The 112,582-nt window shown below is 72.4% G+C and carries 108 protein-coding genes and 1 pseudogene (1 of these 109 cut by a window edge); 55 read left to right on the top strand and 54 right to left on the bottom strand.

The window, feature by feature from the left end:
• Window positions 1-19: 19 nt before the first annotated feature.
• The gene (locus AMK18_RS07010) at window positions 20-535 is read right to left on the bottom strand and encodes a DoxX family protein (protein ID WP_073862073.1); all 516 of its coding nucleotides are present in this window, start codon (window positions 533-535) and stop codon (window positions 20-22) included.
• A gap of 119 nt (window positions 536-654) precedes the next feature.
• Here AMK18_RS07010 and AMK18_RS07015 point away from each other — a divergent pair, with 119 nt between their 5' ends.
• The gene (locus tag AMK18_RS07015) at window positions 655-1,605 is read left to right on the top strand and encodes an Lrp/AsnC family transcriptional regulator (protein WP_073862074.1); all 951 of its coding nucleotides are present in this window, start codon (window positions 655-657) and stop codon (window positions 1,603-1,605) included.
• 10 nt (window positions 1,606-1,615) lie between these two features.
• On the opposite strand, the gene AMK18_RS07020 is transcribed toward AMK18_RS07015, so the two are convergent.
• Genes AMK18_RS07020 through AMK18_RS07030 form a run of 3 tightly spaced genes read right to left on the bottom strand, consistent with a single transcriptional unit; the run spans window position 1,616 to window position 5,055 of the window.
• Window positions 1,616-2,386 (bottom strand): phosphatase PAP2 family protein, encoded by a 771-nt coding sequence (locus AMK18_RS07020; protein WP_073862075.1) that lies wholly within the window; start codon window positions 2,384-2,386, stop codon window positions 1,616-1,618.
• On the bottom strand, window positions 2,387-3,340 hold the full coding sequence (locus tag AMK18_RS07025; protein ID WP_073862076.1) for a YihY/virulence factor BrkB family protein: 954 nt from the start codon (window positions 3,338-3,340) through the stop codon (window positions 2,387-2,389).
• Window positions 3,340-5,055, bottom strand: a complete 1,716-nt coding sequence (locus AMK18_RS07030) for a diacylglycerol kinase family protein (protein WP_073862077.1) — start codon at window positions 5,053-5,055, stop codon at window positions 3,340-3,342. The genes AMK18_RS07025 and AMK18_RS07030 overlap by 1 nt, the downstream gene beginning before the upstream one ends.
• A gap of 188 nt (window positions 5,056-5,243) precedes the next feature.
• Between AMK18_RS07030 and AMK18_RS07035 the strand changes: the two genes are divergently transcribed.
• Window positions 5,244-5,624, top strand: a complete 381-nt coding sequence (locus AMK18_RS07035) for a VOC family protein (RefSeq protein ID WP_018104965.1) — start codon at window positions 5,244-5,246, stop codon at window positions 5,622-5,624.
• A gap of 48 nt (window positions 5,625-5,672) precedes the next feature.
• Window positions 5,673-6,104 (top strand): SRPBCC family protein, encoded by a 432-nt coding sequence (locus AMK18_RS07040; protein WP_018104964.1) that lies wholly within the window; start codon window positions 5,673-5,675, stop codon window positions 6,102-6,104.
• 11 nt (window positions 6,105-6,115) lie between these two features.
• Here AMK18_RS07040 and AMK18_RS07045 read toward each other — a convergent pair whose 3' ends face one another.
• The 4 genes from AMK18_RS07045 to AMK18_RS07060 all read right to left on the bottom strand — a co-directional run bounded on the left by AMK18_RS07045 (window position 6,116) and on the right by AMK18_RS07060 (window position 10,581).
• The gene (locus AMK18_RS07045; protein ID WP_073862078.1) at window positions 6,116-6,604 is read right to left on the bottom strand and encodes a flavin reductase family protein; all 489 of its coding nucleotides are present in this window, start codon (window positions 6,602-6,604) and stop codon (window positions 6,116-6,118) included.
• Between the two features lie 112 nt (window positions 6,605-6,716).
• Complete coding sequence (locus AMK18_RS07050) at window positions 6,717-8,000, bottom strand: phosphatase PAP2 family protein (protein ID WP_274535262.1); 1,284 nt, start codon at window positions 7,998-8,000, stop codon at window positions 6,717-6,719.
• A gap of 291 nt (window positions 8,001-8,291) precedes the next feature.
• Complete coding sequence (locus tag AMK18_RS07055) at window positions 8,292-10,094, bottom strand: cellulase family glycosylhydrolase (protein ID WP_073862080.1); 1,803 nt, start codon at window positions 10,092-10,094, stop codon at window positions 8,292-8,294.
• Between the two features lie 142 nt (window positions 10,095-10,236).
• Window positions 10,237-10,581 carry a hypothetical protein gene (locus AMK18_RS07060; RefSeq protein WP_073862081.1) on the bottom strand — a complete coding sequence of 115 codons (345 nt, stop codon included), beginning with the start codon at window positions 10,579-10,581 and terminating at the stop codon, window positions 10,237-10,239.
• A 119-nt stretch (window positions 10,582-10,700) separates the two neighbouring features.
• Here AMK18_RS07060 and argJ point away from each other — a divergent pair, with 119 nt between their 5' ends.
• On the top strand, window positions 10,701-11,894 hold the full coding sequence (gene argJ, locus AMK18_RS07065; protein WP_073862082.1) for a bifunctional glutamate N-acetyltransferase/amino-acid acetyltransferase ArgJ: 1,194 nt from the start codon (window positions 10,701-10,703) through the stop codon (window positions 11,892-11,894).
• 51 nt (window positions 11,895-11,945) lie between these two features.
• Here argJ and AMK18_RS07070 read toward each other — a convergent pair whose 3' ends face one another.
• The 3 genes from AMK18_RS07070 to AMK18_RS07080 form a co-directional block, all read right to left on the bottom strand.
• Window positions 11,946-12,314 carry a DoxX family protein gene (locus AMK18_RS07070; RefSeq protein WP_073862083.1) on the bottom strand — a complete coding sequence of 123 codons (369 nt, stop codon included), beginning with the start codon at window positions 12,312-12,314 and terminating at the stop codon, window positions 11,946-11,948.
• A 3-nt stretch (window positions 12,315-12,317) separates the two neighbouring features.
• Window positions 12,318-12,917, bottom strand: a complete 600-nt coding sequence (locus AMK18_RS07075; RefSeq protein ID WP_241836472.1) for a TetR/AcrR family transcriptional regulator — start codon at window positions 12,915-12,917, stop codon at window positions 12,318-12,320.
• Window positions 12,918-12,998: 81 nt separating this feature from the next.
• The gene (locus AMK18_RS07080; protein WP_073862085.1) at window positions 12,999-13,889 is read right to left on the bottom strand and encodes a TIGR03620 family F420-dependent LLM class oxidoreductase; all 891 of its coding nucleotides are present in this window, start codon (window positions 13,887-13,889) and stop codon (window positions 12,999-13,001) included.
• A 206-nt stretch (window positions 13,890-14,095) separates the two neighbouring features.
• Between AMK18_RS07080 and AMK18_RS07085 the strand changes: the two genes are divergently transcribed.
• Window positions 14,096-15,640, top strand: coding sequence for an MFS transporter (locus AMK18_RS07085; protein ID WP_079199235.1), 1,545 nt, complete (start codon window positions 14,096-14,098; stop codon window positions 15,638-15,640).
• Between the two features lie 233 nt (window positions 15,641-15,873).
• Here the strand turns inward: AMK18_RS07085 and AMK18_RS07095 are convergent, their stop codons facing one another.
• The gene (locus AMK18_RS07095; RefSeq protein ID WP_073862086.1) at window positions 15,874-16,506 is read right to left on the bottom strand and encodes a TetR/AcrR family transcriptional regulator; all 633 of its coding nucleotides are present in this window, start codon (window positions 16,504-16,506) and stop codon (window positions 15,874-15,876) included.
• 105 nt (window positions 16,507-16,611) lie between these two features.
• Between AMK18_RS07095 and AMK18_RS07100 the strand changes: the two genes are divergently transcribed.
• The 4 genes from AMK18_RS07100 to AMK18_RS07115 all read left to right on the top strand — a co-directional run bounded on the left by AMK18_RS07100 (window position 16,612) and on the right by AMK18_RS07115 (window position 20,564).
• On the top strand, window positions 16,612-17,787 hold the full coding sequence (locus AMK18_RS07100; protein WP_073862087.1) for an FAD-dependent monooxygenase: 1,176 nt from the start codon (window positions 16,612-16,614) through the stop codon (window positions 17,785-17,787).
• Between the two features lie 72 nt (window positions 17,788-17,859).
• Entirely contained in the window at window positions 17,860-18,726 is an 867-nt protein-coding gene (locus tag AMK18_RS07105) for a GNAT family N-acetyltransferase (protein WP_073862088.1), read from the top strand.
• Between the two features lie 86 nt (window positions 18,727-18,812).
• Window positions 18,813-19,598 carry a restriction endonuclease gene (locus AMK18_RS07110; RefSeq protein WP_198956947.1) on the top strand — a complete coding sequence of 262 codons (786 nt, stop codon included), beginning with the start codon at window positions 18,813-18,815 and terminating at the stop codon, window positions 19,596-19,598.
• Window positions 19,599-19,745: 147 nt separating this feature from the next.
• A complete protein-coding gene (locus tag AMK18_RS07115; RefSeq protein WP_073862090.1) occupies window positions 19,746-20,564 on the top strand; it encodes a class I SAM-dependent methyltransferase in 819 nt (272 codons plus the stop codon).
• Here the strand turns inward: AMK18_RS07115 and AMK18_RS07120 are convergent.
• Entirely contained in the window at window positions 20,561-21,268 is a 708-nt protein-coding gene (locus AMK18_RS07120; RefSeq protein ID WP_073862091.1) for a response regulator, read from the bottom strand. The two genes, AMK18_RS07115 and AMK18_RS07120, sit on opposite strands and share 4 nt — an antisense overlap.
• Complete coding sequence (locus tag AMK18_RS07125; RefSeq protein ID WP_241836473.1) at window positions 21,265-22,530, bottom strand: sensor histidine kinase; 1,266 nt, start codon at window positions 22,528-22,530, stop codon at window positions 21,265-21,267. The genes AMK18_RS07120 and AMK18_RS07125 overlap by 4 nt, the downstream gene beginning before the upstream one ends.
• A gap of 213 nt (window positions 22,531-22,743) precedes the next feature.
• On the opposite strand from AMK18_RS07125, the gene AMK18_RS07130 reads away from it, so the two are divergent.
• From AMK18_RS07130 to AMK18_RS07140, 3 genes are read left to right on the top strand one after another with little or no spacing between them, the layout of a single operon-like run.
• Window positions 22,744-23,454 carry an ABC transporter ATP-binding protein gene (locus tag AMK18_RS07130; RefSeq protein ID WP_018104947.1) on the top strand — a complete coding sequence of 237 codons (711 nt, stop codon included), beginning with the start codon at window positions 22,744-22,746 and terminating at the stop codon, window positions 23,452-23,454.
• Window positions 23,451-25,802: an ABC transporter permease gene (locus tag AMK18_RS07135; protein ID WP_198956948.1), complete on the top strand. Its 2,352-nt coding sequence runs from the start codon at window positions 23,451-23,453 to the stop codon at window positions 25,800-25,802. The genes AMK18_RS07130 and AMK18_RS07135 overlap by 4 nt, the downstream gene beginning before the upstream one ends.
• A gap of 33 nt (window positions 25,803-25,835) precedes the next feature.
• Window positions 25,836-26,399 carry a YrhB domain-containing protein gene (locus AMK18_RS07140; protein ID WP_073862094.1) on the top strand — a complete coding sequence of 188 codons (564 nt, stop codon included), beginning with the start codon at window positions 25,836-25,838 and terminating at the stop codon, window positions 26,397-26,399.
• Here AMK18_RS07140 and AMK18_RS07145 read toward each other — a convergent pair.
• The 3 genes from AMK18_RS07145 to AMK18_RS07155 all read right to left on the bottom strand — a co-directional run bounded on the left by AMK18_RS07145 (window position 26,393) and on the right by AMK18_RS07155 (window position 29,290).
• Window positions 26,393-27,646, bottom strand: coding sequence for a cation:proton antiporter (locus AMK18_RS07145; RefSeq protein WP_073862095.1), 1,254 nt, complete (start codon window positions 27,644-27,646; stop codon window positions 26,393-26,395). The two genes, AMK18_RS07140 and AMK18_RS07145, sit on opposite strands and share 7 nt — an antisense overlap.
• A gap of 277 nt (window positions 27,647-27,923) precedes the next feature.
• The gene (locus AMK18_RS07150) at window positions 27,924-28,172 is read right to left on the bottom strand and encodes a DUF5133 domain-containing protein (RefSeq protein ID WP_018104943.1); all 249 of its coding nucleotides are present in this window, start codon (window positions 28,170-28,172) and stop codon (window positions 27,924-27,926) included.
• A 236-nt stretch (window positions 28,173-28,408) separates the two neighbouring features.
• Window positions 28,409-29,290, bottom strand: a complete 882-nt coding sequence (locus AMK18_RS07155; RefSeq protein ID WP_198956949.1) for a DUF3626 domain-containing protein — start codon at window positions 29,288-29,290, stop codon at window positions 28,409-28,411.
• A gap of 116 nt (window positions 29,291-29,406) precedes the next feature.
• Here AMK18_RS07155 and AMK18_RS07160 point away from each other — a divergent pair, with 116 nt between their 5' ends.
• Genes AMK18_RS07160 through AMK18_RS07170 form a run of 3 tightly spaced genes read left to right on the top strand, consistent with a single transcriptional unit; the run spans window position 29,407 to window position 30,807 of the window.
• Window positions 29,407-29,955 carry a hypothetical protein gene (locus tag AMK18_RS07160; RefSeq protein ID WP_234011927.1) on the top strand — a complete coding sequence of 183 codons (549 nt, stop codon included), beginning with the start codon at window positions 29,407-29,409 and terminating at the stop codon, window positions 29,953-29,955.
• A 37-nt stretch (window positions 29,956-29,992) separates the two neighbouring features.
• On the top strand, window positions 29,993-30,364 hold the full coding sequence (locus AMK18_RS07165) for a hypothetical protein (protein ID WP_073862096.1): 372 nt from the start codon (window positions 29,993-29,995) through the stop codon (window positions 30,362-30,364).
• 11 nt (window positions 30,365-30,375) lie between these two features.
• The gene (locus AMK18_RS07170) at window positions 30,376-30,807 is read left to right on the top strand and encodes a glutaredoxin domain-containing protein (RefSeq protein WP_198956950.1); all 432 of its coding nucleotides are present in this window, start codon (window positions 30,376-30,378) and stop codon (window positions 30,805-30,807) included.
• Here the strand turns inward: AMK18_RS07170 and AMK18_RS07175 are convergent.
• The 9 genes from AMK18_RS07175 to AMK18_RS07215 form a co-directional block, all read right to left on the bottom strand.
• Window positions 30,804-31,691, bottom strand: coding sequence for an NAD-dependent protein deacetylase (locus AMK18_RS07175; RefSeq protein ID WP_073862098.1), 888 nt, complete (start codon window positions 31,689-31,691; stop codon window positions 30,804-30,806). The two genes, AMK18_RS07170 and AMK18_RS07175, sit on opposite strands and share 4 nt — an antisense overlap.
• A 39-nt stretch (window positions 31,692-31,730) precedes the next feature.
• Window positions 31,731-34,331, bottom strand: a complete 2,601-nt coding sequence (rph, locus tag AMK18_RS07180; protein WP_073862099.1) for a rifamycin-inactivating phosphotransferase — start codon at window positions 34,329-34,331, stop codon at window positions 31,731-31,733.
• A 196-nt stretch (window positions 34,332-34,527) separates the two neighbouring features.
• The gene (locus AMK18_RS07185) at window positions 34,528-35,520 is read right to left on the bottom strand and encodes an adenylate/guanylate cyclase domain-containing protein (protein ID WP_073862100.1); all 993 of its coding nucleotides are present in this window, start codon (window positions 35,518-35,520) and stop codon (window positions 34,528-34,530) included.
• Window positions 35,517-35,966, bottom strand: a complete 450-nt coding sequence (locus AMK18_RS07190) for a universal stress protein (protein WP_073862101.1) — start codon at window positions 35,964-35,966, stop codon at window positions 35,517-35,519. Before AMK18_RS07190 ends, AMK18_RS07185 begins: the two co-directional genes overlap by 4 nt.
• Window positions 35,967-36,100: 134 nt before the next feature.
• Window positions 36,101-39,691 (bottom strand): S8 family serine peptidase, encoded by a 3,591-nt coding sequence (locus AMK18_RS07195; RefSeq protein WP_073862102.1) that lies wholly within the window; start codon window positions 39,689-39,691, stop codon window positions 36,101-36,103.
• Window positions 39,692-39,713: 22 nt separating this feature from the next.
• Window positions 39,714-43,244: a S8 family serine peptidase gene (locus tag AMK18_RS07200; RefSeq protein ID WP_241836474.1), complete on the bottom strand. Its 3,531-nt coding sequence runs from the start codon at window positions 43,242-43,244 to the stop codon at window positions 39,714-39,716.
• 196 nt (window positions 43,245-43,440) lie between these two features.
• The gene (locus AMK18_RS07205) at window positions 43,441-44,238 is read right to left on the bottom strand and encodes a helix-turn-helix domain-containing protein (RefSeq protein ID WP_241836475.1); all 798 of its coding nucleotides are present in this window, start codon (window positions 44,236-44,238) and stop codon (window positions 43,441-43,443) included.
• 135 nt (window positions 44,239-44,373) lie between these two features.
• A complete protein-coding gene (locus AMK18_RS07210) occupies window positions 44,374-47,673 on the bottom strand; it encodes a S8 family peptidase (RefSeq protein ID WP_241836476.1) in 3,300 nt (1,099 codons plus the stop codon).
• 120 nt (window positions 47,674-47,793) lie between these two features.
• Entirely contained in the window at window positions 47,794-48,393 is a 600-nt protein-coding gene (locus tag AMK18_RS07215) for an SUKH-4 family immunity protein (RefSeq protein WP_073862106.1), read from the bottom strand.
• A 114-nt stretch (window positions 48,394-48,507) separates the two neighbouring features.
• Between AMK18_RS07215 and AMK18_RS07220 the strand changes: the two genes are divergently transcribed.
• A complete protein-coding gene (locus AMK18_RS07220) occupies window positions 48,508-49,047 on the top strand; it encodes a GNAT family N-acetyltransferase (RefSeq protein WP_073862107.1) in 540 nt (179 codons plus the stop codon).
• A 19-nt stretch (window positions 49,048-49,066) separates the two neighbouring features.
• On the opposite strand, the gene AMK18_RS07225 is transcribed toward AMK18_RS07220, so the two are convergent.
• Together AMK18_RS07225 and AMK18_RS07230 are read right to left on the bottom strand one after the other, a co-directional pair.
• Complete coding sequence (locus AMK18_RS07225; RefSeq protein WP_073862108.1) at window positions 49,067-49,477, bottom strand: RidA family protein; 411 nt, start codon at window positions 49,475-49,477, stop codon at window positions 49,067-49,069.
• A 73-nt stretch (window positions 49,478-49,550) separates the two neighbouring features.
• Window positions 49,551-50,246 (bottom strand): ThuA domain-containing protein, encoded by a 696-nt coding sequence (locus tag AMK18_RS07230; RefSeq protein WP_073862109.1) that lies wholly within the window; start codon window positions 50,244-50,246, stop codon window positions 49,551-49,553.
• Window positions 50,247-50,395: 149 nt separating this feature from the next.
• On the opposite strand from AMK18_RS07230, the gene AMK18_RS07235 reads away from it, so the two are divergent.
• The 5 genes from AMK18_RS07235 (at window position 50,396) to AMK18_RS07255 (ending at window position 54,027) form a co-directional block, all read left to right on the top strand.
• Window positions 50,396-50,620 carry a hypothetical protein gene (locus AMK18_RS07235; RefSeq protein ID WP_018104927.1) on the top strand — a complete coding sequence of 75 codons (225 nt, stop codon included), beginning with the start codon at window positions 50,396-50,398 and terminating at the stop codon, window positions 50,618-50,620.
• Window positions 50,621-50,691: 71 nt separating this feature from the next.
• On the top strand, window positions 50,692-51,387 hold the full coding sequence (locus tag AMK18_RS07240) for a response regulator transcription factor (protein ID WP_018104926.1): 696 nt from the start codon (window positions 50,692-50,694) through the stop codon (window positions 51,385-51,387).
• Window positions 51,388-51,397: 10 nt separating this feature from the next.
• Window positions 51,398-52,459: a sensor histidine kinase gene (locus tag AMK18_RS07245; RefSeq protein ID WP_073862110.1), complete on the top strand. Its 1,062-nt coding sequence runs from the start codon at window positions 51,398-51,400 to the stop codon at window positions 52,457-52,459.
• An 81-nt stretch (window positions 52,460-52,540) separates the two neighbouring features.
• Window positions 52,541-53,227: a VanZ family protein gene (locus tag AMK18_RS07250; protein WP_073862111.1), complete on the top strand. Its 687-nt coding sequence runs from the start codon at window positions 52,541-52,543 to the stop codon at window positions 53,225-53,227.
• Entirely contained in the window at window positions 53,224-54,027 is an 804-nt protein-coding gene (locus tag AMK18_RS07255) for a DUF3152 domain-containing protein (protein WP_073862112.1), read from the top strand. The genes AMK18_RS07250 and AMK18_RS07255 overlap by 4 nt, the downstream gene beginning before the upstream one ends.
• Window positions 54,028-54,039: 12 nt before the next feature.
• Here the strand turns inward: AMK18_RS07255 and AMK18_RS07260 are convergent, their stop codons facing one another.
• A complete protein-coding gene (locus tag AMK18_RS07260; protein ID WP_241836477.1) occupies window positions 54,040-54,648 on the bottom strand; it encodes a TetR/AcrR family transcriptional regulator in 609 nt (202 codons plus the stop codon).
• A 148-nt stretch (window positions 54,649-54,796) separates the two neighbouring features.
• On the opposite strand from AMK18_RS07260, the gene AMK18_RS07265 reads away from it, so the two are divergent.
• Both AMK18_RS07265 and AMK18_RS07270 read left to right on the top strand, forming a co-directional pair.
• Window positions 54,797-55,615: an alpha/beta fold hydrolase gene (locus AMK18_RS07265; protein ID WP_241836478.1), complete on the top strand. Its 819-nt coding sequence runs from the start codon at window positions 54,797-54,799 to the stop codon at window positions 55,613-55,615.
• A gap of 44 nt (window positions 55,616-55,659) precedes the next feature.
• Window positions 55,660-55,869: a DUF4287 domain-containing protein gene (locus AMK18_RS07270; protein ID WP_073862115.1), complete on the top strand. Its 210-nt coding sequence runs from the start codon at window positions 55,660-55,662 to the stop codon at window positions 55,867-55,869.
• Between the two features lie 57 nt (window positions 55,870-55,926).
• On the opposite strand, the gene AMK18_RS07275 is transcribed toward AMK18_RS07270, so the two are convergent.
• The 6 genes from AMK18_RS07275 to AMK18_RS07300 all read right to left on the bottom strand — a co-directional run bounded on the left by AMK18_RS07275 (window position 55,927) and on the right by AMK18_RS07300 (window position 59,957).
• Window positions 55,927-57,177, bottom strand: a complete 1,251-nt coding sequence (locus AMK18_RS07275) for an MFS transporter (protein ID WP_073862116.1) — start codon at window positions 57,175-57,177, stop codon at window positions 55,927-55,929.
• Between the two features lie 17 nt (window positions 57,178-57,194).
• On the bottom strand, window positions 57,195-57,734 hold the full coding sequence (locus AMK18_RS07280; protein ID WP_073862117.1) for an ArsR/SmtB family transcription factor: 540 nt from the start codon (window positions 57,732-57,734) through the stop codon (window positions 57,195-57,197).
• A gap of 110 nt (window positions 57,735-57,844) precedes the next feature.
• A complete protein-coding gene (locus tag AMK18_RS07285) occupies window positions 57,845-58,066 on the bottom strand; it encodes a helix-turn-helix domain-containing protein (protein WP_018104918.1) in 222 nt (73 codons plus the stop codon).
• Entirely contained in the window at window positions 58,066-58,536 is a 471-nt protein-coding gene (locus AMK18_RS07290; RefSeq protein ID WP_018104917.1) for a DUF2975 domain-containing protein, read from the bottom strand. The genes AMK18_RS07285 and AMK18_RS07290 overlap by 1 nt, the downstream gene beginning before the upstream one ends.
• 99 nt (window positions 58,537-58,635) lie before the next feature.
• On the bottom strand, window positions 58,636-59,469 hold the full coding sequence (locus AMK18_RS07295; protein ID WP_073862118.1) for an NAD(P)H-binding protein: 834 nt from the start codon (window positions 59,467-59,469) through the stop codon (window positions 58,636-58,638).
• Window positions 59,470-59,564: 95 nt separating this feature from the next.
• Window positions 59,565-59,957 (bottom strand): STAS domain-containing protein, encoded by a 393-nt coding sequence (locus AMK18_RS07300; protein WP_073862119.1) that lies wholly within the window; start codon window positions 59,955-59,957, stop codon window positions 59,565-59,567.
• A gap of 94 nt (window positions 59,958-60,051) precedes the next feature.
• Here AMK18_RS07300 and AMK18_RS07305 point away from each other — a divergent pair, with 94 nt between their 5' ends.
• The 4 genes from AMK18_RS07305 (at window position 60,052) to AMK18_RS07320 (ending at window position 63,663) form a co-directional block, all read left to right on the top strand.
• A complete protein-coding gene (locus tag AMK18_RS07305) occupies window positions 60,052-60,384 on the top strand; it encodes a helix-turn-helix transcriptional regulator (protein ID WP_073862120.1) in 333 nt (110 codons plus the stop codon).
• Between the two features lie 170 nt (window positions 60,385-60,554).
• Window positions 60,555-62,231 (top strand): PP2C family protein-serine/threonine phosphatase, encoded by a 1,677-nt coding sequence (locus AMK18_RS07310; RefSeq protein WP_241836479.1) that lies wholly within the window; start codon window positions 60,555-60,557, stop codon window positions 62,229-62,231.
• Complete coding sequence (locus tag AMK18_RS07315; RefSeq protein ID WP_073862122.1) at window positions 62,228-63,298, top strand: cobalamin B12-binding domain-containing protein; 1,071 nt, start codon at window positions 62,228-62,230, stop codon at window positions 63,296-63,298. The genes AMK18_RS07310 and AMK18_RS07315 overlap by 4 nt, the downstream gene beginning before the upstream one ends.
• On the top strand, window positions 63,295-63,663 hold the full coding sequence (locus tag AMK18_RS07320) for an STAS domain-containing protein (RefSeq protein WP_018104911.1): 369 nt from the start codon (window positions 63,295-63,297) through the stop codon (window positions 63,661-63,663). Before AMK18_RS07315 ends, AMK18_RS07320 begins: the two co-directional genes overlap by 4 nt.
• Before the next feature lie 21 nt (window positions 63,664-63,684).
• On the opposite strand, the gene AMK18_RS07325 is transcribed toward AMK18_RS07320, so the two are convergent.
• Together AMK18_RS07325 and AMK18_RS07330 are read right to left on the bottom strand one after the other, a co-directional pair.
• Window positions 63,685-64,122: an ATP-binding protein gene (locus AMK18_RS07325; RefSeq protein WP_443333215.1), complete on the bottom strand. Its 438-nt coding sequence runs from the start codon at window positions 64,120-64,122 to the stop codon at window positions 63,685-63,687.
• Between the two features lie 34 nt (window positions 64,123-64,156).
• Window positions 64,157-64,510: an STAS domain-containing protein gene (locus AMK18_RS07330; protein WP_018104909.1), complete on the bottom strand. Its 354-nt coding sequence runs from the start codon at window positions 64,508-64,510 to the stop codon at window positions 64,157-64,159.
• Window positions 64,511-64,730: 220 nt separating this feature from the next.
• Between AMK18_RS07330 and lanL the strand changes: the two genes are divergently transcribed.
• The 7 genes from lanL to tatA all read left to right on the top strand — a co-directional run bounded on the left by lanL (window position 64,731) and on the right by tatA (window position 71,958).
• On the top strand, window positions 64,731-67,382 hold the full coding sequence (gene lanL, locus AMK18_RS07335; protein WP_073862124.1) for a class IV lanthionine synthetase LanL: 2,652 nt from the start codon (window positions 64,731-64,733) through the stop codon (window positions 67,380-67,382).
• Window positions 67,383-67,427: 45 nt separating this feature from the next.
• The gene (locus tag AMK18_RS34835; protein ID WP_018104907.1) at window positions 67,428-67,586 is read left to right on the top strand and encodes a VenA family class IV lanthipeptide; all 159 of its coding nucleotides are present in this window, start codon (window positions 67,428-67,430) and stop codon (window positions 67,584-67,586) included.
• An 83-nt stretch (window positions 67,587-67,669) separates the two neighbouring features.
• Window positions 67,670-68,704 carry an ABC transporter ATP-binding protein gene (locus AMK18_RS07340; RefSeq protein ID WP_073862125.1) on the top strand — a complete coding sequence of 345 codons (1,035 nt, stop codon included), beginning with the start codon at window positions 67,670-67,672 and terminating at the stop codon, window positions 68,702-68,704.
• The gene (locus tag AMK18_RS07345; protein ID WP_073862126.1) at window positions 68,701-69,555 is read left to right on the top strand and encodes an ABC transporter permease; all 855 of its coding nucleotides are present in this window, start codon (window positions 68,701-68,703) and stop codon (window positions 69,553-69,555) included. The genes AMK18_RS07340 and AMK18_RS07345 overlap by 4 nt, the downstream gene beginning before the upstream one ends.
• A gap of 193 nt (window positions 69,556-69,748) precedes the next feature.
• Entirely contained in the window at window positions 69,749-70,744 is a 996-nt protein-coding gene (locus AMK18_RS07350; protein WP_018104904.1) for a membrane protein, read from the top strand.
• Window positions 70,745-70,909: 165 nt separating this feature from the next.
• Window positions 70,910-71,650: a dienelactone hydrolase family protein gene (locus tag AMK18_RS07355; protein WP_073862127.1), complete on the top strand. Its 741-nt coding sequence runs from the start codon at window positions 70,910-70,912 to the stop codon at window positions 71,648-71,650.
• Between the two features lie 116 nt (window positions 71,651-71,766).
• The gene (gene tatA / locus AMK18_RS07360; protein WP_018104902.1) at window positions 71,767-71,958 is read left to right on the top strand and encodes a Sec-independent protein translocase subunit TatA; all 192 of its coding nucleotides are present in this window, start codon (window positions 71,767-71,769) and stop codon (window positions 71,956-71,958) included.
• A gap of 67 nt (window positions 71,959-72,025) precedes the next feature.
• Here the strand turns inward: tatA and AMK18_RS07365 are convergent, their stop codons facing one another.
• A complete protein-coding gene (locus AMK18_RS07365; protein WP_018104901.1) occupies window positions 72,026-72,685 on the bottom strand; it encodes a TetR/AcrR family transcriptional regulator in 660 nt (219 codons plus the stop codon).
• A 153-nt stretch (window positions 72,686-72,838) separates the two neighbouring features.
• Here AMK18_RS07365 and AMK18_RS07370 point away from each other — a divergent pair, with 153 nt between their 5' ends.
• A complete protein-coding gene (locus AMK18_RS07370) occupies window positions 72,839-73,957 on the top strand; it encodes a serine hydrolase domain-containing protein (protein ID WP_073862128.1) in 1,119 nt (372 codons plus the stop codon).
• 4 nt (window positions 73,958-73,961) lie between these two features.
• Here the strand turns inward: AMK18_RS07370 and AMK18_RS07375 are convergent, their stop codons facing one another.
• Window positions 73,962-74,801: a helix-turn-helix transcriptional regulator gene (locus AMK18_RS07375; protein WP_073862129.1), complete on the bottom strand. Its 840-nt coding sequence runs from the start codon at window positions 74,799-74,801 to the stop codon at window positions 73,962-73,964.
• 150 nt (window positions 74,802-74,951) lie between these two features.
• Here AMK18_RS07375 and AMK18_RS07380 point away from each other — a divergent pair, with 150 nt between their 5' ends.
• The gene (locus tag AMK18_RS07380) at window positions 74,952-75,764 is read left to right on the top strand and encodes an alpha/beta fold hydrolase (protein ID WP_073862130.1); all 813 of its coding nucleotides are present in this window, start codon (window positions 74,952-74,954) and stop codon (window positions 75,762-75,764) included.
• Here the strand turns inward: AMK18_RS07380 and AMK18_RS07385 are convergent.
• From AMK18_RS07385 to AMK18_RS07400, 4 genes are all read right to left on the bottom strand, one after another.
• Window positions 75,748-76,815 carry a glycoside hydrolase family 43 protein gene (locus AMK18_RS07385; protein ID WP_073862131.1) on the bottom strand — a complete coding sequence of 356 codons (1,068 nt, stop codon included), beginning with the start codon at window positions 76,813-76,815 and terminating at the stop codon, window positions 75,748-75,750. The two genes, AMK18_RS07380 and AMK18_RS07385, sit on opposite strands and share 17 nt — an antisense overlap.
• A 92-nt stretch (window positions 76,816-76,907) precedes the next feature.
• Window positions 76,908-77,651, bottom strand: coding sequence for a hypothetical protein (locus AMK18_RS07390; RefSeq protein WP_073862132.1), 744 nt, complete (start codon window positions 77,649-77,651; stop codon window positions 76,908-76,910).
• Between the two features lie 13 nt (window positions 77,652-77,664).
• On the bottom strand, window positions 77,665-79,746 hold the full coding sequence (locus AMK18_RS35145) for a hypothetical protein (RefSeq protein WP_073862133.1): 2,082 nt from the start codon (window positions 79,744-79,746) through the stop codon (window positions 77,665-77,667).
• A gap of 97 nt (window positions 79,747-79,843) precedes the next feature.
• The gene (locus tag AMK18_RS07400) at window positions 79,844-80,410 is read right to left on the bottom strand and encodes a TetR/AcrR family transcriptional regulator (RefSeq protein WP_073862134.1); all 567 of its coding nucleotides are present in this window, start codon (window positions 80,408-80,410) and stop codon (window positions 79,844-79,846) included.
• A gap of 146 nt (window positions 80,411-80,556) precedes the next feature.
• Between AMK18_RS07400 and AMK18_RS07405 the strand changes: the two genes are divergently transcribed.
• Both AMK18_RS07405 and AMK18_RS07410 read left to right on the top strand, forming a co-directional pair.
• On the top strand, window positions 80,557-82,011 hold the full coding sequence (locus AMK18_RS07405; RefSeq protein ID WP_073862314.1) for an MFS transporter: 1,455 nt from the start codon (window positions 80,557-80,559) through the stop codon (window positions 82,009-82,011).
• A gap of 53 nt (window positions 82,012-82,064) precedes the next feature.
• A complete protein-coding gene (locus tag AMK18_RS07410; RefSeq protein ID WP_073862135.1) occupies window positions 82,065-82,958 on the top strand; it encodes a Vgb family protein in 894 nt (297 codons plus the stop codon).
• 27 nt (window positions 82,959-82,985) lie between these two features.
• Here AMK18_RS07410 and AMK18_RS07415 read toward each other — a convergent pair whose 3' ends face one another.
• Entirely contained in the window at window positions 82,986-84,026 is a 1,041-nt protein-coding gene (locus tag AMK18_RS07415; protein WP_241836480.1) for a GDSL-type esterase/lipase family protein, read from the bottom strand.
• Between the two features lie 513 nt (window positions 84,027-84,539).
• Entirely contained in the window at window positions 84,540-85,085 is a 546-nt protein-coding gene (locus AMK18_RS07420; protein ID WP_073862137.1) for a DUF7822 domain-containing protein, read from the bottom strand.
• Window positions 85,086-85,166: 81 nt separating this feature from the next.
• Between AMK18_RS07420 and AMK18_RS07425 the strand changes: the two genes are divergently transcribed.
• The 5 genes from AMK18_RS07425 to AMK18_RS07445 all read left to right on the top strand — a co-directional run bounded on the left by AMK18_RS07425 (window position 85,167) and on the right by AMK18_RS07445 (window position 93,006).
• Window positions 85,167-85,706: an O-acetyl-ADP-ribose deacetylase gene (locus AMK18_RS07425; RefSeq protein ID WP_018104889.1), complete on the top strand. Its 540-nt coding sequence runs from the start codon at window positions 85,167-85,169 to the stop codon at window positions 85,704-85,706.
• Window positions 85,707-85,830: 124 nt separating this feature from the next.
• Complete coding sequence (locus AMK18_RS07430; protein WP_018104888.1) at window positions 85,831-86,814, top strand: hypothetical protein; 984 nt, start codon at window positions 85,831-85,833, stop codon at window positions 86,812-86,814.
• A gap of 73 nt (window positions 86,815-86,887) precedes the next feature.
• Window positions 86,888-88,735: an HSP90 family protein gene (locus AMK18_RS07435; RefSeq protein WP_073862138.1), complete on the top strand. Its 1,848-nt coding sequence runs from the start codon at window positions 86,888-86,890 to the stop codon at window positions 88,733-88,735.
• 2 nt (window positions 88,736-88,737) lie between these two features.
• Window positions 88,738-91,662 carry a tetratricopeptide repeat protein gene (locus tag AMK18_RS07440; protein WP_073862139.1) on the top strand — a complete coding sequence of 975 codons (2,925 nt, stop codon included), beginning with the start codon at window positions 88,738-88,740 and terminating at the stop codon, window positions 91,660-91,662.
• A 201-nt stretch (window positions 91,663-91,863) separates the two neighbouring features.
• A complete protein-coding gene (locus AMK18_RS07445; RefSeq protein ID WP_073862140.1) occupies window positions 91,864-93,006 on the top strand; it encodes an MFS transporter in 1,143 nt (380 codons plus the stop codon).
• Here the strand turns inward: AMK18_RS07445 and AMK18_RS07450 are convergent.
• From AMK18_RS07450 to AMK18_RS07460, 3 genes are all read right to left on the bottom strand, one after another.
• Entirely contained in the window at window positions 92,998-93,840 is an 843-nt protein-coding gene (locus tag AMK18_RS07450; RefSeq protein ID WP_073862141.1) for a hypothetical protein, read from the bottom strand. The genes AMK18_RS07445 and AMK18_RS07450 overlap by 9 nt on opposite strands.
• Window positions 93,837-95,090, bottom strand: a complete 1,254-nt coding sequence (locus AMK18_RS07455) for a glycosyltransferase family 4 protein (protein ID WP_073862142.1) — start codon at window positions 95,088-95,090, stop codon at window positions 93,837-93,839. Before AMK18_RS07455 ends, AMK18_RS07450 begins: the two co-directional genes overlap by 4 nt.
• A gap of 66 nt (window positions 95,091-95,156) precedes the next feature.
• Entirely contained in the window at window positions 95,157-95,525 is a 369-nt protein-coding gene (locus AMK18_RS07460) for a VOC family protein (protein WP_026171754.1), read from the bottom strand.
• Between the two features lie 114 nt (window positions 95,526-95,639).
• Between AMK18_RS07460 and AMK18_RS07465 the strand changes: the two genes are divergently transcribed.
• The 3 genes from AMK18_RS07465 to AMK18_RS07475 all read left to right on the top strand — a co-directional run bounded on the left by AMK18_RS07465 (window position 95,640) and on the right by AMK18_RS07475 (window position 97,783).
• Complete coding sequence (locus tag AMK18_RS07465) at window positions 95,640-96,002, top strand: NUDIX hydrolase (RefSeq protein ID WP_241836482.1); 363 nt, start codon at window positions 95,640-95,642, stop codon at window positions 96,000-96,002.
• Window positions 96,003-96,248: 246 nt separating this feature from the next.
• Window positions 96,249-97,010, top strand: coding sequence for a class I SAM-dependent methyltransferase (locus tag AMK18_RS07470; protein WP_073862143.1), 762 nt, complete (start codon window positions 96,249-96,251; stop codon window positions 97,008-97,010).
• 32 nt (window positions 97,011-97,042) lie between these two features.
• Window positions 97,043-97,783, top strand: a complete 741-nt coding sequence (locus AMK18_RS07475; protein ID WP_073862144.1) for a class I SAM-dependent methyltransferase — start codon at window positions 97,043-97,045, stop codon at window positions 97,781-97,783.
• Between the two features lie 50 nt (window positions 97,784-97,833).
• Here the strand turns inward: AMK18_RS07475 and AMK18_RS07480 are convergent, their stop codons facing one another.
• Window positions 97,834-98,049 (bottom strand): e9imm peptide, encoded by a 216-nt coding sequence (locus AMK18_RS07480; RefSeq protein WP_073862315.1) that lies wholly within the window; start codon window positions 98,047-98,049, stop codon window positions 97,834-97,836.
• Window positions 98,050-98,185: 136 nt separating this feature from the next.
• Here AMK18_RS07480 and AMK18_RS07485 point away from each other — a divergent pair, with 136 nt between their 5' ends.
• Both AMK18_RS07485 and AMK18_RS07490 read left to right on the top strand, forming a co-directional pair.
• Window positions 98,186-99,025 (top strand): maleylpyruvate isomerase N-terminal domain-containing protein, encoded by an 840-nt coding sequence (locus tag AMK18_RS07485; RefSeq protein ID WP_073862145.1) that lies wholly within the window; start codon window positions 98,186-98,188, stop codon window positions 99,023-99,025.
• 17 nt (window positions 99,026-99,042) lie between these two features.
• Window positions 99,043-99,960: a hypothetical protein gene (locus AMK18_RS07490; RefSeq protein WP_073862146.1), complete on the top strand. Its 918-nt coding sequence runs from the start codon at window positions 99,043-99,045 to the stop codon at window positions 99,958-99,960.
• Between the two features lie 26 nt (window positions 99,961-99,986).
• Here the strand turns inward: AMK18_RS07490 and AMK18_RS07495 are convergent, their stop codons facing one another.
• The 3 genes from AMK18_RS07495 to AMK18_RS07505 are packed head-to-tail and all read right to left on the bottom strand — an operon-like array spanning window position 99,987 to window position 101,826.
• Window positions 99,987-100,481, bottom strand: coding sequence for a hypothetical protein (locus AMK18_RS07495; RefSeq protein WP_073862147.1), 495 nt, complete (start codon window positions 100,479-100,481; stop codon window positions 99,987-99,989).
• Window positions 100,471-100,875 (bottom strand): Rid family hydrolase, encoded by a 405-nt coding sequence (locus AMK18_RS07500; protein WP_018104874.1) that lies wholly within the window; start codon window positions 100,873-100,875, stop codon window positions 100,471-100,473. Before AMK18_RS07500 ends, AMK18_RS07495 begins: the two co-directional genes overlap by 11 nt.
• A gap of 57 nt (window positions 100,876-100,932) precedes the next feature.
• Window positions 100,933-101,826 carry a universal stress protein gene (locus AMK18_RS07505; RefSeq protein WP_241836483.1) on the bottom strand — a complete coding sequence of 298 codons (894 nt, stop codon included), beginning with the start codon at window positions 101,824-101,826 and terminating at the stop codon, window positions 100,933-100,935.
• A gap of 171 nt (window positions 101,827-101,997) precedes the next feature.
• Here AMK18_RS07505 and AMK18_RS07510 point away from each other — a divergent pair, with 171 nt between their 5' ends.
• On the top strand, window positions 101,998-102,906 hold the full coding sequence (locus AMK18_RS07510; RefSeq protein ID WP_073862149.1) for a universal stress protein: 909 nt from the start codon (window positions 101,998-102,000) through the stop codon (window positions 102,904-102,906).
• Window positions 102,906-103,595, top strand: coding sequence for a helix-turn-helix domain-containing protein (locus tag AMK18_RS07515; protein WP_073862150.1), 690 nt, complete (start codon window positions 102,906-102,908; stop codon window positions 103,593-103,595). The genes AMK18_RS07510 and AMK18_RS07515 overlap by 1 nt, the downstream gene beginning before the upstream one ends.
• Before the next feature lie 24 nt (window positions 103,596-103,619).
• Here the strand turns inward: AMK18_RS07515 and AMK18_RS07520 are convergent, their stop codons facing one another.
• Entirely contained in the window at window positions 103,620-104,477 is an 858-nt protein-coding gene (locus tag AMK18_RS07520; RefSeq protein WP_073862151.1) for a universal stress protein, read from the bottom strand.
• 231 nt (window positions 104,478-104,708) lie between these two features.
• Between AMK18_RS07520 and AMK18_RS07525 the strand changes: the two genes are divergently transcribed.
• The 3 genes from AMK18_RS07525 (at window position 104,709) to AMK18_RS07535 (ending at window position 108,805) form a co-directional block, all read left to right on the top strand.
• On the top strand, window positions 104,709-105,167 hold the full coding sequence (locus tag AMK18_RS07525) for an Hsp20/alpha crystallin family protein (RefSeq protein ID WP_079199237.1): 459 nt from the start codon (window positions 104,709-104,711) through the stop codon (window positions 105,165-105,167).
• A gap of 115 nt (window positions 105,168-105,282) precedes the next feature.
• On the top strand, window positions 105,283-106,365 hold the full coding sequence (locus AMK18_RS07530) for a zinc-dependent alcohol dehydrogenase family protein (protein ID WP_073862152.1): 1,083 nt from the start codon (window positions 105,283-105,285) through the stop codon (window positions 106,363-106,365).
• Window positions 106,366-106,414: 49 nt separating this feature from the next.
• Window positions 106,415-108,805 carry a glycoside hydrolase family 65 protein gene (locus AMK18_RS07535; RefSeq protein ID WP_073862153.1) on the top strand — a complete coding sequence of 797 codons (2,391 nt, stop codon included), beginning with the start codon at window positions 106,415-106,417 and terminating at the stop codon, window positions 108,803-108,805.
• A gap of 26 nt (window positions 108,806-108,831) precedes the next feature.
• Here AMK18_RS07535 and AMK18_RS07540 read toward each other — a convergent pair.
• Window positions 108,832-109,824: pseudogene (locus tag AMK18_RS07540) on the bottom strand (Acg family FMN-binding oxidoreductase); the annotation flags it as partial.
• 260 nt (window positions 109,825-110,084) lie between these two features.
• Between AMK18_RS07540 and AMK18_RS07545 the strand changes: the two are divergent.
• Both AMK18_RS07545 and AMK18_RS07550 read left to right on the top strand, forming a co-directional pair.
• Window positions 110,085-110,945, top strand: coding sequence for a universal stress protein (locus tag AMK18_RS07545; protein ID WP_073862155.1), 861 nt, complete (start codon window positions 110,085-110,087; stop codon window positions 110,943-110,945).
• 117 nt (window positions 110,946-111,062) lie between these two features.
• Window positions 111,063-112,582, top strand: the 5' portion of a protein-coding gene (locus AMK18_RS07550) for a sensor histidine kinase (protein ID WP_073862156.1). Its footprint extends 214 nt past the window's final position; 1,520 of the gene's 1,734 nt are visible here — the first part of the coding sequence; it begins with the start codon at window positions 111,063-111,065; its stop codon lies beyond the right edge, outside the window.

Consider the following 112,582-nt stretch of genomic DNA (forward strand, 5'->3'; position numbering starts at 1 on the left):
GCCAACCGGGTGAGAAGTTTCACTCCGCTGAAACCCCGGCGTGCGCCCGGCGGTCCGGCAGGCGGACACCACGGTCCCTCGCCGCGAGCAGCGCGACCGCGATGTAGACCGCCTGCTCGGGGATCCGGAACCACAGCGGTGTCGCCGGATCATCGCCGAGCGGGACGTCCGCCACGGCGGCGTACACATTGGCGGGCAGCATCAGCACCAGGAGCACCGCGAGACCCAGCCCGGCCACGGGCCGTGTCGCCGTCCGTACGAGCCCGGCGGCACCGAGGAGTTCCAGCACCCCGGTCCCGTACACCACCGCATGGGGGAGCGGGACGAACGGGGGCACCATAGCCGTCAGGTCGTCGTGGCTGGGCATCACACCGCCGCCGTCCGGCACGAAATGCGCCGCCCCGCTCGCCAGGAACAGCACCGCCAGGCCGTGGACGACGGCGGCCCGCCAGCTCGCGAACCGGTGAACGCCCAGCGCACCCAGAAGCCGGAACACCAGCGTCGGTCCGGCGAGAAGCATGAGGGATTCGAACATCAGGTCCTCCGAGAACGGCGATCGGCACGAGCACGACCGCCATGCTTCCCGGCCCGCCCCGGTCCGGGCCCCAACTGGGCCCGCGGAGACGGCATTCGACACCGGCCTACACTGCCCGGATGGAATCGGTCACGCTGGACGCACTCGACCTGCGACTCCTGCACGCCCTCCAACTCGACGGCCGCGCCCCCTTCAGCAGGATCGCCGAAGTGCTCGACGTCTCCGACCGCACCGTCGCCCGGCGCTTCGGCAAACTCCGGGCCGCCGGCATCGCCCGCATCGCCGGAGTGACCAACAGCCACCGCCTCGGCCACGCCGAATGGCTCGTCCGGCTGCGCGTCCCGCCCGCCCGGAGCACCGCACTCGCCCGCGCGCTGGCCCACCGCCCCGACACCGCCTGGGTGGCCGTGCTGTCGAGCGGCACCGAGATCGGCTGCGTCTTCCGCGTCGCCGGGGAGGGCCCCGCGCCGCTGGCCGCGCTGAGCCGCCTGCCGTACGTCGGCCACGTCGAGGCACACCGCGTGCTGCGCCCGGTCATGGAACGCCGATGGTCCGGCCGGAACCTGGCGCTGACCGACGACCAGATCACCGCGCTCACGCCCGAGCCGGCCGCCGACCCCACACCCGTGGAGCTGACCGACCTCGACCGCCGGCTGCTGCCCGCCCTGGCCGCCGACGGCCGCGCCGCCTACCCGGACCTGGCCCGGCGGATCGGCTGGTCGGAATCCGCCGTACGCCGACGGCTGCACGAACTGCGCCGCATGGGAGTGCTCCAGCTCGACGTCGAGATCGACTCGGGCCTCTTCGGCTTCTCGGTGCAGTGCATGCTGCGGCTGTCCATCGCGCCCGGCAGCCTCGCCCAGACGGCCCGGGCCCTGGCGGAGGACGCCGAAGCGGCCTTCGTCGGCACCATGACGGGCTCCCACAACCTGGTGGCCGTCGCCGTCTGCCGGGACGCCGCGGCCCTCGACACGTATCTCACCGAGCGCGTCGGCACGCTCGGGGGCGTCGAACGCGTGGAATCCGCGCTGGTCACCGCCTACTTCAAGCGGGCCGCCCCGGAGGGCTGAGAGCCGCTCCTCAGCGTTCCGGGGCCGTGCCTGTCAGTTCGGGCTCAAGACCCTCCGTCATCTCGCTGCGCCCCAGCCCGGATTCGGCGCGCCACGCCTCGAAGGCCCAGGCGGTCCACGCCACCACGGCGAGCCCCAGCAGCCAGCCGCCGACCACATCGCTGAACCAGTGGACACCCAGCGCGACCCTGGTGAAGCCGACACCGAGCACCGACAGCCCCGCCACCGCCCAGCACACCACCCGGCCGCGCCGGGGCACCAACGGCAGCAGGACGAGCAGCAGCACCGCGAACGTCGTCGTGGCGGTCATCGCGTGCCCCGACGGGAACGAGAAGCCCGGCGCCCGCGCCACCGGATCCTCCAACGACGGCCGGGCCCGCTCGACCACGACCTTGACCAGGAGGCCCGTCAGCCCCCCGGCCACCGCCGTGACGGCGGACCAGGCCGCCAGCCGCCAGGCCCGCCGGTACAGCAGCCAGCCGGTCAGCAGCCCGACCGCGCAGCGCAGCGTCAGCGGGTCCCAGACCCAGTCCGACAGGAAGCGCAGCGCACTCGTCCAGGCCGGGTGGTCGAGCGCCGTGCGGTGCAGCCGGCCGGCCGCGCCCGAGTCCAGCGCCCGCAACGGCCGCCAGTGCCCCTCCACCAGGACCAGCACCAGCGCGAACGGCACCGCGGACACCGCCGCGACGGCGGCCGCCCCGAGCAGGCGCACCCCGAACGCGCGGTCCGCCGCCCGGCGTCGGTGCTCCCGCAGCAGGCGTGTGGTGGCTCGTACAACCATTCATGCTCCCGGATCATCTTGAATCGGCCCGGGCCGGCGGGCGCGGGCAGCCTCCAGCTGCGCCGCGAAGGACAGCCCGAGGAACAGGGCTATGGAGGTCAGATACGCCCACAGCAGCAGCGACATGAAGGCGCTCAGCGGGCCGTAGACCGTGTCGAAGGAGCCGCTGAGGGAGAGGTACTGGCTCAGCAGATAGGTGAGCGCCGTCCACAGCACCAGGTAGAGGGCCGCGCCGAACGCCAGCCAGGTGTACCCGGGCTGGTTGCGGCGCGGGGAGCGGCGGAAGATCGCGCTCGCGGACATGAGGGCCAGCAGCAGACCGATCGGCCAGCGCAGCAGGTCCCAGGTGAACCGGGCCGTGTCACTGAGGTGGTACACCGTCGCGGCGGCCGTGACGAGGTCGCCGCCGACGACCATCAGGATGAACCCGAGCCCCAGCGGGATGCCCGCCGTCAGCGACATCACCAGGCCCCGGAAGTACTTCTGGTGGAACGGGCGGTCGCGCTCGACCCCGTAGATGCGATTGGCCCCGCGCTCTATCTGGCACATCGCCGTCGTCACGTTGACCAGCGAGAACAGCAGGCCGAACCAGAGCGTGAGCTGAGAGCCCTCACCGGCCCGCCGACGGCTGCGGTCGAGCGCGTCGTCCACCACGTCGGCGCTCGGCCCCGCCGCGATCCGATGGATCGTCAACTCCGCCAGCCGGCCCACGTCCTCGGTGTGCAGCGTGGCCGAGAGCCCGACGAACGCGATCACCAGCGGTATGACCGCCAGCACCGTCTGCAGCGCCAGCGCCCGCGAGTGGCTGAACCCGTCCGCGTAACGGAAACGTACGAACGAGTCACGCACCAGCGGCCAGCGTCCGTAGCGGCGCAGCGAGGCCAGGGCCTCGTCCGCGGTCAGCTCCTCGCCCGCCATGTCACGGGTCTGCGGGACCCGGGTCGCCGTACCCATCACTCGCCCCCCGACGGCAGGAGGACGGTGAGCGCTCCCGGGCGCACCTCGGCCACGAGAAGGCGGCCCCGGTCCACCGGGTCGCCGTCCAGCTCCCTCGACTGCGGTGACGCGAAACGGAGTTCGGCGCGGCGGAAGGTGAAGTACTCCACGGGTGTGTCCGTGGAGCCGCCCGGCTTCGGACGCCCGCGCAGCACCGCGCCGACGGCACGCACCCAGCCACCCGGGCCGTGCGGATCGAACACCGCCAGATCCAGGAGCCCGTCATCGGGCTCGGCGGACGGGACGAGCGTGGCCCCGCCCTGTACGTCCCCGATGTTGGCGACCAGCACCATCCGTGCCGTACGGCGCAGCACCGGCCCGTCGTCCAGCCGGATGGACACCGACATGCGCGGTGCCCGCAGACTGCGCAGCCCGGCGACCACGTACGCGGGCCAGCCGATCGCGGCCTTCGCCGCACTGTCGGTGTTCTCCAGCATGGCGGCGTCCAGGCCCGCCCCGGACATCGCGGTGAAGTGGGTGGCGGGCAGGCCGTCGCCCTCGATCCGGCCGAGGTCGATCCGGCGCTCGGTGCCGGTCAGCGCGGCGGCCAGCGCATCGGCGGGCGCCACCGGCAGGCCCAGGTTCCGGGCGAGCAGATTGCCGGTGCCGCATGGGACCACAGCCAGCGGGACGCCCGTCCCGGCCAGCCGGTCGGCCGCCGCCCGGATCGTCCCGTCGCCGCCGCACACCACGACGAGCGACGCGCCCTCGCGCACCGCTGCCGCCGCCTGCCCGCCGCCCGGGTCATCGGCGGTCGTCTCCACGAACTCCGCGGCGTGCCGCCCGTGCTGCTCCAGGACGAGCCGCAACGTCTCGCGCTGCTCCTCGTCGGTCACCGTCGGGTTGACCACGACCACCGTCCGGCCCGCGATCCGCTCCGCACGCTCGGCGGCCGCCTCCTGGGCGATCTCCATGGCGTTCGAGGGGACCGGCGCCGGGCTGGTGCCCTCGGCCAGCAGGGCGCGGCCTGCCACCAGCAGGGACAGGGCGCCGTTCAGCATGCCGCCGAGCACGTCGGTGGGGTGGTGCATTCCCCGGTAGAGCCGGGCGAGCCCCACGAGCAGCGGGATGAGCAGCAGCAGCCCGGCGAGCACCTTGCGGCGCCGGCTCCGGCCGCCGGGGAGGAGGGCCAGCACGGCGAGACCCGCGTAGAGGGCCGTCGCCGCTCCGGTGTGCCCGGAGGTGTAGCTCGCGGTCGGCGGGGACGCGTCGAGCCGGTCCACATCGGGCCGGTCGCGGTCCACGCATATGGTGATGACCAGGAACACCAGGGACTGGAGCGAGACGCCGACGGCGAGGAAGACGGCCTGCCGCCACCTCGGGAGCCGGGGCAGCACCACCAGGCCCAGGCAGACCAGGACCGTGATCACGATGATCGTGAGGGTGTTTCCGGCCTCCGACGCGACGAACGACATGTCGGTCAGCGGGCCGGTCCGCAGATGCTCGAACCCCTCATTGACCTTGTCCTCGACGCTCAGCGGCCAGATCGAGTGCGCGGGCCCCGTGATCAGGAGCCCGAGTCCCACCATCAGAGCGGCCTGGCAGACGGTGAGCGCGGCGAGGCGCAGCCCTGCCGTGCGGACGCCGGTCGTCAGGGCGGGGGAGCGGCCCGGACCGGCGGGGACCTGTGCCCCCGTCGGCGGCACAGGTCTCTCCGGCTGGGTGGCAGACATGGTTCCCCCTCTTCGGTGGTGGGGAAGGCTTCGGCCTTCCGGTGCACCGCCGTCTGCCCCGTAATCCGCCGGTCAGGCATGGAGCGGGCGCGAGCCACGCAACCACCGGTGACCGGGTGTGACCGGGGAAGGCGGGGGTACGTGGAGCGGCGTCCGGAGAACGAGCAGCCGCGAACAGGAGGACGGTCATGGCGGTGCCGAAAACGGGTCTGCTGGTGCTGGACTGCGCCGAACCGCAGGAGCTGGCGGACTTCTACGCCGTCCTGCTGGGCGCCGAGGTACGTCCCGGTGACGACCTCGACGTCATCGAGGTGGTGGGCGCGGCCGGAATCCACCTCGCCATCCGTATGGACCACGGCTACGCACCGCCGAGCTGGCCGAGGCCCGACGATTCGCAACAGGCCCATCTGCGCATCCTGGTCGCCCGCGAGGACATGGACGAGGCGGAACGGGAAGCGATCGGCCTCGGCGCACGTCCCCTGGACACGAAGGACAACGGCGGCGCACGCGACACCCGCGTGTACTCCGACCCCGCCGGACACCCGTTCACCCTGGCCACGCGCTCCTAGCGCGTGTCCGCCAGTACTGATCGCACCAACCTACGACTAGGAGTCCCCATGTCTTCCTCGATTGTCGAGACCGTCGATATCAAGGCCCCGGTCGCCGTGAGCTGGGCGCTGTGGAGCGATGTCGCCCGCTGGCCCGCCTTTCTGAGCCACGTCCAGCGCGTCGACCCGCTGGACGCGCGCCGGTTCGCCTGGCAGCTCTCCCTCCCCGGTGCCGAGAAGGAGTTCGTCGCCGAACTCACCGAGGTGATTCCGGAGAACCGGATCGCCTGGAGGACCATCGAAGGCGTGCACCACGCCGGGGTCGTCACCTTCCACCGGCTGGACGACGAGTCGAGCCGGGTGGCCCTGCAGATCGAGTACGAGCCCCAGGGTTTCGTGGAATATCTGGGCGCCCTCACCAACCTGGACTCGGTGCTGGCCAATTACGACCTGGGCGAGTTCCAGAAGCTGGCCGAGCGGACGGCGCGGGGCGACTTCTGACAGCCCGGCGCTCAGTCCACGGGGTGGCCCGGCGGGATGTCGATGGCAGCGTTGACCGACAGGAACGGGAAGCCCCCGTCCGCCGGGTGATGCACCTCTTCCGGGGCGAGCAGATGCCCGATGTGGTCCCCGCCGCCGATGCGCCGCTCGACGCGGCCGGTGAACCACGCGGGGGCCTCGTCCAACACCGGCACCCCGCCCGGCCCGGGGTGCCAGGCGACCCGCGCGAACTTGTCCGTGCGGTCGCCGGTCTCGCCGCCGAAGAGCCTGGCCAGGGCGGTCTGGTCGCGGCGGAGCAGGTGGACGGCCAGCCGGTCGGTGCGGGCGGCGATCCGGCAGGTCCGGTTCAGCTCCGACAGCCACACCATGAACCGGGGCGGCCGCATCGAGCACTGCGATCCGAAGCCGACCAGACAGCCGGCCCGCTCACCGTCCGCCTCGGCGGTCACGACATACATCGGATAGTCCAGCGCGTCGGTGAACCGGTCGAATGCGTGCACGGCGGGTCGCTCCTTGCCGGGGCCTCGGGTCTCTGACGGCACCACCCCGCCGGTTCGCGAACCGGCGGGGTGGTGCGAGGCGTCACACGTTACCCAGGACGTGGACGGCGGCTCAGGCCATCTCGGGCTGCGGCTCCAGCTTCGGCACGGCCGCCGCCTTCGGCTCCCAGCGCCGGTCGATCCGTACGTACGCGTAGATCACCGAGCACATGGCCACGAGGACCAGCGGTCCGAACACCCACGGGTAATGGGCCATCTCCAGCGACAGATAGCGGTACGACACCAGCAGCGCGGCGAAGATCGCGGTGCCGTAGGCGACCAGGCCGACGGCCGGGCGGTCCCAGCCGCGGTTCAGCGCGCGCATGCCCGTCTCGATCGTCAGCGTGAACACCACACCGGCGACGAGGTCCGCGCCGTAGTGGTAGCCGAAGCCCAGGGTCGCGGCGAGTGTGGCGACGAGCCAGAAGGTACCGGCGTACCGGAGGAACTTCGGGCCCTTGCGGGAGTGGATGAAGATCGCGGTGGCCCACGCGGTGTGCAGGCTGGGCATGCAGTTGCGCGGGGTGATCTCGTCGAACGGCATGTGGTGCGGGGTGCCGACCGGCACGGCGGTGTCGGGCCACATGTTGGCCACGGCCCAGTGGCCGCCGTCGGCGCCGAACGCGAAGACCGGGCCGACCACCGGGAAGATCATGTAGATGGCCGGGCCGAGCAGGCCGATCACCAGGAAGGTGCGCACCAGGTGGTGGGCGGGGAAGCGGCGGTCCCTCGCCACGTTGCGCAGCTGGTACACCGCGACACAGACCGCGGCGACCGCCAGCTGCGCGTAGACGGCGTTGAGGAAGTGGGTGCCGGCCGAGCCGGTCGCCTCGATGAGCCGCCCCACCACCCAGGACGGGTTGCCGAGCGCGTGGTCGGCGTTGGCCATGTACTGGTCGAGCACCTCGGGGCGGGTCTTCGAGGTGATGACCAGCCAGGTGTCACCGGTCTTCCGCCCGGCCACCAGCAGCAGACCCAGACCGACCCCCTTCAGGAGCAGCATGCGCTCCTGGCCCGTGCGGCGGGTGAGGGCGATGACCGTGACACCGATGATCACCCACAGCGCACCGTTTCCGAAGGGGTGGCCCTCCTTGACCGGGGCGTCGGCCACCCACCTGATCAAGGCGATGACGACGTCGATCCCCGCTGCCACACCGAGCGCGATGAACCGCTGCCTCCAGGTGAGGACCACCATCATCAGCCCCATGCTGGCGTACAGCAGGAAGCCCGATTTCGGGGCGATCACGACTTCTTGGACCTGAGTGGTGACCGGCCCCGGCAGGCCGTAGTGGCGTGCGGCGATCTCCAGTGCGACGAGGAACGCGAGTGTCACCACCGCCGCCGCAGTCCATAGGATCACTTGTGGCCGGCGCCCTGCGGCGAAGGGTATTCGGCGGTTTATTCGCGATATCAATTCTCTGGCCGATGTCCTGGGTTTTGGTCAAATAGGTCGCTTTTCATGCCACATGGCATGGTGTGCGGGCGATGAGGGTGGTCGCCGGGGTGGGATCATGCTAGCCGAGGGGTTTCGACGGGTATTTCGGTGGTCGTGTCCGCGTTCGAAATCGGTGTCCCGAATGCGGTGTAGCCCGCCACGACGGGCGGGCTACGGCGCTCCCTTCCGGAGCGGGTCGTGCGGAGGGGCCGGTCAGGACAGCGTGCAGCTCACGGTCGGGACGGCTCCGGCGGCCGGTGTGCCCTGGAAACCGAAGCCGGTGTGTGCTCCCGCCGCGAGCCCGCCGTTGTAGTCGGTGCTCGTGACGGTGACGGAAGCGCCGCTCTGCGTATAGGACGCGTTCCACATGTTCGTGATCTTCTGGCTGCCGCCGTAGGTCCAGGTCAGCTTCCACGAGGTGGCGGGTGCCGTACCCGTGTTGGTCACGGTGATGTCCACCCCGAAGCCGCTGCCCCAGTCCCCGTTCACCGTGTAGACCGCCTTGCAGCCGGTATTGCCGCCGGAGCCCGTGGTGGTGGCGGTGACGGAAGCCGAGGGTGCGGAGGTGTTGCCCGCCGCGTCGCGGGCCCGGACGGTGTACGTGTACGAGGTGCCGGACGTCACACCGGTGTCGGTGAACGTGGTGCCGGTGGCGGTGCCGGCCTTGGTGGAGCCCCGGTAGACGTCGTAGCCGGTGACCCCGGTGTCATCGGACGCGGCCTTCCACGACAGGGAGACGGAGGTGCCGGTGGTCCCGGTGACGGCCAGGCCGGTCGGGGCCGTGGGCGCCTGGGTGTCGTCATCGCCGCCGCTGCCGCCACCGTTGCCGAAGTCGGGCGCCTTGATGCTCGCGAGGTAGCCGTCCTTCACGGTGTCGACCGAGGTCCAGTCGTCCTTGAGGATGCCACCGGTGTCGCCGGAGTTCGGGTTCCAGGACCAGAAGGTCCAGGAGAAGCTGTCGGCCCCGTACTGGCTGGTGGGCCGCAGATAATCGGCCAGGGCCTTCAGCCACTTCTGGTCGGTGGTGGACTGGAGCGTCGTACCGAACTCGCCGACCCACACCGGGGCGATGTTCTGCTTGAAGATGTAGCCCCAGTACTTGTCCCAGACGCCGGGCATGTTGTCCGGGAACGAGGAGTCGGTGAACCAGGGCTGCTGGGCGACGCTGGTGGCGTAGTCGTGCGCCGAGTACACCACCTTGTGCGGCACGCTCAGCTCCACCGGGTACTGCCCGACGCCCATGAGGTTGCCGCCCCACCAGCCGGACACCCCGTCGACGGTCTGCACACCCTCCACGAAGATCAGCAGGTCCGGGTTGGCGGACAGCACGGCGTTCCCGCCGCGCTGCGCCGCGAGCCGCCAGTCCTTCGTGGTGTCGCCGCAGCCCCAGCAGGCGGGGTCGTGCGGCTCGTTGTGGAGGTCGATGCCGACCACCGCGTCGTTGCCCGCGTACCGGGCGGCCAGCGACTTGAGGTGGGCGAGCCAGGTGGACTCGGGGACGGCGGAGGTGTACCAGAGTGCCGACTGGCCCGCCGAGTCGGGGCGGTGCCGGTCCAGGATGACCTTCATGCCGACGCTGCCCGCGTGGTCCACGATGCGGTCCATCACCTGGAGCGAGTTCAGGCCCGCCAGGTCGGTGTTCATCCCGGCCGAATAGTTGATGCTCGCCGGCTCGGTCCCGGCGAAGATGTCGTCGCTGTAGGGCAGCCGGATGGTGTTGTAACCCAGCGACCGCATCTGGTCGATCATGCTCTTGTAGTCGCGGGACCAGAGTCCGTGGGGCACGTAGTTGGCGGTCTCGAAGCCGAACCAGTTGATGCCGGCGATGCGGACCGGCTGGTTGGCCGCGTCCAGGATCTGCCGCCCGCTGGTGTGCCAGTAGCCGGACCCGGCGGCGGCCGCGCGGGCCGCGTCGGCCGATGCCGGGTGGGCACCGGCGAGGGGCAGGAGCAGGGCCGCCGTGGCGACGGCGACGGTTCGGGCGGCTCTTCGGAAGGTGCGGAGAGGGTGAAGCACGGTGCTGGTTCCTCTCTCGGAGGCGCGGTGCGGGGCGCGAGCGCAGAGTGGGAGCGCTCCCATGTCGCCGCAATAAAAGCGATAGAGCAATGAGCATGTCAATGGACGCGCGGCGTTCATATGTTGAACGCGGTCCGGCGGCTCAGCAGTTGCAGCCGGTGGCGTAGAAGGCGAGGAAGAGGGTCACGCCGGAGGTGAGCGCGAAAAAGCCCGTTGTGAAGGCGGCGACGCCTCGTCGGGGGGTGTCCTTCGGGTCCGTCGGCCGGTCGCGAAGTGTCAGCCAGGCGCCATGGGCGAGGGCGACGCAGGCGAGTGCCGTGCCCGCCACGGTCAGGCGGGGGTTGGCCGCCCAGCTCAGGTAGGCCACGAAGGCGAGGCCGCCGAGCAGTAGGCAGGCGAGGAAGCCGAGCAGCAGTTCGCCGACGGCCTCCATGACGAACTCCCCCAGGTGCTTCGCGACGCTCTTCGCGACCCTTCGCGCTCCCATGGTGGCCCCCTCCTGCGCGTTCTCCGGCTCGCAGGGGAGGACTCGTGGAGGGGTGCGGGGGTTGCCCTGTCGCGAAAAGAGGTGGACGTGCGACTCTCCGCACTGCAAGAATATGCCACATGACGCATGATCATGCATTGCAAGCGGACGGCCGGCCGACCTGGCCCATCGGCTTTCGCGGGTACACCGGCCACGGCGGATTGCGCGACCAGGGGGACGACATCTCGATCGTCGCCTCGGACCGGCCGGCGACCAGTGCCGCCGTGTTCACGCAGAGCCTCTTCGCCGGTCCGGCCGTGCTGCTCAGCCGACGGCACGCGGCGGGGCGCAACCTCCGCGCCGTGACCACCCTGGCGCAGAACGCCAACGTCGCGACCGGGCGCCGGGGCGAGGAGAACGCCGCCGAGGTCGTCCGGCGCGTGGCCGGAATCCTCGGTGTCCCCGAAGGAGAAGTGCTCATCGGCTCCACGGGTGTCATCGGACGCCCCCTGCCGATGTCCACCATCCTCCCGCACTTCGACCGGACCGCCGAGCAGGGCCTCGCCGCGTTCACGGCCGCCCCCCAGGACGTGGCCCGCGCCATGATGACCACCGACACCCGCCCCAAGACCGCTTCCCGCACCGTCGGGCGGGCGCGCATCGTGGCCGTGGCCAAGGGCGTCGGCATGCTGGAGCCCGACATGGCCACGATGCTGGCCTACGTGTTCACCGACGCCGCGGTGTCACCGGCCGACCTCGACGCCGCGCTGCGCGGAGCCGTGGACCGTACGTTCAACTGTCTGAGCGTCGACACCGACACCTCAACCTCCGACACCGTGGCCGTCATCGCCAACGGGGCCGCCGGACCGGTCGACCCCGCGCTGTTCGCCGAGGCGCTGGCCGATCTCTGTCTGGATCTCACCCTGCAACTGGCGAGCGACGGCGAGGGCGCCACCAAGCTCCTGCGCGTCACCGTGGGCGGCGCCCGCGACCGCGCCCAGGCCAAGCGCGTCGCCAAGAGCGTGGTGAACTCGCCCCTGGTCAAGACCGCCGTCCACGGCGCGGACCCCAACTGGGGGCGCGTGCTCATGGCCATCGGCAAGAACACCGGCGAGACCGACATCGCCCCGGACCGTGTGACCGTGCGGTTCGGTGACACCGAGGTGTATCCCGACGAGCCCGAGGCGGACACCCTGGGCAGACTCGTGGAGCTCATGCGCCGGGACGAGGTCGACATCGCCATCACCCTCGGCATCGGCGAGGGAGAAGCAACCGTCTACGGCTGCGACTTGTCCGCCGACTACATCCGCGTCAACGCCGACTACACCAGCTGACCGGCGGGTCCGTCGCCGTGGTGTACGCGCGCACCGCGGCGACGGGCCGGATCACACCCGTACGAAGCAGCCCACCAGCACCGCCAGTGAAACCACCAGCATGCCCAGGCAGTTCACCCAGAACGTCAGGTTCAACGCCCGGGCGCGGATGTGTGCGGCGGCGGCCGCGAGGAAGTAGACCACGATCGCCGCGGTCGTCGTCATGGCCACACCGGGCACCCACAAGCCGACGACGAGACCCGCGACCGAGGCGGTCTTGGCGGTGGTCAGCACCCACCACCACTCGCGGGGCAGCAGGACGCCCTCCAGGCAGTCCACGATGAACTTCGGCGGGCGCAGCATCATCGCCGCGTCACCGGCCTGGATGACCAGCAGAACCACCACCGGCCAAACGGGGGAGGGGAGTTCGAGGATCGACATGGGTCAGTGCCCTTCCTGCGCGGTGACGAAGGCGGCGATGGTCCTGAGCCTCGCCGCCGTCTGCTGGGGTTCGGTCGTTCCGGCGGCGAGCAGCATCAGTTCGCCGAGATAGCCGGCGAACATCACCTGCGCCCCGAGCCGGGCGCGCGCCTCGTCCATCCCGTCGTTCACCATCGCGGCCCTCAGGTTGTCCTCGGAGAGCGCGCGGAGTGCGCCCAGGGCGGCGTTCTCCGGCCTGCCCCGGGCCAGCGTCCGGAAGTACGCGCGGGCCAGGTCGTCGTTCTCGGCGAACAGGGCCAGGAACGGGTCGAAATAGTGCGCCAGGTAGTCGGCGGCGGGCGGTGCGGCCCCCGTCTCCGCCGGTGCGGGAGGGGCCGGGATCCGGTCCGCGATGGCCTGGTCGTACACCAGGCTCAGCAGCGACTCCTTGTCCCCGACCGCCATCACCGCGCCCACCGAAACCCCGGCCTCCGCAGCGATCTGACGCACCGTCGTGCTCTGGAAACCCCGCTCACGAAAGAGCGCGGCGGCGGCCCGGACGATGCGGGCGGCGGTCCGCCGCTTCTGCTCCGCCCGGGTTGAGTGAACGTGTTCACCGAACATGTTCATAATGTACGAGGGCGGCTCCGCCCATGCAAGAGCCCCGGCCCGCAGGCTCGCGGACCGGGGCTCGGGCGCCCTCGGTTACAGCTCGTCGCCGAACGCGTCCGCCAGCTCGCGGTACTCGGCCAGTGGCAGCCCCGTCCTGCCGCCCTCCGTCGTGACCACCTGGAGCGCCACGTGGTCCGCGCCCGCGTCCACGTACTCGCGCGTCCGCGCCTTCACCCGCTCGGCGTCGCCCAGGGCGAAGAGGGCGTCCAGCAGACGCGCGCTGCCCCCGCCGTCGAAGTCGCCCTCCGTGAAGCCGAGGCGCAGCAGGTTCCCGGTGTAGTTGGGCAGCTTGAGGTACATCGCCAGCATCCCGCGCGCCGTGTCGCGGGCCCGGTCGAGATCGGTGTCGAGCACCACGGACAGCTCGGGCGCCAGCAGCGCGTCCGGGCCGAGCGCCTGCCGCGCCTCCGCCGTGTGCGCGGCGGAGACGAGGTAGGGGTGCGCGCCCAGCGCCCGGTCGGACGCCAGCTTCAGCATCTTCGGGCCGAGCGCCGCCAGCACCCGGTGCCGGGGGCCCACGGACGGGTCGGCGGCGTCCAGCGCGTCCAGGTAGGCCACCATCGCGCTGTACGGCTTCGCGTACTGCGGGGCCAGCGCGTCGTGGCTCACCCCCAGGCCGAGGACGAAGCGGCCCCGGGCGCTCGCGTCGATCGAGGCGATGCGGGCGGCCACCTCCTCGGCGGTGTGGTCCCAGATGCTCAGGATGCCCGTCGCGACGGTGACGGTCCGGGTGGCGGCGACGATCTCGGCGGCGTCGTCGGGCGAGGGGCTGCCGCCGAGCCACAGCGTCCCGTAACCCAGCGCCTCGATCTCGGCGGCCGCCTCCGCGATCGCCTTCCTGCCGTCGGCGTCCACCCGCGAGGAGTGCAGGGCTCCGTTCCAGATGCCGATCCGGCCGAACGTCTCACGCTTCTCAGAAGTCATGCCGGGGACAACAGCGCCCGGCGCGCACTATTCCCGCGCCTCCCGCGAATGGGTGGCGCGTCTCCCGACACGCCGTCAGCGGGCTGTGCGCGGGGCCCATGTGGCTCAGTCGCCGCGTGTGCGGCGGCGGCGCCGGGGCAACTGGCGGATATTGGGTGCTCTGCGGCTCCGCAGGACGCACCCGCCCGGACGAGGAGGTAGCTGCCGTGACGACCCCCGCCGCATCGGAGGGACCTGGAGACAGGGCGCATCGCCCACGTGGGGGAGGGGACGGAGGGCGCGACCGGCGCGACGAGGCGGCGGCGCCCGGCGACTCCGGACTCGGCACCGTCACCACCGCCGTACCGGCCAGACTCGACCGGCTGCCGTGGTCGCGCTGGCACTGGATGATCGTCATCGGCCTCGGCACCGTATGGATTCTCGACGGCCTCGAAGTCACGACGGTCGGCAACATCGCGAGCCGGCTCTCCGAGGACGGGTCGGGTCTCGACATCACGTCCGCCCAGGTCACCGGACTCGCCGCGGCCCTCTATGTGGCGGGTGCCTGTACGGGTGCGCTGTTCTTCGGCTGGCTCACCGACCGCTACGGCCGCAAGAAGCTGTTCATGGTGACGCTCGCGGTCTATCTCGCCGCCACCGCCATGACCGCGCTGTCCTTCAGCGCCTGGTGGTTCTTCCTCTTCCGCTTCCTCACCGGCTTCGGCATCGGCGGCGAGTACGCGGCGATCAACTCGGCCATCGACGAGCTCATCCCCTCGAAGTACCGGGGCCGGGTCGACCTCATCATCAACGGCAGCTACTGGCTGGGCGCGGTCGGCGGTGCGCTGCTGTCCATCGTCATGCTGGACACGAGCATCTTCCCCAAGGACCTCGGCTGGCGCCTCACCTTCGCGCTCGGCGTCGTCCTGGGCCTGGTGATCCTCCTCGTACGCCGGCACGTCCCGGAGAGTCCGCGATGGCAGTTCATCCACGGGCACGGCGAGGAGGCCGACGAACTGGTCGACTCCGTCGAGCGGGAGGTGGAGGCGGAGAAGCACGAGAAGCTGCCGCCGCCGGCCGGAGAGATCACGATCCACCAGCGCAAGAGCATCGGCTTCGGGCTCATTGCCAAGACCGTCTTCCAGAGCTACCCGAAGCGCGCGGTGCTCGGCCTCTCCCTCTTCATCGGGCAGGCCTTCCTCTACAACGCGATCACCTTCGGGTTCGGCGCGATCCTCACCACGTTCTACGACGTGGAGAGCGGGCACACCGGCTACTACTTTGCGGTGATCGCGGCGGGCAACTTCATCGGCCCGCTCGTCCTGGGCAAGCTGTTCGACACCATCGGCCGGCGCATCATGATCGCCGGTACGTACATCCTGCCGGGCATCCTGCTCTTCATCACGGCCTGGCTGTTCGACCGGGGCTCGCTGACCGCCAACACCCTCACCGCGTGCTGGTGCGTGGTGCTGTTCTTCGCGTCGGCCGGCGCCAGCAGCGCGTATCTCACGGTCTCCGAGGTCTTCCCCATGGAGACCCGCGCGATGGCCATCGCCTTCTTCTACGCGATCGGCACCGCGGCCGGCGGGATCAGCGGCCCCCTGATCTTCGCCGACCTCACCGAGTCGGGCGTCCCCGGCGACACCGCCCTCGCGTTCTCGATCGGCGCGGGTCTGATGTGCGCGGCGGGCCTGGTCGCCGCCTTCCTCGCGGTCGACGCGGAGCAGCGCTCCCTGGAGGACATCGCCAAGCCCCTGTCCCAGACCTCGTAACGCCCTGGGGCGTGTCCGCAAAGTCCCGTCTGGCCCGCGACGCCTGGCACGCACTCTCGCCGCACCGGCCGAAATCCCAAGTACGTCCAGTACGAGGGATGTCGGCCGGCACGCCGAGAAGTGGGGTCTCCCCTGTTCGAGCGAAGCCGAGAACTTGGGGATGCACCAGACGCCGCGGGCCACGCCCTCCGGGCGTACGACGGGACTTTGCGGACACGCCCCAGCGGCATCCCTCAGGCCGGACCCGGCGTCGCGGACGCGGGTCCGGCCAGTCCGTGCAGCAGCAGCCGGGTCAGCGTGTCGATGATCTCCTCGTCGGAGACCTCCGGCCGCCCGGGCCCCGCCGTCGTCACCGCGAACGCGAGCTGCGAGACCATCGCGCCCATGGCGGCGGCCACCACGGCCGGATCGCCCGGAAGGCGGTGCCCCCGGTCGCGCAGCCAGGCCAGGTGCTCGCGGAAGATGCCCGTGTCCCCGGCCAGGCTCGCCCAGGCACGCCCCGCGCTCGGCGGCCCCGCGAAGGTGGTCTGCATCATCGCCACGATCACCGGGAGATGGTCGCGGATGACCCGCCAGGTGACCGCCAGGTGCGCACGCAGCTGCGCCGGGTCGGTCAGGTCGTGGTCGGCCGGGTGCTTCTGCGCGCCCATCTCCGCGTGCAACTGCGCGTTCAGATCGCCCACCAACGCCTTGAGCAGGTCTTCCTTGTCCGCGAAGTGCGCGTAGAAGGAGCCGGTGGCGCGCCCGGCCTCACGCGTGATGTCGGTGATCTTCGTATCGAGGTAGCCCCGCTCGGCGAACAGCCGGCGCGCCGCCTCCTTCAGCGCCGCCCCGGTCTCGGCGGCCTTCTCCTTGCGAACGCCCATCGGACGGTGGCTCCTTGTCGCGCTTGACGTGCCGTCGGGTGCCCATCATAGTGAACCCGAGTTCGATGAATTGAGATTCAGTGAATATGAATTCAGGGGGCTGATGTGAACGTCATCGTCGTCGGCGGGGGAGTGGCCGGAATGGCGAGCGCCATCGCGTTACGGCGGCTCGGCGCGGAGGTCACGGTCTACGAGGCGTACGCCGAACCGGCGGGCCGGGTCGGCTCGTTCCTCAGCCTCGCGTCCAACGGGCTACGGGTGCTGCGCGCCCTCGGCGTCCTGGAACAGGTGCGGCGCGCGGGCTTCGACGTGCCGCGCCAGCGCATGTGGGCCGGGTCCGGCAAGCTGCTCGGGGACGTACCGAGGGGGCGGCTCGGCGGCGACGGCCTGCACGGCGTCACGCTGATGCGCGGTGCCCTGGTCGAGACGCTGCGCACCGAGGCCCTGACCGCCGGGGCACACCTCGTCACCGGTGAACGCCTGGTGGACGCCGCCGCGACGGGCACCGGTGTACGCGCGGTGTTCGCGAGCGGCCGCACGGCCGAGGCGTCCCTGCTCGTCGGCGCGGACGGCATCCACTCGGTGACCCGCACCCTGCTCGACCCGGACGCGCCCGTCCCCGCGTACGCCGGTCTGTACAGCATCTCCGGCGTTTCCGAAGGCGTGCCCGTCGAACCCGGCGTCTTCCACATGACGTTCGCACGCAACGGCGCCTTCCTCCACCTCGCGGCCCCGGACGGCAGGGTCTGGTGGTCGGCCCAGGTCGCGAGCCCCGGGGAGCCGGATCTCGACCGCGGTGACGAGGCATGGCTCACCCACCTCGCCGGTCTCCACCGGCACGAGCGGGTGCCGTCCGCCGTCCTCGCCGCCACCGTGACACTGCACCGCCCCACTCCGACGTACACCCTGGACCCGGTGACGGCCCGTCACAACGACCGCATGGTGCTGATCGGCGACGCCGACCACCCCGTGGGTGCCGGTCAGGGCGCGTCGATGGCGCTGGAGGACGCCCTTGTGCTCGCGCGCTCGCTCGGCACGGAGACCTCCGTACCGGCGGCCCTCGCGGCGTACGACGCGGCGCGCTCGGACCGGATCGCGCGGATGGCCCGGGCGGCGGCGGGCAACCGCGACTCCAAGACGGCGGGCCCACTGGGACGTTGGGTGCGGGACCTGATGATGCCGGTCGGGATCCGCTTCTTCTACGAGAAGGCCATGGCCTGGCTCTACACGTACGACTGCGGCGAACTCCCCGCCGCACCGGCGGGCGTGCTGCGGGACTGACGTACGGAACACAGCCCCGGCGCCCCGGAAAGCGGATGCGGTCCGGCCGGGCGGTGGTGTGGGATCGGGGGCATGACGATCGCACTCGGCACACCGGACACCGAGGGACTGGGCGCGGCGGCGGACGCGCTGCGGGAGTGGCAGGCCGAGGGTGCCCCGATGCAGCTGCACCCGGGCGACCTCGGCTGGTACGGGCGGACCGGCCCACGGACCACCGCGGAAGCGGTCAGGACGTGGAGGCGGGCCGGGCGGATCCTCGCCGTCGGGCTGCTCGACGGACCCGGCCTGATCCGGCTGACGACCGCGCCGGACGCCCGCCGGGACGAGGAGCTCGCGCGACGGGTGGCCGACGACATCGCCCTCCCGGCACACGGGGTGCTGCCGCAGGGCCGGGCGGCCGTCGAGGCACCGCAGGACGCGCTGGTCCGGGAGGTGCTGGGGGAGCGGGGCTGGGGCACCGACGAGCCGTGGACGCCGCTGCGCCGCGACCTGACCGGGCCGGTGCCCGCACCGGACCTGGCCATCGAGGTCGCCGGTCCCGGCCTGGCCCACCAGGTGGCGGCCGTCCACCGCTCGGCGTTCCAGGGCTCGCGGTTCACGGACGCCGGGTGGCGCGCGATGGCCGCGGGGCCGCTGTTCACCGACGCCCGCTGCCTGCTCGGGCGCGACGAGCGGGGCGACGCGGTGGCGACGGTGACGGTGTGGTCCGCCGGGCCGGGGCGGCCGGGGCTCCTCGAACCGATGGGCGTGCACCGGGACCACCGCCGCCGGGGCCACGGCAGGGCGATCACCCTGGCCGCGGCCGCCGCGCTCCGGGAACTCGGCGCGTCGAGCGCCCTCGTGTGCACCCCGAGCTCCAACACCGGGGGCGTGGCCGCGTACCTGTCGGCGGGCTTCGAGCGGCGCCCCGAGATCCACGACCGGTTCCGGCCGGCCTGAGGCCGGGCGCCGCTCGCTGATCATGGACGGCGCTGTTCGGGGCACATGGCGGGCGATGACATTCGCGACCCGCTAAGGAGACGCCGGTGCCGATACGCAGAACGAGAGGCGTCACACCCCGCCCCGGCGCCACGGACGCCGTGCGGAGCCCCTTGCTCATCCTCGCCCTCGCCGCGGCCCTGATCGGTGCGGCGATCCTGCTGTTCCTCCGCTTCGCGCACTGGGCCGGTGCCCATCCGGTCACCGCCGTGCTGCTGGCGCTCCTCGCCCTGCCCGTGCTCTACGTCCTGTTCCGGGCCATGCCCCGCGCCCGTGAGCTGCGCCGGGCGGCCCGCGCGGGCATGATCCCGCCGCCCGGGGAGGAGCCCGTCCCCGAACCGGTCCCCGCCGCGCAGGTCCCGCATGCCGCCACCGAAGCCCGCGACGGGCTCACCGTCGTACTGCCGCCGCCCGTCCCGGAGTACACCACCCCCGACTTCGCCGCCCTCGACCCGGACGGCTTCGAGGAGGCGGTGGCCGCGCTGTGCGAGCGGGACGGCTGCCGGGAGGTCGAAGTGGTCGGCGGAGCGGGTGACTTGGGCGCCGACGTCCTCGCGACCGCTCCCGACGGCCGCCGCGTCGTCGTGCAGTGCAAGCAGTACGGCCCCGAGCACAAGGTCGGCTCCCAGGACCTCCAGCGCTTCGGCGGCACCTGCTGGACGGTCCATGGCGCACAACTCGCAGCCGTGGTGACGACCAGTGAGTTCACCGCACCCGCCCTGGAGTACGCGGAGGCGTGCGGCATCCGCTGCGTGGACGGCACCGCGCTCGCGGCCTGGGCGGAGGGTTCGGGGGCGGCCCCCTGGGGCCCGGCGATGCTGGACACGGCCTGAGAGGCCGCCGTAGGCGGAAGGTGCGTGAGTCGGCCCCAGAAGTGAGGAGTCGTCAATTGCCCTTTACCAGTGCTTAGTTGTCTGGGGTGGCGGGCTGATCTTTGATCACGGGGACAAGGCCCTCCGTGACCCCGGGAGTACACAGCCATGCACAGTGGAGTCGAGGCGACCGCCTACCTCGTCAACGAGTCCCGGGCCCGGAGGCCCGACCTCTCCCAGGACCCGTTCGCGGGGGCCTGGATACCCGACCAGGAGCGGCCCGCCGTGCGCGGGCTGTGGAACAAGTACGCCGAGGTGACCTACGAACACGACGACCTGGTCGTCTCCCTGCGCGGCAGATACATCGCCGACACCCTGGCCGCCCAGCTGCGCAAGGACCCCGACACCGTCCTCGTGAGCTGTGGCGCCGGATTCTCCTCGTATCCTTGGCTCCTCCCCTTCGCGGCGGCGCTGGAGGCCGACCTTCCCGGCATGGCCGAGGCCAAGCGGGAGCGTGCGGCGGAGCTGACGGCTGCGGGCGTGCTGCCGGAGCGCGATGTGCGGCATCTGCCGGTCGACCTCAACGACGCGGCGGCACGCGCGGAGCTCTCCTCGCTGGTACGTGAGTGGGCCGACGGGCGGCCCGTGGCCTATGTGGCCGAGGGGGTGGTCTTCTATCTGCCCGCGCGCACCGCGTGTGCGGTGACCACCCTCGGTGCGACGTTCGGCACGTGCGCCGTCAGCGCGGTCAGCTACTGGCCCGCGGCGTCCGCGGGCAGCCAGGTGCTGGCCGATCAGCGCGACTGGTTCCGCAGCCGGTCGGTCCCCGAGGAGGCGTCCTTCCTGACCCACGACGAGCTGGTCACGCTGTTCGGCACGGAGATCGAGGACCGAGGTCCCGAGGACCTGCAACGTCGCTACCTCGACCGCGTGATCGTGTCCGAAGCCGGGCTGATCCCGGAGTACGTGGCCGTCGCCTGGACCTAAGCCGGATCTCCGTCCTGGCCCTCGTTCCGGTCCCCGTCCTGTTCGCCCACGCTGATCAGCCCCGTCTCGTACGCGACGATGACCGCCTGCACCCGGTCGCGCAGGCCCAGCTTGGCGAGGATGCGGGCGACGTGCGTCTTCACGGTCGTCTCGGCCAGATGGAGGCGCGCCGCGAGTTCCGCGTTGCTCAGGCCCCGGGCGAGCAGGCCCAGGACCTCCAGTTCGCGCGGGGTGAGCGCGGCGAGGTCGCGGTGCAAGGCGGCCGTGTCGCCGCCGCGCCGGGTGAACCGCTCAACGAGGCGGCGGGTGATGGCGGGGGCCAGGAGGGCGTCACCGGTACGCACGGTGCGCACCGCCGCCGTCAGCTGCTCGGGCGTCACGTCCTTGAGCAGGAAGCCGCTGGCCCCGGCCGACAGGGCCGCGTACACATAGCGGTCCAGGTCGAAGGTGGTCAGGATGATGACGCGGGGCTGGCCGGCGGCCCCGGTGAGGATGCGCCGGGTGGCCTCCAGGCCGTCCATCTCGGGCATCCGGACATCCATCAGCACCACGTCCGGCCGGGTGCGGCGCACCGCGTCGACCGCCTCCGCCCCGTTCACGGCCTCGCCGACGACCTCGATGCCGTCCGCGCCGAGGATCAGCCGGAAGCCGGTGCGTACCAGGGTCTGGTCGTCGGCGATGAGTACACGCGGCGGCTCGGTCACGGCGTCTCCAGGGGGATCAGGGCCTCCACACGGTAACCGCCGCCCGGCAGCGGCCCGGTGCTCAGGGTGCCGTCGTGCACGGCCAGACGTTCACGCAGTCCGATCAGGCCCCGGCCGCTCCCGGCCCCCTCGCCCGGGCGCCCGCCGGTGTCGGTGACCTCCACCCGCAGCCTGCGGGGCCCGTATGCCACGGACACGGCCGCCGACGCGCCGGACGCGTGCTTCACCGTGTTTGTTAGGGCCTCCTGGACGACCCGGTACGCGGCGAGTTCGATCCCGGGCGGCAGCGGACGGGCCCGCCCCGTCACCGTCAGGCCGACCGGCAGGCCCGCGTCCCGGACCCGCCCCACCAGCACCTCCAGCTGGTCGAGTCCCGGCTGCGGCGGAGGGACCACCGCACCGGAATCCGCCTCCCCGTCCTCGGCGGTCGCCGTCAGCAGGCCCACCACATGGCGGAGTTCGGTCATCGCCGCCCGGCCGCCCGCCTCCACGGCGAGCAGCGCCTCACCGGCCAGCTCGGGCGAGGACTTCATGATCGTGCGGGCGGCACCGGCCTGGATGATCATCACGCTGACGTTGTGCGTGACGACGTCGTGCAACTCGCGGGCGATCCTGGCCCGTTCCTGCTCCACGGCGCGGCGCAGCGTCTCCTCCTGCTCGCGCTCCAGGACGGACAGCCGCGCCCGCCCCTCGTCGGACCGCAGCTTCCAGGTCCGCAGACCCACGGCGGCCACGGCCATCGGAATCAGGATCAGCAGCGCGATGTACTCGTTGGGGACGATCGGCGTCACCGAGTTCCCGGAGGTCCCGACCAGCACCACCGACACCGGCAGCGCCACGAGCGCCGCCACCCGGTGCGGGCTGTACACGGCCGCGCTGTACACCGCGATCACGAACGCGTAGAAGGTCAGGCGCATCACGCTCTGCGGGGTCGCCAGCGTCGCGGCCGTCACCACGCACAGCACGGCCAGCGGGAAGCGGCGGCGCAGCACCAGGGCGCCCGAGGCCACGGCCGCGAGCGTCACCATGAAGGCCATCCCACCGGTCCCGGACGGGCGCTCCAGGGCATAGGCCGTGCCGCCGACGACCCGCACCACCACGTTGTTCGCGTTGTCCACGCCGTAGTACACGGTGGCGACGCCCAGGACCAGCGCCACCAGCACGTCGAACCGCCGGGCACGCGCGGTGGGCCGGGGCGGTGGGCCCCCCGCCCGGACCGCGACCTCCCACAACCGGCCCAGCTTCGTACGTACATCCGTCACCGCTTCATTGTCCCGGCGGCCCGGACCCCGGGGAGTCCGCCCCCGTACCCATTCCGGCGACGGCGCGTACACCGCCCGCCTACATCGCAAGGACGACGGGCACGCCGCTCATCCCGGCGCCGGACGGCGAAGGGGCCGGGCGGCGGACGCGCGCGGAGCCGGTCCGCTCCTAGCGTTCACGCCACCTGACCGCACATCACCCAGGAGCCCGCCATGAGCACCACCCCGCTGATCGAGCTGCGTGAGGTGAGCCGCCGCTACGACGACGGACCGCCCGCCCTGCACGAGGCGTCGCTGACCGTGCTGCCGGGGGAGGCCGTCGCGATCCTCGGCCCCTCCGGCAGCGGCAAGTCGACGCTCCTCAACCTCCTCGCCGGTCTCGACCGCCCCGACGCCGGGTCGGTCACCGTCGACGGTGTGCGCGTCGATCAGCTGGGCGAGGCCGCGTCGGCGCTGTACCGACGTGCCCGGATCGGCATGGTCTTCCAGTTCTTCAACCTGCTGGACGACCTGACCGTCACCGACAACGTCGCCCTGCCCGCCCGCCTCGCGGGCCTGTCCCGGGGCGAGGCGGCCCGCCGGGCGGACGGACTCCTCCAACGGCTCGGCATCGACCGGCACGCCCGCTCCTACCCCGGCCGTCTCTCCGGCGGCCAGCGCCAGCGCGTCGCCGTGGCCCGGGCCCTGATGAACCGCCCGGCGCTGCTCCTGGCCGACGAGCCGACCGGAGCCCTGGACACCGCCGCCGGACAGGACGTCAGCCGGCTGCTCACCGAGCTCAACGCCGAGGGCCAGACCGTCGTCCTCGTCACCCACGACCTGGCGCTCGCCCGTGCCTGCACCCACCGCACCATCCGCATCGCCGACGGCCGGATCACCCACGACCTCCCGTCGCAGGCCGTCGCCCCGGAGGCCGTCCGATGAGCGGCCTCGGCCGAGTGGTGCGCTCCGGAGTGGCGCGTCGCCGCGTGCAGACGCTGGTCATCGGACTCGCCGCGATGATGGCCGTGGCCGCGTCCGTACTCGCCGGATCGCTGCTCGTGGTCTCCGGCGCCCCCTTCGACGACGCGTTCGCCCGGCAGCACGGCGCCCACCTGTCCGTGCGGTTCGACGCGGAGGAGGTGGACGCCGCGCGGCTGGCGGAGACCGCGCACACCGAAGGCGTACGCGCGGCGGTGGGCCCCTTCCGCACGGCGACGGTCACCCCGCGCGCCGACGCGTACGGCCCCGGCTGGCCCCTCACCGTGACGGGCCGGGCGGACCCGGGCAGCGGTGTGGACCGGGTGGCCCTGACCGAAGGCCGCTGGGCTGCGCGCCCCGGCGAGATCGTCCTCTCCGCCGGCTCCTCCCTCTTCCCCGTCCTGGGCAAGGAGATCCGCTTCACCGGACTGACCGGCGATCCCGCCCTGACCGTCGTCGGTGTCGCCCGCTCGGTCACCGGCACCTCCGACGCCTGGGTGGTCCCCGCCCAGATGACGGCCCTGACCCCGCAAGGCGCCGGTGGCTTCCAGATGCTCTACCGCTTCACCGAGGCGGACACCGCCGCGCGGATCTCCGCAGGCGCCAGGAGCGTGAAGGCGTCCCTGCCCGCCGGGGCCGCCACCGGCGAGCAGTCCTGGCTGACCGTCAGGAGGAACGCCGAGCAGGACACCGCCCTGTACGTCCCCTTCCTCTTCGCGTTCGGCGCCCTGGGCCTGGTCATGTCGGTCCTCACCGTCGGCAACGTCGTCGCCTCCGCCGTCGGTACGGGGACACGCCGCATCGGCATCCTCAAGGCCGTCGGCTTCACCCCCGCCCAGGTCGTCCGGGCGTACGTGGGCCAGGCGCTGATCCCCGCGACCGCCGGGACCGTCCTCGGCATCGTCGCGGGACACCTGCTCGCCGTCCCCGTGATGGCCGAGACCGAAGAGGCGTACGGCGCCTCGTCCCTGGCCGTCGCGCCCTGGGTCGACGCTGCGGTGGTTGCCGGGGCGCTGGGCCTCGTGTCGGCGACCGCGTGGGCCGCCGCCTGGCGGGCGGGACGGCTGCGCACCGTCGACGCGCTCGCCGTGGGCCGCACCGCGTCGGGCGCGCGCGGGCGGAGGGCGGCCCGCATCGCCGGACGCCTGCCGCTGCCGCAGCCCGTCGCGCTCGGCCTGGTCCGGCCGTTCGCCCGGCCCGCCCGCGCGCTGGCCATGGGCACCGCGGTCCTGTTCGGCACCGTCGCCGTCACGTTCACCGTGGGGATGGCCGCCTCGCTCGGCGAGGTGATGAAGGCCAAGGCGCACGACGCCGCCGACGTCGTCGTGCCCGCGCCGCTGCCGGACTTCGGGCCCCCGGGCGCCGAACGCCCCGCGCAGCGCACCGAGGCGGACCCGGCGGCCGTCGCGGCGGCCGTCAAGGCGGCCCGGGGCACCGGGAAGTACTACAGCGCCTCCACGGTCCGCGCCACGGTGGACGGGCTCCCCGGCACCACCGACGTCGTCGCCTTCACCGGCGACGCCTCCTGGGGCGGCTACACCATGGTCGCCGGCCGCTGGATCGCCCGGCCCGGCGAGGCCGCCGTCCCGTCCCCGTTCCTCACCGCCACCGGCACCCGCATCGGCGACACCCTCACCCTGGGCGGCCTGGGTGCGCCCGTCACCCTACGGATCGTCGGCGAGGTCCTGGACCCGCGCAACGACGGCATGCAGGTCTTCACCGATGCCGCGACGCTCAGGGCGGCCCACCCGGACCTGACGGAGACCAGCCACCACATCGCGGTCGCCCGGGGCACCGACGTCCACACCTACGTCGACGCGCTCAACAAGGCCCTGGAGCCGCTGGGCGCCACGGCCAGGGCGGGCGGGCTCGGCGCGGGCGGCGACATGGTCGCCACGCTCAACGCCCTCTCCGCGATCCTCACCCTGATGCTCGTCGCCGTCGCCGGGCTCGGCGTGCTCAACGGGGTGCTGCTGGACACCCGCGAGCGCGTCCGGGAGATCGGCATCCACAAGGCCCTCGGCATGACGCCCCGCCAGACCGTCGCCATGGTCCTCACCTCAGTCGCCGTCACGGGCCTTGCGGCGGGCGCTCTCGGCGTACCGCTCGGCGTGGCCCTGCACCACCGCGTTCTCCCCGCGATGGGCGGGAGCGTGGGACTGCGCCTCCCCGAATCCGTCCTCGCGGTCTACCCCTCGGCCGGGCTGCTCCCGCTCGTCCTCGGCGGCCTCGTGATCGCCACCCTGGGCGCCCTGCTGCCCGCGGGCTGGGCCGCCAGGGCCCGTACGGCGGTGGCTCTGCGGACGGAGTAGACGGCACGCCCGGCCGTACGGGAGCCTCCGGGGGTGATCGAGCGGGAAGAGGCGGTGCGCCTCGTCGAGGAGCAGTTGGAGCGCGAGCACCGCGAGTGGCTGGCCAAGGGCGTGGAACAGCCGGCCGTGGCCGTGGCGGACGTCGAGGAACACGAGCTGGTGTGGATCGTGCACTGGCAGTCCGTGGAATACCTGCGGACCGAATCCTTCAGGGACATGCTGCTGGGCAACGGGCCGTATCTGGTCGACCGCGTCGACGGGGGCCTGCACCGGATCGGCGTCGTCTCGGCGGTGTCCGGCGCGTGGCAGGACGACTATCGCGGCCGGATCCGTGGCCTGCCCGTACGGACGGCGGTGGACGACCTCCACGACGTCGTACGGGCGGCCGCCGCCGAGCACGGACGGCTGCACGCGATGCGGATGCTGCGCCGGAAGCTGCCGGGCATGTCGCCCTCGGCAGCCGCGAATTACGCGCGCACCCTGCTGGACGGCGAGCCGCCCGCGCACTTCGTGGCCGCCGCGACGGCGGAGCTGGTGGAACCCATCAACCCGGTCGAGATGGTGGAGACCGTCCGCCCGGGCCGCGCGCCTCAGTAGGCGCGCTCCCGCTGCCGGTCCAGGCGCCGGATCACCGGGGTCGCCGTGGCGCCGTGCAGGAGCACGGAGACGAGAACCGTGAACGCCGTGACCGCCCACAGCTCGTCGGCGTACCGCGTGAACGGGCCTTCGCCGAGCGCGTACGCCAGGTAGAAGAGCGAGCCGATGCCCCGGATGCCGAACAGGGCCGTGACCGCCCGCTCGCGCGGCCCGGCCGGGAAGCCCAGCTGGGCGGCGGCGCCGGCGGCCGGGCGGATCACCAGGATCAGGGCGAGACCGAGGAGCGCCCCTTGCCACGGGAGGTCCGCCAGCCCGTCGGCGACCAGATAGCCGCCCAGCAGGAACAGCAGCACGGCGGTCAGCAGACGCTCGATCTGTTCGCTGAACCCGTGCAACACCTGGTGGTAGCCGTGGCTGCGCTCGGCGGCCCGTATCGTGCACGCCGCGACGAACACCGCGAGGAACCCGTATCCATGGAGCAATTCGGTCAGTCCGTACGCGGTGAACGTGGCGCCGAGCGCGGTGAAGCCCTCCATCTGCTGCGAGAGGCGCAGGTGCCGGGAGCGGAAGAACAGCCGGCCCAGCAGTCGTCCCACGGCCACCCCGGCGGCCAGTCCGACCGCCGCCCGCACCAGCACATCGGCCAGCAGCCAGTGGCCGATCCACCCCGCCGACCAGCCGCCGCCCGCCGTCGCCGCCAGCGCCACGGAGGCCAGCACGAACGGCATCGCGAGCCCGTCGTTGAGACCGGCCTCCGAGGTCAGCGTGAACCGCACCTCCTCCTCGTCCTCCGCGTCGTCCCCGCTCGTCGGCTCCCCGACCCGCACCTCCGCCGCCAGCACCGGATCGGTCGGCGCCAGCGCACCGGCCAGCAGCAGGGCCACCGACGGAGGCCAGCCCATGAGCCACACGCCGAGCAGCGCCACACCGCCGACGGTGAGCGGCAGGGCGAGCCCCAGGAAGCGCCAGGCCCCCGCCCAGCTACGCCATCCGAAGGGCCGGTCGATGGCGAGACCGGCCCCCATCAGCGAGACGATCACGCAGACTTCCGTCACATGCTCGACCCACACCCGGTCCCGCACGGGGTCCACGACGGGCACGCCGAGCGGCAGCAGGGCGATCGCCGCACCCGCCACCAGGAACACCATGGGCATGGAGAACGGACGCCTGCGGACCAGCGGGGGGAGGACGGCGGCCATCAGGATGCCGATCCCCGCAGCCGCGTATATGCCGTGCACCAACGTCATCCGGTACCGCGTCCTCCATCGGGTCGGCCGCGGCAGACCACGCTGGCCTCGTATGCGGCGGGAGGAACCCCGGGTACCCGGCGGCCCGGCTCCCATACCCCGGAAGCATGGGCGGAGGCACCGGGGCAACGTGAGGGACATGACGCGGACCACACCCCTCCGGTGTGGCCGCAACTCCCGGGGGCCTGACGCTCCAGACGGCGCCGGCCGTCACACCGGCCGCCGGCGCCCCGGATCTCCGGGACGCCGGCGGCCGGCCACTCGCGCGGGGCGCGCCTCAGACGGGAACGGCGTCCGAGTGGTCGGGCCGGTCGGCCTCCGCCGCGAGGGCACCGCCGCTCAGCAGGGCGTCAGCCGTGCTCAGGGCCTCGCGCACGTCACTGACGCCCGTCATGACGCACAGGGTGTACGCGGTGTCCTCCCGCTGCCGGATGGTGTCCGGGGTGGAACGGCGCTCGTCCTCGATCACCGCGTCGGCGTATCGGGACAGTGCGGCACGCAGGTCTGCGGGCGTGGGAAGCAGCACAGCCAATCTCTCCTCAACTGAACTGACCCTCCCGAGCCGATGGATGGCCGGGGCAGGGGTGTCGATCACGACGATCATCGGATTCCCCGTCATACGCAGACCATTCCCACCGTTTTCGGCCGAAGAAGAATTCCCGCGCCACCATTGACAGCGGCGCTACGGGGCACACGTTCCCCATGGCCGGGGCGGCCGCCCTGCGGATGTGGACACCCAGCCCCGCACGGCAGGCCCCCCGGTCATCCGTCCTTTCCCGCCCGCACCGGCTCGCACGGCGATCCGGTGCCCGCCGCGCTCCGGTCCTCGTGCGCGAAGCCGAAGCGTGCCAGGCAGTGCCACACCTTCTTGACCGCCTGCGGCTCGAAACGCCCCGTGCGCGCCGCGTCCCCGACGACACGGGGGTCGAGCACACCGTCCACGGCGATGGCCGCGCCCAGGTCCACGTACTCCTGCCCCCGGTAACCGGGATGGCGGCGCAACTCGTCCACCGTCAGGCGGAACCCGGGGTGCCACTCCACCGCACAGCCCAGCAGCCCGGCGGCCGCCTCCACGTCGGTGCCCCGGTAGCAGGGGTCCAGGACCAGCGCCTCCACATGGGCGTCCGGGCGGACCGGCCCGTGCACCTGCGCCTCGATGTAGTCGTCCAGCACGTCCTGCTCATCGGCGCGCGCGAGGGCGATCAGGCCCATGCGCGCGGCGACCCCGAAGTCCGTGGGCTCGAAGAAGCTGTCCGGGTAGCAGAAGGTCGTACGCTCCAACGCCCCGGCGCCCAGCCGGAAATGCGCCGAGCCGAACCTCGGCGCTCCGCCGACCGCGTACCGGCGGAAGTTCAACGCCCCGTAGACCGGCCGCTCCCCGGCCGGGGCGCTGTCATAGGCGCCGCCGAAGATCCTGCTCTCCCAGCGCCACCGGTCGCCGCCCGGACGGGCCGTGAGACCGCCGTTGCTCGTGCCGGTCACGAACTGCGAGGAGTAGACGCCGGTTTCGGCCATCGCCTCCAGCAGGGGCCTGCCGTCCAGCAGACGGTCCGGGTGGAAGTTGAGGGTCACACGCAGAGCCGGGTCCGCCGCCGGGCCCGAGGACAGCGCCGCGACATGGGCGAGAGCACGCAGGGAGTTCATCGGCACAGTGTTCCCGCAGGCGGCCGGTCGCCGCACGGCATTACTCACCGCTCGGCGGGCGGCGCGGTGCCGATATGGTTTCTCCGGCGCGCAACACGACCGACCGGGGGGCCTTCGTGAGTCTGACCGCACAGATACTGCCGCTCGCCGGCGTCGCCCTGGGGGCCGTCACCTCGTTCCTGGTGACCAGCGCCCACGAGCGTACGAGATGGCGCAGGCAGCAGGCCGTGCGGTGGGACGAACGCCGCCTCACCGCCTACGCCGATTACGCGCACGCGGTCAAGGAACTGGCCGCCCGCTACCAGATGCTCGCCGCCGGTCGCGGACTCACGACCGGCCCCATCCCCGTGGAGGCGACGCCCGAGGTCCTGTCCGAGGTCGGACGGCTGGAATCGCTGCGCTCCGCGCTCTCCGAAACGCTCGGCCTGCTCGGCGACACGGAGGCGAACACCGCGTCCAAGTCCGTGGACCACTGCCTGTGGCGCCTTGAGGCCCTGGCCCGGGGCGTCGAGACCTCGGCCGAGCAGGACTGGGACCAGGCGTACCGGCAGTTCCGGCAGGCACGCGACCGCTACGTCGACCGCGCCCGGGCCAGCCTCGGCGTGCCGGGGGCCGCCGCCCGTGCCGTGCCCTGGCCGGACGACTGGCGGCCCACCGCCGGCTGAGCGGCGCGGGGGCGCGGTGCGCTACCTTCCTGGGGTTATGGACGACGAGGCCGAGGCACCCTCCAGCGGTGCATCCTTCACCGGGGCACCCTTCATCGACCCGGAGTCGGACTACCCGTGCTGCTGGTTCTGCCCCGCGCTGCGGCTGCCGCGCTCCGGCTTCCTCGTCGCGGACCGGCCCAGCCGGGACTGGCCGTTCGACGCGGCGGACGGCTTCCGGTACACCGTGGACACCCGGACCCCGGTCTGCGTCCACCCCGGCCGCGTAGGCGTGGCGGCGGAGCTCACCGCACGGACCTACGTGGACCCTCCGCTGCCGGACGCAGAGCGGGACGATCCGGACGGGCGTCCGCGCCGGTGGTGGCAGCTGCGGCGGCCCGGCGTCCGGGCCGTACCGGCGCGTCGGTAGCCTGGGGCGCCATGACGCGTGCCTGGCTCCTGCCGATCCTCTTCCTCGCCTCCGGAGCGCTCATCGCCGCCGGACTGATCGCCCGGGGGAGCACCGGCCAAGGCGTCGTCCTCCTGGTGGGCTTCGCGCTGCTCGCGGGCCTGAACTCGCCCCTGGTCTTCCCGAGGTCGGTCAGCGCGGCGGAGGCCCGGCGCCGCAGCGCGGCCGACGGCCGTCCCATCGTCTTCTGGCGGCCGGGCTGCACGTACTGCCTGCGGCTGCGCTTCCGGCTGCGGCGGCAGGCCCGCAGGCTGCACTGGGTCGACATCTGGCGCGACCCGGAGGCCGCCGCCACGGTGCGGGCGGTCAACGACGGCAATGAGACCGTGCCCACCGTCTTCGTGGCGGGACAGCCCCACACCAACCCGGACCCGGCGTGGGTACGGGAACAGCTGAGCGCCTAATCCTCTACGCGTATCCCCAGCCGGTCCGCCACCGTCCCCAGGGCCGCCCCCAGCGGCAGCCCGATCCGCGCGACGGCCTGAGCATCGCCCCGGGTCGGCTCCCGGTTGACGATGAGCACCGGCTTCCCGGCCTGCGCCGCCTGCCGGACGAACCGGAGCCCGGACATCACCGTCAGCGAGGACCCCAGAACGAGCAGCGAGGACGCCGTACGGACCAGCTCGCGGCAGTGCTCGACCCGCGCCGGGGGCACCGACTCGCCGAAGAACACCACGTCCGGCTTGAGGATGCCGCCGCAGACCTCGCACGGCACCACCCGGAAGTCCCCGACCTGCTCGTCCGTGAGATCGGCGTCGCCGTCCGGATTGACCCCGGCCGCCACCGGCTGGAACCCGGGGTTCGCCTCCTCGAGCCGCCGCGCGACCTCGCCCCGTGCGACGAACGTGCCGCAGTTCAGACAGACGACCCGGTCCAGGCCCCCGTGCAGCTCCACCACGTCCTCGCTGCCGGCGGCCTGATGCAGCCCGTCGACGTTCTGGGTGATCACCCCGGACAGCGCACCGCCGCGCCCGAACGCGGCCACCGCCCGGTGACCGGCGTTCGGAAGGGCCCGCCGGAACGTCTTCCAGCCGAGGTGGCTGCGCGCCCAGTACCGCTGCCGGGGCCGGGGGCCCGACGTGAAGTCCTGGTATGTCATCGGCGTGTGTCGGCTCAGGCTGCCGCCCTCGCCCCGGTAGTCGGGGATGCCGGACTCCGTCGAGATACCCGCCCCGCTCAGCACCAGCACACCACCCCGGCCGAGCGCTTCGACCACGGGGTCCAGGTCGGTGGTGGCCGGGGGCAGCCCAGCGGTGGGGGTCCAGCTCAGAGTGGGGCGCATGCGCATGCGTCCAGGGTACGGAACCGGCCACCCACCGCCCCGCCGTCAGGACAACAGCTCGATGTACCCGTCGGTGCCGTGGACGCGGATGCGCTGCCCGTCCCGGATGCGCCGCGTGGCGTGCTCGACGCCCACGACGGCCGGAAGACCGTACTCCCGGGCGATCACCGCGCCGTGCGTCATCAGCCCGCCCACCTCGGTCACGAGGCCCGCGATCCCGACGAACAGCGGTGACCAGCTGGGGTCCGTGAAGGTGGTGACCAGGATGTCGCCCGCCTCCAGGTCCGCCTCGGCCACATCCAGGATCATCCGGGCCCTTCCCTCGACGGTCCCGGCGGAGACCGGCAGCCCGTTCAGCGCGCCCTCCGGCACGTCGTCGCGCCGGTACGCCCCGTTCACCGCCTCGCCGTCCGAGGTGAGCACCCGGGGCGGGGTGAGCGCGCTGTACGCCCGGAACTCCTCCTTGCGGCGCCGGATCAGCTCCCGGTCCACCACGCCGGAGCGGACGGCGTCACCGAACTCCTCCAGGGTGAGGTGGAAGGCGTCCTCCCGGTCGGCCATCACCCCGGCGTCGATCAGGCGGTCGGCCTCCCGCACGAGAGCCTGCTTGTAAACGAAGTAGCGCTGGATGATCCCGTACTTCGGGTACTCGCGGTAGCCGATGAAGGTGCGGACCCGGTCGATCATCGCCTTGGTCTCGTCGGCCTTCCGGTCCCCGTCCGGAAGTGCCCGCAGCCGTGCGAGCACATCCCGCTCCTTCGCCAGGGCCTTCTGCCGCCCCTCCTCGAAGCGCCGCGCGGCCGCGCCCGGCCCGAAGAGCCGTACGTTGTCCAGGATCACCGGCACGAGCGCGGTGGGACGCTCGCTCCAGCGCGGCCGGGTGATGTCGATCTCGCCGACGCACCGCATGCCGTACCGGTCGAGGTACGCCTCGATGGCCTCGCGCGCCTCCGCGCCGCCCGCGACCTTCCCCAGGCCGTCCAGGAAGCCGTCGTCGTCCCCGACGCCCCGCAGATAGGCCACCGCCTCCGGGTGCGGGCGGATCGCGTCGGCGACGTCGAGGAGCGCGAGGCCCATCTCCGAGGTGACGTTGTCGGGGGCGGAGAGGGTGAGCGTGTCGGCCGCGTTCTTCTCGCCGAGCCAGTCGAGGAGCTTTTCGTTGAGCCACCAGGTGGACTCCATGCCCGCCATGATCGCCTGGATGCTCACGGGGTCGCCGAGCACCCGCTTGTGCTCCTCGAAGGCCGTCGGCAGGAAGTCGAACAGGGCCGACCCCGAGTGCGCCCGGATGTCGCGCGCCAGGGCGGCGACGGACGCCTCGCTGCGGGCGATCAGCCCGGCGACGACGGCCCGGTCGGTCGCGATCGGCTCGGGCGCGCCACCGGTCGGCGGCGCGGCGGGCGCCGGGTCCGGGAGCGTCGGGACGAAGCCGGGGTGGGCGAGGACGGTCTCCAGGGCGTCCCTGACCAGGGGGTCGCCCTTGCCCATCAGGTCCAGGAGCCCGGCCCGGGCGGAGGGCGGGCCGAGGCGCCGGGTGACGTCCACGAACAGCCGCCCGCCGGCCTCCAGCATCGGAGCCATGGCGGTCAGCCGCCACATCGAGAGCCCCAGGGGCTTCATCGCGTCGGTCATCATCTGCTGGTGCCCGACGGAGACGTACACGTGGTTCTCGCCGTCGTCCACCTCCGGGACGGGGAACAGCGTCGTGACCGGCCGGCTCTGGACGATCCGGAAACCGTCGTCGGACAGACACCACTCGATGTCCTGCGGGCGGCCGAAGTGGGCCTCGATCCGCCGCCCGAGCCGTACGAGCCCGAGGACCTGCTCGTCCGTCAGCGCCGGTTCCTCCCGCCGCCGCGCGTCGACCGCCACCTCCCGGGTGCCCCCGCCTTCCAGGGGCTCGACCGCACGTTCCTTGGCGGCGATCGACCTGGTGGTGATCTCGCCGTCGCGCACGGTGAAGACGTCCGGGTTCACCAGACCGGAGACCAGGGCCTCGCCCAGCCCGAAGCCGGCGTCCACCGTGGCGTCCTTACGGTTGCCCGTTACCGGGTCGGCCGTGAAGAGGATGCCCGACGCCCGCGGGAACACCATCCGCTGCACGACGACGGCCATGTGCACGGTGCGGTGGTCGATGCCGCCCCGCCGCCGGTACGTCACGGCCCGCTCGGTGAACAGCGAAGCCCAGCACCGGCCGATGTGCCGGAGCACCGCCGCCGGACCCACGACGTTCAGATACGAGTCCTGCTGGCCCGCGAAGGAGGCCGTCGGCAGATCCTCCGCCGTGGCGCTGGACCGTACGGCGTACGCGGCGTCCTCGCCGTGCCGGGCGAGTGCGCCGGTCACCTCCGCCACCAGGTCGTCCGGCAGGGCCAGGCTCTCGACGGTCCGCCGGAGCTCCGCGCTCAGGGTGCGCACGGCGTCCCGGTCGTCCGCATCCACGCCCGCCAGTCGGCCGAGCTGTTCGGCGACCGCCGGTTCCGAGGCCACGACGCGCCGGAAGGCGTCCGTCGTGACGCAGAACCCGCCCGGCACCCGGACGCCCTCGATCCGCGACAGCGTGGCCAGGTGTGCGCCCTTGCCACCGACGGCCGCGACCGGCGCCCCGTCGGCCTCGTTCAGATCCCACACGTACCGCTCGCGCACGCAGCGTCCTCATTTCCGCAGGTCGGGGTGGTCAGGCCGATGATTCTGCGGCACCCCCCGGCCCTTGCCGCAAGCCCCCCGGTGCGCTATAAGTTGGGTACGGCAGGGAGAGGGTTCTCCCTGCTTCTTGTTTTTGTACGCCGTGCCGGCCGCTCCACCCGCCACCGGCACGCGCCCCCGGCCACCTCGTGCCGGGTCAGGAGCCGGACCTCCCCCTCCGCAGCAGCACCGGTCGCAGCCTGCTGTAGCCGCGCACCGACACCGGACGCAGCGGCCTCAGCGTGTACGCCGCCATCCCCGCCAGCTCCCCGGCGAGCGCGGTGTTGACCAGAACGGACGCGGGGCGGGCCACCGCCGTGAGCCGGGCCGCGACGTTGACCGCCGCCCCGTAGACGTCACCGAAGCGGCCGATCACGGGGCCGTGGGCGAGCCCGGTCCGCACCTGCGGCAGCTTCGGGTCGGCCTGGGCCCGGGCCGACAGTTCGAGGCCGATCCCGGCGGCGTCGGCCGCGGACTCGCAGACGAAGAGCACCTCGTCGCCGATGGTCTTCACCACCTGGCCCCGGCCCTCGGCCACCACATCGCCGGTCACGGTCTCGAACCGGTCGAGCACACCCACCAGTTCGGCGCCGTCCAGGCCACGGGTCATCCGGGTGTAGCCCACCATGTCGGTGAACCCGACCGCGCGCTCCCGGACATGCGCGCCGTCCCCGGCCACGGAGCCGTCCTCCCGCTCCTCGGTCAGCAAGTGCCCGGCGTGCGCGACGAGATGGCGGCGCCAGACGTACCGCTGAAGGCGCTCGATCTCCGGCAGCAGTGCCGCCATGTGTGCCAGGAGGGCTTCCCGGCCGGGCGCGGTGTCCCCGGCCAGTCCCATCCAGTCCCGCAGGGTGTCCACCTGCCAGTCGGCGAGCCGGGAGAGATGGTGGCCGAGGGCCCGGGCCATCAGCGCCTCGCTGTGCTCGGTGATCAGCCCGGCCGCGATGAGGCGTTCCCCCGCGCGCAGGGCCTCCACGTCGGCGTCGGTGAACACCCTGGCGTCGTCGTCCACCGCCGGGAACCCGAGCGCCCGCCACACCCGTACGGCACGCTCGAACTCCACCCCGGCGCGCGCGGCCACGTCCCGCCGCGTCCAGACCCGGCCCCCGCCGAGCAGCACCTCCTCGACGGACTCCGGCTCCCCGCTCACGTGGTGTGCACGATCAGGACGTCGAGGCCGGCCTTCCTGGCGACGTCGGCCGGTACGGAGCCGAGGAGCCGCCCGGCCAGCGACCGCAGCCCCCGGTTGCCGACCACCAGGAGGTCGGCCGAGCACTTCCGGGCCGTCCGCACGAGTGAGGGAACCGGCTCCCCCTCCACGGCGACCGTGCGCACCTGTGACGCGCCCTGGAGGCGCGCGCGGTCTCTCGCGGTTCTCAGGGTCTCCTCGGCGGGCGCCGAGCCCACCACCTGGTACGCCTCGGCGCCCAACTGGTCCTGTGCCGCGGCGAGTTCCGGGCCGCGCATGGGGGCGTACGCGCAGGTGATGACGAGCTCGGCGCCGCACACGGCGGCGAGGCGCGCGGCGGCCTCGACGGCCGCGTACGACGATTCCGATCCGTCGGTGCCGACCAGGAGGGTCTGATAGGCGGTCAACTCAATCTCCTTACTCTGAAGTAAACTTACTTCAGAGTAAGGTACGGGCCGGGGTCAACCCGGGCAAGAGCGCGGCGGGCCCGCCCCGGAGCGATCTCCGGAACGGGCCCGCCGGTGTACGCGTGTGCCGAGATTCAGCCCTTCAGGTCCGGACGCTGGGTCACCCGGACCGAGTTGACCAGCGTCTTGCCGGTGATCGCCTTGAAGGCGACATTGAGCTGACCATCCGTCACCTCGACCGTGAACGTCTTGAACAGAGCGGTGCGGGCACCACCCGATTCCAGCCTCACATCGACGTCCGGCACCTTCTCCGCCCCTTCGGCGAGCACATCGAATACGCGCGCGCCCGGCTTCGTCCCGGCCGCCTCGGCGAAGCCCAGCTCCACCTGGTAGACGCCGGACGGGACGTTGTCGAAGCGGTATTCGGCGACACCCTCACGCCCCGAGCGCAGCAGCTGCTGCGCGGGGGAGTCGCCGGCACCGGCGATGTCCTTGCGCGTGTAGGTCGGCGCGGTGTCCTTTCCGGTGAATCCGAACGTGCCCTTCGCGTAGGCGCGGTCCGCGCCCCACGCGTCGCCGAGCGCGTCCCGCGACGCGAAGTCCGCGCCGACGTCGACGCCCTGCTGATAGGCCGGGACCACCAGCCTCAGCGGCAGCGAGAGCGACGGTGTCCGGGCGCTCTTCGAGGTGATCACCAGCGTGCCGGTGTACACCGCCCCCGGTGTCGCCGCCGTCGTGTCGAAGGTGAGCGTCACCGCCTGCCGGCCGCCCGCCGCGAGCGTGCCCGAGGCCGGGGCGATCTTCAGCCAGGAGGCGCCGGACTTCTCGGCGACGGTGTACGCGGCGGCCGAGCCGTCGTTGGTGAGCGTCAGGGTGCGTTCGCGCTGCTCACCGGCCGGGACGGTCAGCTGCCAGCCGTCCTTGTTGTCGGCCCGCACCGCGCCGGTGGTCAGCGCGGTCTCGGTGCGCAGCGCGGACAGGCTGCCCAGCGCGGCGGTACGGCTCGCGGTGGCGTAGTCCGGCGCCGCGATCGTGACCTTGTGGTCGGCGGTGGCGGTCACCGGGATCTGCGCCAGATAGGCGCCGTCCGCCCGCGTGGTGGCGGTCCCGACGGTCGTGGTGCCACGGGTGACGGTGACGGTCGCACCGGCGACCGGCTCGCCGTCGTTCGCGTCGGTCACCGTGCCGGAGACGACCGCGTGGCCCTCCGGCCGGAACCGGATCGCCATGCCGTCGCGCAGTGACACCTCGTTGTACGAGTACTGCAGCGCGTCGGTGCCGTCGTGGTTCTCGGCGCCGATGGTCGCGCCCTTGCCCTGCTCGAATCCCTTCTCGCTCGGGTCGATGCCCTGGTACTGGAAGGTGTAGGTGCCGTCCTCGCTCAGCACGGCCGCGAAGCCCACGCGCTGCGAGGTGTCCCGGGCGATCATCATGTTCCGCCACTCGACCACGTACTCCCGGTGCGGGGCGGTGCCGCGCACCGACGTGTAGACGCCGGACGAGGCGTCCATGGCGAGGTCGTCCCAGAACGGGGAGAGCGCGCCGTTGGCGGGTGTCGTGGACGGCAGCGGGCCGTTGTCCACGATCGCGAGGTACCCGAAGATCAGCTGCCCGTTGCGGGTGACCGCGCCCTTGTCGTACGTGTGGCCGTACAGGGCGACCGGGAACGGCAGGGTGACATTCGCGTACGACGTCGTCGGGCCCCCGATGTTCAGTTTGCTGTCACCGGTCGGGAACTGCGCCGACACCTGACGGCAGGTGGTGCCGAAGGCGTCGGTGCGCGAGGTGAGGGTCACGTTCTTGGTGACGGAGCCCGTCGCCACGTCCGCGACGATCCCGACGGCGGCCGCACAGTGGTTGAGGGGGGTGAGACTGATGCGGTAACTGCCCACGGGCAGCGTCAGCTTGTACGTGCCGTCGGACGCGGTCGTGGCCCGCACCGGGGTGCCCTGCACCTTGATCGCGACGTCCGCCTCGGTGCCGGAGTCGCTGCGCACCGTGCCGGTCAGGGTGCCGGTGGGGGCGTCGGCGAACGCGGTGTCGTGGACGGTGGAGCCGCCGTCCGTGACGGTGAGCGTGGCGGTGTCGGTGACGTAACCGAACTTCGTCACGGCCACCGTGTAGTCGCCCGACACCAGACGCGGGAACGCGTAGGTGCCGTCCTTCCGCGTGGTGAGGGTGGCGCGCGCGGGGCCCGTCAGCGCGACCTCGGCGTCGGCGACGGGGTCACCGCCCGCCGTGACCGTGCCGGTGAGGGCGCCGACGTGCTCGTGCGGTGCCGCCTCGACGGCCTTGTACGCGTCGAGCCGGCCTTCGCCGTACACGTTGTTGAAGTCCGCGGTGCCGCCGCAGGTGGTGTCGTCCACGTCGGTCGCGGACCCGTTCAGCACCGCCTCGGTGGCGGCGACGTCACCGCGCAGCGCCGGGGCCGCCGACCAGAGGAGGGCGACCGTGGCGGCGGTGTGCGGTGAGGCCATCGACGTACCCGACTTGGCGGCGTAACCCCCACCGGGAGCCGCCGAGCGGATGTTCACACCGGGCGCGGAGATGTTGGGCTTGACCGTCCCGTCGACGCCGGGACCGCGTGAGGAGAAGGACGCGATCTTGCCCGTGCTGTCGAAGGCGCCCGAGGAGTACGTGTTGGTGTAAGCGCCCGGGGAGCCCGCCGTGTCGCAGTACGGGCCGTTGTTGCCGTTGGAGAACGCCGGGAAGATACCGGCGTCCCGCCACGACTGGACCATCGCCTGGTACCAGGTGTCCAGGCTGAACGACCCCCACGAGTTGTTGATGATGTCGGGGGCGAGATCGGGCCGCGGGTTCTCCCCGTCGGCGTCGGTCGGCGCGAGCATCCACTGCCCGGCGTCGAGCAGCGCCCCGCGGGTGCAGTCCACGGTGGTGCATGCCTTGGCGGCGATCCAGCGGGCGCCCGGCGCGACACCGATCGCGTTGCCCGCGCCGTCGTCACCGACCATGGTGCCCATCGTGTGGGTGCCGTGGCCCTGGTCGTCACAGGGCGCCGCCGTGCCACAGGTGTGGGTCGCGTCGAACCAGTCGTAGGAGTGGTCGTACGTGCCATCGGCCTTCATGCCCCGGTACGCGGAGGCGAGGGCCGGGTGCCGGTAGTCGACGCCGGTGTCGATGCTGCCGATGACGACGCCGTCGCCCCGCACCCCGAACTCGTCCCAGACCTTGGGCGCGTTGACGCGGTCGATGTTCCATTCGATGCCGTCGACCTTGGCCTCATTGGTGCCGTTGGCGGCCGGGGGGAGTGGCACCGGATCATCGGCCTCGATCGAGGCGACGTCCGAGCGGGCGGCGATCTTCGCGGCCAGGCTCTTGTCGCCGGTGACCTTGACGGTGTTGCTGATCCAGTACGACTCGTAGGAGGCGCCCGCCCGCTTCAGCAGCTCGATGAGCCCCTTCTGTGAGCTCTTTGCGTACGCGGTCTTCGACTTCAGGACCGCGCGGCCCCGCTCCGCCTTGGTGCCCGCCTTCTTCGCGGCCGCGGTGTCGGCCTGCGAGTCGAGCTGCACCCAGAACGAGACCTTGTCGTGCTGCGTGAGGTCCTGGAGCAGCGCACCGTCCGCCTTGCTCCGCAGGGCTGTCGGGACGGTCGGCTCCGGATCGGCAGCGGTGGCCGGGAGCGTGCCGAGGAAGGTCGCCCCCAGCGCTGTGGCCAGCGCGGTGACGAGCAGCCCCCGCCACCGGGATCTGTCTCTGTTCACGTCTGTCGCTCTCCTCACGTGGTCAGCTGCTCAGGTCGGGTCGCTGGGTGACGCGCACGGCGTTGACGAGCGTCTTCTCCGCGCCGGTCGCGACCAGCCGGACGTTCAGCTGACCGTCGGTGACCCGGACCGTGAAGGACTTGGCCAGCGCTCGGTAACTGCCGCCGGTGGTACGGACGATGTCCAGGTCGGGTACGTACACGGCACCCTCCGCCAGCACATCGGTGAGGCGCTTCCCGGCGGCCGTGCCGCCCAGCTCGGCGAAGTCCAGCTCGATCTGGTACGTGCCGTCGGGCACGTTGTCGAAGCGGTACTCGACGGCGCCCTCCCGGGCCGTGCGGAAGAGCTTGTCGTCGGCGGTGTCCTCGATGGCGTTGGTGGTCTTCACTTTCGTGGACTGGCCGATGAACCCGTACGACCCCGCCGTGTACTTCACGTCCGGCGACCAGACCTCTCCGGCGGAGTCGGTGGTCGCCTTGCCCGCGCCGCTGTCGATCGCCGTCCGGTAGCCGGGCACGGACACGGTCACCGGGATCCTGATCTCGGGGGAGCGGCCGCTGTCGGAGGCGATGACGACGGTGCCCTTCAGGACCGTGCCGGGTGCCGCACCGTGCGCGTCGAAGGTCAGGACGACCGCGCGCTCCCCGCCCTTGGCGATGCGGCCCTCGGCGGGAGCGGCCGAGAACCACGTGGCACCGCCCGCCTCGGAGACCGTGTAGCCGCTGTCGGCGCCGGAGTTGGCCAGGGTTACGGTGCGCTGCCTGCTCTCGTCGGCGGGGACGATGACGGTCGTCGCGGTTGCCGGGGTGACGGAGACCTTGCCCGTCGCGAGGCTCGCCGACAACTGCTCCGTGGAGCCGGTCGCCAGGGAGAGGGTGCGGTGGTGCGCCGTGTAGTGCGGGGCGTCGACCGTGACCTCGTAGTCGGCCTTGTCCTTCGTCACCGGTGTCTGTACCAGATAGGTGCCGTTCGACTGCGTCGTCCCGGTGGCGACGGTCTCGCCGTCCCGGGCGACGGTGACGGTGGCACCGGCGAGCGGCTTGCCGTCGTTGCCGTCGGTGACCGTGCCGGACAGGGCGGCGCTGCGCGTGGGCAGGAACTCCACGGCCAGGCCGTCCTGCACCGACTCCTGGTTGTACGCGTACGTGAGGGCGTCGGTGCCGTCGGCGTTCTCGGCGCCGATGGTGGCCCCGGACCCGTGGGCGTTGGCGCCGTCGGTGAGGTTGGCGTAGTGGAAGGAGTACGTGCCGTCCTCACCGATCACCGCGGAGAAGTCCATCCGCTGGGTGCGGTCGGCGCTGGGTACCATCCTCCGCCACTCCACGACCACCTCACGGTGCGGGGCGGTGCCCCGGGACGACCAGTAGATGCCACCTTGCCCGGTGGCCAACTGGAGGTCGTCCCAGAAGGGGAAGAGCGATCCGTTGGGGAGCCCGGTGTAGGGCAGAGTGCGGTTGGCGCTCACATTGACGGACGTCTCGAAGCTGAGGTAGCCCTCGACGTTCGCGACGGCCTTCGTGTACGTCTTGCCGTACAGGGCCACCGGGAAGGGGAAGTTGACCGCGGCGGAGCCCGAGTAGTCGCTGCTGATGCTCAGCCGGGTCTCGCCCGTCGGGAACGAGGCGTCGTGCTCGGTACGGCAGACAGTGCCGAACCGGTCGCCGCGGTTGGGCATCGTGATGTCCCTGTGGCCCTCGCCGGGCGACACCTGCACGCCGAAGGTGCCGATGGTCGCGCACAGGGACACCGGGGTGACCGTCAGCCGGTAGTCACCGGCCGGCAGCTCCAGGCTGTACGTGCCGTCCGCGGCGGTCTTCGTCGTGGTGCTCGCGGGTGCGCCCGCCACCTCGATCCTTGCCCCGGCCTCAGGGCCGGACAGGGTGCTCACGGTCCCGGACAGGGTGCCCGTGGGTGCGAGATCGAGGCTCAGGTCACGGGTGGTGGTGGCCCCCTCGGTGACCGTGGCGGTGGACTCGGCGGCCGTGTAGCCGTACTTCGTGACGGTCACCCGGTAGTTGCCCACCATCAGCTTCGGCAGGCTGTACGTACCGTCGGCGCGCGTCTCGGCGAGCGCGTTCATCGGCCCGTCGAGCTCCACCGCGGCGCCGGACAGGGGCGCGTCGGCGGACGTGACGGTACCGGTGAGACCACCGAGCGGACCGCGCGGCACGGAGGCCACGGCCTCGTACGCGTCGAGCCGGCCCTCGCCGTAGACGTTGTTTTTCTCCGCGCTGCCGCCACACGTGGTGTCGTCCACATCGTGCGCGGTGCGGTCGAGCAGGCGCTCGGTGGCCGCCACATCGCCGCGGATCGCCGGGGAGGCCGCCCACATGAGCGCCACGGTGGCAGCGGTGTGCGGTGAGGCCATCGACGTACCCGACATGACGGCGAAGCCGCCGCCGGGCGCGGCCGAGTTGATGTCCACACCGGGCGCCGAGATGTCCGGCTTGACCGCGCCGTCCTCGCCGGTGCCCCGGGAGGAGAAGTACGCGATGTCACCGTCGCTGTCGTAGGCGCCGGTGGCATAGGTGTTGGTGTACGCCCCAGGGGAGCCGGCCGTGGCGCAGTTGGGCCCGGCGTTCCCGTTGGAGAACGCGGGGAAGATCCCGGCGTCGCGCCATGCCTGGACCATGTCCTTGTACCAGGTGTCGATGATGTCGGCGCCCCACGAGTTGTTGACGACATCGGGGGCCAGGTCCGGACGGGGGTTGCCGCCGAACCGGTCGGTGGGCGCGAGGATCCACTGGCCCGCGGCCATCAGGTCGTCCTGCTTGCAGCCGATCGGTGTGCACGCCTTCGCGGCGATCCACTTGGCACCGGGTGCGACACCGATGGTGTTGCCGTCCCGGTCGCCGCCCACCATGGTGCCCATGGTGTGGGTGCCGTGCCCGTGGTCGTCGCACGGTGCGTCACCGGTGCAACTGGCCGTAGCGTCATACCAGTTGTAGTCATGGGTATAGGTCCCGTCGGTCTGCAGACCGCGGTACGAGCCCATGAGGGTGGAGTGCTGGTAGTCGACACCGGTGTCGATGTTGGCGATGACCACACCGTCGCCGCGTATGCCCAGCTCGTCCCAGACCTTCGGCGCGTTGATGCTGTCCAGGTTCCACTCGACGCCGTTGACCCGCGGCTGCTTCTCGGCGGGGAACTCGGCGGGCAGGTCGTACAACCGGTCGGGCTCGATCGCGGCGACCTCGGGCCGGGCGGCGATCCTCCGCGCCAGGGCCTTGTCGCCGGTGACCTTCAGCGTGTTGCTGATCCAGTACGAGGTCGCGTGCGCCCCCGCCTTCTTCACCAGGGCCTCGATCCCGGCCTGGGTGCTCGCGGCGTGCTTCTTCTTGGCGGCGACCAGGGCCTTGTCCCGGCCCGTCCGCGTCTTCTGCTTCTTCGCTGCCGAGGTGTCGGCCTGCTCGCCGAGCTGCACCCAGAAGGTGACCCGGTCCTTCGCGTCCAACTGCTCGCGGACCGAGCCCGCCGTCTTCTGCGCGTACAGGCTCGGCTCGGGAGGCTCGGCGGCGGATGCGGGCAGCACCCCGAGCAATGGCAGGCTCATGACACTCGAAAGCAGGGCTGCGACGACGGTGCGCCGTCTTGGGGGGACGTGCCTCAACACGCACTCTCCTTCACACAAACGATCACGAGGTGGTGACCTCAGCAGTATGGGAGCGGCACACCGAGTCACCGGGGGCCGTGCGCTGACGAGTTGGCGACATGGCGCCCACTCGCCAACCCCGGACCACGCGCGCCGGTCAAATCCAGTTGTTGCGCATCGCGTACCAGCCGAGCTGGAGCCGGGAGGTCACCGACGCCAGGTCCATCAGGGCCCGCAGCCTGCGCTGTACCGTCCGGGGAGAGGTGCCGAGCTGCTTCGCCGTCGCCGCGTCCGTCAGGCCGGAGAGCATCAGCTGCAGGATCTGCCGGTCCACCGCGGAGAGTTCGGCGACCTCGCGGAGATACGGCCGCGAGTGCCGCCACGCGGTGGCGAACAACTCCGTGACGAGCGTGGTCAGCGGCGGCCGCATCAGCACCGCCCGCTCCGGGCAGAACTGGACCATCGCGGTCTCACCGTCCGCGACGGCCAGCTTCAGCAGCGGGCTGTCGACCACCCGGACCTGCTCACCGCGCCGCACCCGCTCCTCCAGGGCCGCCACCGCCGCGGGCTCGGCGAGGAAGTCGCGGTCGACCAGCAGTTGGTAGGTGACCTCGGGCGGAGCGCTGGGCCGGGCGCCGTCGGCGTCCGAGGAACCGTCCGCCGGTGGGTCGAGGGTCGCCGGGACCGGAGTCACCCGGTTCACGCCTGTCAGGAACGCCTGGAACGTGCGCCGCGCACCGGTCTCCAGCTCAAGGATCCGCCGCGCCTGGGCGGCCGCGCCGTCCACGGTTTCCACCCGCACCGGCCCCTCGCCCGGCGGTTGCGCGCGGACCAGCTCGGCCACGGCCGCCTCGGCGCGCCGGACGTCCTCCGCCAGCCGGTGGAAGACGGCGCGCACCTGCTCCGGTGAGGCGTCGGCCCCGGCGGTTCTCTTCGGTCGTCCAAGATCGGGCATGGGCCTCAGTCTGTCGACGGCCCGAGGCACCGGCGGTGGCGAAGGTGTGCCATGTCGTGACCTCGCCACTCCCGGACCGGCCTCCGGAATGGCCGGTCCCCACCTGAGAGACCGGCCGTTTCACCGTCAGCTTCTTTACCACCAGGGCTGGTTGACGCCGAACGCCCGGGTCACCGTCTGTGTGACCGTGCTGCCGTCGCTCGCCGTGACTGTCGCGCGCAGCGTGGCGTACGAGGCACGGAGCGGCGCGGTCAGCAGGGCACGCGAAGGCTTCCCGTTCCGGCCGTCGGTGACCTTCACCGTGCGCCAGGTGCCACCGTCGTCCCAGCTGACCTCCAGCTTGACGGGGCCGGTCGTGGCCTCCGCCGCCCCAGGTGCCCGCTGCACCTTCATGTCCACCAGCGTCGGCACGAGAGCCAGGGCGCGCCCCGAGTCGTCCAGGCCGTAAGGGGTGAAGCGGACGCCCATCAGCGGCAGGATCGTCCCTGCACCGTCATCGGTGTCCGAGTCGAACGCCCACTCCGACTGGACGCGGGTGGACAGCGCGGCGTAGTCCTGGTCGCGGGTGATGTCCGCGTTCAGGGTGTAACGACCGGGCCCGGCCGGGACGGTGATCGTCTTCCCGCTGCCGATCGCGTCCCAGCTGCTCACCCGCTGCCCGTCCTTGGCCAGGGTGAGGGTGCCGGTCGCCCCCCAGTCGGAGCCGCCGCGCGTGCCGTCGCCGTCGGCGAACCACGGAGTCCCGGCCCAGACCATGGAGTTGTTCACCCGGTACGCGGGCGCCGCCGGAAGTGCCGGGCCGACCACCGCTGCCGCGAAGTCCAGCCGGTGCACCGAGTGCCCGTCGAACGTCTCCGTCGAGGTCGCCATGGACTGACGGCCGGCGACGTTGGCCCGGTCGAGCCACTCACCGGGCGTCCGGTAGTCCCGTACGACCGAAGGGAAGCGGACCGACTGGTCCACGAAGAGCGGCAGCAGCACGTCGTCGTCCGGAGTGGCCGCCGTCGTGCCCGCCGCGGGAGCCCCCTGCGCGTTGAAGTGCTCGCGCACCTCCGTCAGGTCACCACGCCTCACCGAGAACGACGGCTTCGCCGGGACGCCGTCGTTCCAGGTGCGCGCCACATGGTAGAAGAACGGGCTGGGCGCCTGCGAGGACGCGCCCTCGGCCGCGAACACCGCGAACGTACGGTACGTGGCGTCCTTGTCCGCGAACGGCGTGGCGTACAGGGACTGCCCCGAGCGCTCACCGTTGGTGACGACGCTCAGGGTGTACGACCCGGTGCCCGCGGGCACGGCCAGCGCGGCCTGCACGGCCGTCGCCCGCGCCGCGTCGTCGTGCACATCGGCACCGACCGGTACGGCGGTGCGCGCGTCCAGGTCGACATCGGTGTCCGCGAGCGGGGTCACCGAGGTGACGGCCATGGTGGTGCTGGCGTGGTCCGTCCCGGCGGCGCTCGTGATCGACATCCCGACCCAGTACTGGGCCTCCGGCACCGTCACCGAACCGGTTCCGGAGGTGATGCGGACCGGGTAGCGGTCACCGGTCCAGCGGTTCACCATCAGCGCCGAACCGGTCGCCGGAGTGCCGTCCCGCTGCTCCGCGTGGAGCGTGACCCGGTGGCTGGGCACGACGCTGTCGACCGCGAGGACCGTGCGGGTGACGGGCTGCCCGCCCTTCGAAGCGGTGAGCACCGCGGACCACGGGCCGTGCGGCAGCAGGGCGGCACGGGTGGTGACGGTGGCCGTGGCGCTGCCGTGCGCCGGGACGGTGACCTGGTCGCGGTCCACCGAGAACTGCTCCGCGTTGCCCGGCTGGGCGGTCGGCGACAGCGGCTTCTCGACGGCCAGGTCGAGCGTGGTGGCGCTGTCACCGGAGTTGGTGAAGGTGACGGTGTGCTCGGTGTCCTTGCCCGCCCCGTCCGCCCAGCCCGCGGTGGTCGTCAGGTTCGCCGGTGACGCGAGGACCGTCTGCCGCTCGGCGCGGGCCGCGTCCACCCGGCCGGTGCCCTGCTGGTACGCGGACCGCTTCGCGTTCGGCACCGCGCTGTTCATGAGCGCGGTCTTGATCTGCTCACCGCTCCAGCCGGGGTGCGCCTGGGCGACCAGCGCGGCGGCGCCCGCCACATGCGGGGTCGCCATCGACGTACCGCTCTTGGAGGTGTGTCCGCCGCCCATCTTCGCCGCCACGATGGCGACCCCGGGCGCGGTGAGGTCCGGCTTCACCGCGTTGTCGCTCGGGCGCGGGCCCCGGCTGGAGAACGGGGCGAGCTCGTCCTTTGAGTCGACGGCGCCCACGGCCAGCGCGGCGTTCGCGATGGCGGGTGCGCCGACGGTGCCGGTGCCGTACTCGCCGTCGTTGCCTGCGGCGACGACGAAGAGCGTGCCGGTGCTCGCCGACAGGTCGTTGATGACGGCGATCGCCGGATCCGTCTCGTCGGCCGGTCCGCCCAGGCTGAGGTTGACCACCTTGGCGTGCACGGTGTTGACCGCCCAGTCGATGCCCGCCAGCAGCGCGGACGTCGGGCACAGGCCGGTGCTGTCGCACACCTTGCCCACGGCGAGCGAGGCGTCCGGGGCGACACCCCGGTACGTGCCGTCGACCCCGGCGATCGTGGAGGCCACGTGCGTGCCGTGGCCGTTGTCGTCCTCCGCGCTGTCACCGCCGAGGAAGTTCGCCGAGACGGTGACCCGGCCCGCCAGGTCCGGATGGTCGGAGTCGTAACCGCTGTCGAGGACGGCAACGGTGACGCCCTTGCCGGTGTAGCCGTCGGCCCAGGCCTGCGGGGCGTTGATCTGCGGCACGCTCTTGTCGAGGGCGACGCGCAGCCGCCCATCGAGCCAGAGCTTGGTCACACCGCCCGCCAGCGAGCGCCCGGCACCCTTGGTCAGGCGCTTCCAGGTGGTGGCCGCGTCCGCGCCGTCGTCCGGGCCGAGCGCGGTCAGGCCGAGCCGGGCGATGGCCCGCCCGGGCCGCGCAGCACCGCCGACGGCGTCCCGCGCCCGGCTCGCGGCGGTCGTGCCCCTGCCGTGCTGGACGATCACGCCCAGCGCGCCCCGAGCGGTGGCCCCCTTGACGCCGTACCCCGCGTCCAGCAGGGCGCCGATGTCGAAGAGCCGGGGGTCGAGGCGTCCGGCGGCGAGCAGCGGCTCGGCATCCTCCGGTACGACGCTGAGGTCGCCGTCGCCCACCGAAGCGGTGGTGAAGGAGACCCCCTCGCGTCCGGCGGCCGGGGTGACCGTCGCCGAGCGGAGATCGTCGCCGGCGCGTTCGACGGTCACCGAGTCGCCGGTGGGCAACGGCACGCTGAGCGTGGTGACGGTGGTGGCCGCACGCGGGGCGGCGGACGGGGCGTCCGGCCCCGCCGCGTGTGCGGCACTGACGGGTATGAGCGCCGCCACCAGACCGGCGGCAGCCGCGATGCATCTGACCTGCACGGAGAGAACCCCCAAGGATCACAGAAGCGAGAACGCCCTGATCCTGGCAGCGCATCACCGGTCAACGGCCTCCCCGAGTTGGCGACTTGACGACGCGTCGCAGACCCGCCACGCCGCGCGTCAGCCGTGGAGCGATGCGTCTCCCGGGCTCCCGGCCACGAAGCGCTGCCCCGCGGCGATCTCGTCGGCCACCACCGACCACACCGACTCCTCGTCCCCGAAGGGCAGCGGGTCCACCTCGCTCGTCGTCCGCCGGATGTGCTCCACCTCGCGGTCCAGACGCTCGAAGCCGGCCTCCTCGTCGGCGTCTTCACCGCTGAAGGCGAACTCCTCCAGCAGCCGCTGCAACCGCAGGGTCACGTGGACGAGGGAAGAGACATCCGAGTGCAGCGGTTGGGCGGTGCCCTCATCAGGGTCGAAGGCGTGCACGGCCCCGGAGGCCGGATCGAGTGCGAGGTGCGCGTTGAGCAGCCACCCGATCACCGGCCACTCGCCCGCCTCCTCGTCGGCCTCTGCCACCTCCCGTACGCGGGGGAGGAGGCCCGACTCCGGATCGGGGTCCCGGAGCGAGAGCGTCCCGGTGGGCGCGCCCACGGTGTGCAGGAGGCGGGCGCCCTCGGTGCGGGCGGTTCCGGGCGGAAACGCGGCGGCGGGCAGGGTGGCGATCCGGTCCTCGCCGAAGAGGGCGACCAGTTGGGTACGGGTGACGGTAAACAGCACGGCGGGGCTCCGGAATCGGCGGCAGGCGGGCGAAGGGCAAGCGGAACAGCATCGTTCACGAGGGGAGTCGCAGTGCCCGGGGCTCCCGACGAGCGGTGGAGTACGGTGCCGACCATGGCTGAACCGAGCTTCCTGCCCTGGCCGCCCGCACCGATACACACCGCACGGCTCGTGCTGCGCGAGTCCGAGAGCCGGGATCGTCCGGCCTTCGTGGAGCTGTTCGCCTCACCGGAGGTGCACACTTACCTCGGCGGTGCCCGCCCGCGCGACGAGTGTGAGCGTGCCCTGCCCGAGACGCCGGGGAGGCGCCCCGGGCACTTCGTGATCGAGCTCGACGGGGCGATGATCGGCACCGTCGAGCTCAAACGGCGCGATCTGGAACAGCCGGGCGCGGTCCGCCCGGACGCCGGGCAGGCCGAGCTGGGCTACCTGCTGCTGCCGGAGGCATGGGGCCGGGGGTACGCCGCCGAGGCGTGCGCGGCGGTCCTCGACCGGTTTGCCGAGACGTGCCCCGGCGAACCCGTGGTGCTCTTCACCCAGACCGCCAACGCCCCCTCCATGCGCCTCGCCGAGAAGCTCGGCTTCACCGGGATCCACCGCTTCGAGGCGTGGGGGGCCGAGCAGTGGATGGGCGTACGCCACCCGGCCGCGTAACCCGGTCACACCACCGCTGTCAGGCGTCGAGCACGGCGGCGACCGCCTCGATCTCGACCAGCTGATCCGCGTAACCGAGCACGGTGACGCCCATCAGCGTGCTGGGCACGTCATGGTCGCCGAAGGTGTCCCGGACCACCTGCCAGGCCGCCACCAGGTCCTCCTGGCGGCTCGACGCCACGAGCACCCGGGTGCTGATGACGTCCTGGAGCGACGCGCCGGCGGCACGGAGGGCGACCTCCATGTTCTCGACGGCCTTGAGCGCCTGGCCCGCGTAGTCCCCGACCGCCGCCGTCGAACCGTCTTCGTTCAGCGGGCACGCCCCGGCGAGAAAGATCAGCCGGGACTCGGCGGGCGCCGTGGCCGCGTACGCGTACTCGGCGACGTCGGAGAGGGCGGCCGAGCGGATCAGGGTGACGGCGCGGGGCATGGTGCGGGGTCCAATCGCGTAGGGAGCCGAACCCGGACATCCTGCCAACGATCCATGAGCCCGTCCTCTCCTTTTACGCTGCTACGCGGACGTCCTGCTGAGCCGCCCAGCGCAGCCCGCCCAGCAGATGTGCGCGGAACGCCGGGTCCGTGTACGCGGCCTCCGCGTGTCCGAGGGCCGTGTAGAACGAGCGGCCCGCCCCGGACTCCCGGCACCAGACCAAGGGGTGGTCGGCCCCCATGCCCCCGCCTTCGTAACCGGTCTCGGCGATCGTCGCCAGGACCCGCACCCCGGGCAGGTGGCGCGGGTTGCTCCGGAAGTCGTACCACTCGTCGCTCCGGTCCCAGCGCGGCGGCAGATGGCGCGTCGCCGGATGGTCCGGGTCCTCGATCAGCACGGTGCCGGGCTGGAAGGCGGGGTGCCCGGCGAAGCGCGCACCGAGCAGCTCCCCGTAGTACGGCCAGTCGTACTCGGTGCACGCGGCGGAGTGGACCCCCATGAAGCCGCCGCCGTCGGCGAGCCGGCGCCGGAGCGCGTCCCGCCCGTCCGGGGTGAGCACGTCCCCGCTGGTGGACAGGAAGACCACCGCACTGCGCCCCGCCAGGGACGCGTCGGTGAACACCGAGGGGTCCTCGGAGCACTCCACTCCGAACCCGTGCTCCTCGCCGAGCTCGCGCAGGGCCGCCCGCCCGGCGGGGATCGAGTCATGGCGGTAGGCCGTGGTGCGGGTGAAGACGAGAACGTCCGACAGGCGGCCGGTACGGGGCATGCTGCGACTCCGGGGTCCGGATGGTGCACGAGGGCGACGGTCACCCGCAGTCTGCCCCGGAGGGCGGGCACCCCACGCGTACGTACCGGTTGGGCAACCGTTCGAACCCTCACGGCCTCCCGGCCCGGGCGCGTCCCTAGACTCGCGGCATGAACAACCTCACGTGCACCCACTGCGGAACCGTCGGCCTGGACGACGGCTTCATCGAGGACGCCGGCGAGCACTCGCGCGGGTACGCCCGCTGGATCGAGGGCGCGCTGGAACGCGGGGTCTTCGGCGGCGCCAAGCGCATGGGCCGGCCGCGCCGGCAGATCGAGGCGTTCCGCTGCCCCAAGTGCGGACACCTCGACCTGTTCGCCACCAACCCCGTGTAGGGCCCGCCCGTCCGGCCGACGCCCCCGTTTCGGATACGCCGACGATATGCGGCGGCTCGTAGCATGACCGCATGCGCGTGCTGATCGTCGAGGATGAACCGTATATGGCGGAAGCCATCCGCGATGGTCTGCGCCTGGAGGCCATCGCGGCCGACATCGCGGGCGACGGCGACACCGCGCTCGAACTGCTGGGCATCAACAGCTACGACATCGCGGTCCTCGACCGGGACGTTCCCGGGCCCTCCGGCGACGAGATCGCCCAGCGGATCGTCGCCTCCGGGAGCGGTATGCCGATCCTGATGCTCACCGCCGCCGACCGTCTGGACGACAAGGCGTCCGGCTTCGGGCTCGGTGCCGACGACTACCTGACCAAACCCTTCGCCATGCGGGAGCTGGTGCTCAGGCTCCGGGCGCTCGACCGCAGACGCGCGCACAGCCGGCCGCCCGTGCAGGAGGTGGCGGGCCTGCGCCTGGACCCCTTTCGCCGCGAGACCTACCGCGACGGCCGGTACGTCGCGCTGACCCGTAAACAGTTCGCGGTCCTCGAAGTCCTCGTCGCCGCGGAAGGCGGTGTCGTCAGCGCCGAGGAACTGCTGCAACGGGCGTGGGACGAGAACGCGGACCCGTTCACCAACGCCGTACGCATCACCGTCTCCGCCCTGCGCAAGCGGCTCGGCGAGCCGTGGATCATCGCCACCGTGCCGGGCGTCGGCTACCGCATCGACACCGCTCCGGGCCCGGGCGGCGAGGCGACCGGCCGTGGCTAGACAGCCCGGCATGAGCATCCGCCTCAAGCTCACCCTCAGCTACACCGGGTTCGTCCTGCTGGCGGGCATCCTGATGCTCGTCACCGGATGGCTGTTCCTGACGCGCGTACCGCACATCGGGCTGGTCTTCGTGCCCGACTACCAACTCGCCGTCGCAAGCGACTTCGCCCCGCTGGCCGCCGTGACGCTCTCGTTCCTGCTGGTGTTCGGCCTCGCCGGAGGCTGGTTCCTCGCCGGCCGCATGCTCGCCCCGCTCAACAGCATCACGCAGGCCACCCGCACCGCCGCCACCGGCTCGCTGTCCCACCGCATCCAACTGCCCGGACGCCAGGACGAGTTCCGTGAGCTCGCCGACGCCTTCGACGCAATGCTCGCCCAACTCGAAGCGCACGTGGGCGAACAACAGAGGTTCGCCGCCAACGCCTCGCACGAACTGCGCACCCCGCTCGCCACGACGAAAGCGCTGCTCGACGTCGCCCGGGCCGACCCGGCCCGCGCCACCGACCCGCTCATCGACCGCCTCCACACCGTCAACACCCGGGCCATCGACCTCACCGAGGCGCTGCTCCTGCTCAGCCGGGCGGACCGGCAGACCTTCACGCGCGAGGACGTCGACCTCTCCCTCGTGGCGGAGGAGGCGACCGAAACGCTGCTGCCGCTCGCCGAGAAACAGAAGGTCACCCTGGAGACCGACGGCGACATTGCCCCCACGACCGGCTCGCCCGCCCTCCTGCTCCAGCTGACCACCAACCTCGTGCACAACGGGATCGTCCACAACCGGCCCGGACCCGGCAGCGTACGGGTCACCACCGAGGCCCGCCCGTACACCGTGGTGCTCACCGTCGAGAACACCGGCGAACCCGTGCCCCCGGACCTCGTCCCCCACCTCACCGAACCGTTCCAGCGCGGCACCGAACGCGTGCACACCGACCACCCCGGGGCAGGGCTCGGACTGGCCATCGTCCGGTCCATCACCCACGCCCACCACGGCACACTCACCCTCACCGCGCGCCCCGGCGGCGGACTCCGCGTCACGGTCGAGCTACCAGCCGCCGCCACACCGCGACCCTGACCGCACCTCGGCCGCGCATATCGCCCGCGTATCGAAATGCGCATACGCCCTCGCAACCGCCCCGCGTGTGGAGTGGAGGGCATGGATCAGAACTCCGCACTGCCCACCTCGCCCCGCCGCGTACGAAGAGTCGTCCGCCTGGTCGTGCTCACCGCCCTCGGCGTCGTCGCGGCGGCCTTCGCCCCGTTCGTGCTGCGCATGTTCGTGGTGTCCGTGCCCATGGTCGTGAACGGTGGCTGGTACGGCTGGTTCTGGACGTTCAACGGAGTGATGCTGGACATGGTGGCCGCGCTGCCGCTGTCCGCGCTGATCGTGTGGTTCCTGACGCGCAGGCGCAGGGCGGCGGGCGTCGATCCGGCCCGGGCGCGGCGCACCTCGCTGGCCGAGGTCGGCATGGTGCACGGAACGGTGCCGTGGGTGTGGCTCATCCTGATGCCGGGCGCGAACGCCGGTGAGGTCCCCGGCCGCGTCAGTCTGGTCCCGCTGGTGGACCTGGTCACGATGGGAACGCTCGGGCTGATCGGCAATCTGCTGGTGTTCGCCGCGCTCGGCTTCTTCGCCCCGATGCGGTACGCCGCGCTGGCGTCGCTGCCGCGGGTGCTGGCGCTCGGGGCGGGCCTGTCGGTCCTGCTGGAAACCCTTCAGTACGTGTTCCGGCTCGACAGGGTCTCCTCGGTGGACGACGTCCTGGTCAACGCGACCGGTGCCGCTCTGGCCGCCCTCGCGTCCACCCGGTGGTGGCTGCCGCGCGAGGGGGCCGCGAAGTGACCGGCCGCTCGAATGCGGGACGCGCCCACCGCGCTTCCGCCCGTCGGCGCCCCCGGGCAGCCGTCACGGTGGCGCTGCTGGTCCTCGCCGCGGCCTGCCTCATCGCGGGCCGAGGACTCTTCGGCACGTCCGGCCCGGCCGCCACACCCGCCGTCGTCGCGGGGAAGCCGGAACCCCACCGCACGGACCGCGCCCCCGAGGACCGCACCCCCGAGGCGACCGCCGACGGCTCCACCTCCGTACCGGAGTCCGGACCCGGCACCTTCACCGTCGCGACCGCCCACGCGCAACGCACCGGCACGGGCCGGCCGTACCGGGTGGAGGTCGAGGACGGCATCGGCGTCAACCCGGACGAGGCCGCCGAGCAGACCGCCGCGATCCTCGCCGACGAACGGGGCTGGGCGCACGGGGCCGGTGTCACCTTCCGGCAGGTCGCCGACGACAGCGCCACGCTGGTCATCCGCATCGCCACCCCGGACACGGCCGACGCCATCTGTGCCACCGGCGGTCTGGACACCGAGGGCGAACTCAACTGCCGGGTGGGGCGGACGGTGGCCGTCAACCTCAAGCGCTGGCAGCTGGGTTCACCCGAGTTCGCCGGGCCGCCCGAGGAGTACCGGGCGCTGATCATCAACCACGAGGTCGGCCACTGGCTGGGCTACGACCACCGTGGGTGCCCCGGTCCCGGGCGGCCGGCCCCGGTGATGATGCAGCAGATCAAGGGCCTGCACGGCTGCGTCTCCAACGCCTGGCCGTATGCGGCGGACGGTAGCTTCATCGATGGTCCCAAGGTGCCCTGAGCCGACGGGAGTTCACGCATAGGCGGCCAGGAAGGCGCGGATGCCGCCGTCCGCGTAGCGGTCCAGATCGGCGTCGGTGTGCTGGGCGCCGCCGTGGAACATGGCCTGGTTCACCGGGATCCACAGCAGCAGCCCGGAGAAGTGGTGGGCGGCCAGAAGCGGATCGGGCGTCTTGAGGAGCCCCTGGTCGGTGAGGCGGCGGAAGGTCTCCGCCAGCGTGGCGAGGACCCGCTCGAACCCCTGCTCGTACCAGGCCGCGCCGAGCTCCGGAAAGGTGTCGGCGTTGGCGATGATCAGACGCCGCAACTGGATCACCTGGGGCCGGGTGAGCCCCGTGAGGAACTGCCGGGCGAGCCGGGTCAGGTTCTCGCCGAGGGTGTCCGCGTCGGCGGGGATGTCGGCCACCAGGTTGACCAGGGCGTCGATGCGGTCCGTGGTGGCCAGCACGATCTCGGCGAACAGCTTCTCCTTGTCCGCGAAGTGCTTGTAGACGGTCTGCTTGGAAACCGCGGCCAGCTTCGCGATGTCGTCCATGCTCGTGCCCGCGTATCCCTTGTTCAGGAACACCTCGGTCCCGGCGTCCAGGATCGCCTGGTGCTTCTGCGCTGACCGGCTGTCCATCATCGGCTCCCTCTCCATGTCCGCGTCTGCGTGACAGAAGAGTACTGGACTGACCAGTACTCGTGTGAGTACTGTACCGTCCAGTTCCAGATCGCGCTCGCTGCGGTCCGGAAACCATGTCAACCATGCATCTATGGGGGTATTTCGCATGAGCGGGACTGTGGACAAGGTCGTTTCCGCCGACGGCACGGCCATCGCGTTCGAGAAGCAGGGCAGCGGCCCGGCCGTGGTGCTCGTCGGCGGCGCCTTGATGACCCGGGGCGCCTCCGCCGAACTCGCCGGGCTCCTGGCCGGCGAGTTCACGGTGATCACGTACGACCGCCGGGGCCGGGGCGACAGCGGGGACGGCCCCGCGTACGAGGTGCGGCGCGAGATCGAGGACATCGACGCGCTCATCGAGGGCCTGGGCGGTGGTTCCGCGATGCTCTTCGGGATGTCCTCAGGTGCCGTGCTCGCCCTGGAGGCGACGGCCCGGGGGAGTGCCGTACGGCGTCTCGCGCTCTACGAGCCGCCGTTCATCACGGACGGCAGCCGGGCGCCGCTGCCCGCCGATTACGTGGCGCACCTGACGGAGCTGGTCGGCCGCGAGGAGCACGGGGAGGCCGTCGCGTACTTCATGAAGGCGGCGGTCGGCGTGCCCGGCGAGATGATCGAGGGCATGCGGCAGGCCCCGTTCTGGGCGGACATGGCGGCCGTCGCCCTCACCCTCCCGTACGACGGCCGGGTGATGGGGGACACCATGTCCGGCCGCCCGCTGCCGGTCGAGCGCTGGGCCTCGGTGACCGTGCCCGTTCTCGTCGGCAGCGGAGACATGGGCGATCCGCACATGCTGACCGGTGCCCGTGAACTCGCGGCGACAGGCGACAACTTCACCCTCCGGGTCTTCCCGGGGGAGGAGCACAACATCCCGGCGCAGACCCTGGCCCCGGTCCTCGCCGCCTTCTTCGGCGGCGGCCAGGCGAAGTAGTCAGCACGACCGGCCATCACACCCGCACCAGAAGGAGCCACCGCATGAGCGCACCGGCCAAGGGACCCGCCAGCTACTTCCCCTCCATCGAGAAGAAGTACGGCCGCCCCGTCGAGGAGTGGAAGGACCTGATCCGCACGTCTGACCTGACCAAGCACATGGAGCTCGTCGCTTGGCTCAAGACCGCACACGGTCTGGGCCACGGCCACGCCAACGCCCTGGTCGCCCACACGCTGGCGGAACAGGGCAAGTGAACGCGGGCCGCCCGCTCCGGGATCGACGGAGCGGGCGGCCCGCGGTGGGGGAGGCGTTCACAACGGGTTCGGCGCGCCGTCCCGGGCGGTCTCCTCGGCCGGGGCGGCCGCACGCAGAGCCGCTTCGACGCGGCGGTTGTTCGTCATGGACGCGGTGACCGCCGTCATCGTCAGGAGCAGCGCGGCCGCGGTGTAGAGCGGGGTGCGGATGTCGTACGCGGTCGCCAGCCAGCCGCCGACGAAGGCCCCGACGGGCGCGGCGCACATCGCGAGCATCCGGGAGGTGGACGCGACCCGGCCCATGAGGTGGCCCGGAACGATCGCCTGCCGGAGCGAGGGCCCGAGCACCATCGTGGCACCCATGGCCGCCCCGCACACGGCCAGCGCCAGCCCGGCCACGTACGCGTTCGAGGCGGAGGCCAGACCCAGGATCGCCAGGCCCTCGATGGCGGCCGTGCAGGTCAGGGCGGTGCCGGTGCCGAGGCGTCGGCCCAGTCGCGAGGCGATGGCCGCACCGAGCAGACCGCCGGTCGCCTCCGCGGTGAGCAGCAGACCGAAGCCGTACGTGCCGATGCCGAGGCGGTCGTGGGCGAAGAGGGCGAGGACCGTCTCCACGGCGAGGAAGGCGATGTTCCCGACCGCCGGGCGCAGCGCCAGCCCGAGCAGCAACTGGTTGCGGAAGACGTAGGACGCACCGGCCCGGGCCTGCTTGAGCAGCGACTCGCGGGCCTCCGGCACGGGCCGGGGCATGGCGGGCAGCGTACGCACGAGAAGTGCCGAGAGCGCGAAGGAGACGGCGTCGGCGACGAGCGGAACCGCCCGCCCGAGCGCCAGCAGCGCGCTGCCCGCGGGTGGCCCGGCGAACCCGGACATCGCCGTTTGTGCCCCGCGCAAGCGGGAGTTGGCGAGCTCCAGCTGTGCGGGGTCGCGGCTGAGCAGGTCCGGCAGATAGGCCGTGGCGGCGGTGTCGAAGAAGAGCCCGCCGAGGCCGAGCAGGAACGCGACGGTGGCCAGCAGCGGAATGCTCAGCAGGTCGAGCCCGGCCGCCACCGCCGGTATCGCGAGCAGCACCGCACGCACCGTGTCCGCCACCCACATCGTGCGCCGACGGTCCCAGCGGTCCACCAGCGCGCCTCCGAGAACCCCGAAGAACAGCCATGGCAGCGTCCCCGAGGCCGTGACGACGGCGAGGGCCATCGGGTCCCGCGTCAGCGTCAGCGCGATGAGCGGCAGCGCGGCATGGGTGACCCCGTCACCGAGCGAGGAAACCGTCTGGGCGGTCCACAGTCGTCCGAATCCGGTCGGCAACTTCGTTGTTTGTGACTTCACTTGGTCTCCCCCTCGGACTGCTGGACCGGTGCGGGCTGGAACAGTGCGAACACGAGCGAGGTGTCCGGCAGCGACGGATCGGAGAGCTCCCGGTACTCGTCCGCCAGCGCGTGCAACCGCGCCCCCAGCTCCGCGAACTGCTCGTCGGTGAGCCGCAGATGCGCCATCCGTACATGCCGTTCGCCGCCCGCCGGTGACGCCTCCAGGTCCGCCACCGCGTGCCGCATCAGCACATCCGGCCCCCCGTCCCCGGGGTCGGGCAGCTCGATCGACCGTGCGGCCATCGCGTAATACCGCTCCATGACGCCCCGCACCTTGCGCGTCCGCACCACCTTCACCAGGCCGGCCCGCTCCAGGAGCCGCACGTGGTAGCTGGAACTCCCCTTCGCGAGGCCGACCCGCTCGGCGATCTGTGTGATCGTCGCGGGCTCGAAGCGGAGCACCGCCATGATCCGGTGGCGCGTCAGATTGGAGACCGCGCGCAGCTGCTCGTCGGTGGTGACATGAAACGTCTCGGGGACGTCGTCGGTTGGCATGCCCCCAATGGTCAACGTTTCTTGACCATTGGGCAAGGGGTTTTCGCGAAGTGGCACCAAAAAGGCCCCGGGCGGCGAAGTTCGCACGCTCCGGGGCCTGTTGAAGGGGGCTACTCGCCCGCCGCGTCCTCCGGCTCCCAGCGCAGCAGGTCGCCCGGCTGGCAGTCGAGCACCTCGCAGAGGGCGGCGAGCGTCGTGAAGCGCACCGCCTTGGCGCGGCCGTTCTTGAGCACCGCCAGATTGGCGGGCGTGATCCCCACGCGCTCCGCCAGCTCGCCCACGGACATCTTCCGCCTCGCCAGCATCACGTCGATGTCGACGGTGATCGCCATCAGATCACCTCGCTCAACTCGGCCTGCATCCGCGCGGCCTGGGCGAGCAGCGCCCGCAGGACGAGCACGATGAGCGCGACCCCCAGAATGCCCACGCCCACCCCGGCCATGATGACGGTGACCCCCGGGTCGTCCCGCTGACCCGGAGCGTTCACGCCCGTGACCACGAACCACACGAGGGCGGCCGAGGTGATCGCGCCGATGACGCCGTCCACGTAACGGAAGGCGGCGGGCGAGAACACCGTGCCGCGTCGCGCCATCGCCACGAGTCGCCACACGCAGACGGCGACGACCTGGACCGACACCATCCCCAGGATCGTGAGCACCCGCAACGGCGTCAGCGGCATCGACCCGTCCTCCGGATCGTTCCCGCTGATCAGTGCCCACGCCATGCCCGCCTGTACGAACAGGGTGCCGGCGCACACCACTACGAGCATGGTGCGCAGAGCGCCCACGGTCAGTCGTCCCATGATTCACCTTCCATCGATCAACGATGGAAAGCTATCGAAAAACGATAGGTTGGGCAAGGTGTGGGTGCGCTCCTGCCCAAGGTGTGGATGTGCGCCTGCTCAGCGGAAGGCGTCGGCGTGTTCCGCGGCCCATTGCCGGAACGGCCTGGCCGGTCTGCCGGTGAGGTGCCGGACGGTGTCGCGTACGGCGAGGAGTTCGTCGTTGACGTCGCCGCCCGTGACGTCGAGGACCGCGTCCGCCGCCTCGGCCCCGAAGACCTCGGCCATCCGTGCCCGGGCCTCCTGGCGGCCGATTCCAGCGAAGGGCACCTCGCGCCCGACGGCGGTTCCGATCGCCGCCACCTGCTGCCGGGCCGACACCGGCTCCGGGCCGGTCAGGGCGTAGGTGCGGCCCCGGTGGACGGGCTCGGTGAGCGCCACCCGCGCCACCGACGCGATGTCCCCGGGGTGGATCGTGGGCAGCCCGGTGTCCGCGAACGGTGCGCGGACCGTTTCGCCGGAGCGGATGGACGCCGTCCACATCAGGGCGTTCGACGCGAACTGGGTCGGCCGCAGCACCGTCCAGTCCATGCCGCTGTCCTTGAGCAGCCGCTCGACCGCCTGATTCTCAGCGGCGGGGCCCAGGTGCGGGTGGGTCAGGACGGTGATGGACGACACCAGCACCACATGCTCGACGCCCGCCCGCCGCGCCGCCGCGATGATCTCCGCGTCCGGCCCCACACGGGACGGCAGGAACAGCGACCGCGCCCCGGCCAGGGCGGGCTCCAGGGACTCCGGCACCGTGAGGTCGCCCTCGACGGCCTCGACCCCGGCGGGGAACGCCGCACGCGAGATGTCGCGGGTCAGTGCTCTCAGGGGGCCCGCCCCCTGGGCGTACAACTCCCTCAGTAAGGCGCTTCCGATGTTTCCGGTGGCTCCGGTCACGAGGATCATGGCGTGTGCTCCCGTCGTCAGGCGATGGACTCGGGAACACGCTAGAAACTCAAGCGCGCTTCAGGTCAAGGAGGCGTCGTGCGCCCCCCTGCCGGTCAGCAGGCGGCGGCTTCCTCGACCGTGGCCCGTACGTACAGGACCGCGTCGAGGCCCGTGATCCGCAGCAGGCGCTGGAGGTGGGGCCGGGGCCCTGCCACGCGCAGGGCGGCCGCCCGGTGGGTGAGGATCAGCAGGTTCAGGAGCGACGAATCCGCGAAGGTGATCCCCGACGCGTCCAGAACCACCTTCGGCTGTGTCCAGACTGCCGTGGTCAGCGCCTCTTCGAGTCGCGCGATCGACTGCGCGTCGCAGGAGCCATGAGCCGCGACGACCCGGACGCCGTGCCGCGTGTACTGCGTCACCACAGCCTGCGGCGGGCCCGCCGAGGGTGCAGTGCTTGCGCCGACGCCGCTGATGCGCGCTGCCGGGACGGCTTCGCCGTACGACACCCCGAGCCTCCTGTGACTCTCACCATGTCAATGAATACACGAAAAGTATGTCATGTAGTTGAGGTCGGGCAAGGGCCCGCGCTTAGATGGAGGCATGTCTGGAGTACCCGAATCCCATGCCGGATGGACGTTCATCACCAATCACGCGCGCGTACTGGCGACCATCGCCGAGGACTCGACCGTCCGGATCCGTGACATCGCCGCACGCTGCCGGCTCACGGAGCGTGCGGTCCAGCGGATCATCGCCGACCTCGAACACGACGGATACCTCTCCCATACGCGAGAAGGCCGGGCGAACACGTACCGCATCGAACCGGACAAGGTGCTGCGCCACCCCGCGGAGGCCGGTCTGTCCGTGGCCTCGCTGCTCACCCTGCTCGTGCAGGACGAGACGGAGCGTGGTCGAGAACCCGTGAAGACGGCGTGAATGTCACGTATCGGGGGCGTGCTCGGACCGTAGAGGTGTGACGCTGCGTCACCTTTGCGGGAAGTGAGCCGATTGCCATCGGGGGTGGCCCTGCGTGATAGTTGCCGCAAGGCAATGCTTTTTCGTCCAGTTGGAAGGTGGTGCGGCTCGCCGCAGGTGGGTCCCCCCTCATGGCTCCTCCCCAGGGAACTCCCGTTACGAGAACCGACGAACGCCCGGCACCCGGCGCCTGGTCAACGGCCCCGTACCCGGTGATCGAAAGCGGTGCGAACGGTGTGCTGACCGGGCTGAACCCCGCGGCCTCCCGGCTCCTCCCGGACGCACGTCCGGGGGCCACGATGGCCGACGCGGTCCCGGCCTGGCTCGCCCGGGCCGACCGGGAGCTGCGCGAACCGACGGTGAGCACGTCCGCCGACCCCCACGCGGCGACGCCCCCGCCCGTGTCGGGGCGGATCGGCGTCCGCAGCTACGAGGCACGCGCCGGCCGCGGCTCCAACGGTGACGTGCTGTGGTGGCTCGTGGACGACACCGACCGCCGGGTCGCCGAAGAGGCCCTGGCCACCGAACGCGAACGGACCGCGTTTCTCGCGGAGGCGTCCAACGTCCTACTGGCCTCGCTGAACACCGACCGGTGCGTGTCCGCGACGGCCCGGCTCGCCTCCCAGTACCTCGCCGAGGCGGCGGTCGTCGTCTCTCCCGCGAAGGGGGACAAGCTGCCCCTGGCCCATGCGGTCGCCGGCCGGGGGACCGTGCACGGCCTCGTCGCGGCCGAGCCGTCCGAGGTGCCGGGACTGGACGAAGCGCTCCAGGGCTTCCCGCCCGTGCCCTCGCGCTGGATCGACCCCGTGTCGCTTCCCGCGTGGGTGATCCCCGAGGGGTACACCGGCACGATCACCTCGGTCGTCGTCGTACCCCTACCCGGCCAGGGGGTCCCGGCGGGCGCCCTGGTCCTGCTGCGGAGCGGCGGCCAGTTCACCGAGGACGAGCAGACCGTCGCCCGGCTCTTCGCCGCGCGCGCCGGCGCCGCGCTGTCGGCCGCCCACCTGTACGCCGAGCAGAGCGCCATCACGCGCACCCTGATGCAGGACCTGCTGCCGCCCCGGCTGCACCGCGTCCACGGCGTCGAGTTCGCCGGCGGCTACCGGCCCGCCGCCGCCCGGGAGCGCGTCGGGGGAGACTTCTACGACGTCCACCCGGCCGGTGCCGACGAGGACAGCTCGTCGCTGGTGGTCCTGGGCGACGTGTGCGGCAAGGGGCTGGACGCGGCCGTGCTCACCGGCAAGATCCGCAACACCCTTCAGGCGCTCATCCCCATGGCGGACGACCACCAGAGAGTGCTGCGGCTCCTCAACGACGCACTCCTCAACTCCCACCACACCCGCTTCGCGACCATGGTCCTGGCCTCGGTCCGGCGCACGGACCACCTGGTGCGCCTGCGGCTGACGGCCGCCGGCCATCCCGTACCGCTGGTGGTGCGGGCGGACGGCCGGGTCGAGGAGATCCGGACCCAGGGCACCCTGGTCGGGGCGCTGCCCGACATCGAGTCCGTCACCGCCGAAACCGTTCTGCGGCCCGGCGAGACGTGCCTGCTCTACACCGACGGATTCACCGAGGCCCGGGGCGGCCCGCTCGGCGACGAGATGTTCGGCGAGACCCGGCTGAAGCGGGCGCTGTCGGAATGCGCGGACATGCCCGGCGAGGCCGTGGTCGAGCGCATCCAGATGCTCGCCGCCGAGTGGGTGCGGGGCGGCGGCCACGACGACATGGCCGTCGTCGCGATCACCGCACCCCGGACCATCCACCTCAGCGCGGTGGACGGGCATACTCGGGGCAGGTACACCGCATGACAGCCTGCCTGCCCGAACTGCGCGACCGCCTCCTCATCGCCGCCGCCGTCGAACGTGACGAGTTCGCCGCCGCCGGACTCGTCACCGGCGCCCTCGACCACGGGATGCCCGCCGAGACGGTGCTGCTGGACCTCATCGCGCCCGTACAGGCGAAGGTCGGCACCGAGTGGGCGGCCAACCGCCTCACCGTGGCCCAGGAGCACGCCGCCAGCGCCATCGTGGAGCGCGTGATCACCGCGCTCGCCCACCACCCGGCCGCCCGCACCCCGCCCAGCCACGGCAAGGTCACCGTCGCCTGCGTGGAGCAGGAATGGCACTCCCTGCCCGCCCGCCTGCTGGCCGAGGTCCTCACCCTGCGGGGCTGGGAGGTCGACTTCCTGGGAGCCCAGGTCCCCACCCCCCATCTCGTCGCCCACCTCCACCACACCGGCGCGGACGTCGTCGCCCTCTCGTCGTCCCTCCCCACCCGGCTGCCCGCCGCCCACGCGGCGATCACCGCCTGCCAGTCCGTCGGAGTGCCCGTCCTCGCCGGAGGGGCGGCCTTCGGGCCCGACGGCCGCTTCGCGCGCATGCTCGGCGCGAACGCCTGGGCCCCCGACGCGCGCACCGCCGCCGACCTGCTGGCCGCGGGCCTCGCCCCGCCCGCCCCGGCCGACCTGCGCCAGCAGATCGACGACCTGCCGCACCTGGTCGACCAGGAGTACACCCTCGTCGCGCGCTCGCAGGGACGGCTGGTCAAGCAGGTGCTGACGCGACTGAACGACCTGTTCCCGGCCATGGCCGCGTACACCGATGTGCAGCGCGAGCGCACCGCCGAGGACATCGCGCACATCGTGGAGTTCCTGACCGTGGCCATCTACACCGATGACGACGAACTGTTCACCACCTTCATCACGTGGACCGCGGGCATCCTCACCGCCCGCGACGTCCCCGCCCACTCCCTGCGGCCCGTCCTGGAGATCCTGGCGGCCGCGCTCAAGGACTTCCCCCGAGCCGTCCGGCCGCTGGAGCGGGCGAGATCCGCCCTGGCCGACGCCACCGCAGCACACCCCGGAGCACCCGCATGAGCGTCCCGCCCCTCAGCCTCACCGTCGAAACGGGCGAGGGAACCACCCGGCTGCGTCTCGCAGGCGTACTCGACTACGACACCAGTGACACCTTCGGCGCACGTGCCTCGGCATGCGTCGACGCCGACCCCGCGCCGGCCGAACTGCGCCTGGACTGCGCCGGGCTGCGGCTCTGCGACTCGATGGGGCTCGCCGTCCTGCTGATGATCCACCGCCGCACCGCCGCGCGCGGGATCACCCTCGTCCTGGACGACCCGCCGCCCTCCATGGAGCGGATGCTCCGCATCACCGGGACACGACACCTCTTCGCACGGGGCATCGAGAGCGCGCGGAGCCCGGACGAACTCAGTGAGACGACCGACTGAAAGCCCTCCGGACCCGCCCGCTCACGGCAGTGCGGGCAGCGCCATCACCACCGTGATCCGCTTGCCGTCCGGGTGGACGCCGACGGATACCCGGCTGGCGAGCAGCCGCACCAGCGGCCAGCCGTAGCCACCGATCCTGGGGGCCTCCGCCCGCACCCGCGGCTCCGTCGGGGGCAGTTCCGCCGGGCTCTCGCTGCTGGCGTCGCCCACCGTGATGCGCAGCCCCTCACCCGTGACCTCGGCCTCGAACGCGGTCAGCCGGCCGCCGTGCCGGAACGCGTTCGTGACCAGCTCCGACGTCACCAGCAGCGTGTCGTCCACCACATGGGCCGGCCACGCGTCGAGCGCGGCGCCGAAACGCGCCGCCAGCAGCTCGGTCACGATGCCCCGCGCCGCCGCCGCGTTCTGCGGAACGGCCGAGAGCACCCCTTCCGCCTCCCCGCCCGTCTCTACCACCACGCGTGTACACCCCCGACCCGGCGGACCGACGCCCTCAGCACTGGAGCGCGGATTCGACGTCGTCCGCGAACCGGAACGCACCGGCCGTGCCCGTGACCTCGAAGAGCCTGCGCACACCGGAGTGCATCGGCCCGGCCAGGACGAGCGGCACGCCCGCCTTCACGTGTTCCCGCTGACCGCCCAGCAGGGAGTGGAGCGCCGCGGAGTCGGCGAACGTCACCCCGGACAGGTCGACCACCGTACGCACGGGACCGTCCGCCACCGCGCCGGTCAGCGCCGCCGACAGGTCACCGCTGCCCGACCACCCGTCCAGGCTGCCCCGGACCCTGATCAGCACCACGTTGTCGGCCGTCTTCTCCGAACCGACCGACCGCTCGTCTTCCGCCATGAGCCGTATTTTCCTACGCCACGCCTCCGGACCGGCGCCCGGGGTCGGGAGACGGTTCTCCGGGCGTGCGCCTCCCCGTGCGCCAGGCGGCGCCGGACCCGGTCAGCAGCGACCCCCCACGCTCGCTGGAGCAGGTGATTCCGGCTCGGGCGCGTTCCTCGCTCACGTGACATGGGCAATTTCCGACCAGCGGTCCTCACCGTTGGGAGGGACACCCCACATGACGAGCCACGCGACCGAAGCCGCACTCGAAAGCCTTCTGAACCGAGCACTTCAGGCCACCCGCACCGGTGACTGCTGGACGACCCGGACCGACGAGGCATGGTGCCGCGTCGCCCCCCGTTCGGCGACCCGGCGCGACCAGGGCTGGAAGCTCCACCTCTCGGCAACGGCCGCCTCCGCACCGACCGTCCTCGTCCGAGCCCTGGACGTCCTGCTGCCGGACACCTCGGCGTTCAAGTTCGCCCGGTCCCTCGACCAGGTGAGCACCCTCAACTCCCGCGCCACGCCCCGGGGCAGCTCCGGAAAGTTCCTCACCGTCTACCCGCGCTCGGACGCCGACGCGGTCCGCCTCGCCGGCGCACTGCACGCGGCGACGACCGGACTCGCCGGCCCCCGCATCCTCTCCGACCAGCCCTACGCCCCGTACAGCGTGGTGCATTACCGCTACGGCGCCTTCACCGGGCGGCAACGCCTGTCCGACCAGGGCCTGTTGATCTGGTACATCGAGGACCCCGACGGCAACCCCGTGGAGGACGAGCGCAGCGGTCACTACACACCGCCCCCGTGGGCCGACTGCCCGTTCCCCGCCACCGTGCCGCTTCCGCCCCCGGCGGCGGAGGCGGCCAACGGCCCGGTCCTGCTCGGAGGCCGCTTCGCGGTACGGGAGGCGATCCGGCACACCAACAAGGGCGGCGTCTACCGGGGCACCGACGTCTCCACCGGCGCGCCCGTCGTCATCAAGGAGACCCGGCCCCATGTGGAGGCCGACGCCTCCGGGCGCGACGTCCGTGACTGGCTGCGCGCCGAGGCCCGGATGCTGGAGCGGCTGAAGGACACCGGGCTCGCCCCGGACGCCCTCGCCCTCTTCGAACACGGCCAACACCTGTTCCTGGCCCAGAGCGAAGTACCGGGGGTCAGTCTCCGCACCTGGGTCGCCGAGCGCTTCCGCGACCTCGGAGGCGAGGGGTACCGCCGCGAGGCGCGGGCCCTGGTCGCGCGGCTCGTGGACCTCGTCACGGCCGCCCACGCCCACGGCTGCGTGCTCCGCGACTTCACCCCCGGCAACGTCATGGTCCGCCCCGACGGCGAACTGCGCCTCATCGACCTGGAACTCGCCGCCGACGAGACGGGCTCCTGCCTCCCGACCCGGGTGGGCACCCCCGGCTTCAGCGCCCCTGAGCGCCTGAGGGACGCGCCCGTGTCCGTGACCGCCGACTACTACAGCCTCGGCGCCACCGTGTGCTTCGTCCTGACGGGCAAGGTGCCGAACCTGCTGCCCGAGGAGCCCGCCACCAGGACGGGCGAGGACCGGCTCGCCGCCTGGCTCCGCGCCTGCGGACCCGCCGGGCCCCCGGACGCCATGGCGGAGATGATCACCGGGCTGATGCGGGACGAGCCCGCCGCCCGCTGGGACACCCGCCGGGCGCGCGAAGCCCTCCGCGCACCGGACCCAGCCCGCCCCACGCGTACTGCACCGGCACGGGACGAGGACCTGGACCTCGCCGTCGCCGGACTCGTCAACCACCTGCTCGACACCGTCACCCCCGAGGACGACCGGCGCCTGTGGCCCGTGTCCACCGCGGCCGGCGAGACCAACCCGTGCACCGTGCAACAGGGGGCGGCCGGGCCCCTGGCCGTCCTGACCCGGTACTTCGAACTGACCGGGGACCCCCGGCTGCCCGAAGTCCTCGCGGCGGCCGGCCACTGGATCGCGGACCGCACCCACCTCCGGACCACCCGCCCCGGTCTGCACTTCGGGGACCTCGGCACCGCCTGGGCGCTGTACGACGCCGGCCGGGCCCTCTCTGACCAGGCGCTCATCGACCACGCGCTCTCCCTCGCGCTGACCCAGCAGGAGCCCACGCCCCACCACGACATCACCCACGGCACCGCCGGCAGCGGCATGGCCGCCCTCCGCCTCTGGCAGCGCACCGGTGACCCGCGCTTCGCGGCGCTCGCCGAGGACGCGGCCGACCGGCTGGCGGCCGCCGCGCGGCGCGGTCCGTCGGCGGTGAGCTGGCCGGTTCCCGCCGACGCGGTCTCCGGCGAGGCCGGCAAGCAGTACCTGGGCTTCGCCCACGGCTCCGCCGGCATCGGCTGCTTCCTCCTGCTCAGCGCGGCCGCCTCCGGACGCCAGGACCACCTGCGGCTCGCGGTGGAGACCGGCGAACACCTCCTGCGCAGCGCCGTACGGATCGGCGAGGCGGTCCAGTGGCCCGCCCAGGCCGGGGACGAACCCACCGCCCCGTACTGGTGCCACGGCTCGGCCGGTATCGGCACCTTCCTCGTACGGCTCCGGCAGGTCACCGGCGACGACCGGTTCGGCGACCTCGCCCGCCGCAGTGCCCCGGCCGTCACCGAACGCGCCTCCCGGGCCCCGCTGTCCCAGTGCCACGGCCTCGCGGGCAACGGCGACTTCCTGCTCGACCTGAGCACCGCCACGGGGGAGGCCGCTCACCACGCCATGGCCGACGCGATGGGCCGCCTCGCCGTCACCGAAGGCGCCCGCCGCCGGCGGCACCTGGTCTTCCCCAACGAGTACGGCGACGTCTCGACCAGCTGGAGCGACGGATCGGCCGGAATCCTGGCCTTCCTCCTCCGGCTTCGCCACCCGAGCTCCCGGCACTGGCTCGCCCAGCTGCCGGGCTGAGCGGCAGAGAACCTGCCGCCGAACCACAAGAAGAAGGAGAGAACCATGGAAAACCAGACCCAGGACCTCGAACTCCTCGCCCACCTCCACGCCCTCCCCGAGACCGACCCCGTCGGCGCCGAAGCGGGCTTCTCCGCCACCTGTGAGTGCGTCGGCCTGCTGACGGTCCTCAACACGGTCTGCATCGGCATCAGCTGCGCCTAGGACCGGCCCACGTCCGGCCGGTGGCTGTCCCGGGACAGCCACCGGCCGGACCCCACCGGCGAACCAGAGGTGAGGACCGGACCATGCGCCTTCACACCGGCGGCGAGGAAATCGCCCCCGAGCACACCCCCGCCGCCCTCGGCCCGCCCGAGTGCGCCATCAGCACCCGCGGCCTCGTCAAGAGCTACCCCGGGCCCAAAGGCACCACCACGCACGCCGTGAACGGCCTGGACCTGGAGGTCCACCGCGGCGAGACCTTCGCCTTCCTCGGACCCAACGGCGCCGGGAAGTCCACCACCATCGCCCTGCTCTGCGCCCTGGCCCGCCCCACCGCCGGCCACGCCACGGTGGCGGGCGCCGACGTGCGCACCCAGCCCCACCAGGTGCGGCAGCGCGTCGGCATGCTGTTCCAGCAGAGCGCCCTCGACCCGGACCTGACACCCGAACAGAACCTGCGCATCCATGCCCGCCTCTACGGCCTGCGCCGCGCCGACGTCCGCCGGCGCACCGCCGAAGTGCTGGAGGTGGCCGGACTCACCGACCGGCGCTCCTCACCCGTACGCACCCTGTCGGGAGGCATGCGCCGCCGCCTGGAAATCGCCCGCCAGCTCCTGCACGCACCGGGCATCCTGTTCCTGGACGAGCCCACCACCGGCCTCGACCCCCACGCCCGCGCACAGATCTGGGACCACCTCCACGCCCTGCGGGAGCGGAACGGCAGCACGCTCTTCATCACGACCCACCAGCTGGACGAGGCGGCCAACTGCGACCGCGTCGCCATCATCGACCACGGCCGGCTGGTCGCCCAGGGCGCGCCCGGCGCGCTCAAGGCCGCCATCGGCGACGACCGCGTCGTGCTGCGCACCAGCCAGGACGAGCGAGCCCACCGCGTCGTCCACCGCCTGCTCCCGCGCGGACACGCCGTGACCAGGGACGCCGACGGGATCTGCCTGCGGCTGCCCGACGGCAGCTCCTGGATTCCCCGCCTCTGCGCGACCCTGGAAAGCCACGGCATCTCCGTCCGCGCCGCGTCCGCCACCCCGCCCACCCTGGACGACGTGTTCTTCCACCACACCGGGCGCAGCATCCACAGCACCCAGCCCGGCGGTGGCCGATGACCGCACTTCCGCTCCACCCGACCGGCACCGGGGGCAGCACACCGCCCGCCCGGCTACGGCACGAACTGCGCGCGGTCCACGGCCTGATCCACCGGGACCTCCTCCGCCTGGCAGGCCAGCGCGCCCACACCGCGCTGATGCTGCTCCACCCCGTGCTGTACCTCCTGATCCTGGGCGGCGGACTCGCCAGGCTCATCCCCCACGCCACGCTCGGCGTCGGCTACCAGACCTACCTGTTCCCCGGCATGCTGATGATGACGGTGCAGACCCCGGCCATCCTGGTCGGCATCCGCCTGATCACCGACCGCCAGAGCGGCTATCTGCGCGAACTCCTCATGGCCCCGGTCAGCCGGACGACCCTGCTCCTGGGCAGCTGCGCGGGCGGCACCCTGGTCGCCACGATCCAGGGCGCCGTACTGCTGAGCCTGGCCGGATTCGTCGGCCTGCCCTACGACCCGCTCCTCCTGGCGCTGCTCCTCACCGGCATGGCCCTGATCTCCTTCACGATCACCGCCCTCGCCCTGACCCTGGCCGTGAGCCTGAGCAGACCCGAGACGTTCCACACGCTGCTCGGCGTGCTGATGATGCCCCTGCTGTTCCTCTCCGGCGGCTTCTTCCCCCTCCAGGCGCTCCCGGGCTGGACCCACGCGCCGGCCGCCGTGAACCCGCTCGCCTACGGAGTCGACATGCTGCGCGGCAGCATCGCCCTGCGCGCCCCGGGCGGGGCGGCCGCCGACGGCATCACCTGGGCCGGCCACCCGCTCCCGCTCCCCGTGGAGGCGGCCCTGCTCCTGATCAGCGGCGCGGGGGCGCTGCTCTGGGCCGCCCGCCGGTTCGCACGGCAGGAGTGACCGGACCGCAAGCCCGCCGGTGCTGGGCCGAACGGGTGGGTACGGCACCGGCCATGCGTGTTCTCTCCGTGACACGCGGGCCCGGCGTGAGGATGTCGGCGGAATGGGTGCACCGGTCAATCACGGCTGAGAGCGGGGACGTCACGTGGCGGAGACAACGGGCTCGACGGCGCAGGTCGGCGCATGGGCGGAGATGCGGGACGCGATCACCACCAGAGCCGTGCTCGTCATGGTGGGCGTGCTGCTGCTCCAACTGGGCTTCGCCCTCTCGTACATGGGGGCGTTCCACGCTCCGAAGCCGCACCGCATCCCGATCACCCTGGTCGCCCCGCGCGCTGTGGAGGCCGACCTGGTCGCCCGGCTCAACTCGCTGCCTGGCGACCCGGTGCATGTCACCGCCGTGCAGAACCGCGCGCAGGCCAGGGCCCGGCTGATGGAGCGGAAGACCGACGCCGCGCTGATCGTGGCGGTGACCGGGCGCACCGACACGCTGCTCGTCGCCTCGGCCGGCGGCCCCTCGGCGTCCGACGCCGCCGCGAAGGTCGTGGCGACAGTGGAACGTACGCAGAACCGGGCGCTGACGGTACGCGACATCCACCCGCCCGCCGCGGGGGACAGCCGAGGACTCTCGTCGTTCTACCTGGTGCTCAGCTGGACGATCGGCGGATACCTCGCCGCCTCGGCGTTGAACATGGCGGCCGGATCCAAGCGCCCCACGCTCCGGCGCTCCATCGTGCGGCTCGCGGCGATGGTGCCGTACGCCTTCATCTCCGGAATCGGCGGGGCCATCATCGTCGGCCCCGTGCTGCACTGTCTGCCGGGCGCCTTCTGGGAGCTCGTCGGCATCGGCACCCTGGTCGTCTTCGCCTCCGGAGCCGTGGGCGTGGCGCTTCAGTCGCTGCTCGGCACGATCGGGCTCGGCCTGACCATCCTCATCTTCACGATCCTCGGCAACCCGAGCTCCGGCGGCGTCTACCCGGCCTCCCTGCTGCCGCCCTTCTGGGCCGCGATCGGCCAGGCCCTGCCACCCGGTGCCGGGACGACCGTCGTCCGGAACACGGTCTACTTCGACGGCAACAACACCACGGGCGCCCTGTGGATTCTGGGTGCCTGGGCGTTCGCCGGGATCGCCGTGGCCCTGGTGGCCGCCGCCGTGCGCGGCCGGCGGGCCCGTACGGAAACCCGTTAGGCGACCGCCGGGGCCCCTGCTACATTCGTCCCGGCCGTGCGAAGGAACGAGGAGGTGGTACCCGTGAACGCAGTAACGACATGGGTGCTCCCCTCCGGGGTCACGGTCGGGCGATAGGCAGGTCGTCCGGGAGCGCCGTTCTGTGCACTCCCGAAAGGCACGATCATGCATTTCATTTCCGAGCAGCGCCTGGACGACGGCGTACTCGAACGCTCCTTCACCCTCGATGACATCCCGGGCATCCTCTGGACGCCCGAGTCGGCTTCGGCGTCCGCACCGGTGCCGCTGATCCTCCTCGGTCACCCCACGCTCGGCCTTGAGCGGATGTACCCGCGTCTGGCCGACCGGGCCCGGCAATCCGCGGCGGACGGTTTCGCCACGGCCGCCATCGAACTCCCTGGCTGCGGCGACCGGCCCCGGCTGCCGGCCCTCGACGGGGCCCGCGCCGACATGCGGCGGGCCCTGCAGGCGGGCGAGCCGGTCACCGACGCGATCATCGACGCGGTCGTCCTCCCACTGGTCGACCAGGCGGTCCCGGAGCTGCGGGCCGCCATGGACGCGATCCTCGCGCTCCCCGAGGTCACCGGTCCGGTCGGCTACTCGGGCGGTGTGATCTCCATCGGCGTCCGGCTCGCGGCGGTCGACCCGCGCATCGAGGCCGTCGGCCTCTTCGCCGGCAGCTTCATCCCGCGCACCACGTACGACGAGGCCCGCCGGCTCACCATCCCGGTGCACGTCCTGTTGCAGTGGGACGACGAGGGCAACGACCGGCAGGCGGCGCTCGACCTGTTCGACGCGTTCGGCTCGAAGGAGAAGTCGCTGCAGGCCAACATGGGCGGCCACACCGGCGTCCCGGCGTACGCGGGGGCCGCGGCGGCCCACTTCTTCGCCCGGCACCTGAAGTAGCACGGCGGGGGCACGACCCGTCCCACCTGCCCGAAGGGTTCACAGCTCAGGCGCCTAAGGTGTCTGCTGTACGGGTGTGGCCCCGCACGCGGACGACAACGAAGGAAAGAGGTGACGTGATGCTCCGCAACGGTCTGGAACCGTGGCACCTGCTCATCGTGGCACTGGTGGTCATCATGGTGTTCGGCTCGAAGAAGCTCCCCGACATGGCGCGCTCCCTGGGCAAGTCCGCCCGCATTCTCAAGAGCGAGGCCAAGGCGATGAAGGCCGAGGCGAACGCCGAACCCGCCGCGCCGGGGCACTCGTAACCCCTGCGCCGACGAGGGGCCGGAGCGACGGACGACGAGCCGCCGCCCCGGCCCTTTCGCGCGCCCGCTAGCCGGCGCGCACGACAGCCTCGATGTGGCCGAGGTGGGCCGCGAGGATGTCCTCGAAAGCCGCCTGGTGGTCCGTCTGGAGGGGGCGGAGGTCACGGGCGAAGTGCGCCAGGGCGGGGAAGCGCTCGGGGTCGGCGCCCAGGACCGCCACCCGGAACAGCTCCTGGCCCTGCTCGCGCTCCTCCGGCGTGAGCGTGTCGGCACCGGCCTCCGAGGCGATCAGCGAGGCGATGAGGACGACGATCCGGTGGTAGCGCACCGGGATCTCCTCGTCGGCCAGCCCCGAGGCGCGCAGTGCCTGAAGCACCTCCTCCACGACGAGCCGTGAACCCGCGCCGCTCGACACGTAACGCGCCCAGACCGCGGCGAGCTGCGGCTGCAGGCGGAAGGCGTCCCGCACGCGCAGGGCCAGGGTCATGAGGCGCTGCTTCCAGTCGCCTTCCGGGCGATAGCCCTCCATGGCGGTCAGCAGGACCCGGTCCGCGACCGCGCGCAGCAGTTCCGTCTTACTGCGGAAGTGCCGGTAGAGGCTCGACGAGTCGGTCCCGAGGACCGCCGCCAGTTTTCGCACGCTGAACGACTCCGTCGCGCTCGTACGCAGCAGTTCAGCCGCCGCGTCCAGGATCTCCTCGCTCGTCCAGCGCCTTCGGCCTGCCATGTCGCTCCTCTCGCCGACCTTCAGCCTAGCCCATGCACTTGGTGTTGCACGCGGTGCGTGCATAATGGGGTGCATGAGCTGCCGGGCGGCCCGGCAGGAGGTGGGCCGGCGTGTGCGACCGCCGGTCCCGGGGGTTACGAAGGGACGCACGACGTGAAGAACCCACTGGATTCCGCGGCACTGGACGAGGCCATCGAGAACGTGCACCGCGCGGGTATACCGGGCCTGTTCGCCGAGGTCCGGCACGGCGACCGGGTCTGGCGCGGTGCCGCCGGGGTCGCCGACACCGCCACCGGCCGGCCCGTCGACGCCGGTATGCGCCACCGCGTCGGAAGCGTCACCAAGACGTTCACCGCCGCCGCGGTCCTGCGGCAGGCAGAGCGCGGCCGGATCGAGCTCGACGCGCCGGTCGGCCGTTACCTGCCGGCCCTCGTGCCGGGGGAGCGGGGTGAGGCCATCACCGTACGGATGCTGCTCGACCACACCAGCGGCCTCGCCGAGTACCTTCCGTACGCCTATCCCTCGCTCAAGGCGTTCCCCGTCATCGCCGAGACCGGGCCCGAGAGCCTGGACGACCACCGGTACACGCGGTGGGAGCGGACGGACCTGATCGCCATGGGCGTCGACGCGCCGGCCGCCTGCGCTCCGGGCGGTGAGCCGGGCCTGTACTCCAACACCAACTACCTGCTGCTCGCCGAACTCCTGGCACAGGTGAGCGGCACCACGGCCGAGGAGTGCATCACCCGCGAGGTCATCGAGCCCGCCGGGCTCACGGACACCGCGTTCCCCACCGGACCGGAGATCGACGGACCGCACTCACGGCTCTACGAGGCGTGGTTGGGCAAGATCGACCCGCCGCGCGACTACAGCGTCTACGACATGTCGTTCACGGGCCCCTCGGCCTCCCTGATATCGACCGTCGCCGACCTGAACCTCTTCTACGCCCAGCTCCTGGCCGGAAAGATCGTCACCCGGTCCTCGCTGGACCAGATGCGGCGCACCCACCCGGTCATCTCCCAGGAGGGCCGGATCATCGAGTACGGCCTCGGACTGCACCCGATGGAGACACCGGGCCAGGACACCTTCTGGGGCCACGGCGGCACGGTCTGGGGCGGCGGCACCCTGGCCATGACCCGTGCCGACGGCGAACGGCAGCTGGCCGTGGCGGTGAACCTCCAGCGGTGGAACACCCTGGACGCCTCCGGCAGGCCGCAGCCGCACCCCATCGACGCGGCGCTCGAAGCCCTGTACCGGGTCGCGATGTACGGCTGACGGGTCATTCGCACAGGTGGCGCGGACCGCGTACGCGCAACTCGTCCAGCACCGCGGCCCTTCCGGGCGGCGGCGTGAAGATCCGCAGGCGCTGGTCCGCCGCAGGGGTGGCCAGCACCTCGCAGTCCAGATCGATCCTGCCCAGGTCAGGATGGACGAGCCGGTACGGATGCGACCGCCGTACGGCGACCTCGTGCCGGTCCCACAGCGCGCCGAAATCCGGGCTCGCCGCCCGGCACCGCGCCACCAGCGACCGGGAGGCCGCGTCGTCCCCGCGCCGGGCCGTCGCGGCCCGCAGGTCGGCCACCAACTGCCGTGCCTGCTCCTCGTGTTCCTCGGCCGCGAAGTGGCCGCGCACCACCGGATCGGTGAACCAGCGCAGGACGATGTTGCGGTCCTCCTCCGCGACCGAGCAGACGCAGCCGAACAACGCGAGCGCCAGGTCGTTCTGCGCCAGCAAGTCGCCCAGGTCGCTGACCACTTGGACGGGCACCCCGTCCAGCCGGTCCAGCAGATACCGCAGGCCCGGGCGCAGGTGGCCGCCGGCCCGCGCGCCCTCCGGCGGGCGGTGCCCGGCGAGCACGTACAGATGGTCCCGCTCGTCCTCGGTCAGCCGCAGCGCGCCCGCCAGCGCGGCGAGCACCTGGACCGAGGGCTGCGGCCCACGGGCCTGTTCGAGCCGCATGTAGTAGTCGGCGGACATCCCCGCGAGGACGGCGACCTCCTCGCGGCGCAGCCCCGGCGTCCGCCGCCTCGGCCCCTCGGCCAGCCCGACGTCGCGCGGCGTCAGCCGCCCCCTGGACCGGCGCAGGAAATCGGCCAGCTCTGGACGCTTCGGTGTCATGTCGGGCTCAGGATATCGGGCCCGGGCCGCCGCATCCTGGGACCGCCGGTCCTAGGTGAAACGCTCCGCTCCCGGCCGGAGGAGAGCGGCGGCACGATCGGCACAGGGCCCGTCCGGGGCCTGTCCGGCAAACCGATCGGCGGTCGCACGATGAGGGAATCCACGCTGTCCGTTCCGGGCGCGCGACTGCGCCACACCGTCCGCGGCGAAGGCCCCGTGCTCCTGCTCGTCGCCGGAGGTCACCACGGGATCGACGCCACCGAACCCCTGGCACGCCAGCTCGCCGACCGGTACACCGTCGTCACCTACGACCGGCGCGGCCTCTCCGGGAGCACCATCGACGCCCCCGCGAAGACGCTCGCCACCCACGCCGAGGACGCCTCCCGCCTGCTCCGCAGCCTCACACCGGAGCCCGTACGCGTCTACGGAACCAGCCTCGGCGCCCTCGTCGCCCTGGAACTGACCGCCCGTCACCCGGAGCAGGTCGCGGCGGTCATCGCCCACGAACCGCCTGCCGTGCGACTGCTTCCGGAGCCCGCGCAGGGCATCGGGCGGCTGCTCGCCGTCGAGGAGACCTTCCGGGCGCAGGGCGCGGAGGCGGCCATGCGCCGGTTCGCGGCCGATCTCGACATCGACCCGGCCGACTCCGAGCCGGACCTCCCGCCACGCACTCCCGGGCCTGACCGCCTGCGGAGCATGGAGGTCCTGCTCACCTACGACCTGCCGGCGATCAGGGCCCATGTCCTCGACCCGGCCGCGCTCGCCGGCTCGCCCGTACGCGTCGTGGCCGCCGCCGGCGAGAAGTCGCGCCACCTGTGGACGTACACCTGTGCCGCGCTTCTCGCCGGTGCGCTGGGGACGCGGCCGGAGACGTTCCCCGGCGGCCACAACGGTTACGTGTTCCGCCCGCGTGCCACCGCGGACCGGATCCACGAGGTGCTCGGTGTCACTCGAAGAACTTGAGGCTGTACCCGGTGTCGGTGTTCGGCCCGGGGACGTTGGCGCGGCTGTACGTGGTGTTGCCCCACCAGCAGAAGGAGCCGGTGTACCAGTAACGGTTCTCCCAGCTGTACGGGGTTCCCTTGGGCACCGCGTGGAACATCAGGGGGAAGATGGGCCCGGCCGGGGGACTGGTGGCGATGTCGCCGTCGAGCAGCACGAAGGTGTGGTGGCCGGGGCCGTTCACGTACAGGGTGGGGTCCCAGCCGGCCATCATGGTCGCGCTGTTGGAGCCGAACAGGCAGCCGTTGGACTTGTACCAGTCCCATACGTACGTCGGGTCACCGCCCGCCCGGAGCCGCAGTTCCGCGATGCAGTACTGGTCGCTCCAGCTGCCGTTGGCGGAGTAGGTGATGTGCAGCTGCCCGTTCGGGTCCTTGATCGCTTCGGGACCCTCGTTGATGAAGGGGTTGCCGACGACGCGCTCCCAGCTCTCCCTGGGCTGGGAGATGATGTAGCGGGCGCCCGTGGGGGTGGTCGGGCTGCTCATGCGCGCGATGTACAGGTTCTGCTCGACGTTGGTGGTGCCGGCCCAGCCCGACCAGACGAACCAGCGCTGTCCGTTGAACGTGAACATCGTGCCGTCGATCGCCCACTTGTCGTCGGGCAGGGCGAGCTTCGTCGCGGCGGTGTAGCCGCTGTCGGGGGTGGCGGAGCTGATCACGTACATGCGGTGGGCGGCGCCCCGGCCGCCCGAGAAGTAGATGTAGTAGCGGCCGCCGTCCCGCACGATCTCCGGAGCCCAGATCTCGCCCAGGTTCCCGGTGTCCGACCACACCTGCCGGGCCGCGGCGGAGGCCAGGCCGCCGGTCGAGTACGCCTGCCGGACGCTGATGCCGCCGCCCGTCGACTGCACCGAGATGTACGTTCCGCCCACGCGCAGCACGCTGGGATCGGCGCCACGGATGGCCGTCTGCCCCGCCTCGGCGGGCCCGGCGGACATGAGCGACATCGTGAGGGCCAGCAGCATGGACAGCGCGAAGGCTGCCACACCGGACATCCGGGAGAGTCTCATGGCTTCCCTTTCCCGTACGGGGGTTCGCGGGGACGGACTGACTCCATGACCCTATCCACGGAAAGGCGTGTTCATGTCAAAGTGGGCCCGTCTCAGCCCTCGTAATCCTCGATGAGGCGGCTGATGACAGCGTGCAGGACGTCCGCCCGGCCCCGGTCCTCCCGCTGCTCGCGCAGAGCGCGTTCCACCACCCGGAGCCGCTGCCACGCCTCCGGGTCGCTGTCCATGACCCGGTCCACGAGCGGCGAGGAGACCAGCTCCAGGCACTCCGCCAGCCGCAGTCGGGTGGCGGGCGCCGGCGGGCCGGACGGGGGCTCGGTGAACCCGTCCGTCAGGTACCGCGCGGGATCGCCGAGGCTCCACCCGGCCACCGACCCCTCGTACACCAGGAGGTCCACATCGGGGGCGACCCCGAGCCGCGCGTCCGGCTCCCTGTCGAAAAGGCGGACGTCCACGAGGCAGGTCAGCGCACCGGCCCCGGCGCCGCAGTGGAAGACCGCGGTCTGGGGCATGCCGAACTCCCCGACGTCGTCCGCGCGGAGCCCGGCCGCCCGCGTTCGCGGCCCACGATCCGCAGCTGCGGAGACGCACCGCGCGGGCACGAAGAACGTGAGACTGCGCAGCTCGCGGGTGTCGCGGTCGAAGCGGACGTACTCGTCCTGCGACCACAGCCACCGCATGCTGCCGAACGTCTCCGACAGCTCCCGCTCGCGCCCGGACGGGTCCGTGTACTCCGCCACAATCAACTGGAGATCGCGGAAGTCGAAGCGGGGGGTGTACGCGAGGGGGCTGCCCGTCGTCGTGGCGGCCATGCCGTCGCCGACCGTGACCTTCACCGTGGTCGTCGCCTCACTTGATGCGCCTCGCGGCCGGCAGATAGCCGCCCTTGGTGTCGGGGATCTTCCCGTTCACGATGTCCTCGTGGGTCACCGGCGGCTGCGGATCGTCGGGCGAGCCGCCCAAGGCCTTGGCCCCGGACTCGCCCTTCTTCCCGGAGGGGCCGTAGCCCGTGATGACGTCGCCCGCCCCGGCGCCCGGGCCCTTCGTCACCACGATGTCCTCGCCCTTCCGGAAGATGAGGTTCCCTCGCTGTCCCTGAGAGAGGTACACCGCGTCCGGGGCCTTGAGGATCTCCGCCACGCGTTCGTCGCTGAAGTGGGGGTGGTAGTTGCTGGACTTGCGCACCTTGCCGTCCCCGGCCCGTTCGGTGACGGTCTCGGCGGCCTTCACCGCCTTGGCATCGGGGCACTTGGCACCGGAGAAGAATCCCGCCCAGGCGGACAGGCGGTGGTGCACGGGGGCGGTGGAGCGGAACAGCCCGGCCGGCTCGGTGACTCCGCCGGAGCGGGCCGAGGCGCCCGAGGCCGAGGTGCCGAGCGCGCAGCCGCCGGTGTCGCGCTCCTCACGCACCTTGTCGACCAGCTTCTTGACCTCGGTCTTCGCCAGGGCGTAGGCGTTGATCAGGGTGTCGGCGCGGTACGGGATCCGGTACTCGACGCGCCGGCCGCCACTGGCCCGGGAACGGGCGCGCGCCTCGTTCTTCTTCTGCGCCTCGACCGAGGAGAAGGTCGGCCCGGCGCCCGGGTTGGAGCAGGACAGGCTGCCCGAGACGGACGTTCCGGAGACCGCGAAGGAGCTCTGCGGACTGGTGCACCGGCCGGCGGACTTGCCGTCGATGCTGAAGGAGGCGGTCATCACCGCGGTGACCTTGCCGCTGATCAGGCGGCTTTTGGCGCTGGTGGTGATGTGTCCGGAAAAGCTGTTCTTCGCCGTGCAGCCACTGGAACCGCACTTGACCGTTCCGCCGCTGCTGAGGGTCAGGGCGATGCCGCTGTCGGTGGCGTTCTTCAGCTCCTCCGTCTGCTTCTCCAGCGTGTCGTACATGGGGTCGATGGCGTCCTCGGCGACCGGAGCCAGGTCCAGCCCCGCGGAATCGCTGTCCGCCAGCGGGCCGTCCGTCAACTCGGGGATCTCGGGCGGATCCTCGTCCTCGGAATCCGCCCGCACGATGGCGGCCGCCTGCCGGACGGAGGCCGCTTCGGCCGAGCCGCCCGACGTCCCTCCGGACCGCGAGGGGCCGTACGACTCGAGGCGCAGCACCCGGTGGGGCTTCTGCTTCGTGATGAGCAGCCGGCCCGCGGAGGTGTCTACCGCGAGGGCCGGGGTGCCGTCGACGGCGGGCGGCTGCGCGGACTCGCTGGGGGCCGGTGTGCCCTCCAGCCGGTCGAGCGCCTTCGAGAGCGCGGTCGCCAGGTCGGGCGGCGCGGGCATGTGCCCGACCGTCTCCTGCGTGACGCTGTCGCTCTCGTCGGCGGCCGCCCACGCCCCGGAGACCGAGTCCTTCGCCCGGGTGAAGGTCCGGCCGCCGATGTGCAGGACCTCGCGGGCGAGTCCGGAGCTCCCGACCTCCACGGCGCCGAAGCGGCTGCCGGACGCGGTGACGGTGATGTCCCGCTTCACCGGGTCGTCACCGGAGTCCCGGTACCGCAGACCGGGGGCGTCGGCCAGCGCGGCCACGGCCTGCCGGTACGGCTTGAGGTCGCGCTTGGCCACCGGGTCCTCCGACCCCGGCCCCCCGTGCCAGACCAGCAGCCCGGCCACCAGCCCCGCAGCCAGCACCCCGACCCCGCCGAGCAGCAGCAGCCGCTTGCGCCGGGCGGGCGGCGGCTGCCCCGGGCCGTACTGCGGTGGCTGCCCGGGCCCGTACTGCGGCGGCCCGTACGGGTACGGCGGCGGCGGGCCGTAGGGCGAGCGCGGCGGCGGCACGTCCTGCGGGGGCCCGAAGGCCCCGGGCGGGGTGGCGTACGGGGAGTGCTGGGGCGGGATGTCCGCGGGAGGCGGCGGCCCGAAGACCCCGGCCGGCGGGGTGTACGGAGCGCCCTGCGGCGGGCGGTCCGCCGGGGGCCGGTACGCGTCTTCGTGGTCCGTCATGAACTTCCCCCGTGGATGGTGCGGCCGCTGATCGTTACAGGACCAGTGTGGGGGTGACGCCCCCTCACGTCACCGGTATTCGGCCACCGGACCGGCGTCACGGCAGCCGGTCGACCAGCCCGTCGACGTACTCCGGGGTGAGCGGGCCCATGCCGAACAGGACGCGGCTGTACATCGGGGCCAGGACGTAGTCCAGCACGGTGAGCGCGTCGGGTGCGGGCTCGCCCCGGTCGTGGGCGCGGTCGAGCATGGACTGCAACTGCCGGGTGCGCTCGGTCCGGAGGGCGTCGCGCGCCTGTACGCCCCGCTCGCCCGCGTTCGCCAGGGCGACCGCCAGGTGCAGGACCGCCGGTCCCTCGGGTCCGGTGATCTCCCGGGCCACCTGGGCGGCGTACGTCCGCAGGTCGCCGTTCAGGCTCCCTGTGTCGGGCATGGGGGACCGCGCGTTGAGGCGGGTGAGGGCCACCTCGCAGAGCAGGGCCTCCAGGTCGCCCCACCGGCGGTAGATGCTGCTGTCGGCCACGCCAGCGCGGGCCGCCACCTCGCCGACGGTGAAGTTTCCGTAGCCGCGCTCGCTGATGAGCTCGGTGACGGCCTGATGCACCTGCGCGCCGACCCGCGCGCTGCGCCCACCGGGCCGCCGGGCTCGCTGTTGCTCCTCCATGCGTCCACCTTAACGCAGTAACTACTTGCGTTTGTGGATCGGCTGCGCGTACTGTCGACTAACGCAGTCAACGGCTGCGTTAGGGAGTTGTACGGCGACCCGTGCCGACCACGGCCGGGCGCGTCCCACGGGGGAGAGGGAATCCCATCACCGCATCGCAAGCGACCGCAGGCAGCCGGCGGAACAGCGCCCTGCTGCTCACGGTGACCTGTCTGGGCCAGTTCATGGTCCTGCTCGACAACACGATCGTGGGGGCGGCGCTGCCCGACATGCAGCACCGCCTGCACCTGGAACTCACCGGCCTGCAATGGATCGTTGACGCGTACGTCCTGCTGGTCGCCATGCTGCTGCTGTCCGGCGGAATCTTCGCCGACCGCTTCGGCCGCAAACGCGTGTACCTGACCGGCGTCGCCGTGTTCACCGTCGCCTCGGTGGTGTGCAGCCTCGCGCCCTCGCTCGGCTGGCTGATCGCGGGCCGGGTGCTGCAGGGCATCGGCGGGGCGGCGCTCAGCCCCGCCTCGCTCGCGCTGCTCGCCGCGGCGTATCCCGTGCCACAGGAACGCGTCAAGGCGATCGGGCTGTGGGCCGGACTGAGCGGCGTCGGTCTGGCCGCGGGCCCCGTGGCGGGCGGTGTGCTCACCGACGCCTTCGGCTGGCCCGCCATCTTCCTGGTCAACGTGCCGATCGGCGCGGTCCTTCTCCTGCTCGGCCTGCGCCATCTCGACGAGACCCGCAATCCGGATGCGCCCGCGCTCGACGTCCCCGGGACGGCCCTGTCCGTCCTGGGTGTGGGGGCGCTGGCCTACGGGCTGATCGAGGGCGGGACGCGAGGCTGGTCGTCGCCGCCGATCCTCGGCAGCTTCACCGCCGCGGTGCTCCTCCTCGCCGCCTTCGTGGCCGTCGAAGCGCGCCGCCGCGCACCGATGCTGCCGCTGCGGCTGTTCCGGGAGCGCCTGTTCACCGTCTCCAACACCGCCATGGTCGTGGTCGGTTTCGCGCTCATGGGCTCGACGTTCTTCTTCTCCCAGTTCTTCGTGTACGTCCAGGGCAGCTCGGTCCTGCGCGCCGGGCTGCAGACCCTTCCCGCCACCCTCGCCATGGTGATCGTCAGCCCGTACGCGGGCCGCCTCGCCGCCCGGCACGGCTTCCGCGTCGTGGTCACCGCCGGCCTGGCCCTGGCCGGCCTCGGACTGCTGGCGCTCGGCACGGTCCACGCCGACACGGCTTACGGGAACGTGTGGTGGCGCCTGGCGGTCGTGGGCATCGGCTTCGCCCTGACGATGTCCCCGCTGACCGGCGCCGCCATCCAGGCCGTCAGCCCGCAGGAGGGCGGCCTGGCCTCGGGCATCAGCAGCACCACCCGGCAGATCGGCGCGGTGCTCGGCGTGGCAGTCCTCGGAGCCGTGGTCCGCGCCCGGCAGTCCGGCGGGGCGTCCTTCGAGACCGGCCTCGACAGCGCCTTCCTGACGGCGGGTGCCATCACCCTGGCCACCGCCGTGTTCACGGGCCTGTGGCTGACGAAGTCCAGGCCCGCGGAAGGCGCGGCCGCGCCGGTACGGTCTACCGATACGCCGAAGACCACCACAGCGGACAGCCGTTGAGGGGCCGCGAACACGTCCCGGCCCCGCCACCGAGTACGAACGGAGGAAGCCCTGTGCACGACGCGACCCCGGTATCGATCGAGGAGCACACGGTGTCCGACCCCGAGGCCGGGCCGTACACCCTCGCCACGGGCCCGGACGGCGCCCTGTGGTTCACCCTCGTCCACAGCGGCCGGATCGGCCGTCTCGTCCCCGGCGAGCGGCCGACGGAATACCGCCTCGACCCCGACAGCGGGCCGACCGTCATCGCACCCGGCCCGGACGGCGCGCTGTGGTTCACCGAGTACCGGGCGGACCGGATCGGGCGGATCACCACCGACGGCGCGATCACCGAGTTCGGCGTACCGGGCTCCGGCTCCGGGCCGTTCGGCATCGCGGCGGGCCCGGACGGAGCGCTCTGGTTCACCGAGACCGCCGCCGACCGCATCGGCCGCCTCACCGTCGACGGCGACGTCACCCCGTACCCGCTCCCCGTCAGCGGCGCGTTCCCGTCCGCGATCACCGCCGGGGGCGACGGCGCGATGTGGTTCACCCTCAATCAGGGCAACGCCATCGGGCGCATCGGCATGGACGGCGGGATCGCCCTGCACCCCCTGCCGACGGAGGCGGCGGGCCCGGTCAGTATCGCGGCGGGTCCGGACGGCGCTCTGTGGTTCACCGAGATCGCCGCCGGCCGGATCGGCCGGATCACCCCCGAGGGGCGGATCACCGAGTTCCCGCTGCCCGACCGCGCCGCCCGGCCGCACGCCGTCACCGTCGACGGGGAGGGCGCAGTGTGGTTCACCGAGTGGGGCGCCAACCGTGTCGCCACGATCACTCCGGACGGCTCCGTCACCGGTTACGACCTGCCCACCCCGGACTCGGAACCGCACGGCATCACCGTCGGCCCCGACGGCGCCCTGTGGACCGCGCTGGAGACGGGTTCACTCGCCCGCATCGCGCCGTAGGCCGCCGGCGGGCGCCCCGGCTCCGCGTCAGGCGACCGGCCCCAGGCGCATCGCGCCGGGCCCGCGACCGGGGGTGTTGGTGCAGCGGTGGTCGCCCGCGGGCTGCTGGAGCTGCAGGGTCAGGCAGGTGCCGAGAGCCTGCTGCCCGTAGCTGTTGGGGTGGAGGGACTCCTGCTGCTGGCCCTGGCCGGCGCCGCTGGTCACGAAGCGGATCCACTCGCTCGTGGCGCCGCTCGGCGGGTGGGCCAGGTCGGCCTGCCGGGTGGTGGTGGAGCACACTTCGCGCCCCTCGAAGGAGCGCGACAGGTCGAGGAACTCGGCGCCGGCTTCGCGGGCCGCCCCCGCCAGGGTGGTGCTGATACGGGGCACGAGGTCGTCGTGCGCCCAGGTGAGGTCTTTGTCGAAGAACGGGCAGCCCCCGGAGGTGAGGCGGTCGTACTTCTCGCCGGGGTAGCGCAGGCGGGCGGCGTCGGGCAGCGGGGACGGGTAGGACTGCAGGACGAGACGGTAGGAGCCGGCCGGGTGTCCGGCGCGGGCGAGGGCGGTCTTCACATCGGCCAGTGTGTTGACCGCCGCCTGCCGGACGTCCGGCAGGCGCTCGGCGACCTGCTGGGACGCCGTCGGCGTACAGGGAGAGCCGCCGAAGGGCTTGACGAAGTTGCTCGCGCAGGCGGTGATGATGTCGGAGAAGCCGAGGTCGTTGCCGCCGATCGACACCACCACCGCGCGCACCGGGTGCCCGTTCACCGCCTTTTGGAGCTGCCCCGCCTGGGACGGTTCGCCCTTGAACGGTTTGCCGCCGTGTTCCGGCAGCAGCACCGCCGTGGAAGTCGCTCCGGAGCAGGCGAGGTTGAGGCGGTGCACGTCCAGCGTGAGCGACTGGACCTCGGCCACGTCGGAGCGGTTGCAGCCGCTGTCGTAGGAGGGGCCGTAGACCCGGTGCGGGTCACTGGCTCCGGCATCCGGGTCCCAGGCCCGGTCGGTGCGCGCATAGCCGCTGCCGGACTCGTTGCTGTTGCCGGACCAGCGACCGGCCTCGCCGGAGATGAAGCTGTCGCCCAGGGACACCACCCAGGACGTAGCGGCGGCGCGGGTGCTTGGGGACGGGGATGCGGACACCGTGCCCGCTGCCGCCAGGACACATGCCGAAGCGGCTGCGAGCGCGAGCGTCCTGGAACGTCGTGAAGAGGAGGAAGTCATGCCCGTGGTGTCGGCAGCGGCGCGGCGCATGATGAAGGCCGCGCCCCGTTTACAGCCGATTGGATCAGTGCAAGATCGTTTCGCCCCGACTTCCGGCTCCCGTACGGGTCACTCCGTCCCGCCGTGCCGCAGACGTGCCGCCCGCCCGGCTCACAGCTCGCCGTGTTCGTCGGCCGTGACCCGCCGCACCTCGACCGGCTGCTGCGTGGGCACACCGCCGGGGCCCGGAACGGCGGAGATACGGGCGGCGGATCTCCAACGCCCGCTCCTCCGACGCGACCTCGAAGACGTTACTGGACCAACTCCCCGCTCTCGGGCAACAGTGCGTAGTGGTCGAAGTGGGCCGCGATGTCACCCGGTCGCCATCACGTACTCCCGTTGTCAGTTGTCCGTGGGTTCGGGAAAGGAGAAGTAGAGCGCGTCGGCGTAGAACGACGCGAAGTGCCGCTGCCAGTCAGCCCGTACGGAAGCGAGCCAGGCGTCGTTGCGGCCGGCGATCGCCGCCTCGGCGAGGGCGACGGCCTCGGGGACGTCCTCGGACGCCAGACGCCGTACGCTCTCCGCCGGATCGTCGTCGGTCATCGAGACGATCTCGCCCGTTTCGAGCAGGAAGAACTTCGCCTCCTGCTTCTCCAGATGGGCCGTGGTCCTGGCCACGCACTCCGCGAACTCGGCATCGTCCTCCAGGCCGTGGCCGACCGCGCGCAGGAGGTCGCGGAGCAGCGCCGCCCCGTCGGCGTAATCCGCCGCGATGCAGATCGGGTGGTTCCAGATCATGGACGGGACCACCGTCGTCCCGTGCCCCGCCAGGAGCTTGTGCGCGAGCGGGATGTCCCAGTTGTGCTCGGATATGCAGCGGATGCGCTGCGGGATGTCCGCGTCGCTCGGAACCGAGTCGGCGGAGTAGAGATACGAACGATTCGCCATAGTGGGGAAGCTAGCACCGGGGACTGACAACGCCGCCGGACAACTCCCGCGCAGCCGGGAGAGCCAGGGCATGATGACCGCATGAGCACGCCTTCCGACGTCACCGTCACCCTCGTACGGGGCGACATCACCCGCCAGTCCGTCGACGCCGTCGTCAACGCCGCGAACTCCTCGCTGCTCGGCGGCGGGGGAGTGGACGGAGCGATCCACCGCCGGGGCGGTCCCGCGATCCTCGCCGCCTGCCGGGAACTGCGCGCCTCGCGGTACGGCAAGGGGCTGCGCACGGGCCAGGCCGTCGCCACCACCGCCGGAAAGCTCGACGCCCGCTGGGTCGTGCACACGGTCGGCCCGGTGTGGAGCCGGACCGAGGACCGCTCGGCCCTGCTGGAGTCGTGCTACCGCGAATCCCTCCGCGTCGCCGCGGAACTCGGGGCCCGTACCGTCGCCTTCCCCGCGATCTCCACCGGTGTCTACGGCTGGCCCATGGACGACGGGGCCCGCATCGCCGTCCGCACCGTGCTGGCGGAGGCCGCGGCACCCGTCGAGGAGGTGCGGTTCGTGCTCTTCGACGCGGACGCGTACGGGGAGTTCGAGGAGGCCCTGGCGGCGGCGCGGCCCTGAGGAAGGGCCGGATCCGCGCCGGTGCCGGACGTATGGAGCAGTCGTGAAGGCCCTGTGGAACCGATGTCGGTGGGGCCGCTTATGCTGCTCCGAACGATCAAGCGGGACCAGGGGAGGGCGCGGCATGTTCGGCAAGCTGTTCGGCAGGGCTGAGGAGAGACCGGCGGCCGGCCCGCACGCGCTTCCCGCCCCGCGCAAGCAGAACGGGATGTACACCCTGCGGGCCTTGGGGGACACCCGGGTCCTCGCCCTGGTGGAGGCCGCCCGGGTGGGGGACTGGGAGGCGGTCAAGGCGGCACTGGCGCCCTTCGACCTCGGCCGCGACCACCAGATCCTCAACGAACTCGAAGAGCTCGACGGTGTGCAGGACTGGATCGGCCGGGCGGCCGACGAGGACAAGGAGCACCGGGCGACCGCGCTGCTCATCGCGGGGGCACGCCACATCCAGTGGGGCTGGGAGGCGCGCACCGCCGCCCGGGCGTCCCAGGTGACCGAGGGGCAGTGGCGGGTCTTCCACGAACGGCTCCGCATCGGTGAGGAGCAGCTGCTCGAAGCGGCCGAGCTGCGGCCCGAGTGGGTCACACCGTGGCGCAGGCTTCTCACCTCGGGCCGCGGCATGTCCCTCGGCGCCGACATCACGGAGGCCCGGCTCGACGCGGCCCTGCGCCGCGCTCCGCTGGACCTGGAGACCCACATCGACTGGATCTCCCAGTTGCAGCCCCGCTGGGGCGGTGAGCCGGGCCAGGCCCTGCGGTTCGCCCGCGACGCGTACGCCGACGCGCCGGAAGGCGACCGGATCGGCTGCGTGATACCCATGGCGCACATTGAGGACTGGGTGGAGTCGGACGAGTCGGGCTGCCTGAAGACCGACGAGATACGGACGGAGCTGCGCCGCGCGGCCGAGCGCAGCATCCTCCACCCCGCCTACGAACGGCGCCCGGGCTGGCAGGGCGACTTCAACATCTTCGCGATGGCCCTCTCGCTGGCCGGCGAACGGCAGACCGCGAAGCGGGTCTTCCATACCCTCGATGGAGCCTTCACCAGCTGGCCGTGGGCCTACTTCGGCGAACCCGAGAAGCAGTTCGCCCGCCACCAGCGCCGCGCCTGACCCCGCACAGGCCCCGGGGCCCGCCGTCCGGGCCCGCACCCCCTCACCCGCTCCTCCCTCTCCGGACTGCCTGATGACTTCGCCCGACACCGCCCCGCGCCAGACCGGCGACGACCGCACCTTCCAGGTGGATCTGCGCGGCCTCGTCGACCTCCTCTCCCACCACCTCTACTCCAGCCCGCGCGTCTACCTGCGCGAACTCCTGCAGAACGCCGTGGACGCGCTGACCGCCCGGCACAGCCTCGAACCCGGCGCCGCAGCCGACGCGTTCGGCATCCGTCTGTACGCGGACGGGGACGTCGTGCGCGTCGAGGACGACGGCGTCGGCCTCACCGAGACCGACGTCCACGCCTTCCTCGCCACGATCGGCCGGAGCAGCAAGCGCGCCGAACGGATCGCCGAACAGCGCGGCGACTTCATCGGCCAGTTCGGCATCGGACTCCTCTCCTGCTTCCTCGTCGCCGACGAGATCCACGTCCTCAGCCGCTCCGCCCGCACCCCGGACGCACCCGCCGTGGAGTGGCGGGGCCGCGGCGACGGCAGCTACACCGTCCGCACCCTGCCCGCCTCCGCCCGCCCTGACCCCGGCACCACCGTCACGCTCACCCCGCGCGCCGACGCGGGGGAGTGGACCCGCCCGGCCCAGGTCGCCGCCCTGGCCCGGCACTTCGGCTCCCTGCTGCGCCACCCGGTCACGGTGGACGACGGCAAGGGCGGCCCGGCCGCGCGGATCAACCCGGAGCCCGCGCCCTGGGCCCGTACCCACCCGACCCCGGGAGCCCGCTCCCGCGCCCTGGCCGCCTACGGCAGGGAGGTCTTCGGGTTCGAACCGCTGGACACCCTCGACCTCGACCTGCCCGCCGTAGGACTCAAGGGCATCGCCTGCGTGCTGCCCGAGGCGGTGCCGACCGGCCGCCGCCACGGCCACCGCGTGCACGTCAAGGGCATGCTGCTGTCGGAGCAGGCCGAGGAGATCCTGCCGGACTGGGCGTTCTTCGTCCGCTGCGTGGTCGACGCCGAAAGCCTGCGCCCCACGGCCTCCCGGGAGTCCCTGTACGAGGACGACACCCTCGCCGCCGTTCGCGACGCCCTCGCGGAACGGCTGCGTGGCTGGATCTCCCGCATCGCCGCCAGCGACCCGGAACTGCTCGCCCGCTTCCTCGGCGCGCACCACCTGGCCGTGAAATCGCTCGCGGTGCACGACGACGAGATCCTGCGGATGCTGCTGCCCTGGATCCCGTTCGAGACCACCGACGGCTCCGCCACCCTGGACGAGTTCGCCCGCAAGCACCGCACCGTGCTCGTGACCTCCAGCGTGGAGGAGTTCCGGCAGGTCGCGGCGATCGCCTCGGCCGCCGGGCTCGGCGTCGTCAACGGCGGCTACACGTACGACAGGGAACTGGTCCACCGGCTCCCGGAGGTCCGGCCCGAGGTGAGCGTCGCCGACCTCGACCCGGCGACGCTCACCGCCCACCTGGACCCCGTCGACCGCGAGACGGAGCTCGCCGCGGCGCCCTACCTCGCCTTGGCCCGCGACGCCCTCGCGGTCTTCGACTGCGACGTCGCCCTGCGCACCTTCCAGCCCGCCTCCGCCCCGGCGCTCCTCATCGACAGCCGCGACGCCCGGCACGAGCGCACCCGCTCCCAGCTGGCCCGCGAGCAGCAGGGCGGGGTGTGGGGCGACATTCTCGGCGCCCTGCGCCAGGAGGTCCCGCGCGCCCAGCTGATCCTCAACCAGCTCAACCCGCTGGTCCGCACCGCCGCCGCCATCGCCGAGCCGGAGCTGGCCCGTACCAGCGCCGAAGCCCTGTACGGGCAGGCCGCGATGCTGTCCCGGCGCCCGCTCAGGCCCGCCGAGACGAGCCTGATCAACCGCTCCTTCCTCGATCTCCTCGCCCACGCCCTCCGCAAGGACAGCTGACGATGCCGACCGCACCCCAGAACACCGACGAGCTGTACGACGCGCTCCAGGAGAACCAGCGGCGCCCCTACGGCCGCGCACGCACCGTCGCCGCCGAGGAACTCGCGGAGACAGCCGAGCGGTTCGAGGACCCCCTGGCCCTCGTCCGTACGCTCTTCGAGCTCCAGGAGGCGTACACGTACGGCTCCGAGCCCCGCAAGTCGCCCGTGGTCTTCGCCCGTCTGCTCACCCTCTTCGACGAGCAGCCCGACGTCTTCACCGACCGGCTGCGCCATCTGCTGTTCTGGCGGTTCAAGTGGGTGGCGAACTCCCTGCGCGCCCTGCCCGAGATCCCGCTGACCAGCCTGCGGCAGTGGCTCACCGAGATGCGCGGCCGGTACGAGAAGGCCGGCCTCGGCCTCCAGCCGTACTACGCCCAGACCTACCAGCTCGCCGCCCACCTCGGCGAGGACACCGCCCCCGCCTACGAGCTGTGGGCGGCCCGCACCCGCACCCCGTTCAGCGACTGCGAAGCCTGCGAGATATGCGAACGGGCCCTCCACCACCTGGAGGGCGGCGACGACGCCCGCGCCCTGCGCACCTGGGAGCCCGTCCTCGACGGCAAGGAGAGCTGCCAGGAGGAGCCCGCCCGCTCCCTCTCGTACGCCCTGCTGCCCCTGCTGCGCACCGGCGGCGCCGACCGCGCCCGCGAACTGCACCTCGCCGGCTACCGGGGCTGCCGCCGCAACCCCTCGATGGCCGGGGAGGTCGGCCGCCACCTGGAGTTCTGCGCCCTCACCGGCAACGAGGCCCGCGGGCTCGAACTGCTCGCCGAGAACCGCGTCCTGTTCTCCGAGGTGGACTCGCCCCTCGACCAGTTCGACTTCCTGACCGGCGTCGAGGTCCTTCTCCGGCGCGTCGAATCCCTCGGCCACGGCGAGCTGCCGGCCGCCGGGTACCCGGGCCGCACCTGGACCGTGACCGGACTGTGTGCCGAGGTCCGGGAGCGCGCCGACGACCTCGCCGCCCGCTTCGACGCCCGCAACGGCACCACGGCCCACGCCGACCGGCGCAAGGTCCGCCTCGACCGCGCACCGCTGCTCGACGCGCTGGAACTGACCCTGCGCACCCGCGCCCTCGACGACCTGTCCCCGGCCGCCCCGGCCGCCGCGCCCCCCGCCCACCAGGCGCCCGCCGTCCCGGACACGGTCCCCGAGCTCATCGCCCGGGCCCGCGAACTGGACGAGCAGGGACACCCCGAGGCGCAGCCCTGCTGGGACCGGCTGCGCACGCTGGTCGACGCCCCCGACTACAACCACCCCGAGGACCCGGCCGTGGGCCCGCTCGTCCGGCTGCGCGCGGACCTGCTGTCCGACGAGGCCGCCGGCGCCGCCCACCGGGACGACGACGCGCAGGCCGCCGCCCTCTACGCGGAAGCCGCCGCCCTGTACGAAGCGGCCGAGCTGCCGGGGGACGCGGCGGTCGTCCACGCCGCCGCCGCGCTCGCCAGGAGCGAGGCCGACGGCGAGGCCGCCGACGCCGAGGAGAAGGCCGAGGGGCTGACCGCCGGCCACGCGCACGTGGTCCGGCTGCACGAGGAGACGCCGGGGCTCACGCCGTGCCAGGAAGGCCGCCTGCTGCGCATGCGCGCCAGCGCGCTCTGCCTGCGCGCGCAGCTCACCAGGAGCGAGGAACACCTCGCGGCTGCGGCAGCCGAGGTGGAGCAGCTGCACACGTTCGCCACCCGGCACGAGCTGGCGGTCCAGATATCCGGCGCCGTCCTGTTGCGGGCCGGCACCCACGCCCTCTCCGGCGACCTGCCGACCGCGCTCACCGAGCTCGACGCACACGCCGACCGGCTGCGGCAGCACGGCCCCGCCTGGCATCTTCCGCGCACGCTCGGACTGCGCGGCCGCTTCCGGATGGGCCTGCGGGACGCGCAGGCCGCGTACGCGGAGCTGTCCGAGGCCGTACGCGCGGCGGCCGAGTGGCCGGCCCGGGTCTCCGACACCGCCACTCTCCACGGCGACCTGGCCGAGGTGTGCATGCACCTGGGCCGCCCCGAGGAGGCACTGCGCCACCTGACGCGCTCCGCCGAACTGGACCTCCGCCAGGGCAAGCGGACGGACGCCTTCTGCACCTACAGCAACGCCGCCCAGCTCAGCCTGGACCTGGGACGCGTCGAGGACTCCATCGCCCTCCTCGACTCCGTCCTTGCCGAACCGGACATCGCCGCCGGAGAGCTGGACGACCGGCTCACCGCCCAACTCCGCCTGAACCGGGCCCGCGCCCTGCACGCGGGGGAGGACCTCAAGGCCGCCACCACGGAGTTCGTCGCCCTCGCCGCCGAGTCGGCCGACTGGGACGACGACCCCGGGAGCCACGCCATGATCGCCGCGGAGACGGCCGTACTTCTCGGCGAGGCCGGCGACTTCGACCGAGCCGCCGAAGCCATCGGACAGGCGCTCACCGCGCACGCCCGCGCCCCGCGCTACGAGCAGCTGAGCAACGCCCTGCGCGAACTCGCCCGCCTCCAGGCCGAGCAGCAGGGCACCGACGGACTCCCCGACGCCCTCGCCCGCCTCGCGGACGCCGACCGGGTGGCCGACGAGGCCCGCGCCGCCGGGTACGAGCCCCACGGCCGCTCCCTGGAGACCGCCCTCGCCTACGAACACGGCCGGGTCAACGCCTACGCCGGACAGTACGAGGACTCCCTGACCGCCCTGGAGAAGGCCCTCGGCGGACTCGGTGAGCCGGGACCGGAGAACGCCGGCGAGTGGGCCGAGTGCACCCGGCTCGCGGGCGTCGTGGAGGGCATCTACCTGGAACGCACCGCCGCCGCCCTCACCCGCCTCGACACGGCGATCCCGCGCCTGGCCGCGCTGGGCCACACCGAGGAAACGGAAGCCCTGACCGCCCTGGCGACCCGGCTCCGCGACGAGGAGTGACCCGCCGCGCTCACCGGGCCTCCGCGTACGAAGAGGCCCGGTGAGCCCCCGGGAATTCACTTGCGGCGAGGCCGGGCAGCCCGGTGGGCTGCCCCCATGGACGGTGCCGGGCAACAGGCGGGACGGGCGAGGACGCGAGAGGACCGCAGGACCACACCCCCGCCGCGCCCGTGGCACAGATGGACGGTGCTTGCGGCCCTGATGCTGGCCGCCTTCACCCTCAACACCGCGGAGAACCTGCCGATCGGCCTCCTGGAAGTGATCTCCGCAAGCCTCCGGGTCCCGGTCTCGGCAGTCGGCCTCCTGGTCACCGGCTACGGCCTGACCGTGGCCGTCGCGTCACTCCCGCTCGCCCACGCCACGCGGGCCGTGCCCCGACGCCATGTGCTCACCGGACTGCTGGCCGTGCTGATCGTGTCCAGCCTGTGCGCGGCGGCGGTCGCCTCCTACGGGGTGCTCCTCCTCTCGCGGCTGCTCACCGCCCTCGCTCAAGCCTTGTTCTGGGCCGTGATGGGACCGGTCGCGGTCGGCCTGTTCCCGCCCGGAGTCCGTGGCCGTGTGGTCGGGGCGCTGTCCGTCGCCGGTTCGCTCGCCCTCGTACTCGGTGTTCCCGCCGGAACGTGGCTGGGACGGCAGAGCGCGTGGCAGGTGCCCGTCGCCCTGCTCGCGGCGCTGGGGCTCGCCGCGCTGGTGCCGATCGCCGTGCTGCTGCCGACGTCCCGTCCCGAGGAAGGGAGCGCCGCCCACGGCTCCCGCCCCGATGCCCGTCGGTTCGCCGTCGTGCTGGCGGCCGGGACCCTGTCCGCCACCGGGGCCTTCGCGGGATACACCTACGTCGTCAGGTTCCTGGGCGAGGTGAGCGGGTTCTCCACGAGCGCGGTCGGCGCCCTGCTCGTGGCGTTCGGCCTGGCGTGTCTGGCCGGAGTGACGGTCACCGGGGCCGTGCTGGACCGTTTCCCACGAGCGGCACTGACCGCCGCCGTCGCCACGCAGGCGGTGGGCATGCTCGGTCTGTACGCGGCCGGGACCGAGCCCGTGGCGACGGTGGTGTTCCTGACGCTGATGGGCGCGGCACTCGGACCGGTCTTCATGACCACCCAGAACGCGATGCTGCACTGCGCCCCCGGCCGCACGGACATCGCACTCGCGGCGAACTCCGGCTCCTACAACGCCGGAATCGCGGCGGGCGCCGCACTCGGCGGGCTGGTCCTCTCGCTCGCCGGAGTGCGGGGCACCTTCCTCTGCGGCGGGCTCCTGACCGTCGCGGCCTGCGCTGTGCTGTCGGCCGAACACCTCCTGCGAAGCCCGCAGTGCGCCCCCCGGAACGAGCCGCGTTCACCGTGAAGGCTGCGGTGCGACCTCCACGGAGAGGTCGTTGTCGAGGGTGTAGTACGGGCGCACCGACATCCCGCCCAGCGTGGTCGCCGGGTAGACGAACACCGTCTTCCGGTCCGCGACGTCGTCCAGCAGCCGGGCGACCCGCACCCGCGGAGCGTCGGCGCGCGGGTGGACGTACACGTCCCAGACGGCCGGTGCGCCTCCCACCGCCTCCGCCAGGAGGTCCGCGTAGTCGACCGTGAACGAGAAGTCCTGCTCCTCCCCGGCGCTCAGCGCGCCCCGCACCACGACGGGCTTCCGCCCGCGCCGGACCAGGGCGACCTTCGCGCCCTCGCCCAGCCCGGCACCGTACAGCCGCGCCGTCACCGTCATCGCGCCGGACCCGACGGTGATCCGGCCGGCCTCCGCGTGCGTGGCGCGCCGCCAGGCCCGTATCGCGAGTCGGCCGTCCTTGGTGGCGTACGGGATCCGGACCGCCACGGGCGTGCCCCGTACGGCATCCCCGCCGGACACCAGTCCGCGCAGATCGCGCAGGCCGGGCAGCAACGGCACGCGCTCCTCGCCCGGTCCGGTCACGACATAGGCGTCCCAGCGGCCTTCCTCAAGGGCGGGGTCGGCCTCCAGCACGGCCTGCCACTCGTCCGGCCGTGCGGACTCCAGTACGAGCGAGCGCCCGGTCTCCTCCGGCTGCCCCTTCTTCGGGCGTCGCTGAAGCAGTAGCCGCGGCTGCGCCGAGGCGGACAGGGCCAGTTGGACGCGTACGACCAGACGCCCTCCGTCCCGCACCGTCACCGCGCCACGCGGCCTCTCCACGATTGCGTTTGCGCCGTCGCCGCTCATCGTCGCGCCTTCCGTGCGGCCTTCACGACATGACCGGCCGCCACGAGCATCGTGTCCCTGGCCGCGAAACCGCTGTTCGCCAAGGTGCGGCCGGTCCCGGCCGCCGCCCGTCCCTCACGCCGGGACGCCAATAGCTCCTCGAACAGCCGCTCCGCCTGGGCCACGACGGGCTCGGGGCCGTAACGCCGGGAATTCTCCGCCGCGTTACGCCCCAGGCGGCGGCGGAGCTCGTTATCGCCGACGAGGTCGAGCAGGGCGCCGGCCAGCGCGTCCCGGTCTCCGACGGGCACCAGCCGGCCGTCCTCCCCGTCGGCGATGATCTCGCCGGGGCCGTACGCGCAGTCGGTGCTCACGACGGGCAGGCCGCAGCGCATCGCCTCGACGATGGTCATGCCGAAGGACTCGAAGTCGGAGGTCACCGCCGCGATCGACCCCTTGACCCACTCGGCCTCCATCGGGTTCACCGCACCCATCAGGAAGACGTTGTTGTACAGGCCGAGCCGGTCGATGAGCGCGCGCAGCCGCTCCCGCTCCTCACCCCTGCCGTAGATGCGCAACTGCCACTCGGGATACGCCGCCGCGACCGAGGCGAAGGCATCGATCAACAGGTCGAACCGCTTCACCGGCGCCAGCCGCCCGGCGGCGACCACGATGCGCCCCCGGCTGTCCGCCGGTGCGAGGCCCGGGGTGGGGACACTGTTGGGCAGCGCCTCCACCCGTACACCCGGCAGCCGCATCTTGCGCCGGTAGACGGCCGAGTCGGCCTCCGTGACCGGGGTGATCGCGTCCAGCCGCGGATAGGCCCGGCGCAGCGCTCTGCGCAGGCGCGCGGGATGGTGGTCGTGCGCGAGGTGTTCCTGCCCGACCCGCACCGACCGCGCGGGTCCGTGGAGCGCCAGGTGGACATTGAGCCCGGGCCGTGTCCCCACGACCACATCGGCGTCGAGCGAGGCGAGCGCGGCGCCGATGCGGTCATCGGTGAGCGCGCTGTACTCGCCGTAGCGGTACTCGGAGGAGGGGAAGACCTTCGCCGGGGTGAGGTGTCGCGGGTCGTCCTTCTCGTGCCGCAGATCCACCAGGGGCCGTAATCGCACACGCGGATCGAGTGCGATGCTCGGGCGCTCCCTGTTCCGGAGCACGGAGATGATCTCCACCTCGTGCCGATCGGCCAGTGCGCGAGCCAGGTTGAACGTGGTGGTGATCGTCCCTCCGATCGCGTACGCGCTGTGGATGAGGAATGAGATTCGCATGCAGTACAGGACGACCGGCCTGGACGGAAGGTTGCCCTCCCGTCCGCCGGCAGACGTCCGGAACGGTCACTGGGCCCCGATCGGCTGCGTGAGGTTCACCGGGTTGCCGTCGGGGTCCAGGACGTGGGCGACACGCTGTCCCCACGGCATGTCCTTCGGGCCGCCGCTGACCGATCCGCCCAGCGCCTCCACGCGCCCGAGCGTCGCGTCGACATCGTCCACACCGATGCTGAGCAGCATGCGAGGTGCCCCGCCGTCCTCCGCCCCCTCCTTGGCCACCAACCCGAGGTCGGTGTCGCCGATACGCAGACCGAGGTAGAACACCGGACCCTCGTCCGGCACCCGGAAAATCTCCTCGGCCCCGAAGAGGTCTGTATAGAACCCGGCCAGCACGTCCTGGTGGGCGGTGATGATCACTGGCTGAATGGTGGACATGGCGCTCCTGCCGTGAATGGGTCGGTCAGTGGTTAGACCGCTCGGGGACGGTGGACTCATCGGTCCGGTCGCGGCCGGTTGTCAGACCCGCGCTTTAGGTTGGCCCGATGGTTCGTGACGCGTTCGAGCAACGAGTGGTGGAGGCGGCGGGGCTGGGTTCCGCCGGGCGGGCGGGTCGAGCCGGGGGAAACGCCCCGCGAGGGCGCCCGACGCGAGCTCTTCGAAGAGACCGGGGTGGAGGCGGAACTGCTGCCGGAACCTGCCACGGCGACGGTGCGCTCCTACCACCCCCGATGGCCGGCGACGCTCGGGCTGTCGTATGCCACGATCGTGGACTCCGGTACGCCGCCGCACGCGGAGAGCGGTCAGCCGGCGGTCTGGATCCCGCTGAACGAGGACTGGGACAGCTGCTTCCCCGAGGACCCCTCGCGCATCCGCGCCCACGCGCGATGGCTGCGCGAAGCGTCCGTCAGGTGACGTGCTCGGCCTCCTGGATGGCCGGCGCGGAGACTCGTGGAATTCGTGCGCCCGGCGCGGCTGTGGACGGCCCCTTCAAGGGTCTCGGTGCGCGGTTCAACGGGCGCCGGGCCGGGGCGGGAGGTGGTGTGCCGGTGGGGTTCGCGCAGGGCGGGAGGAGTGCGTTTTGGCTGGTGGGGCGCTTGGGGCGACCTGGTTTTTCGGTGTCGGCGCTCCTAGGGTCGGACGTGTCGAAAGGGGGCCCGGGTGGACCGGACCGTGCGTACCGTTGAAGATGTTCTGGCACTCCTGGACGGGTTGTTCGTCTCCGAATCCGGGAGCGGTCACTTGGCGGCGGGGGACGGCAAGGATTTCTGGGACCGGTTCTACGCCGACAGGTCGCGGCCCGTTCCGTTCTTCCCGGCGAAGCCGGACGAGAGCCTGGCCGGTTACCTCGAACGGGGCCTGATCGCGCCCGGCCGGGCCCTGGATCTGGGGTGCGGGGCGGGCCGCAACGCCCTGTACCTGGCTTCGCTCGGGTTCGAGGTGGACGCCGTGGACCTCTCGCCGGTGGCCATCGCGTGGGCCCGGGAGCGCGCGGCCGGTGCGGGGGCGGAGGCGCGCTTCGTGTGCGGCGACGCGTTCGCCCTGGCGGGCACGGAGCTGAGCGGACCGTACGACCTGGTCGTGGACTCCGGATGCTTCCACCACCTGCCACCGCATCGCAGGGTGAGCTACCTCGCCCTGGTCGATCGCGTCCTGGCCCCCGGCGGCCACCTCGCCCTGACCTGCTTCGCGGCCGGTGAGGAGGGAATGGGCTCCGAGCTCGCGGACGTGGACCTCTACCGCGAGGGCCGCCTGCACGGCGGCCTCGCCTACACCCCCGCATCACTGCGCTGGATCTTCTCCGACCTCGTGGAGGTCGAACTGCGCCGCATGCGGGACGAGCCACCCGGCTCGCCCCATTTCGGCGAAGGCTTCCTGTGGACGGCCCTCTTCCGTACGAGCGAGCCGTCACAACCGCGTTGACCGCCCCCGGCGGGTGGTGCTTGGGTCGGTACGTGGACAGCATTTCCGGCAACAGGCGGTTCTGGAACCAGATCAGCGGCGCCTACCAGCACAAGCACGACGCGCGGATCGGCGCGACGCCCCGCCTGTGGGGCACGTACGCGATCCCCGACGCGCACCTGCGAGCGCTGGGGGACGTCACCGGCAAGCGTGTCCTGGAACTCGGCTGCGGCGCCGGCCAGTGGTCCAGGGCGCTGGCGGCCGAGGGGGCCGCGGTGGTCGGGTTCGACCTGTCCGAGGAACAGCTTGCCGCCGCCGCTCGCACGATGGGACCGGTCCGCTACCCGCTGGTGCAGGGCGCCGCCGAACACCTCCCGTTCGCCGCCGACACCTTCGACCTGGTGTTCTGCGACTACGGCGGGCTCAGCTGGGCACCCCCGCACGTCGCCGTACCCGAGGCCGCACGCGTACTGCGCCGAGGCGGGCGCCTGGTGTTCAACGTCGCCAGCCCCTGGTTCGAAGCCTGCTACGACGAAGCCACCAGCCGCGCGACCACGACGCTGCAACAGGACTACTTCGGCCTGGACACCATCGATGAGGACCAGGGTGCGGTCAGCTACCAGCTCACCTACGGCGACTGGATCAGGGTCCTGCGCGGCGCGGGTCTCGTCATCGACGACCTCATCGAACCGCGCCCCGACCCCGAAGCGGCCAACGGCTACAACAAGACGGACCCACCCGACTGGGCCCACCACTGGCCGGCGGAAGCGCTCTGGGTGACCCACAAACCGTAAGCCCCACTGCACGTCGGTCGCCCCGCCGGGCGGTGCCCGGATTCCTCGGATCACAAAGCGATCGGCCGATACGCCAGGGCCTGATCGACTACTTCTTCGGCCGAGAGCTCCCGCTCCCGAGGCCAGTAGATCAAGTCGCTGACGTGACCGGAGGGACAGACCAGGGCTCTGTCGAGCCTGTCCAGGGATTCGGCCATCTCGTCGTCGGAGGCGTCATCCACGTCCATGATGCGCTGCACGAGCGCGACCGCCTCCGCGCGGCTCATCTCCACTGCACTCACCGGGCCCTTCCGTCAGAAGCACCGTAACGCGGCCGGGGAAGCAGGAGTTCGGGTCTCGGGGTGTCGCTGTGGGGCTACTGGACGGTAATCTTCGGCTTCGTTCGCGACCTGGGGGAGTTGCATGGGCACCGTCACCGAGCACGAGCGGACCCGCGCCGCACTGGCCGGCGCAGGCTCACGGCTGGGCGAGCTGCTGCGTGCCGTGTCCGATCCGGACGCGGCGTCGGGTGTCCCCGAGTGGACGGTCGGGGACGTCGGCACGCACCTGGCGGCCGTCTACCTCGCGTACACCTCACTTGTCTCGGGCGACGGCGCGATGGACTGGGGCGACATCCCGCCACCAGGCGAGGGCACGTTCGCCGAGCGGATCACGGCCATCAACGAGCGGTCCGTGACCGTGTTCGAGCGCGAGCGACGCGCGCAGGTGCCGGAGTTCATCGCCGAGCAGTGCGAGACGTTTCTCCGGGTCACCGAGGGCATGGCCCCGGACACCCCCGTCGCCCCGCCCTGGTACGACGAGGTGCCGTTCACCCTGGCGACGCTGACCGGCCTGATGCTCAGCGAGACCCTTGTGCACGGGCTGGACGTCGCGCGCGGCGCCCGCCTCACCTGGCCGATCGGCGACGAGGAGGCCCGTCTCGTCCTGGGGCAGTCGATGCCGACGATGATGACGGCGGCCCTCGACCCGGTGAAGGCGAAGGGCGTGCGCATCGCCTTCGACCTCGCGATCAAGGACGGCCCGAGCCTCGCGGTCGTCGTGGACGACGGGACGGTGACGGTGACCCGCGACGCCCCGCCGCGCGCCTACGACTGCCGGATCGTCGCGGCCCCGGCCACCTTCCTGCTGGTCTCCTTCCGGCGCACGCCCATCTGGAAGGCGGTCGCGACGGGCCGGATGCGGGCCGGTGGCCGTAAACCGTGGCTGGCCATGCGGCTCGGACAACTCGTCGTCAGCCCCTGATCAGCCATCGACCCCTCATGCGCACCTCCGAGCGGAAGCGGACCGACACCACGATGACCGAGACAACCGGTGACCACATGGACCGGGGCGCGCCCGGTGCTTCGAGCGGTGCGGTGTGGCTCAGAGGGGCCCTGCTGGACATCGCGTCGGCCCTGCGCCCGGACCACGGTCCGGTGGTCGTCCGTGAGTGGAGTGACGCCGTACGGCTCCTCGACCCCGAACCGGTCGGATTCCGCTCCGTTTTCCTCATCGGGCTGGGCTGGGACGGGCGCCCCTCGCCCTCGAAGTTCGGGGAGACCCTGACGGCGTTCACCGACGCCGGCTGGGAGGTGCGCCGGAACGAGACGGAGGACCGGGGCGGGGAGAGCTGGGGGACGGCCCGGCGCGAGGAGCTCGAGGTGAGGGTGTACGAGGGCGGCCGGTCCGGGCTCGTGACGCTCACCGGGTGGACGCCGGTGACGTACCCCGAACTACGCCTCGGACAACCGCCCTTCACGCGCAGCACGGCCGATGGTGTGCTGTGCGACGACTGCCACGGCTGGGGGGTGTGCCTGACCTGCGAGGGCCGCCCGTACGAGCGGCGTTACAACCGCTGCTGGTGCATCGCGAACAACGCCGGTCCCGGCAGGTGCGTGGAGTGTGCGGGAAGGGGACTCCGCCACCCGGCGATCGTGCCGTGGTGGCGACCCCGGCATGTGCTGTACGGGGCGGACGCGGAGGGCGCCATGCCGCCCCCGGTCGCCGAAGCGGGACACGAATCGACCCTGTCCGCGCTCGTGGACCTCGCTCAACGCCCCTGCGCATGCGGGGAGTTCCGCTGTTCCTGGCGCAACGTCCTTCACGAGCAGGGCGACCGCCTGCTCTCCCGGTTCGTGGGCGCGTGCCAGGGATGCGACGCGGAGCGCGCCCATACGTTCGCGCTTCCGCTGCCCTGACCGCGTCCTTGCCGCAGCTAAGGCGGCTACAGGCCGAGTTCCTCGCACAGCTCGACGTACACGTCAAGGTATTCCGGGTTGTGACGGAACCCGGTCAGTCCGATCACCTCGAACTCATCCGTCGAAGCGGTCGCCCGCACACCGAGGGCGGCAAGTGCTTGATTGATGGACGCCCCGTCAGGCGTCAACCGCTCCTCGCCGTGGAACGCGACAGCGCCCTGATCGCCGACCCCACCGAAGTAGTTCGTCTCGATGATGGCGAACCGCGGCCTGCCCGTCCCGGTCACCTCACGGACGAGGTCACGCAACACCGCTTCCGTCGGAAACAGGAGGGACAGGCCGTCCGGCAGATCGAGCAGCGCACTGTTTCCGCGCTTCGCGGCCCAGTACGCGGAGAAGTAGTGGCTGACCGGGAACACGCTGACGCCCTCATGAACGAGCAGGGCCCGAAGGCCCACCGAGTGCGCCCTCTGCGCATCGACCGGCCCGGCTATGACGAGTGCGCAGATCTCATGAGACACGCCCGCATGCTACGGCTTCGATCTCGATGAGCATGTCCGGATCGGACAGGGCGCTGACCTCCGCCAGCAGGCTGGCCGGCCGGCAGCCAGCGGCTGCGAGTCCGTCCAGGAGCACGTCGTAGTGCGCCTTGCACGAAGCGAGGTCGGTGGTCGCGATGCGGATCTGCACCACGTCGCCCATCGTCATCCCCGCCTCCGCGACGGTTTCACCCAACCGTCGCAGCGTCAGTCGCATCTGCCCGGCCATGTCTCCCCGGTGGGCGATGCCGCCGTCGTCGCCGCGGGCCTCGTGCCCGGAGACGAACAGCCAACTGCGCGGGTCGTCCACGCGGACCGCTCGGTTGTACATCAGCCGCTCGCCCATCATGCGTGGGCCGATCTCATGGGTGGTCATGTCGTTCCCTATACCGGGGCGGACGCCGGTTCAATCAGATGGGCAAACGTGACGCGGTCAGTCCTGCGGGACCACGGCGACCGGGGCGGGCGAGTGGTGCAGTACGGCGTGGGCGACGTGCCCGATGCGCGGCTCGTGCGGCCAGTAGCGGTTGGTCCGCCGGCCGACGGCGATCAGAGAGGCATGGGCACCGGCATCGACCAGATGGCGCGCCGGTGATCCGATCTCGCACCGCACACCCACGGCAATCCGGGTATACTTCTGCGACCAGGGCGCGAGCAGGGACCGCACCATCTGCATGCCCTCCTCGGCGATGTCGGTGCGCCACCGCAGGTCTCCGCCGATGCCCTGTACGTAACCGACCGGCGGGTTCCAGCAGTACTGGATCTCCACCCCGGCCGCGCGCACGGCCGCCGCCTCGAACGCGAAGCGCAGCACGCCGTCCGTGGTGGGCCCGAGATCGATCCCGGCGACGACGGGAGCGGCGGCTTGTTCCCCCGCCCCGCCGTCGTCCCCCGCAGGGCCGGGCGCGGCGCCGTCCGGGCGGACGAGGACGACGGGCCGGTGGGCGTGGGCGACAGTGGCCATGGCGACCGAGCCCAGGAAGAAGCCCCTGAGCGCCCCGAGCCCGGCGGTGCCGAGCGCCAGGAGCTCGGCTCCGGCGGCGGCCCGGCAGAGCATCTCGGGTGGTGGCCCGGTGAGTTGGTCGGCCTCGATCACCAGGTGCGGATACCGCTCCGCCAGTCGCGCCGCGGTCTCCCCGGGCAGACGACGCGACCACTGCTCGGGTGTCTCCGTCCCCGTGAGGGGTGCGTGGGAGTAGGGCTGCCACTCCCAGGCACTCACCAGGCGCAGCGGGCGCATCCGCAGGTCCGCCTCCTGGGCGCCCCAGTCGGCGGCCGCGTCGCTCGCCCGTGTTCCGTTCAGTCCGACGGTCACTGGTCGTGTCACGACGCACCTCCGTGAGCCTTCGTACGGCCGGGTACTCCACGATTCCGGGCGAACGGCCGCCGCGCATGAGCCGATGCGTACCCGTCCGGGACCGTTCGGCCCTTCCCGGCCGCCGGTGGTGGTGTGACCGTGGCAGGAGGGGCCCTGCGGTGACGTGAGGAGGCGGGCCCGATGCGGCTGCCCGTGGTGGTGGGTGTCGACGGTTCGGAACCCGGTCTGGAAGCGGTGGACTGGGCGGCCGACGAGTCCGTCCGGCACGGACTCCCGCTGCGCGTCGTGCACGCCTCCCTCTGGGAGCGGTACGAGGGAGTGCTCCCGGCCCGGACCACCGACCGCCCGTTCGACGAGGTCGTCGCGGAGAACATCGTCGCCGTCGCGGCCGAGCGGGCCCGGCGCCGTGCCCCGGACCTGGACATCACCGCGGAGGTGCTGGCCGAGGACCCGGCGGGCGCCCTGCTGCGCGAAGCGACCGAGGCCGCGGCCGTCGTCGTCGGCTCCCGCGGACGCGGCGGATTCGCCAGCCTCCTCCTCGGGTCCGTCGGCCTCATCGTGGCGGCGCGTTCCCGGGGCCCGGTGGTCGTGGTCCGAGGAGACCGGGACGCCCGCGACTCACGGCACGGCCGGATACTGGTCGGGATCGCGGAACACGACGAGGACCCGCCCGCCCTCCGCTTCGCGTTCCGCGAGGCGGCCGCACGGGACGCGGAACTCGACGCCGTCTGCGTCTGGCGCCGGCCCGCCCATGAACCCGCCGCGCACCCGCTCATGTCGGGCGGCGGGGCGGGCCACCACGAGGGACGGGCCGCCGAAGTGCTCGACCGGACGCTTGAGCCCCTGGCCCGTGCGTACCCCGGGGTCCGGCTCCGCAGGAGCACCGTCGAGGGCGTGCCGCACCGGGTACTGACGGAACGGTCGGCGGCGGCCGACCTGCTCGTCGTCGGAGCGCGCCGCAGACATGGACTCGTGGGGCTGGAGCTGGGCCGGGTGGCCCACCGCTCGCTGCACCACGCCTCGTGCCCGGTCGCCGTCGTCCCGCACCGGGGCCCGGCGACCGGCGCGGAAGCGGAAGGAGACTCGTGATGACCGGAACCCGTGACGTGCACGGCGCGGGAGACCTGGGCCGCCGCGCGGCCGCCAGGCGCGCCCAGCTCGGCCTCTCCCTGGAGGAAGTGGCGGACCGGGCGGGCTCCACGCCCAGCTACCTCGCCTATGTGGAGGAGCAGGTACCTGCCCCCGGACCGGCTTTCCTCGTCCGGCTCGCGGACGCGCTGCACACGACCGTGCAGGACCTCGCCGGGTTCAACGCGGACCTGCCGCAGGGCGGGGCCGCCGCAGGCCACCACCCGCGGATGGAAGAACTCGAAGAGGCCGAGTGCTGGAAGCTGCTCGACGGCCACGGAGTCGGCCGCATCGCGATGACGGGAGCGGAAGGCCCCGTGGTCTTCCCCGTGAACTACCAGGTCACCGACGGGCGGATCGTCTTCCTGACCGCCCCCGACGCGGGCCTCGCACGGGCGGCATCGGCCGGGACCGAAGTCGCCTTCGAACTGGACCGGCTGGACGAGGCGTTCAGCCAGGGGTGGAGCGTACTGGCCGTCGGCAGGACCCGTACCCTCCCGGCCGGACCGGAGTCCGAACGCCTGCGAAGCGTCATGGACTCGAAGCCCTGGGCCGGGGACGGGCGAACGACGGTGGTGACGCTCTCCCCGGACCGGCTCACCGGGCGGCGCATCCTGGTCCCCGGCGCGCCCGGCACCGGCGGAGACTGACGCCCGGGCGCACCGCAGCGTCGTTCACGGCAGGGGCACGACCGCGACCGGAGCCGGGCTGTGGTGGATGACGGCCTGGGCGACATGCCCGAGGTGCGGAACCAGCGGCAGCCGCCGGGAGCGACGGCCGACGACGACCAGTTCGGCCTCCCGGGACGCCTCCACCATCTGGAGCGCGGGCGAGCCCACGACCGCCTTGGCGGTGGCCGCCACCTCCGGGTACCGCAGGCGCCACGGCTCCAGCAGGTCCAGCAGCGTACGGGTCAGGTGCTCGCTCTGGTCCACGCCGAGGGCGGGGTCCATGAGCGCGCCATAGCCGTACGAGGCCGGGAGGGTCCAGCTGTGCAGGAACCGGAGATCCAGCCTCCGGCGAGCGGCCTCCGCGAAGGAGAAGGCGAGCAGCGCATCGGACACGCGGTCGATGTCGATGCCCACCAGCATGCCGCCCGCGGGCGCGCTCCGTTCGTCCTGCGCCCGCACCAGTACGACCGGGTTCAGGGCGGTGCCGACGACGGCGAGCGAGACCGAGCCCGCGAGGAACCCGGTCATCCTGCCGAGCCCCCGCGAACCGAGGACCGTGAGGTCCGCCGCATTCGCGGCGACCGTCAGCTCCTCGGCCGCCCGGCCCCTGGTCCGCGCGACGGACACCTCCAGTCCGGCGTGTTCGGCGCGCAGGCGCTCCGCGGTCGTCCGCAGCAGCTCCTCCGCACGCTCGGCCGCCTCGCTGAGCTGCGCCAGCGGGATCTCCGGGTTGGCGGGCAGCTCCTCGACGTTCACCAGGGCGAGCGGCACCTGTCGCACCCGCGCCTCCTCGGCCGCCCATTCCACGGCGGCAAGGCTCTCATCGGAGCCGTCGAGTCCGGCGATGACCTGTGCTGTCATGACGCACCTCCTCGTGCGGGGTCACAGACCCAGCGTGCCTTCCCCTCCGCCCGGCGCAGCAGGGCCGGTCAGCCCCGTGTGAATGAGCCGTCCGGACCCCCGCAGGACCCCGCAGGGTCGCTGTGCCGGGCCGTGGGCCGGTGGAACGGTGGAGGAACGGGGTACGGAACCAGCCGGTCCCGTGCCCGATCCGTGGGCCGGTAGCGCCCGGCCGCGACGAGGGGCAGTGCCATGGGCGAACGCAGGGCAGGACACAGCAAACACTGGCTCGCTCCGGACTTCGACGACTGGTTCGGCAGGGGCTTCCCGGGACTGCCCGGCTGGCGTCCGGGCACGGCGCCCCACTCCATCCCGGTCGAGGTCGCCCAGCGGGACGGCATGTACGTACTGCGCGCCGAGCTGCCGGGGATGGACCCCGAGGACATCCACGTCGGCGTCGAGGACAACCTCATCACCGTGAGCGCGGAGCACGACGAGACGGACCGGCACAGGGAGCACTCGGAGTTCCGCTACGGGTCGTTCCGCCGCACCGTCCGCCTCCCGGAGGCGGTCCCGGCGGACCGCATCGACGCCGCGTACGCGGACGGACTGCTGACCGTACGCGTCCCGGTGCCCGGCAGCGAGCCGAAGGCCGTACAGACCGTACCCGTCCGGCGCGGCGGTACGGAGAACGGACCAGGACCGGCATGACGGCGGGCCCGAGCGGTCCCGCGCCGGGGCCGACCGGCCCATGCGCCGCCCGGGGGCGACGGCCGAATCTGGAAGCGGGGGAACCCGTACGCCACGCAGGAGGAAGGTGGACAGCATGAGGGCCGCTGTCTTTCAGGGACCGGGCGGCATCGCCTGGCAGGACGTACCCGACCCGGACATCGTGGAGCAGGGAGACGTCGTGGTGCGGGTCGATCTCGTCACCATCTGCGGAACCGACCTGCACATACTGAAGGGCGACGTACCGGAGGTCACACCGGGCCGCGTCCTCGGCCACGAAGCGGTCGGCACCGTGGTCGAGGCCGGCCGGGACGTGCGTACGGTACGGCCCGGTGACCGGGTCCTCATCTCGTGCATCACCGCCTGCGGGCGCTGCCGGTACTGCAGGGAGGGCCGCTACGGGCAGTGCCTCGGCGGAGGCGGCTGGATCCTCGGGCACACGATCGACGGGACACAGGCCGAGTACGTCCGGGTCCCGTTCGCCGACCTGTCGGTCCACCCGCTCCCCAGCGCCGTGGACAGCGCGGACGCCGTCCTGCTCGCCGACATCTTCCCCACGTCCTACGAGGTGGGGGTCCGCAACGGCCACGTGCGGCCGGCCGACACGGTCGTCGTGGTGGGTGCCGGGCCGATCGGACTCGCCGCGATCACCACGGCACGCCTGTACAGCCCCGGCCGGATCGTCGCCGTCGACTTCGCCGCCTCGCGGCTGGACGCGGCACGGGCGCTCGGCGCCGACGCCACCGTGGGCGCCGACGAGGAGCCGGAACAACTCGTCGCCGACCTGACGGACGGCCTGGGCGCCGATGTCGTCATGGAGGCGGTGGGCGTGCCCGAGGCGTTCGAGAGCTGCACCCGCATGGTCCGGCCGGGAGGCCACGTCGCCAACATCGGAGTGCACGGCAAGCCCGCCACACTCCATCTCGAAGACCTGTGGATCAAGGACGTCACCCTCACCACCGGCCTCGTGGACACCGCGTCCACCCCCATGCTGCTGAGCATGCTGGCGGCCGGCCGGCTGTCCACGTCGGAGCTGGTCACCCACCGCTTCGAACTCGGGCAGATGGCGGAGGCGTACGACGTGTTCGGCCGCGCGGCCGACACCGGGGCCATCAAGGTCGTGCTCGGCGCCCCGCAGCACACCGCCGTGCAGGTCCCCAGTACTCCGGCCGCCGCGTGAACGACGCCCGACGGCCGTCCCGGACCCGGAAAGTCCGGGGCGAGCAGCCGTGAGCACCGGCTGGAGCTGGGGCTACGACCGCTACGAACCGGAACGCGAGCGGCTGATCGAGTCGCTGTGCGCACTCGGCAACGGCCGGTTCGCCACCCGGGGTTCCGCGCCCGAATGCCCCGCCGGCCCCGTCCACTACCCGGGGACCTACCTCGCCGGCTGCTACGACCGGCGCCGTTCGGCCGTCGCGGGACGCACGGTGACGAACGAGGACATGGTCAACCTGCCCGACTGGACGCCGCTGCACTACCGGTGCCGCCCCGACGGCGGGCCGCCCGGCGACTGGCTGACCCCCGACTCGCCGGAGCTGCGCCACCACCACGTGCGCCTTGACCTGCGCACCGGCACACTCACCCGGCAGCTGTTCTTCCGGGACGCGGAAGGACGCGCGCTGCGCGTCGTCCACACGCGGATCGTGCACATGGGGGACCCGCACCTGGCCGCGCAGCGCAGCACCTTCCGCGCCTACGGGTGGAGCGGCACCGTGGAGGTGGAGTCCGTTCTCGACGGGGCCGTCACCAACGCCGGAGTGGCCCGGTACCGGAATCTGGAGGGCCGCCATCTCACCGGCCACCGCAGCGGTTTCGAACCCGGCGGCACCGCCTGGCTGACCTGCCGCAGCCACGCCCCCGGCACCCGCCTGGCCCTGGCGGTCCGTACGGTCACCACACCCTCGGTGCCCGCCGCGCGGACGGCCACACCGACCGCCCCCGTCCAGACGTACCGCCTGCCCGTCGCCCCGCGCCACGCGGCGAGCGTCGTGAAGACCCTGGCGCTGCGCACCTCGGCCGACCGCCCGCCCGGCGACCCCCGCGCGGAGGCGTGTGCCGAGGCCGCCGGGGCCTCCGCGTTCCCCCGCCTCCTGACCACGCACGAGGCGGCCTGGCGGCGCCTGTGGGAGCAGGGCGAGCTGCACGTACCCGGCGAATCCGGCCGCATCCTGCGCCTGCACGTGTTCCACGTACTCCAGACGCTGTCCCCGCACACCGCCGACCTCGACGCCGGTGTCCCCGCCAGGGGGCTGCACGGCGAGGCGTACCGGGGACACGTCTTCTGGGACGAGCTGTTCGTCCTGCCCTACCTGAACCTGCACTTCCCCGAGGTGGCGAGGGCGCTGCTGATGTACCGCCACCGCCGGCTCCCCGCCGCGCGCGCAGCGGCCCGGGACATCGGGGCCACGGGCGCCGTCTACCCGTGGCAGAGCGCCGGTTCGGGGCGGGAGGAGACCCAGGAGCTCCACCTCAATCCGCGCTCCGGACGATGGCTGCCCGACCACTCACGGCTCCAGCGGCACGTCGGCTCGGCGGTCGCCCACGACGTCTGGCGGTACGCGCAGACCACCGGCGACCGCGCCTTCCTCCACGCGGAGGGGGCCGAAATCCTCCTGGAGGTCGCCCGTTACTGGGCGGGCGCCGCCCGATACGACCCGGACCTGCGCAGATACCGCATGCGGGGCGTGGCCGGCCCCGACGAATACCACGACGCCTACCCCGGAGCGGCCACGCCGGGCATCGACGACAACGCGTACACGAACGCCACCGCGGCCTGGGTCCTCGCCCGGGGTCTCGACCTCCTGGCCGAACTGCCCGCCGCACGATGTGCGGAGCTGGCCCACCAACTGTCCCTCGACGGCGGGGAACTGGCCCGGTGGGAGGACGTCTCGCGCCGCCTGTACATCCCGTTCCACCACGGCGTGATCAGCCAGTTCGAGGGCTACGGAGATCTCGCGGAACTGGACTGGGAGGGCTACCGGGCGCGCTACGGCGACATCCGCCGACTCGACCGGATCCTGGAGGCCGAGGGCGACACCGTCAACCGCTACCAGGCCACCAAACAGGCCGACACGCTCATGCTCGGCTACCTCTTCCGGCCCCGGGAGCTCCACGAGCTGTTCGCCCGCCTCGGCCACCCGCTGGACGACGACACCTGGCCCGCGACGGAGGCGTACCACCTGCGCCGCACCAGCCACGGTTCGACGCTCAGCAGCCTCGTCCACGGCTGGCTGCGCACGCGCACCATGGGTGCGGACGCCTGGCGCTACTGCGAGGAGGCCCTGCTCGGGGACGTGGCCGACCTGCAGGGCGGTACGACCGGCGAGGGCATCCACCTCGGGGCGATGGCGGGGACCGTCGACCTGGTCGAGCGCGGGATCACCGGCCTGGAGGCCGGACCCGAAGGGCTGCGGGTCAAGCCCGTTCCCCTGGCGCAGATCCCCCGGTTCTCGTTCACCATCTGCTTCCAGGGCCACCGGGGGGTCCGGGTCCGTGTCCTGCCCGGGCGGCTCGCCGTCCGCGTACCCGCATCGCCCCGGGGCCCGGTCCCCGTCCTGCTGCCAGACGGGCGGAGGGTCTGTGTCGCGCCGGGGGAGGAGCGCTGGTTCCGGCTGTGAGCGGCGCGCTCGTACGCACACGCCGCTCAGGTGAAGGCGAGGACGTCGGAGACCGGCCGCCGCGGGGTGGCTCGCCCGTGCGGCCCGTATCCCAGGCGCAGCAGCATCTGCACGAAGCCCGACGAGGAACGGGGGTCGCGCGACAGCGCGCGCAGCTCCGGCCACTCCAGCGGCTGGGACATGAGCGACGTGGACAGGCCGTCCGCCGTGGCCTGCAACAGCACCCGGTGCAGGGCCTGCCCCGCGACCAGCCAGTCACGGGGCGTGTCGTCCCGCGTCCCGAGCAGGGCGAACCCGGGACGCCTCTCGAAGCGGGCGGAGGCGCGAGAAGGTCCATGATGCGGAGGCTCGAAATCCCGTACCGGTGAGGTCACGTCGAACTGCCGGGGCCCGAAGGCGTACGCGGGAATCCCCTGCGCCCCTGGGTCCTCGCCCTCCGTACGCGTCCACGCGGCGACCTCGGCGCGGATCAGCGGGTCGGCCGCCTCCAGCCTCGCGGCGTCCCGTACGAGCTCCATGAGGGCATCGGTGAACCAGTCGCCGGGCACATCCAGCCGGCAGCCCTCGCGCGCCGCCGCAGCGCTCAGCCCCGCCATGATCTCGGGCGGAACCGGCTCGTCCGTGAACGGGAAGCGGCTGGTGTGCCGCTCCCGCAGCGCCGGATGGAGCGCGGCGAGCGCCGCCTCTCCGGCGGGGGCGGACAGGCGTACGTCGGCGAGGTGCCAGGGGTCGCCGGGCGAGGGCAGCAGTTCCGCCTCCGCGTTCAGGTCCCGGTGCGCGGCGGCCACCCGCAGACCGAACAGGGCCGCGCCGCACCCCAGATGGAGGGCCCGGCGGACCGGATCCGCGTGCGGCATCTCGCAGGACCGGTCACCGTGCAGCTCGATGGTGTCCGTGGCCGTCCGGTGGAGGAATCGCCAGGGCTGCGCGTTGTGCATGGACGGGGCGCGGATCGCGTCCTCGACCAGCGACGCGACGAGGGTCCGGGAGAGAGCGTTGGCGGTCACGGCTTGTCCTGTCCGCCGGCCACGGTGCCCGGGCCGGCCTGTGCGAGGAGGAGGGCACGTGTGCCCGTATCACCACGGTCCCCGAACCCCGGGGCGGGCGGCGAGGGCCGTACGGGCCACGCCCCGGGCCGGTCGGGCTCGTCCGCCGGGGGCCGTTGGGACGTTTGGTCCCCGTCCCGCCCCTGGGCGGCCCTTCGGGCGCCGCGTCGCCGGGTGCCACGGTGGAGGGAGAGAAGCAGGACGCCCCGCAGCTCCCGGGACAGGAGCGGATCATGAGCAGCACGACCGAACACCGTGAGATCGTCGTCGGCATCGACCCGTCGAGGGACTGGCGCCTCACCGTGGCCTGGGCGGCCGACGAGGCCCACCGGCGCCACCGGGCCCTTCGGCTGGTGGTGGCCATACCCCCGCAGCACGACACCCACCACGTGGACGACACCCCCCGGCACACGGTCCGGGCCCTGGAGGGCAAGGACGCCGTGAGCGCGGCGGCGGAGTGGGCCCGGGAGCGGCGGCCGGGCACCGGGATCGCCACCGCGGTGGTCGACGGCTTCCCGGCGCAGGTCATGGCCCGCCTTGCACAGGACGCGGCCATGGTCGTACTCGGCTCCCGGCATCTCAGCCGGACCGAGGAGTACCTCAGCGCGGGCGCGCTCGTCGTCCCCGTCACCGCGCAGGCCCGCTGCCCGGTCGTGGTGGTGGGCGAGGCCGAGCACAGCACCCAGGAGCCGCCGTATCTCGTCGTGGGCGTCGACGGCAGCGAGTCCTCCCTCGCGGCCCTCGCGTTCGCCGCCCAGGAGGCGGACCTCCGCCGGGCGGAGCTGCGGGCCGTCGCGGTCTGGCAGCCGCCCGTCTTCTCCCTCCGCTCCAGCGACACCATGTTCGAGGCCGAGCGCAGACAGCTCTCGGAGATCACCGCGGGCTGGTCCGAGAAGTACCCCGGTCTCCGGCTGACGCACGAGGTCCGCGTCGGCTCGCCCGTCGAGATCCTGGCGGAGGCGGGCGAGCACGCCCTCGCCCTGGTCGTCGGCCGCCGGGGCCGGGGCGGCTACACCGGCATGCGCGTCGGCTCCGTCGTCCACGGCCTCCTGCACCGCGCCCGCTGCCCGGTCGTCACCGTCCCGGTCCGCTGACCCCCGCCCCGGTGACCCCCGCCCCGGCCCGACAGGAAGGCGCGAGGCATCGGGGCTACGGTGAAACGGGACGGACCGGACCGGCTTGCGCCGAGTCCGACGCAGCCGGAGGTGCCGATGGGTCCGGAGGAGACCCGAAGCGGCGGAGCACGGTCTCCGCGCCTGGGACTCGATGAACTCCTGGGTGAACTCCAGGCACGGCTGGACGAGGTCCGGAGCACCCGGGAAAAGCTCGGCGAACTGCTGAAAGCCGTCATGTCCGTCGGCCAGGACCTCGACCTCTCCCAGGTCCTGCGCACCATCGTGGAGTCCGCCGTGACGCTCGTCGACGCGGAATACGGCGCCCTCGGCGTCATCGGCGACGACCAGCGGCTGTCCCGGTTCCTCACCACCGGCATCGATGACGAACTCCACGAGCGGATCGGCGCGCTGCCCTCCGGCCACGGCATCCTCGGGGAGCTCATCCGGCACCCCGAACCGCTGCGCCTGGACGAGCTGGCCGACCACCCCGCCTCTTACGGCTTTCCGCCCCACCACCCGCCGATGCACTCGTTCCTCGGCGTACCGATCCGGGTGAGGGACGAGGTGTTCGGCAACCTCTACCTGACGGAGAAGCGCGGCCGGGGCAGCTTCGACGACGAGGACGAGGCCGTGGTGACGACGCTGGCCGTCGCCGCCGGCATCGCGATCGACAACGCCCGGCTGTACGAGCAGGGGCGCCTGCGCCAGCTCTGGCTCGCCGCCGGTGCCGACTTCACCAGCGCGCTGCTCTCCGGCTCACGGGAGCGGGAAGTCCTCGACGGCATGCTCGACCGGGCCGTGGACATCGCCGACGCCGACCTGGGCGTGTACTACCTGGTCGGCCCCGACGGTTCGCTGCGCGGGTCGATGGCGAGCGGCGAGGGCGCCGACCGGCACCGGGGGACCGTGCTGCCCAGCATCGAGGGCACCCTGGCGGCCGCGGCACTCGCCGCGGGCGGGCTCGTCCTCCTCGCGGACATCGAACGGGACGAACGGATCACGGTCCAGCCCGAGCGCTGGACGGGCTTCGGCCCGGCGATCGCCGCGACGGTGGGCACGAAGGACCGGCTGAGCGGGGTGCTCATCCTGCTGCGGCGCAGGGGGCGGCCCGCCTTCACCGGCACCGAGACCGCCGCGCTGCCCGCCTTCACCGGCTCCGCGGCCCTGGCCCTGGAACTGGCCGAACGGCGTCGTGACGCCGAGCAGGTGAGCCTGCTGGAGGACCGAGACCGGATCGCCCGGGACCTGCACGACCTCGCGATCCAACGCCTCTTCGCCACCGGCATGACGCTGCAGAGCGCCCGGCGTTTCGTGGAGCATCCGGTGGCCAGGGACCGGGTGACCCGCGCCATCGACGACCTCGACACCACCATCAAGATCATCCGCTCGACCATCTTCGGCCTCCGCGAGCACTCCGAGCCCGGAACGGCTCCCAAGCTCAGGAGCCGTGTCGTCGGTGCGGTCGACGCCGCCGCTCCGACGCTCGGCTTCGCACCCGCGCTGCGCATGGAGGGCCTGCTCGACACCGACGTACCGGCCGGTGTGGGCGACGAGGCGATCGCGGTGGTGACCGAAGCGCTGACCAACGTGGCCCGTCACGCGAGGGCCCGGTCCGC

The sequence above is a fragment of the Streptomyces sp. CB01249 genome, assembly GCF_001905735.1.
Classification (GTDB): domain Bacteria; phylum Actinomycetota; class Actinomycetes; order Streptomycetales; family Streptomycetaceae; genus Streptomyces.

Coding starts and splice junctions, on each gene's coding strand:
- AMK18_RS07010 (WP_073862073.1), bottom strand. CDS start 535: ATGTTCGAATCCCTCATGCTTCTCGCCGGACCGACGCTGGTGTTCCGG.
- AMK18_RS07015 (WP_073862074.1), top strand. CDS start 655: ATGGAATCGGTCACGCTGGACGCACTCGACCTGCGACTCCTGCACGCC.
- AMK18_RS07020 (WP_073862075.1), bottom strand. CDS start 2,386: ATGGTTGTACGAGCCACCACACGCCTGCTGCGGGAGCACCGACGCCGG.
- AMK18_RS07025 (WP_073862076.1), bottom strand. CDS start 3,340: ATGGGTACGGCGACCCGGGTCCCGCAGACCCGTGACATGGCGGGCGAG.
- AMK18_RS07030 (WP_073862077.1), bottom strand. CDS start 5,055: ATGTCTGCCACCCAGCCGGAGAGACCTGTGCCGCCGACGGGGGCACAG.
- AMK18_RS07035 (WP_018104965.1), top strand. CDS start 5,244: ATGGCGGTGCCGAAAACGGGTCTGCTGGTGCTGGACTGCGCCGAACCG.
- AMK18_RS07040 (WP_018104964.1), top strand. CDS start 5,673: ATGTCTTCCTCGATTGTCGAGACCGTCGATATCAAGGCCCCGGTCGCC.
- AMK18_RS07060 (WP_073862081.1), bottom strand. CDS start 10,581: ATGGGAGCGCGAAGGGTCGCGAAGAGCGTCGCGAAGCACCTGGGGGAG.
- argJ (WP_073862082.1), top strand. CDS start 10,701: ATGACGCATGATCATGCATTGCAAGCGGACGGCCGGCCGACCTGGCCC.
- AMK18_RS07070 (WP_073862083.1), bottom strand. CDS start 12,314: ATGTCGATCCTCGAACTCCCCTCCCCCGTTTGGCCGGTGGTGGTTCTG.
- AMK18_RS07075 (WP_241836472.1), bottom strand. CDS start 12,917: ATGTTCGGTGAACACGTTCACTCAACCCGGGCGGAGCAGAAGCGGCGG.
- AMK18_RS07080 (WP_073862085.1), bottom strand. CDS start 13,889: ATGACTTCTGAGAAGCGTGAGACGTTCGGCCGGATCGGCATCTGGAAC.
- AMK18_RS07095 (WP_073862086.1), bottom strand. CDS start 16,506: ATGGGCGTTCGCAAGGAGAAGGCCGCCGAGACCGGGGCGGCGCTGAAG.
- AMK18_RS07105 (WP_073862088.1), top strand. CDS start 17,860: ATGACGATCGCACTCGGCACACCGGACACCGAGGGACTGGGCGCGGCG.
- AMK18_RS07115 (WP_073862090.1), top strand. CDS start 19,746: ATGCACAGTGGAGTCGAGGCGACCGCCTACCTCGTCAACGAGTCCCGG.
- AMK18_RS07130 (WP_018104947.1), top strand. CDS start 22,744: ATGAGCACCACCCCGCTGATCGAGCTGCGTGAGGTGAGCCGCCGCTAC.
- AMK18_RS07135 (WP_198956948.1), top strand. CDS start 23,451: ATGAGCGGCCTCGGCCGAGTGGTGCGCTCCGGAGTGGCGCGTCGCCGC.
- AMK18_RS07145 (WP_073862095.1), bottom strand. CDS start 27,646: ATGACGTTGGTGCACGGCATATACGCGGCTGCGGGGATCGGCATCCTG.
- AMK18_RS07155 (WP_198956949.1), bottom strand. CDS start 29,290: ATGAACTCCCTGCGTGCTCTCGCCCATGTCGCGGCGCTGTCCTCGGGC.
- AMK18_RS07165 (WP_073862096.1), top strand. CDS start 29,993: ATGGACGACGAGGCCGAGGCACCCTCCAGCGGTGCATCCTTCACCGGG.
- AMK18_RS07170 (WP_198956950.1), top strand. CDS start 30,376: ATGACGCGTGCCTGGCTCCTGCCGATCCTCTTCCTCGCCTCCGGAGCG.
- AMK18_RS07175 (WP_073862098.1), bottom strand. CDS start 31,691: ATGCGCATGCGCCCCACTCTGAGCTGGACCCCCACCGCTGGGCTGCCC.
- AMK18_RS07200 (WP_241836474.1), bottom strand. CDS start 43,244: ATGAGCCTGCCATTGCTCGGGGTGCTGCCCGCATCCGCCGCCGAGCCT.
- AMK18_RS07205 (WP_241836475.1), bottom strand. CDS start 44,238: ATGCCCGATCTTGGACGACCGAAGAGAACCGCCGGGGCCGACGCCTCA.
- AMK18_RS07220 (WP_073862107.1), top strand. CDS start 48,508: ATGGCTGAACCGAGCTTCCTGCCCTGGCCGCCCGCACCGATACACACC.
- AMK18_RS07225 (WP_073862108.1), bottom strand. CDS start 49,477: ATGCCCCGCGCCGTCACCCTGATCCGCTCGGCCGCCCTCTCCGACGTC.
- AMK18_RS07230 (WP_073862109.1), bottom strand. CDS start 50,246: ATGCCCCGTACCGGCCGCCTGTCGGACGTTCTCGTCTTCACCCGCACC.
- AMK18_RS07235 (WP_018104927.1), top strand. CDS start 50,396: ATGAACAACCTCACGTGCACCCACTGCGGAACCGTCGGCCTGGACGAC.
- AMK18_RS07240 (WP_018104926.1), top strand. CDS start 50,692: ATGCGCGTGCTGATCGTCGAGGATGAACCGTATATGGCGGAAGCCATC.
- AMK18_RS07245 (WP_073862110.1), top strand. CDS start 51,398: ATGAGCATCCGCCTCAAGCTCACCCTCAGCTACACCGGGTTCGTCCTG.
- AMK18_RS07250 (WP_073862111.1), top strand. CDS start 52,541: ATGGATCAGAACTCCGCACTGCCCACCTCGCCCCGCCGCGTACGAAGA.
- AMK18_RS07260 (WP_241836477.1), bottom strand. CDS start 54,648: ATGGACAGCCGGTCAGCGCAGAAGCACCAGGCGATCCTGGACGCCGGG.
- AMK18_RS07265 (WP_241836478.1), top strand. CDS start 54,797: ATGAGCGGGACTGTGGACAAGGTCGTTTCCGCCGACGGCACGGCCATC.
- AMK18_RS07270 (WP_073862115.1), top strand. CDS start 55,660: ATGAGCGCACCGGCCAAGGGACCCGCCAGCTACTTCCCCTCCATCGAG.
- AMK18_RS07280 (WP_073862117.1), bottom strand. CDS start 57,734: ATGCCAACCGACGACGTCCCCGAGACGTTTCATGTCACCACCGACGAG.
- AMK18_RS07285 (WP_018104918.1), bottom strand. CDS start 58,066: ATGGCGATCACCGTCGACATCGACGTGATGCTGGCGAGGCGGAAGATG.
- AMK18_RS07290 (WP_018104917.1), bottom strand. CDS start 58,536: ATGGGACGACTGACCGTGGGCGCTCTGCGCACCATGCTCGTAGTGGTG.
- AMK18_RS07295 (WP_073862118.1), bottom strand. CDS start 59,469: ATGATCCTCGTGACCGGAGCCACCGGAAACATCGGAAGCGCCTTACTG.
- AMK18_RS07305 (WP_073862120.1), top strand. CDS start 60,052: ATGTCTGGAGTACCCGAATCCCATGCCGGATGGACGTTCATCACCAAT.
- AMK18_RS07310 (WP_241836479.1), top strand. CDS start 60,555: ATGGCTCCTCCCCAGGGAACTCCCGTTACGAGAACCGACGAACGCCCG.
- AMK18_RS07315 (WP_073862122.1), top strand. CDS start 62,228: ATGACAGCCTGCCTGCCCGAACTGCGCGACCGCCTCCTCATCGCCGCC.
- AMK18_RS07320 (WP_018104911.1), top strand. CDS start 63,295: ATGAGCGTCCCGCCCCTCAGCCTCACCGTCGAAACGGGCGAGGGAACC.
- AMK18_RS07330 (WP_018104909.1), bottom strand. CDS start 64,510: ATGGCGGAAGACGAGCGGTCGGTCGGTTCGGAGAAGACGGCCGACAAC.
- lanL (WP_073862124.1), top strand. CDS start 64,731: ATGACGAGCCACGCGACCGAAGCCGCACTCGAAAGCCTTCTGAACCGA.
- AMK18_RS34835 (WP_018104907.1), top strand. CDS start 67,428: ATGGAAAACCAGACCCAGGACCTCGAACTCCTCGCCCACCTCCACGCC.
- AMK18_RS07340 (WP_073862125.1), top strand. CDS start 67,670: ATGCGCCTTCACACCGGCGGCGAGGAAATCGCCCCCGAGCACACCCCC.
- AMK18_RS07345 (WP_073862126.1), top strand. CDS start 68,701: ATGACCGCACTTCCGCTCCACCCGACCGGCACCGGGGGCAGCACACCG.
- AMK18_RS07350 (WP_018104904.1), top strand. CDS start 69,749: ATGCGGGACGCGATCACCACCAGAGCCGTGCTCGTCATGGTGGGCGTG.
- AMK18_RS07355 (WP_073862127.1), top strand. CDS start 70,910: ATGCATTTCATTTCCGAGCAGCGCCTGGACGACGGCGTACTCGAACGC.
- AMK18_RS07365 (WP_018104901.1), bottom strand. CDS start 72,685: ATGGCAGGCCGAAGGCGCTGGACGAGCGAGGAGATCCTGGACGCGGCG.
- AMK18_RS07375 (WP_073862129.1), bottom strand. CDS start 74,801: ATGACACCGAAGCGTCCAGAGCTGGCCGATTTCCTGCGCCGGTCCAGG.
- AMK18_RS07380 (WP_073862130.1), top strand. CDS start 74,952: ATGAGGGAATCCACGCTGTCCGTTCCGGGCGCGCGACTGCGCCACACC.
- AMK18_RS07385 (WP_073862131.1), bottom strand. CDS start 76,815: ATGAGACTCTCCCGGATGTCCGGTGTGGCAGCCTTCGCGCTGTCCATG.
- AMK18_RS35145 (WP_073862133.1), bottom strand. CDS start 79,746: ATGACGGACCACGAAGACGCGTACCGGCCCCCGGCGGACCGCCCGCCG.
- AMK18_RS07400 (WP_073862134.1), bottom strand. CDS start 80,410: ATGGAGGAGCAACAGCGAGCCCGGCGGCCCGGTGGGCGCAGCGCGCGG.
- AMK18_RS07420 (WP_073862137.1), bottom strand. CDS start 85,085: ATGGCGAATCGTTCGTATCTCTACTCCGCCGACTCGGTTCCGAGCGAC.
- AMK18_RS07425 (WP_018104889.1), top strand. CDS start 85,167: ATGAGCACGCCTTCCGACGTCACCGTCACCCTCGTACGGGGCGACATC.
- AMK18_RS07430 (WP_018104888.1), top strand. CDS start 85,831: ATGTTCGGCAAGCTGTTCGGCAGGGCTGAGGAGAGACCGGCGGCCGGC.
- AMK18_RS07435 (WP_073862138.1), top strand. CDS start 86,888: ATGACTTCGCCCGACACCGCCCCGCGCCAGACCGGCGACGACCGCACC.
- AMK18_RS07440 (WP_073862139.1), top strand. CDS start 88,738: ATGCCGACCGCACCCCAGAACACCGACGAGCTGTACGACGCGCTCCAG.
- AMK18_RS07445 (WP_073862140.1), top strand. CDS start 91,864: ATGCTGGCCGCCTTCACCCTCAACACCGCGGAGAACCTGCCGATCGGC.
- AMK18_RS07450 (WP_073862141.1), bottom strand. CDS start 93,840: ATGAGCGGCGACGGCGCAAACGCAATCGTGGAGAGGCCGCGTGGCGCG.
- AMK18_RS07455 (WP_073862142.1), bottom strand. CDS start 95,090: ATGCGAATCTCATTCCTCATCCACAGCGCGTACGCGATCGGAGGGACG.
- AMK18_RS07460 (WP_026171754.1), bottom strand. CDS start 95,525: ATGTCCACCATTCAGCCAGTGATCATCACCGCCCACCAGGACGTGCTG.
- AMK18_RS07480 (WP_073862315.1), bottom strand. CDS start 98,049: ATGAGCCGCGCGGAGGCGGTCGCGCTCGTGCAGCGCATCATGGACGTG.
- AMK18_RS07485 (WP_073862145.1), top strand. CDS start 98,186: ATGGGCACCGTCACCGAGCACGAGCGGACCCGCGCCGCACTGGCCGGC.
- AMK18_RS07490 (WP_073862146.1), top strand. CDS start 99,043: ATGCGCACCTCCGAGCGGAAGCGGACCGACACCACGATGACCGAGACA.
- AMK18_RS07500 (WP_018104874.1), bottom strand. CDS start 100,875: ATGACCACCCATGAGATCGGCCCACGCATGATGGGCGAGCGGCTGATG.
- AMK18_RS07510 (WP_073862149.1), top strand. CDS start 101,998: ATGCGGCTGCCCGTGGTGGTGGGTGTCGACGGTTCGGAACCCGGTCTG.
- AMK18_RS07515 (WP_073862150.1), top strand. CDS start 102,906: ATGACCGGAACCCGTGACGTGCACGGCGCGGGAGACCTGGGCCGCCGC.
- AMK18_RS07520 (WP_073862151.1), bottom strand. CDS start 104,477: ATGACAGCACAGGTCATCGCCGGACTCGACGGCTCCGATGAGAGCCTT.
- AMK18_RS07525 (WP_079199237.1), top strand. CDS start 104,709: ATGGGCGAACGCAGGGCAGGACACAGCAAACACTGGCTCGCTCCGGAC.
- AMK18_RS07530 (WP_073862152.1), top strand. CDS start 105,283: ATGAGGGCCGCTGTCTTTCAGGGACCGGGCGGCATCGCCTGGCAGGAC.
- AMK18_RS07545 (WP_073862155.1), top strand. CDS start 110,085: ATGAGCAGCACGACCGAACACCGTGAGATCGTCGTCGGCATCGACCCG.